The following is a 112,757-nucleotide window of genomic DNA, read 5'->3' as shown; positions in this document are numbered from 1 at the left end:
ACCGGTGCTGCGAGCGGCATCGACGAGCCAGGGAACGTACACCGGTCAGCCCTCCAGCCCGTCGTAGGCCCCGGACTCGGCTTCGGTATCGGGAGCGTGCGGATCGGCGATGCGAGCGTCGAGAGCGGAGCGGGCTTCGTCGAGGTCTTTCGGACTTTGCCGGTCGGCGTCCCAGCCTTCGGCGTCCCACTCGTCGGGTGTCTTGATCGGGGCGGAGTCTTCGGGCTGGTGCACGATGAAGTCGGTCACGATCGGCCTCCCTGAACCCGAGGGTACCGGAGGCCGATCGCGGGTGACTCACTTCAGCTCGGCGGAGGTCTTCCCGAGGATCCGGCGAGCGACGATCAACTGCTGAATCTGCTGCGTACCCTCGAAAATGTCGAGGATTTTGGCGTCCCGAGCCCACTTTTCGAGCAAAGACTCTTCCCCGTAAGCCCCGGTGAGTTCGACGCACTTCAGCGCGATCTCCACCACCGATCGCCCCGCCTTGGCCTTTGCCATCGATGCCTGCAGCGAGTTCGGCTTGCGGTTGTCCGCCATCCACGCGGATTCCAGCGTCAGCAAGTACGCCGACTCGTAGTCCGCCTCCAGGCGCAAGAACTCCGCCGCGGCCGCGTGCTGGGAGTTCGCCGGCCGGTCGTAGTCGATCGTGACTCCGGCGGAAGTGAGGATCTCGCGGGTCTCGTCCAACGCGGCCCGGGCGACGCCGATCGCCATTGCCGCCACCAGGGGACGCGTGTTGTCGAACGTCTGCATGACGCCGGCGAAACCCTTGGCCGTGTCGATTTCCGGCGTGCCCAACAGGTTCTCGCGAGGGACTCGGCAGTTTTCGAAGCGCAGCACCGCCGTGTCCGAAGCGCGGATGCCGAGCTTGTGCTCGACGCGCACCACCTCGAAGCCCGGTGTGCCCTTCTCCACCACGAACGACTTGATCGCCGCGCGGCCCTTGGACTTGTCCAGTGTCGCCCACACGACCACCGCGTCCGCGCGCTCGCCCGACGTCACGAAGATCTTCTCGCCGTTCAACACGTAGTGGTCGCCATCGAGACGAGCCGTTGTGCTGACCGCCGCGGAATCCGAGCCGAAGGACGGCTCGGTGATCGCCATCGCCGCCCACATGCCGGAGAAGCGCTCGAGCTGCTCGTCCGTCGCCACCGAGCCGATCGCCGCGTTGCCGAGGCCCTGGCGGGGCATCGACAGCAGCAGGCCGACGTCGCCCCAGCACATCTCGATCGTGCCGAGGACCACGTTCAGGTTGGCCCCGTTGCGATTTCCCTTGGCGGCGTCATCGGAACCGGAGCGACGCACCCCCGCCGCACCCGCGCCGCCCTCACCGGAGGAGTTGAGCCCGTCCAGCAGCGCCGCGAACATGTCCAGCTCGCTGGGGTAGGTGTGCTCCGCGCGGTCGTACTTGCGCGAGATCGGCCGGAACACCTCGGCCGCGGCCTGGTACGCCTGGTTGATCAGGGCGCCGGCCTTCTTGGGAGCTTCCAGGTTGATCATGAGTCAAAGCCCTTTCTAAAGAAGGACGGCGCCTTCCATGACGCCGATGGCGCGCAGGTCGCGGTACCAGCGCTCGACCGGGTGCTCCTTGACGAAGCCGTGCCCGCCGAGCAGCTGCACGCCCGCGCTGCCGATCTGCATGCCCTTGTCCGTGGCCAGTTTCCGGGCCAGCGCGACCTCCCGCGCGTAGGACTTGCCCTGTTCGGCCCGCGCCGCCGCGCGCAGCGTCACCAGGCGCAGGCCCTCCAGCTCGATCGCGATGTCCGCGACGGAGAACGCCACCGCCTGCCGGTGGCTGATCGGCTCGCCGAACGCCACCCGCTCGTTGACGTAGGGGACGACGTAGTCGAGGACGGCCTTCGCGGTGCCGGCGGCCAGCGCCGCCCAGCCCAGCCGCGAAAGCCGGACGAGGTCGGTGAAGACGTCGAGCTTGCCGCCGCCGAGCAGCGCGCCCGCGGGCAGGTTCACCTGCTCGAGGTGCAGCTTGCCGGTCGCGGCGCCGCGCAGGCCCATCGCCGGCTCGGCCTCGATGGTCACGCCCGCGGTCGACGACTCGACGAGGAACAGCGCCGGGCCGCGGCCTTCGAGGTCGGCCGACACGATGAACAGCTCCGCCTGCGCCGCGCGCGGGACCAGGGACTTCACACCGTCGAGCTGGTAGCCCTTCGGCGTGCGACGCGCCTTCGTCGCGGGCTTGAACGGGTCGTAGAGCGCTTTCTGCTCCTGCAGCGCCAGCGCGGCGGCGGGCACGTTCTCGCCGACGAACGCGGGCAGGTAGTCGGCCTGCTGCTGCTCGTCGCCCCAGCTGACCAGCGCGGTGCTGACCGCGGACGGCGCGAGCACGGCCACGGCCAGGCCGAGGTCTCCGTGCGCGAGCGCTTCCGCGACGAGCGCGTTGGTGACGACCGAGCGTTCGGTGCCGACGCCGCCGAGCTCCTCGGGGATGCCGACCAGGCTGATGCCCAGCTCGGCGGCCCTGGTCAGCAGTCCTTCGGGCGCCTCGAGCTTGGCGTCGGCGTCCGCGGCGGCCGGGCGCAGCTGCTCGGCGGCGAACTCGGTGACCGTCTCGACGATGAGCTGCTGGTCCTCGCTCGGGGTGAGGTCGAACAGCCCGGTGTCGGCGGACGGCGCGAGCCGGGCGGGCTTGCCCAGCTTCCGCACCGACTTGAACGACCGGGTCGCCGCGCCGGCGACGCGGAAGCCGTTGCGCGTGCCCGCGGTGACCAGGCCTTCGATGGGCTTGCGCAGCCCCGCCCGATCGACGACCTTGCTCCCGGCCAGCCGGGTCAGCGCGGAAAGGCCCCAGCCCATCGCGTCCCGTTTCCTTGGCGCAGCCATGTGGCCCTCCATCCGTTACCTACTCGCGAGTAGGTTAACGGGTGGACCGGGATCGCGCCAGTGTGGGCTCACTTACGGGTGCGCGTTGTGCACCTTCTTGCGCCACTCGGCGAACCGGAGTCGTTCGAAAGTGATGAGCCCGAGCACGACCGCGGCGACGACCAGCAGTAGCGCGGCGGCGGGCACGTGCTCGAGCAACGGCGTCGCCGCGACCAGCAGCGCGCCGACGACCAGCCGCTGGACGTTCCAGCTGCCGAGGTTGCGCTTGCGCAGGGCGCTCAGCGCGATGAGGTACACCGCGAGCCCGCCGGTCAGCGCCCAGATCGGGACGCCGTGGAGCGCTTCACCAGGTGTGTGGTGTTCAGTGTCGGCAATGTATGCAAACGCCTTCTTCAGGCCGAGCGCGACGAGCACGATGGCGGCGATCAGCGGCAGGTGCAGGAAGGTGTAGGAGTCGGTGGCGAGCTTCGCGCGTTCGGTGCCGGTGGCCTGGGTCAGCCGGTGCTCGGAGACGCGCGCGACGACGTCGAAGTAGGTCCACCACATCCCGGCCGCCAGCGCGAGCCCGCAGACGGCGGCCCCGGTGACCAGCCACGACATCGGCAGCGGCCCGATCCCGATGCCGATCGCGACGATCGACTCGCCGAGCGCGATGATCACGATGAGCCCGAACCGCTCGGCGAAGTGCGCGGGCGAGTTCAGCCGCCAGCCGTCGGGCCCGGCGAGGTAGACGTTGAGGTAGTCGGCCAGCAGCGCGACGACCCACAGCCCCAGCTGCCACGGCCCGCTCAGCGCGGTGCTGACGGCGAGCAGCACGACGGACGGCAGCAGCCCGACGAACATCCGCAGCAGGACGTGCCGCAACCCCGGATCGTGTTTCGCCGCGCCCAAGTAGGCGACGAGATGCAACAGCCGCACGAGCGCGTAGCAGGCAACGAAGAGAACGGGCGCGAACAGCCCACCGGGCCGGTCGACGAACGCCTCGGGAATGGTCAGCGACACGAGGAACATCACGGTCATCGCCCCGAACATGGCGAGCCGGGCGATGCCGTGGTCGACGTGGATGGTGGTCCCGAGCCAGGCGTAGGAGCACCAGCACCACCACAGGACGGCGAGCATGACGAGCCCCTGCCCGACGCCCATCGGGCTCAGGTGGTCGGCCATCAGCTGGGTGGTCTGGGTGATGGCGTAGACGAAGACCAGGTCGAAGAAGAGCTCGATGGTCGAGACGCGGTGGTCCTCATCCGCGCTCACCAGGTGCAGTCGTCTCGTGGGCACGCCGAATTATGGACGAAACAAGGACAAGGAGGACCGGTTTCCCGGTAACGCCCTGCGCGAACATGGCCGGGGGTGCATGGGTCTGGGACAATGAGCGACGGGACGGGGAGGTGTGGCGTGGATTCGCTTTCGGCTGCGCACCACAGGACGATCATGGCCGTCGACATCGCCGGTTACAACAACCCGAACCGGACTCTGGCCCACCTGCGCGAGGTTCACGAGGGACTTTGGTCGGTTCTCAAAGGCAGCTTCGCCGAGACGGGTGTCCCGTGGGACGTCTGCTTCGTGGAGAACACCGGCGACGGCGCGATGATCCTGCTGCCGCCGGAAATCGCGAAGGCGGACCTCGTCGCGCAGCTGCCCGAGCGCCTGCACGCCGAACTGCGCCGCTACAACGCGGTGCATTCCGAAGCGGCGCAGATCCAGCTGCGGGTGGCCTTGAACGCCGGCGAAGTGCAATGGGGTGGCCAGGGGGCGGTCGGCAAGGCCATCAGCGCCACGTTCCGGATTCTCGACGCCCCGGCGGCGAAAGCCGCGCAGAAGGCCACCGGCGCGGACCTGGCGCTGCTGGCGTCCGCCATGTTCTACGACGACGTCGTGGCCCAAGACCCGGCCGCCGCACCCGGCGAGTACGCGCGGATCCCGGTGTCGGTCAAGGAAACCAGCACGATCGCGTGGCTGCGCCTCATGGGTGGTTCGGAAGCCCGTCGCGTGGCGCCCCCCGAAGCGGCGCCCGGCTTCACCGCGCTGGTCGAAGCGCTGATGGACGTGCCGTGGGTGCGCAACAGCGACAGCCGACGGCTGCTGCTGGAAATGTTCCCCCGCAGGGAAATCGCGTCGCAGGTCTCCTACCACCCGCAGGACCGGCTGCACGTGATCGCGTTGGCGAAGACGTGCCTGCGCTTCGAAGGCGGCCTTCAGTGCCTGCTCGACGTGGTGCTGACGATCGATCCGCATTCTCCGGAGGTAGCGCGGCTGACCGAGCTGATCGCGCGGTGGCCGGAGGACCGCTGACCCGGGTTCAGGCGAGGCCGAGCACCGTGTGCAGCAACGTCGTCAGCTCCGCTTCGAAGTGCGGCCGCGCGGCCAGACGGCGGGTTCGGGCCAAGTCGTTAGCGATCGTCAACGCCGCGTGCACCGTGATCTTGACTTCCCGTGGCGGCAACTCCGGACGCACTGCTGACAGCAGCGTCACCCACTGGGCCACGTAGTCCCGCTGCACCCGCAGCAGGTCCGCCTTGTCGCGGTCCGGCATCGTCACGCGGTCCGCCGAGAACGACACCAGCAGCTCCGGTGTGTGCAGGATCGTGTGCACGTACGACGCTGCCAAGCGACGCAGTGCGGACACTTCGTCCGGCGCCTGCAGCGCGCGCTCCGCGGCCAGCGCCAGCCTGTCCGCCGCGCGGTGTCCGATTGCGACCATCAGGGCCGCCTTGCTCGGGAAGTGGCGGTACACGCTCGGGCCCGCTATGCCCGCCGCCGCTCCGATGTCCTCCATGCTCACGTCGTGGAAGCCTCGCTGGGCGAACAACGCCGTCGCCTCCGCCAGGACCTGCTCGCGGCGAGACGGCGTACCCAAGCTCAGCGTCGGAGAAGGCGGCTCGGACGACGGTGCCGGGAGTGTGGTGTTCAGCACATCCAGCGCCAGCTCGACCAGCAGTGCGGCGAACCGGCGGCGCGCCACCGACGTGTGGTGGACGGACACGCTCCCGAACACCGACAGGGCGGCCCAGCACAGCAGCTCCGCGTCCTCGGCCGGCAGGTCCGGACGCTGGACCAGCAACGCTTTCGACCAGGTCGCCAGCGCCAGTGTCGAACGGCGGGCGATCTCGCGCTGGTCCTCCTTCGGGAGGTGGCGTCCCTCCCAGCGCCACAACGCCGCGATCTCGCGGCGTTCGACCGCCTGCGTGGCGAGCCGGCCCAAAAGAAGCTCGAGCTGGTCAGACGCGGGAACCGAGTCCGACAGCGCCTCCGTCGTCGCCGCCTCGAGGTCCTCGAAGCCGCTCAGTACGACGTAAGCCAGGATCGCCTGCTTGTCCGCGAAGTGCCGGTACAACGCCGGGCCGGTGACGCCCGCCGCGTCCGCGATGTCCTTGATGCCGACCCCGGGGAAGCCGCGGGCGCGGAACAGCTCCGCCGCCACCGCGGCCAGCTGGGCCTTGCGGTCGCGCGGGCGCGCACTACGCACAGAGTCGGTCATGGTGAGTGAACGATAGCGGCTAACGGCACACCTGCAACCCATTGACACCATGGGGTTATCCGGCGATATGTTAATGGCCATTAGCCCTACTGGCCGGTATCATCGACGGTGGTACGGCTAGGTACGACGACGTTCCCACCCGCTCGCGAGGAGTTGTTCTGTGAGTAGCGAGGCCTACATCTACGAGGCGATCCGCACGCCTCGCGGCAAGAACAAGGGCGGTGCCCTGCACGGCACCAAGCCGGTCGACCTGGTGGTCGGCCTGATCGAAGAGCTCAAGGTCCGCCACCCGAACCTCGACCCGAAGGCGATCGACGACATCGTGCTCGGCGTCGTCTCGCCGGTCGGCGAGCAGGGCGCCGTCATCGCGCGCACCGCCGCGCTGAACGCCGGCCTGCCCGAGACCGTCGCGGGCGTGCAGCTCAACCGCTTCTGCGCCTCCGGCCTGGAAGCCACCAACACCGCCGCGCAGAAGGTCCGCTCCGGCTGGGACAACCTGATCATCGCCGGCGGTGTCGAGTCGATGTCGCGCGTACCGATGGGCTCCGACGGCGGCGCGCTGTTCATGGACCCGGCCACGGCGTACGACAACTACATCGTCCCGCAGGGCACCGGCGCCGACCTGATCGCGACCATCGAGGGCTTCTCCCGCGAGGACGTCGACCGCTGGGCCGTCCGCTCGCAGGACCGCGCCGAGGCGGCCTGGTCCGGCGGCTACTTCGCCAAGTCCGTCGTGCCGGTCAAGGACATCAACGGCGTCACCGTGCTGGACCACGACGAGCACCGCCGTCCCGGCTCCACCATCGAGGGCCTCGGCAAGCTCAAGCCCGCCTTCGCCGGCATCGGCGAGCTGGGCGGCTTCGACGCCGTCGCGCTGCAGAAGTACCACTCGGTCGAGAAGATCAACCACGTCCACACCGGCGGCAACTCCTCCGGCATCGTCGACGGCGCCGCGCTGGTGCTCGTCGGCTCCGAGCAGGTCGGCAAGACCTTCGGGCTGACCCCGCGCGCCCGGATCGTGGCGACCGCGTCGATCGGCTCCGAGCCGACGATCATGCTCACCGGCCCCACCCCGGCCACCGAGAAGGTCCTGAAGACCGCGGGCCTCAAGCCCGAGGACATCGACCTGTGGGAGCTCAACGAGGCGTTCGCGTCCGTCGTGCTCAAGTGGATCAAGGACCTGCACCTCGACGAGGACAAGGTAAACGTCAACGGCGGCGCGATCGCCATGGGCCACCCGCTCGGCGCCACCGGCGCGATGCTGGTCGGCACCGTGGTCGACGAACTGGAACGCCGCCAGGCGCGCCGCGCCCTGGTGACCCTGTGCATCGGCGGCGGCATGGGCGTCGCGACCATCATCGAGCGGGTGTGAGGACCGAAATGGCTGAGAGCAAGACCATCCGCTGGGAGCAGGACTCCGACGGCATCGTCACGCTGACCCTGGACGACCCGAACCAGTCGGCGAACACGATGAACGCTGCCTTCCGCGAGTCGCTGGGTGTCACGGTCGACCGCCTGGAGGCCGAGAAGGACTCCATCACCGGCGTCGTGATCACGTCCGCCAAGAAGACGTTCTTCGCCGGCGGCGACCTGAACGACCTCATCCAGGCGAAGCCCGAGAACGCGGTCGAGCTGACCGAGGGCAGCACCCTGATGAAGGGGCAGATGCGCCGCATCGAGCAGCTCGGCAAGCCGGTCGTCGCGGCGATCAACGGCGCCGCGCTCGGCGGTGGCCTGGAGATCGCGCTGGCGACGCACCACCGCATCGCCGCCGACGTCAAGGGCAGCCAGATCGGCCTGCCCGAGGTGACGCTGGGCCTGCTGCCCGGCGGCGGTGGCGTCGTGCGCACTGTCCGATTGCTCGGCATCCAGAGCGCGCTGCTGAACGTCCTGCTGCAGGGCCAGCGGCACCGTCCGGCCAAGGCGCTCGAGCTCGGCCTCGTGCACGAGCTCGTCGGCACGGTCGAGGAGCTCGTCCCCGCCGCGAAGGCGTGGATCAAGGCGAACCCCGAGGGCGGCGTCCAGCCGTGGGACGTCAAGGGCTACAAGATCCCCGGCGGCACCCCGTCGAACCCGAGCTTCGCGGCCAACCTCCCGGCGTTCCCGGCGAACCTGCGCAAGCAGATCAAGGGCGCGAACATGCCGGCGCCGCGGGCGATCCTGGCCGCCGCGATCGAGGGCGCGCAGGTCGACTTCGACACCGCGCAGCTGATCGAAACGCGCTACTTCATCCACCTCGCCACCGGCCAGGTCTCGAAGAACATGACGAAGGCGTTCTTCTTCGACCTGCAGACCATCAACTCGGGCGGCTCGCGCCCGGACGGTTTCGAGAAGTACACGGCCAAGAAGGTCGGCGTGCTCGGTGCCGGGATGATGGGCGCGGCGATCGCGTACGTGTCGGCGAAGGCCGGCATCGACGTCGTCCTCAAGGACGTCTCGCAGGAGGCGGCCGAGAAGGGCAAGGGCTACGCGGAGAAGCTGGAGCAGAAGGCCCTCTCGCGCGGCAAGACCACGCAGGAGAAGTCGGACGCGCTGCTGGCGAAGATCAAGCCGACCGCCGACCCGGCCGACTTCGCGGGTGTCGACTTCGTCATCGAGGCCGTGTTCGAGAGCGTCGAGCTGAAGCACAAGGTGTTCGGCGAGATCGAGAGCATCGTCAACGCCGACGCGGTCCTGGGCTCCAACACCTCGACGCTGCCGATCACCACCCTCGCCGAGGGCGTGCAGCGGACCGAGGACTTCATCGGGATCCACTTCTTCTCGCCGGTGGACAAGATGCCGCTGGTCGAGATCATCTGCGGCGAGAAGACGTCGCCGGCGACGCTGGCCAAGGTCTTCGACTACACGCTGCAGATCAAGAAGACCCCGATCGTCGTCAACGACAGCCGCGGCTTCTTCACCTCGCGCGTGATCGGCACGTTCATCAACGAGGCCGTCGCCGCGCTGGGCGAGGGCGTCGAGCCGGCGTCGATCGAGCAGGCGGGTTCGCAGGCCGGCTACCCGGCGCCGCCGCTGCAGCTGATGGACGAGCTGACGCTGACGCTGCCGCGCAAGATCCGCAAGGAGACCCGCGAGGCGATCGAGGCCGCGGGCGGGACGTGGAAGTCGCACGCCTCGGAGGCCGTGATCGACCGGATGGTCGAGGAGTTCGACCGCAAGGGCCGCTCCACGGGCGCGGGCTTCTACGAGTACGACGCCGAAGGCAAGCGCGCAGGCCTGTGGCCGGGCCTGCGTGACGCCTTCAAGTCCGGTTCGACGGAGGTGCCGTTCGAGGACCTCAAGGAGCGCATGCTCTTTGCCGAGGCGCTCGAGACGGTGAAGTGCTTCGACGAAGGCGTGCTGACGTCGGTGGCCGACGCCAACATCGGCTCGATCTTCGGCATCGGCTTCCCGGCGTGGACCGGCGGTGTCATCCAGTACATCAACCAGTACGAGGGTGGCCTGCAGGGCTTCGTCGACCGGGCGCGTGAGCTCGCGGCCCGGTACGGCGACCACTTCGAGCCGCCTGCTTCGCTGGTCGAGAAGGCCGCCAAGGGCGAGATCTACGAATAGGCAGTAGCTCCGTGAAGGCCACCTCGAGTTCGTCGAGGTGGCCTTCACGGTTTTCAGAGCGCGACCGCCACCTCGGCGTGGCTGACGTGGTCGTCCCAGCGGCTCAGCGCCCGCCTCGCGTCCTCCTCCAGGACGGCGTCTTCGTAGCTGTCGCCGGCGAAGCCGCGTACGGCGTCGAGGTCGGTGAAGAACGTGATCGAGGTGAACTCGACCTCGTCGCCGTCCGGGCGGCGCAGCAATCGGGCGCCCTGGAAGCCGGGCACGTCACGCAGGTGCGCCGCGACGTCGGTTTCGTAGTGCCGCTGGTAGTCGCCGGCCGTCGCGGCGGGCGCCCAGCCGCGCCAAGTGCGTGCGATCATCCTCGGTTCCCCAATCCGTCGAGGGGCTCGAACGTACCCGCGGTCTCCGAGCGGAAGCTGTGCCCGAGCTCGGGGCCCAGGCCGAAGTAGTGCCGGAAGTTGTAGATCAACGGGCTCCACACCGCCGGGTCGACGTGCTCGGTGTCCGGGACCACCAGCTCCGGAGCCGCGTGCACGGTCAGGACCTGCGCTTCGACGATGTGGAACTCCCCAGCGGTGTCCGATTGCACGGCCGCGGCCCGCGCCTCCAGCTGAAGCGGGCATTCCGCGACGCGCGGCGGGCGCACGAGCCGCGACGGTTCCGGTGTCAGTCCCGCCGCCTCGAACTTCGCCGGCTCGTAGCGGAACCCCGGCTTGTTCGCCGGCACCGGATCCCGGCCGGTCAGCGGGGCCAGGCGCTCCACCGCGTCCCACTGGTCCGGGCCGGGCAGGTTGATCACGACGCCCGGGCGGGCGCGGAGGTTGTGCGCGGTCCGGCCGTCGGCGGCGATGCCGAGCACGACCGTCCACCCGAGCGCCCACGCCGACGACATCGGGGCCAGGTTCGGGCTGCCGTCGTCGTTCTCGGTGCTCAGCAGCACCACCGGCGTGCCGAAGTACAGGATGCGGGGCTTGATCTCCATGACCGCGAACGTAGGTTCCGGAGCGTTCGCCGGCGCCCGAAGTGTCCGGCAGATTGTCCGTTCGCGTTCGCCCAAAAGCCACTGAACGCGGGTTAACCTCCGCCCATGCGCCGTCCTGTCACGGTGGCTCTGGCCGCCACCCTGCTCGCCTCGACGTTGACAACGATGTCAGCAGCCGCCGACCTGAGTCCTGCCGACTTCGTCGATCCGCTGATCGGTTCCGCCGGCGACGGCAACACCTACCCCGGCGCGACCGCGCCCTTCGGCATGCTCGCCTGGAGCCCCACCAGCACCCGCGGCGACCAGACGTCGACCGGCGCCGCCAACGGCTACCAGTACGACACCACGCGCCTGCGCGGCTTCGCGTTAACGCACGTTAACGGCGCCGGCTGCAACCCCGGCGCCGCCGGCGACGTGCCGATCCTGCCCTTCGCCGGCGACGTCACCTCGTCACCGACCGCCGACACCACCGACGCCGTCTACGCGAGCAACTTCAGCCACGCCGACGAAGCCGCGACGCCCGGCCGCTACCGGCTCGGCCTGCAGAACGGCGTCACGACCGACGTCGCCGCGACCGAACGGACCGCGATCGGCACGCTGTCGTACCCGCAGGGCAAGCCGGCCAGCCTGCTCTTCCGGACGTCGAACTCCCTCAACGGCAGCGAGGACGCCGAGACGCACATCGACGCGGCGAACCGGCGCGTGACCGGGTCCGTGCTCACCGGCGCCTTCTGCGGCCGCCGCGCGAACGGCGGCGTCAACAACCGCAAGTCCTACTACCGCCTGTACTTCACCGCGCAGTTCGACCAGCCGGTCATCGGCACCGGGACGTGGAAGGACGCGACGCTCCAGCCCGGCGGCACCGACCAGACCGGCGGCGAGGGCTACGCGACCGGCAAGGACCGCGCCGGACGCGGTTCCGGCGGCTACGTCACCTTCGCGCCCGGCAGCAAGGTCACCATGCGGATCGCGATCTCCTACGTCTCGCTCGAAGGCGCGGAGCGCAACCTCCAGGCCGAACAGCCGAAGAAGTCCACTGTGGACAGCATTGTCGCCAAGACGAAGAAGGCCTGGAACACCGAACTCGACCGGGTGAACGTCGGCGGCGGTACCGCCGGCCAGCGGATCACCTTCACCACCGCGCTCTACCACAGCCTGCAGCAGCCCAACCTCGTCAGCGACGTCGACGGCCAGTACCTCGGCATGGACCAGCGACCGCACCGCGTCGAACGCGGGCAGGACGCGCAGTACTCCAACTTCTCCGGCTGGGACCAGTACCGCGCGCAGGTGCAGCTTCTGGCACTGGTGGAGCCGCGCGTCGCGGGCAACTTCGCGCAGTCGCTGTACAACTACGCGAAGCAGAACGACGGCGTGTGGGACCGCTGGGTGCACGTCAACGGCGCGACGCACGTGATGACCGGCGACCCGTCGGCGGCGACGATCGCGACCTTCTACGCGATGGGCGTCCGCAACTTCGACTACCGCGGCGCGTTCGACTCGCTCTACAAGCAGGCGACGGTCCCGCGGCCCGAGGGCCTGCAGGACGGCGGCTGCCCCGGACAGTGCGTCGGCCAGCGGCCCAACCTCGCGCAGTACGTCATCTCGCACTACGCGCCGAACGACGTCTGCCACTGCTGGGGTGGTGCCGCGGAGACGCTGGAAGACTCCGTTGCCGACTCGGCAATCGGACATTTCGCCGAGTTGCTGGGCCGCACGCGCGAAGCCGCGGAGATGCGCGCGCGGGGTGCGTACTGGAGCAACGTCTACAACCCGGACACCGGCTACATGCAGGCACGCAACGTCGACGGCAGCTGGGTGACGCCGTTCGACCCGGCGAGCGACCGCGGCTTCGCGCAGGGCAGCGCGGCGGCCTACACCTGGATGGTCCCGCAGGACGTCTCCGGCCTCGCCGACGCGATGGGCGGCAAGGCCACCGCGGTCACCCGGCTCGACGGATTCTTCCACGACGCGAGCGGCAACTGGCAGCTCAAGGGCGGCGGCCCGCTCAAGTACGACCCGACGAACGAGCCCGACATCCACGCGCCCTGGCTGTACAACGAGCTCGGTCGGCCGTGGAAGACGCAGGAGACCGTGCGGCAGCTCGTCTACTCCGTATACGGAACCGGCCCGTCCGGGCTGCCCGGCAACGACGACCTCGGCACGATGTCCGCCTGGTACGTCTTCGCCGCGCTGGGCATCTACCCCCGCACGCCGGGCTCGGGCGAGTTGCTGCTGTCGAGCCCGCTGTTCCCGCGCGCCGTGATCCGGCCGGCGGGTGGCGCGCCGATCCGGATCACGACGTCGGGCAGCGGGAAGTACGTCCAGGACGTCCGCCGGGACGGCAGGCCGCAGCGCGACTGGAAGGTCGACGCGTCCTTCCTGCGCGGTGGGAGCCTGGACTTCCGCTTGTCCGAGACGCCGACGACCTGGGGGAGTTAGGGTTCCAGCGCGAGGTGCGGCAGCCGGCGGTCCAGCCACCGGGGCAGCCACCACGCCCGGGCGCCGAGCAGGCGCATCACCGCCGGGACGACCAGGCAGCGGATCACCAGCGCGTCCAGCAGGACCGCGACGGCCAGGCCGAGACCGAACTGCGCCAGCATCCGCGACGGGTCCAGCAGGAACGCGCCGAACACCAGCACCATGATCGCGCCCGCCGCGGTGATCACCGCGCCGGTCGACGCGAGGCCTTCGCGCACCGCGAGCCGCGCGTCGCCGGTGCGGCGCCACTCCTCGTGCATGCGCGACACGAGGAACACCTCGTAGTCCATCGACAGCCCGAACACGATCGCGAAGATCATCACCGGCACGAACGCTTCGATCGGGCCCGGCTGCGCGCCGAACCAGCCGTCGCCGAACACCAGCGTCATGACGCCGAGCGAGGCACCGATGCTCAGCAGGTTCAGCAACGCCGCCTTGAGCGGGATGAGGATCGACCGGAACACGACCATCAGCAGCAGCGCGGACAGTCCGACGACGACCAGGACGAACAGCGGCAGCCGGTCGGCGACGGCGTCCGCGAAGTCCGTCGCGGCCGCCACCGAGCCGCCGACCAGGTAGTGGCCCGGCAGTGTCGGGAGGACGACGGTCCGCAGACGCGTCACCAGTTCGGCGGTCGCCGCGTCCTGCGGTGACGTCGTCGGGAAGACGAGGACCGTCTGGTTAACCGGCGTTAACACGCGTGCGATCCCGGGCGTCGAAGCCAGCTTCTGCTGCAGCGCGACGGTGTCGCCGTCTTCGCTGACGATCGCGAGCGGTCCGCTGAAGCCCGGTCCGAAGCCTTCGGCCAGCAGGTCGTAGGCCTGCCGCGTAGTGGATCCGGCGGGGTCGGTGCCGGCGTCGGCGAACCCGAGCCGCATGCCCGCGGCCGGGATCGACAGCCCGACGAGGACGATCAGGCCGATCGCGAGCGGGGCCACCGGGCGCTTCTGGACGCCGTCGGCGAGCCGCCGCCACGTCCTGCCGTGCTCCTGCCGGGCGGCGTGCTTGCGGATGCCGCGTTCGAGCCGCTTGCCGAACAGCGAGAGCAGCGCGGGCAGGAGCGTCACCGACGCGAGCATGGTCATCAGGACGGTGAGCGCGACGGCCAGCGCCACCCCGCGCAGCCCGCCGAGGCCGAGCGCGAGCAGGCCGAGCAGCGCGATGATCACCGTCGTCCCGGCGAACAGCACCGAGCGCCCGGCGGTGTCGAGCGCTCGCCGCGCGGCGGTGTCCCGGTCGTGGCCGGCGAGGAGCTCGCCGCGGTAACGGGAGAAGATCAGCAACGCGTAGTCGACGCCGACGCCGAACCCGACCAGCATCATCAACGGCGAGGTGTAGCTCGCGATGTCGACGAAGTGCGAGACGACCGTGATCACGCCCAGCGTGCTGCCGACGGCGAACACCGCGGTGAGCACCGGCAGCCCGGCGGCGAGCAGCGAGCGGAACAGGAACACGAGGATGACCAGCGCGGCCAGCAGCCCGACGCCTTCCGCGGGACCGCCGCCGCCCGAGATGCGCTCGATCGGGTCGCCGGCCAGCGCCACTTCGACCGGTCCGGCCTGCTTCGCGGTGTCGGCGAACTTGACGATGTCGTCGTACGGGAGGTCGGTCGAGGCGACGTCGAAGGTGACCGTCGCGTAGCCGATCCGGCCGTCGGGCGACAGCGTCTCGAACGGTCCGGTCACCGACCGCACGTGCGGCTGCAATCGGACATTTCCCAGACTGTTTTCGATCGCGGCGCGCTGCGTGCCGAGCCCGTTGTCCGCCTTGTACACGATCTGCGCGGACGCGCCGGACTGCGCGGTGCCCTTCAGCATGTCGACGACCTGCTGCGATTCGGTGCCGGGCAGCGAGTTGTCGTCGTGGAACGCGCTGCCGGTGAGGCGGGAGGTGAACGTGACGCCGATGAGGACCAGCGCCCAGAGTGCGACGGCGAGCCACCGGTGGCGCTGCGCCCAGCCGGCCAGTTTCGCCAGGTTTCCCCCGCCTGCGCGAGTGATGGTGTCCATGGTGGACAAGGATTCGCCGCGCGGGCACTACTCCGCGTCGCGCAGCGGAGGACACTTGGCGTGCTCCCGGCGGTGTCCCTTAAGGCGTTTCCCGTACCCCCGCGGGAGTATGGCTAGGGGGTGAGCCACCTCGGCGTCACCGCGCCGGACTCGTAGGCGAGGACGACGAGCTGCGCGCGGTCGCGCATGCCGGTCTTGGTCATGATGCGGCTGACGTGCGTCTTCGCCGTCGCGGGGCTGAGCGTCAGTTCGCGCGCGATCTCGTCGTTCGACAGGCCGGCCGCGACCAGGGAGAGCACTTCGCGTTCGCGGTCGGTGAGCCGGTCGAGCGCGGGGGCCGGGGCCGGACGGGTGACGCGCGCGGCGAACTCCGAGATCAGCCGCCGGGTGATCGACGGTGCCAGCAGCGCGTCGCCGCGCGCGACCACGCGCACCGCGTGGATCAGCTCTTCGGGCTCGGTGTCCTTGACCAGGAACCCGCTCGCGCCCGCGCGCAGGGCGCCGTAGACGTCCTCGTCGAGGTCGAACGTCGTGAGGATGACGACCTTGCTGGGTACGGCGGGGTCTTCGAGCAGGTGCCGGGTCGCGGCGAGGCCGTCGAGCACCGGCATGCGGATGTCCATCAGCACGACGTCCGGGCGGTGGTCGTGCGCGGCCTGCAGGGCTTCGCGGCCGTCGGCGGCTTCGGCGATGACGTCGATGTCGGCCTCACCGTCCAAAATGGACCGGAAACCGGCGCGGACCAGCCGCTGGTCGTCGACGAGCAGGACCCGGATCATCGGCCCATCATCGCACCGGCAACCGGGCGCGCACCCGGTAACCGCCGCCTTCGCGCGGCGCCGCGGTCAGCTCCCCGCCGAGCGCCCGCGCACGTTCGGCCATGCCGCGGATCCCGGTGCCCGGCGGGGCGTCGCCGCCGCGGCCGTCGTCGTCGACCTGCACGGACAGCGCGTCGGCGCCGTACCCGAGCCGGACGACGACGGTCTTCGCGCCGGCGTGCTTCGCGACGTTCGTCAGCGCTTCCTGCACGACGCGGAACGCGGCGTGCTCGACGTCCGGCGGCAGATCGCGGGCGACGCCGTCGATCTCGGTCCGGACGGTCAGCCCGGACGCGCCGACCGACTCGGCCAGCTCCGCGACGCGGGACAGGCTCGGCTGGTCGGCCTGGCGGAGCATGCCGAGCGTCGCGCGCAACTCCTGGAGTGCGGTCTTGCTGGCGTCCTTGATGGTGCCGAGGGCCTCGTCGGCCTGCGCGGGATCACGCCGGTGCAGCGCGGCGCCGGCCTGGACATTGATCAGTGCTAGATGGTGGCCGAGCGCGTCGTGCAGTTCGCGGGCGATGCGCAGCCGCTCTTCCGTGGCGCGCGCCCGGGCCTCGGCCTCCTTCGTGCGCTCGGCCTCGGCGCGGTAGTGCGCGACGGCACCGCCGGCGACGAGCGCGACGAACCAGCCGGTCATCAGGAAGAACGCGAAGTTGTCGACGTGCCGCCCGGTCCGCGAGCCGACCTCGCCGACGGCGACCCCGGCCATCGCGGCGACGACGAGCAGCGCGGCCCCGCGGATCCGCCCCGCCGCGGCGGCGTTGTAGAGGGCGTAGGCGAAGGCGAGCAGGACGAGGCCGTCCGGATCGGTGAGCGGGTAGTAGAGGGCGCAGCAAACGAGCGTTAACCCGGCGACGGTTAACGGGTACTTACGTCGCAGGAAGACGGCGGCGCACCCCAAGACGGTGAGCACCCAGCCGATGGCGGCGTGGTGCGCGGGCTTCGCCCCGTCGTTCAGGACGGTGAACAGCGAGCCGACGAGCACCGCGACGGTGACCGCAAGTTCGGGAGCCCAACGCCGCAACCAGGCCATGCGGCGAGTCTAGGCGCCGTAACAAACGCTTTCGGGCCAGCGACTACGGCGGCATTGGTTCGTGCTGCTAAGGAGTCGTCGTGGGAAAGAAACTGGGGTTGGTCCTGGCCGCGGGCCTGCTGGTCGCGGGCTGCGGTGCCGGTCCGGTGCCGTCGAAGGATTCGGGCGGCGTCGGTGTTCTGGATGCGCCGTCGACTTCGTATACAACGCCTGCGTCGTCCGTTCCGATCACGACCGATACGCCCACCGCGACGTCCGAAGCGCCGGTGGCCACCACGCAGGCGCCGGCTGTCGCGCCGAAGACGACCGTGGCCAAGCCCAAAGTGGCGCCGAAAACCACCACGCAGGCCGCGCCGAAGCCGGCCGAGTGCGGTGCCGACTACTACCGGAACTCCGACGGCAACTGCGTCCACCGCCCCAGCGACAATCCGGCCGGCGCCACGGCCCTCTGCAAGGACGGCACCTACAGCTACAGCCAGCACCGCTCCGGCACCTGCTCCGGCCACGGCGGGGTCCGCACCTGGCTGTGACGAATCACCAATCGGGCCGAAACCGGCCACCCGGTAGGTAGAGTGCATCAAGTTGCATGATGCGTACTAACTACACACCGGGGGTGTGCTGGTGTCCCGTCCCGGACGGTCCGCTCGCGCGATCGTCGTGGTGCTCGCTTCGTGCGGGCTGGTCGCGTCGTTCATGCAGACGCTGGTCGTCCCGCTCATCCCGGTCTTCCCGCGGCTGCTGAACGCCTCGGCGGCCGACGCGTCGTGGGTCGTCACCGTGACGCTGCTGGCCGCCGCCGTCATCACGCCGGTCAGCGGACGGCTCGGCGACCTCTACGGCAAGCGCCGGATGATCCTCGTCAGCCTCGCGCTGCTCATCGCCGGCTCGGTCGTGTCCGCGACGACGAGCGCGCTCGCGTTCCACATCATCGGGCGCGGGCTGCAGGGCTGCGCGATGGGCGTCATCCCGCTCGGCATCAGCATCATGCGCGACGAGCTCCCGCCCGAACGCGTCGGTGGCGCGATCTCCCTGATGAGCGCGACGCTCGGGGTGGGCGGCGCGATCGGGCTGCCGGTCGCCGCGGTCGTCGCCGAGAACGCCGACTGGCACGTGCTGTTCTGGATGGCCGCCGGGCTCGGGCTCTTCTTCGCGCTGCTGATCGTCAAGTTCGTGCCGGAGTCGCCGCTGCGCACGCCCGCGCCGTTCGACTACTTCGGCGCGTTCGGGCTGGCCGCCGGCCTGGTCTGCCTGCTGCTGCCGGTGGTCAAGGGCGCCACGTGGGGCTGGACCAGCACGCCGACGCTCGGGTTCGCCGCGGCGGCCGTCGTCGTCCTGCTCGGCTGGGGCACCTACCAGCTGCGCCGGCGCGACCCGCTCGTCGACCTGCGCGTGTCCGCGCGGCGGCCGGTGCTGTTCACGAACCTGGCGTCGATCATGGTCGGGTTCTCGATGTACGCCATGGCGCTGTCCTTCCCGCAGCTGCTGCAGGCGTCCGCCTCGACCGGCTACGGGCTCGGCCAGACGATGGTCGAATCCGGCCTCACCCTCGCCCCGAACGGCCTGGTGATGATGCTGCTCTCGCCGGTGTCGGCCCGGCTCATCACCCGCTTCGGCCCGCGCCCGACGCTGATGACCGGCGCGCTGGTGATCGCGGCGGGCTACGTGTTCGCGATCGTGCTGATGGACAACGCGGCCGAACTGATCACGGCGTCGGTGATCATCGGCGCCGGTGTCGGCATTGCCTATGCCGCCATGCCCGCGCTGATCATGGGCTCGGTGCCGGTCACCGAAACGGCGTCCGCGAACGGCCTGAACTCCCTGATGCGCTCGGTCGGCACGGCGGTGTCGAGCGCGGTGATGGCGGCGATGCTGGCCCAGTTGACGATCACGGCCGGCGGCCTGACGGTGCCGTCGCTGTTCGGCTTCCGGGCGACGTTCGCCGTGGCGGCGTGCGCGGCGCTGGCGGGTGTGCTGCTGGCGGGGTTGGTGCCGAAGACGAAGGTGGCGCCGGAACTCGTCGGCGTCGTCCAGTAGTGCGGTCTAGTTCTTGCGCGCCACCAGCGCGAGCCCGCCGCACTCGGCCGGGTTCTCCGGCACGTCCGCCGGGTCGTCCGGCCGCCACTGCGGGATGAAGACGATGCCCGGGTCGAGGATCTCGAAGCCGTCCACGAGCGCGCGCAGCTCGTCGGCCGTGCGGGGCGTCACCGGGTTGGCGCTCTTCTGGTACATCGCGACCGCGCGGGCGGTGCCGTCGCTCTGCTGCTCGGGCGTGGCCGACGACATGGCCAGGTAGCTCCCGGGCGCGAGCGCGTCGCGGTAGGCGGCGATCAGCCGGCCCGGGTCGCGCTCGTCCGGGATGAAGTGCACGAACAGCGCCATCACGACCATCACTGGCTGGTCCAGGTCCAGCATCATTTCGGTGGTCTCGTGCTCGAGGACGTCGTCCGGGAACTCGGCGTCGGCGTGCACCATGACCGCGTTCTCGTTGTCCTCCAGCACGATCTCGCTGTGCGCGACGGCGATCGGTTCGTTGTCGACGTAGACGACGCGGGCGGTCGGGTCGACGGCGTGGGCGATCTCGTGGACGTGCCCGACGGTCGGCATGCCCGAGCCGATGTCGAGGAACTGCCGGATCCCGTTGTCCAGCCCGAACCGGATGGCCCGGCGCAGCCACTGCCGGTTCAGCCGCGCGCGCTCCCGCGCGTTCGGCTGGGCGGCGAGCACCTGGTCGGCGAACATCCGGTCGACGGCGTAGTTGAGCTGGCCGCCGAGGATGTAGTCGTACACGCGCGCGGGGTTCGGCTTGTCGAGGTCGATGCCACGCCGCGCGTACTCGTCTTCACTCATTCGCCGCTCCACGATCCGGTGTGACGGCGAGGATAGCCGACGTGAGCCGCGCTCAGTTCTTGCGCGCCACCAGGGCGAGCTGGCTCGCCAGCTCGGGGTGCTCGCCGACCTCGCCGGGGTCGTCCGGACGCCATTCCGGCGTGAACACGATCCCCGGCGGCACCAGCTCGAACCCGTCCAGCAGCGCGCGCAGCTCGTCCTTCGAGCGGGCCACCACGTTCGTGCCGCTCTTCTGGTACATCTCCGCGGCGCGCCGGACCTCCTCGCCCTGGCCCTCGAACGTGCCGGACGACAGCGCCAGGTAGCTGCCCGGCGCGAGCGCGTCGCGGTAGGCGGCGATCAGCCCCGCCGGGTCGCGCTCGTCCGGGATGAAGTGCACGAACGCGGCCATGATCAGCATGACCGGCTGGTCGAAGTCCAGCAGCCTCTCGGTGGTTTCGTGCTCGAGGACGTCCGCGGGGTACTCGGCGTCCGCCTGCACCATCTCCGCGTTGTCGTTGTCCTTCAGCACGATCTCGCTGTGCGCGACGGCGACCGGTTCGTTGTCGACGTAGACCACGCGTGCGGCGGGGTCGATGGCCTGGACGACCTCGTGCACGTGCCCGACCGTCGGCATGCCCGAGCCGATGTCCAGGAACTGGCGGATGCCCTGCTCGGCGCCGAACCGCACCGCCCGGCGCAGCCAGCGCCGGTTCAGCAGCGCCAGCTCCTTGGCCTCCGGGCGCACCTGGAGGATCTGCTCGGCGAACATCCGGTCGATGGCGTAGTTGAGCTTGCCGCCGATCAGGTAGTCGTACACGCGTGCCGCGTTCGGCTTGTCGAAGTCGATCCCGCGCTTCGCGTGGTCGTCGGTCATCGCCGTCCCCTCGCCGTCGGTGCGACAGCGAGGATACCGTCGGTCACTCCTTGCGAGCGACCAGCGCCAGCCCGCCCGACTGCTCCGGCGGATCTTCGAGCGGCCCGTCCGGGCGCCACTCGGGCGTGAACACCACGCCCGGCGGCAGGATCTCGAAGCCCTTCACCAGCGCGCGCAGCTCGTCGGGCGAACGCAGCGTCAGCGGCGTGCCGCTCTTCTCGTACAGCGCCACCGAGCGCTGGGTCTCCTCGCCTTGTCCTTCCCACGTGCCCGAAGACAACGCGAGGTAGCTGCCTGGCGCGAGCACGTCGCGGTAGGCCGCGATCAGCCCGGCCGGGTCCCGGGAGTCCGGGATGAAGTGCACGAACGCCGCCATGATCACCATGACCGGCTCGCTGAAGTCCAGCATCGCCTCGGTGGTCGGGTGCTCCAGCACCTCGTCCGGGTACTCGGCGTCGGCCTGGACCATCGCCGCGTTGTCGTTGCCCTCCAGCACGATCTCGCTGTGCGCGACCGCGATCGGCTCGTTGTCGACGTACACAACGTGTGCGGTGGGGTCGATCGCCTGGACGACCTCGTGCACGTGCCCGACCGTCGGCATGCCCGAGCCGATGTCCAGGAACTGCCGGACGCCCTGCTCCGCCGCGAAGCGCGCCGCGCGGCGCAGCCACGCCCGGTTGGTCAGCGCCATGTGCCGGGCGTTCGGCAGCACCTTCTCGATCTGGTCGGCGAACATCCGGTCGACGGCGTAGTTCAGCTGCCCGCCGATCATGTAGTCGTAAACGCGCGCCGCGTTCGGCCGTTCGAGGTCGATGCCCCGCTTCGCGTGTTCGTCTTCGCTCATCCGCCGCTCCCGGGCTCTGGGTGTGACGGGAGAATAGTCCGAATCAGAGCAGCGGCGGCACCGCGGCGTCGATGAGGTGCGGACCCGGTTCGGCGAACGCCCGCTGCAGCTGCTCGGCCAGCTCCTCGGCCGTGGTCGCGCGCGTCGCCGGGACGCCCATGCCCTCCGCGATCTTGACGAAGTCCATGTCCGGGCGCGAGAGGTCGAGCAGGTCGTTCGCCTTCGGGCCGCCCGAGGCCGCACCGACGCGCTGCAGCTCCATCCGCAGGATCGCGTACGCACGGTTGTTGAGCAGCACCGTCGTGACGTTCAGGTTCTCCCGCGCCTGCGTCCACAGCGCCGAGATCGTGTACAGCGCGCTGCCGTCGGACTGCAGGTTCAGCACCGGCCGGTCCGGCGCGGCGACGGCCGCCCCGGTCGCCACCGGCATGCCGTAGCCGATCGCGCCGCCGGTCAGCGTGAGGACGTCGTGCCGCGGCGCGCCGGCCGTCGCCGTCGGCAGCAGCAGACCGGACGTGTTGGCCTCGTCGGCGATGATCGCGTTGTCCGGCAGCAGCGCGCCGATGACGTCGACCCAGTTCTGCGGGGTCAGCGGACCGCTCGGCAGCGCGGGCCGGGACGCCGGGGACAGCACCGGTTCGGTGTCCGCGGCAACGAGGTCGGCGACGTCGTTCAGCGCGCGCGTGACGTCCTGGCCGACCGCCGCAAGCGTGTGCACCTGCGCGCCTTCGGGCACCAGGTCGCTGGGCTTGCCCGGGTAGGCGAAGAACGACACGGGCGCCTTCGTGCCCGCGACGACGACGTGCTTGATCCCGTCGAGCTGGTAGGCGACCTGCTCGGCGAGATAGCCGAGCCGCTCGATCGCCGGTAGACCCGCGCCGCGCTCCAGCCGCGCGGGGAACGTCTCGACGAACACCTTCGCGCCGGTCGCGGTGGCGATCCGGCTGGCCGCGCGCAACCCTTCCTCACGGCACGCGCCGCCCCCGATGAGCAGTGCCACCGGCTCGCCGGCGCCGAACACGGCGGCGACGTCCTTGACGGTGGTGGCGTCGACGGCCTGCGGCACGCGCGGCGGGATGGGCGCGCACCTCTCGCCGCCGTCACCCCACGAAGCGTCCGCGGGCAGGATCAGCGTGGCGACGCGGCCGGGCGCGTCCTGCGACGCGGCGACCGCGGCGGCGGCGTCCGCCCCGACGTCCTTCGTGTGCTCGGAGCGGCGCACCCAGCCTTCGAGCGACCCCGCGACGGCCTCGATGTCCGACTCCAGCGGCGCGTCGTACTGCTTGTGGTAGGTCGCGTGGTCGCCGACGACGTTCACGATCGGCGTGTGCGCGCGGCGCGCGTTGTGCAGGTTCGCCAGGCCGTTGCCCAGGCCGGGGCCGAGGTGCAGCAGCGTCGCGGCGGGCTTGTCCGCGATGCGCGCGTACCCGTCGGCGGCACCGGTGACGACGCCTTCGAACAGCGCGAGCACGCCCCGCATCTCCGGGACGGTGTCGAGCGCGGCGACGAAGTGCATCTCCGACGTGCCGGGGTTCGCGAAGCACACTTCGACGCCGGCGTCGACCAGCGTGCGAATCAGGGACTGGGCGCCGTTCAGCTCACTCATGCGGTTCCTTCGGGGAAGAGAACGCCGGGGTTGAGGATCCCGGCGGGGTCGAAGCTCTGCTTGATCCGGCGCATCAGCTCGATCTTCGCCGGGTCTTCGAGTTCCTGGTGGTACTTCGCCTTGGTGCGGCCGAGGCCGTGCTCGCCGGAGATCGCGCCGCCCAGTTCCATCGCGTACGCGAAGATGTCGGTCAACAGCTGTTCACGCTTGTCCGCGTCCTTGCAGAAGATCCCGAAGTGGACGTTGCCGTCACCGGCGTGCCCGCAGCCGAGCGCGCCGCCACCCGCGGCCATCGCGAGCTCGCGCGACTTGGCGATGAACTCCGGCATCGCGGTCCGCGGCACGACGACGTCGATGATGTCGTCGGCGCCGGCCGCCTTCGCGGTCCAGAAGGCCTTCTCGCGCGCTTCGATCAGCTTGCGCGCGGCGGGGCCTTCGAGGACGTAGACGTCGGTCGCGCCGAGTTCGCCGAGCAGCTCGCCGACCGTCTCGACGTCCTCGTGCAGCCGCTCGCTGTCCCGGTTCTCCAGCGCGACCACGAGGTAGGCCTCGCTGGCCTCGCGGATCTTGTCCGGGACGCCGAGCTCGAGCTTCTCGTTGTAGACGATCGCGGCCATCGTCAGGTTGTCGATGTACTCGAGGATGTGCGGCCCGAGCCCGCTGGAGAGGATCGCCGGCACGGCGGCCATCACCTGGGCGAGGTTGCCGAACGGGGCGAGCACGGTGGCGCCGTGCGTGAGCCGCGGGTGCAGCTTGACGGTGATCTCGGTGGCCAGCGCGAGAGTGCCCTCGGAGCCGATGATCAGCTGCGTGAGGTCGTAGCCGGTGGAGATCTTCGACGTCTTGCCGCCGGTGCGGAGGATCTCGCCGGTCGGCAGCACGGCCTGCAGGCCGAGCACGTTGTTGCGGGTGACGCCGTACTTGACGGCGCGCATGCCGCCGGCGTTGGTGCCGACGTTCCCGCCGACGCTCGCGCTCAGCTCGCCGGGGTAGACGGTGTAGCTGAGCCCGGCTTCGGCGGTCTTCGCGTCGAGTTCGGCGAGAGTGACGCCGGGCTGCACGACGGCGACGTGGTTCCCGGTGTCGACTTCGAGGACGGCGTTCATCCGCTCGAAGGAGATCAGCAGCCCGTCTTCACGCGGTCGCGCGGCGCCGGAGAGCCCGCTGCCGGACCCGCGCGCGGTGACGGGCACGTTGTGTTCCGAAGCCGCCTTAAGTAGCTCCGCGACTTCTTCCGCGGTTGCCGGCTTCGCGACGTACGCAGGCTTCTGCGGCTCCGCGGTCAACGCTTCGTCGTGCGCGTAGTCCTCGGAGATCGCTTCGCCGGTCAGCAGGTTCTTGTCCCCGACGATCTCGGCCAGCCGTGCCGCCACGTCGCCCATAGACAGCCTCTCCTCCGCGCCGTTGCTGTGGTTACCGCAGCGTAGTACGTACCGCCGGTACGCCGCCATGAAGGTTTTTCACGTTCGGTTCAGACGGTCTCGAAGTTGGCCATCATGCCCATGTCTTCGTGCTCCGCGTTGTGGCAGTGGAACATATAGCGCCCCCGATAGCCGTCGAACCGCGCGATCACCTCCACGGCTTCGCCCGGCCGCAGATCGACCGTGTCCTTGAGACCGCCGTCGAACGGCCCGGGCTCGCGGCCGCCGCGGGAGAGCACCCGGAAGGGCACGAGGTGGAGGTGGATCGGGTGGTGCACGTCCGCGACGAATCGCCAGATTTCGACGTCTCCGAGCCGCGGCCGCGCGTCGATCCGGGACGGCGAGTACGGCTCCCCGCCGATCAGCCAGCCATGCCGTCCACCCGACGGCGCACCCCGGAACGAGAACTCCCTGATCACTCTCGCCTGTGTCCGATTGAGGGGTTCGACCGTGCTCAACCGGTCCGGGACGTGACTGTCCTCGGTGCCGCGGCGGACCACGCGGAACCGCAGTACGTATGCGGTGCTGCCGGTGCCCGCGCGGTTAACGAGCGTTATCTCGGTGCCCACCGGGTAACGGCCGAAGTCGACGACGACGTCGTACCGCTCGGCCGGCGCGATCGGCAGGTGGTCGTGCCCGCGGGGCGCGTCGAGCAGGCCCTGGTCCGAACCGACCTGCGTGAAGGCCGGGCCGTCCGGCGGCGGCGGGTCGAGTGCGAGGTCGTAGCGACGGGCGTTGGACGCGTTGAGCAGGCGCAGCCGGTACCGGGTCGCGGACACCTCCGCCACCGGCCACGGCGCGCCGTTCACCAGGATGACGTCGCCGAACACACCCGCGGCGTAGGGCTCCTCGACGCCCGGCACGGTGCTCAGCGTCGAGTCGAGGGAGGGGTAGCGCATCGAGCCGTCGGCGGCGAACGCGCGATCGGCGATCATCAGCGGCAGCTCCCGTTCGCCGCGCGGCAGCGGCAACGCGTCCTCTTCGGCGTCCCGGACGAAGTGGAACCCGGCGAGCCCGCGGTGCACGGCCGGGCCGGTGAAGTCCATCCGGTGGTCGTGGTACCAGAGCGCCGATGCCCGCTGTCGCAACGGATAGACGTAGTCGCGCACCCCTCGGGTGACCTTCGCGTCCGGGTCGAGCATGCCCTGGTGCGTCGCGCGCCACCCGCTCGCGGGCAGTACGAGGTCGGTGGCGTAACCGTCGGACTCCGGGGGTGTGCGGCCGCCGTGCAGGTGGACGACGGTCGGCACCGGGAGTTCGTTGCGGTGCCGGACGATCGCCGTCCGGCCGCTCCGGGATTCGATCGTCGGCCCGGGGAACGTGCCCTGGTAACCCCAGATCGGCGTGCGCAGCCCGGGCAGGATCTCGGCGGTGGCCGCGCGCTGGACGATCTCGTACCGGTCGGCGTCCGCTTCGCGGGAGAGCGGCGGCAGCACGGCCGGGATCGGCAGCGGGACCTGGAACGGCGGGGGCAGCGGTACCTCGCTGGTGAGCAGTTCCCCGGTGGCCGCGGCCCGCCCGAGCAGCCGCGGCCCGACGGCTCCGGCGGCCACGACGAGACCCGCGCCGCCGGCCAACCCGAGGAACCGGCGCCGGGACAGCCCGCTCATCGCCAGATCGCGATCAGCACGACCACGGCCAGCGTGACCAGCGCGACGCCGAGCGGGATGTGCAGGTCGAGGGCGCCGGCCAGCCCGGCGAAGTACTGCGCGGTCTCGCCGGCGAGCAGCAGCAGGCTCGCCCAGAACGGCCACCGCGGGCCGCCGCGCCACCAGAGCAGCGCCGTCGCCACCAGCTGCGCCAGTCCGATCGAGAAGACCAGGTCCGCGCCGAACCGGTGCAGCGCCAGCATGGCGTAGTCGCCGGTCAGGTAGCTGCCCGCGAAGACCGGCTGGCCGAAGATCGCGATGGCGTGCACGGTGGCGAACCCGCGCGTCACGCTCCTTGCTTTGCTCACCCGGTCGACGCTAGGAGCGACGATCTATGCTGTCCAAGACCGAAATCGACATGAAGTCATGACTCTGAGGCTATGAGATGGACCTGCTGCAGCTGCGGTACTTCCAGGCGGTGGCCCGCCGCGAGCACCTGAGCCAGGCCGCCGCCGAACTCCGCGTCGCGCAGCCGTCGTTGAGCCGCGCGATCGCCCGGCTCGAAGCCGACCTCGGCGTGCCGCTGTTCGACCGTGTCGGCCGTGGGCTGCGGCTCAACCGGTTCGGTGCCGGTTATCTCCGCCGCGTCGACCGGGCGTTGGCCGAGCTGGACGACGCCCGCCGCGAGCTGGCCGACTCCGCGGGGCTCGACCACGGCAGCGTCTCCGTCGCCGCGGAAACCCTGCTCACGCTCACCGGGGTGGTCACCGAGTTCCGCGCGGCGCACGCCGGCGTCGACATCCGGCTGTACCAGTCGTCGGCCACGGAGATGGCGAACCAGCTGCGCGCCGGGGAGATCGACCTCTGCTTCGCCTCGCAGCCGCTTCCCGGCGCGGACCTGCGGACGCGGGAACTGCTGCGCGAGGAGGTGCTGCTCGCCGTGCCGGTGGGGCACCGGCTCGCCGGCCGGGAACGCGTGCGGATCGCCGACCTCGCGGGCGAGCCGTTCGTCACCACCCGCCCCGGCTACTGGCCGCGCGAGCTGGCCGATCGGCTGTTCGCGGCGGCCGGCTTGCACGCCGAGTACACCTGCGAGAGCGACGAGCCCGGCGCCACCGGTGACCTCATCGGCGCGGGCCTCGGGGTCGGGCTGGTGCCCGCGTACTCCCGCGGCGCCACCCACATCCCGGGTGTCTGGCTGCACGTCGACGCGCCGGACTGCCACCGGACGCTGAACCTCGTCTGGCGCGCCGACGCGTACTTTTCCGTCGCGGCGCAGCGGCTGTCCGACTTCGCGGCTGAGTACTTCGCACGCCGGTAGGGGCGGGCGCCGGAGCGCCCGCCCCGGCGGATCAGCCGATCGGCCACGGCGGACGGCAGTCCTGCCGCGGCAGCTCGATCGACGAGTTGGTGTACACGCCGTCGGCCAGGGTGTCGGCCATGATCGGGCGCTCGACGTAGCACCAGTGCTGGGCGAAGTAGCCGCCCGGCGCTTCGAGGGTGTCGAAGTTGCAGACGCCGTCGGTCTGGATGCAGTAGCGGATGTACGGGATGCCGCCGAAGTCCGTCCGTCCCGGGCCGAACGAGACATACCCGCCGAACGGCGACGGCGCGCCCGCACCCGCCGGGATCACCGCGCTGATGCCGCGTCCCGGCGGCCCGACCGGCTGCATCGGGTCCGCGTAGAGCTTCGCGTTGAAGTGGCTTCGGTCCACGTTGACGACACCGTCCGCGATGTCGTTCAGCAGGAAGTTCGCGACGATCGCGCCCTGCGAGTAGCCGACGACGGTGAACTCGCCGCCCGGATCTTCGTTGAACGCGTCCTGCGCGACGCGCTTCGCCTCTTCGCGGCCGATCGCGACGCTCTGGTCCATCGGCGTCTGGCCGCAGGGGCCCGGCAGCCCGGAGGCGCCGGCCGGGTAGTTCACCACCTTCCGGATCCCACCGCGCAGCCACGCTTCCTGGTACTGGTCGGCGTTCCCGTTGCAGGTGCCGCCGATGAGGATGTAGTAGTGCGCGCCTTCGGCGTGCGCGGCCGGCGTGGCGACGAACCCGGTGACGAGCGCCGCCACCGCGGCCCCGATCAGCGACAGGCGTTTCAGATTTTTCACTTCGCAGTCCCCTCCGTCAGTTGATCACTGCGCCGGCGACGTTAGGGAGGGGCGATGAAATCCGGATGAAATGCGTGACCACCCGGTTACTGGGCAGGATTTAGCTCAGACTAAATCTCTGGTGGGTGACTCCGTGGCGGGCGAAGCTTCGCGACATGACATCGACGTACACCTTCGAAGACGGCGTTTCCGTGCGGCGGCTGGGTTTCGGCGCGATGCGGCTCACCGAGTGGGACCACGTCCGGGACGGCGCCGCCGCGGTGGCCCGCCGTGCGGCCGAGTTCGGCGTGACGTTCTTCGACACCGCCGACGCCTACGATCTGGGGCTGAACGAGGAACTGCTGGCCGACGCGCTGCACCCGTACGAGGGACTGTTCATCGCGACGAAGTGCGGCCACGCGCGCCCGAGCCGGGGCGAGTGGGTGCCGCTCGGCCGGCCCGAATACTTGCGGCAGCAGGCGGAACTCTCGCTGCGGCGCCTGCGCGTCGAACGGCTCGACCTGCTGCAGCTGCACCGGCTCGATCCGCAGGTCCCCATCGCCGACCAGGTCGGCGCGCTCGCCCGGCTGCGGGACGAAGGCAAGATCGCGCGGATCGGGTTGTCGGAGGTCAGCGTCGCGCAGCTGGCCGAAGCACGGGCGATCGCGCCCATCGCGAGCGTGCAGAACCGCTACAACTTGACGGACCGCGCGTCGGAGGACGTTCTCGGCTACTGCGCGCGCGAAGGGATCGCGTTCGTCCCGTGGCTGCCGATCGCGCGCGGTGACCACGCGACGGCGGGCGGGGTGCTCGGAAAGGTCGCGGCCGGCCTCGGCGCGACCCCCGCTCAGGTGTCCCTCGCCTGGTTGCTGCGGCGCTCGCCGGTCGCGATCCCCATTCCCGGCACATCGTCGCTAGCGCACCTCGAAGAAAACTGCGGNGTGCTCGGAAAGGTCGCGGCCGGCCTCGGCGCGACCCCCGCTCAGGTGTCCCTCGCCTGGTTGCTGCGGCGCTCGCCGGTCGCGATCCCCATTCCCGGCACATCGTCGCTAGCGCACCTCGAAGAAAACTGCGGCGCGGCCGACATCGCGCTTTCCGACGACGATTTCACGCGATTGTCCGAGCTGGCGTGAAAGCGGCCCGGCCGCGGTTTCCCGCGGCCGGGCGTCGAGCTCCGGTCAGGCTCAGACGAGCCAGCCGAGAACATGTGCCAGGTGGGCCAGCGCGCCGGTGATGATGTCGTGGCAGTAGTGGGCGTGCTGGGCGAACGTCTGCATGGAATGGCTCCTTGATGACTCGAAATGGTTTCCCTGGAGATGCTCTCGCGAAAGCGGAGTCAGGTTTTCACCGTGCTGGCGAGCTGTCAAAGAGCCGTTTTCGAGAGACCGCGGCGCGGCGGAATCTTCCCATGCTAAACACGTAATCCCTTCGTGTTTGACGCCGGGGTGCCCGGTTCGGCGGTCAGCCACTCTGGGTAGTAAGCGGGCCGATCATCACTGTCGGTAATGCTGACCTTGATCCGGCATCCCGGGTACGCGCGTAGCTCGATCCGGTGATCACCGGCCACGAAAGGTGATTTCCTAACGATCACCCTTTCGAGTGGCCGCAGGCAGCGAAAAGGGACGCCGGGTGCGGTCACCGCACCCGGCGTCCCCTTGGGAGGAAAGGGAATCAGGCTCGCGCGAACGTGAGCGTCTCGCCCTCGACACCCCGCAGCCAGAGGTCCTGCGCGGCCGCCGCCATCTCGGAGAGGCCCTCCTCGATCGTGGCGAACACGTTGCCGGGCACCCAGCCCGCGTCCCCGTTGATCAGCAGGTTGTTGCGCCCGTAGAAGATCGCGAGGTCGGTCGCGCCCTGGTCGCTGTGCGCCTCGCTCTCGTCGTCGTAGCCGTACGCGGGGTTGCCGATCTCCCAGGCCTCGAACCCGAAGTACACGACGTCGCCGGGGATCGGCGTGATCGTCGGGTTCTCGCGGCCGGGCTTCGGCTCCGCGAAGGGCGGCACGAGCGTGTAGACCTCGTTGCGCGCGTACTTCGCGTGGTAGGCCGAGCCGCTCTGCGGCAACGCGTCCCACACCGCCTTGCACGTCCGCGGGGCTTCGTCGTCGAGCAGCCGCGCGCGGCAGGAGACCCCGCGCTTGTCGAGGGTGATCGTGATGTACCTGGCCATGCTCAGCTCCCCGTGACCGACGCGACGACTTCGCCCCAGATGCGCAGCGCGTCGTCGACCTGTTCGGCGTTGACGACCAGCGGCGGCACCATCCGGACGACGTTCATGTACGGCCCGCAGGTGAGCAGCAGCAGGCCGTTCTTCGCGGCCGTCTGCTGCGCGGCCGCGGCCGTCGCGGCGTCCGGCTCGCCGTCGGAGGTGGTGAACTCCGAGCCGACCAGCAGCCCGAGCCCGCGCACCTCGCCGATCGCCGGCGTCTTGTCCGCGATCACCCGCGCGCCCTCGAGCAGCTGGCGGCCGCGCTCGGCGGCGTTTTCGACCAAGTTCTCCTGCTGGATGACTTCGAGCGTCGCGATCGCCGCCGCGCATGAGACGGCGTTACCGCCGTATGTGCCGCCCTGCGAGCCCGGGAGCGCCTTCGCCATCAGCTCCTGCGAAGCGGCGATGCCGGACAGCGGGAAGCCGCTCGCCAGGCCCTTCGCGATGAGCACGATGTCGGGGGAGACGTCGAAGTGGTCGTGGCCCCAGAACTTGCCGGTGCGGCCGAAGCCCGTCTGGATCTCGTCGACGACGAGCAGGATGCCGTGCCGGTCGGCGCGTTCGCGCAGGCCCGCCATGAACTCGGTGTTCGCCGGGACGTACCCGCCCTCGCCGAGCACCGGCTCGACGAAGATCGCGGCGGTCTCGTTCGGGGCGCTGACCGTCTGGAACAGGAAGTCCAGCTCGCGCAGCGCGAACTTCGTCGCGGTCTGCTCGTCCCACCCGTAGTGGTAGGCGTAGGGGAACGGCGCGACGTGCACGCCCGCCATCAGCGGCCCGATGCCGGCGCTGAACCGCGTCCCCGACGTCGTCATCGACGCCGCCGCGACGGTCCGGCCGTGGAAGCCGCCCTGCATGACGATGACGTTCGGGCGCTTCGTCGCCTGCCGCGAAAGCCGCAACGCCGCTTCGACGGCTTCGCTGCCCGAGTTCGCGTAGAAGAGCGAGTCGAGCCCGCTCGGCAGGACGTCGCCGAGCCGCTTCGTCAGCTCCAGCAGCGGCTGGTGCATCACCGTCGTGTACTGCCCGTGGACGAGCTTGCCGATCTGCTCCTGCGCCGCGCGCACGACGTGCGGATGGCAGTGCCCGGTGCTCGTGACGCCGATGCCGGCGGTGAAGTCGAGGTGGCGTTTGCCGTCGACGTCGTAGAGGTAAACCCCTTCACCGTGGTCGACCACGACGGGCGTTGCCTGCTTGAGCAGCGGAGATAGCTGGGCCATGGCAGCGTGCTCCTAGGTCGGTTGAGCGGGTTGTCGATTGTTGACAATATCCATAGCATGGCCCTCGGGACAACACGTGAGGAGCAGTCGGGATGAGCGCGAGCACCGAGTCCGGCGTCGTCGACGCGGTCGGCAAGGAACTGTTCATCGGCGGCAAGTGGGTCGCTGCGGAGTCCGGGAAGACGTTCCCGGTGGTCGACCCGGCGACGGGCAAGGAGCTGTGCCAGGTCGCCGACGCGTCGCCGGCGGACGGCGTCGCCGCGCTGGACGCCGCCGTCGCCGCGCAGGCGGACTTCGCGAAGATGGCACCGCGCGAACGCGGCGAGATCCTGCGCCGGGCGTACGAGCTGCTGATGAAGCGCCAGGAAGAGCTGGCCCTGCTCATGACGCTCGAGATGGGCAAGCCGCTCGCGGAGTCGAAGGGCGAGATCGCCTACGCCGCCGAGTTCTTCCGCTGGTTCGCCGAGGAGGCCGTCCGCATCGACGGCGGCTACGCGACCGCCCCGAACGGCGCGGGCCGGTTCCTCATCACCAAGCAGCCGGTCGGCCCGACGCTGCTGATCACGCCGTGGAACTTCCCGATGGCGATGGGCACCCGCAAGATCGGCCCGGCGATCGCCGCGGGCTGCACGTCGGTGATCAAGCCCGCCGCGCAGACGCCGTTGTCGATGCTCGCGCTGGCCGGCATCCTCGCCGAAGCCGGGCTGCCCGAAGGCGTGCTGAACGTGATCACGACCAGCGACTCCGGTGGCGTGATGGAGCCGCTGATCCGCGACGGCCGCGCCCGCAAGCTCTCCTTCACCGGCTCCACCGGCGTCGGCCGGAAGCTCCTCGAACAGTGCGCGGACAAGATCCTCCGGACGTCGATGGAGCTGGGCGGCAACGCGCCGTTCCTGGTCTTCGACGACGCCGACATGGACGCGGCGATCGACGGCGCGATGCAGGCGAAGATGCGCAACATCGGTGAGGCGTGCACCGCGGCGAACCGGTTCTACGTGCAGCGCGGCGTCGTCGAGGAGTTCTCGCGGCGGCTGACCGAGCGCATGGAGGCGCTGCCGATGGGCCGCGGCACGGAGAAGGACGTGGTGGTCGGCCCGCTGATCGACGACAAGGCCGTCGACAAGGTGACGGAGCTGGTCAAGGACGCCACCGACCGCGGCGCGAAGGTGCTCACCGGCGGCTCCGGCGTTGACGGTCCGGGCCACTTCTACCAGGCCACCGTCCTCACCGACGTCCCGCAGGAAGCGCGGCTGACGCACGAAGAGATCTTCGGGCCGGTCGCGCCGATCACGCCGTTCGACACCGAGGAAGAAGCGGTCGCGAAGGCCAACGACACCGAGTTCGGCCTCGTTTCCTACGTCTTCACCAGCGATCTCAAGCGCGCGCTGCGGGTCTCCGAAGCTTTGGAGGCCGGGATGATCGGGCTCAACCAGGGCATCGTGTCGAACCCGGCGGCGCCGTTCGGCGGGATCAAGGCGTCCGGCCTCGGCCGTGAGGGCGGCTCGGTCGGCATCGACGAGTTCCTCGAGACCAAGTACATCGCGGTGGCCCTGTGACGGCCTACCGCATCGCGAGCATCCCCGGCGACGGCATCGGCGTGGACGTCACGGTCGAGGCCCGCAAGGTCCTCGACCGGGCGTCCGCACTGTTCGATTTCTCGCTGGAGTGGACGGAGTTCGACTGGAGCTGCGAGCGCTACGCCCAGCTCGGGTCGATGATGCCGGACGACGGTGTCGCGCAGCTCTCGGCGTTCGACGGGATCCTGCTCGGCGCGGTCGGCTTCCCCGGCGTCCCGGACCACGTTTCCCTGTGGGGCCTGCTGATCCCGCTGCGGCGCGCGTTCCAGCAGTACGTCAACCTGCGCCCGGTGCGGCTGCTGCCGGGCACGACGTCCGTGCTGGCCGGGCGGAAGGCCGAGGAGCTGGAGCTGGTCATCGTCCGCGAGAACTCCGAAGGGGAGTACTCCGCGATCGGCGGCCGGCACAACGCCGGGCGGCCGGACGAATTCGTGCTGCAGGAATCGGTTTTCACGCGTGTCGGCGTCGAACGGATCATCCGGTACGCCTTCGAACTGGCGCGGACGCGGACTTCGCGCGTCTGCTCGGCGACGAAGTCCAACGGGCTCATCCACTCGATGCCGTTCTGGGACGAGATCTTCGCCGAGGTCGCGGCCGAGTATCCGGACGTCCACAGTGAACAGATGCACGTGGATGCGTTGGCGGCGCGGATGGTCCAGGCGCCGGACCGGCTCGACGTCATCGTGGGGTCGAACCTCTTCGGCGACATCCTGAGCGATCTCGCGGCCGCGATCACCGGCGGGCTCGGCATGGCGCCGTCCGGCAACATCAACCCATCGGGTGAACATCCGTCGATGTTCGAGGCGGTCCACGGGAGCGCTCCGGACATCGCGGGACAGGGGATCGCGAACCCCGTGGCCCAGATCCTGGCGGCTGCCATGCTGGTCGAGCACCTCGGCGAAACCGTTGCCGCGCAAGCGATCCGGACCGCCGTGGACCGAGTGCTCGACGAGGGCCGGGTGCGCACCCCCGACCTCGGCGGCACGGATACCACAGAACGCCTCGGCACGGCAGTGGCCGAAGCGCTGGGCTGAGTTTTTGTCGGTGCCCTCCGGCACGGTGGTCGCACACCCACCGAGGGGGAGGAGCCACCGATGTGCTTTGCCTGCCAGAACCCGGACAGATCCGGTTACCTGCAACAGCTTCGCGACGGCGTCGCGAAGCGCGGCTGGATGGTGCAAGGAGTCGAGAGCGACGGGTCGTACCCGCCATGGGCCTACACGATCGGCCTGAGCGGGTACGACCTGCCCGAACTGGTCGTGACGGGCCTGCCCGTCGAGTCGGCCGCCAGGCTGCTCAACGACTCCGCCGCGCGTGTCCTGGACAGCTCACCACCCGCCGCGGGCGAACGCGTCCCGCTGCCGGACGGCACGCTGCTCGAGGTGGTCGCGCTGGCGGAGCCGTCGGGGCACCTGGTGTTCGCGGCCGACCTGTACGGTCCGGAAATCCGCGCGCTGCAACTGGTCTACCCGGACGCGTGCGGCCGCTGGCCGTGGTCGCCGGACTTCCGCGACGGCCGCGGCGGCCAGCCGGTCCTGGGGGTGCGCCATGGCGCTTAGCTGCGGGTGCTCTCCGCCGTCCAACTGCTTCCCGCCGCCGCCCGGGCGGGCCGTCCACGTGCGCCTGCCGCCCGACTACTGGGAACGGGAACGAGAGCCTGACCCCGAGCCTGAGCTGCCGCCCGATCCGGAGCCCCAGCCCGAACCCGAACCTACCGTCGAAGTGCCCGTGCCACCCCGGCGGCGGTTGCACGCGCCCGTTTACCGGGCACGTGCGTGGGCCCTCAAGTCACGGCTGCCGGAGCTTCGCTCACGCGTTGCCCGGTACCGGCGGGGCGTGCCCGTCCCGGAGGCTGGTCCCGGGAGCGAGCCGCTGGACGGCGTCCTCCATGTGCGCCTCGAGAAGGCTCAGCGCCGTTTCCTCGTCCCCGTCGCGAAGCGCCTGGATGAGCTTCGTGTGTTCCTCCACGCGTTCCTCGACCCGCTGGTAGGTGCTCTGCAGCGCGGTGAGGCACATCCGCGTCTCGATGAGGAGGGTCCGGGCCATCCGGACGAGCCGCTTGCTGCCGGAAGCGTTGATGAGGGCCTCGTGGAACCTGAGGTCCGCGGTGGAAAGCGCGTTCGGGTCGTCTTCGCTTGCTGCGGTGGCCATTGCCGCGACGGTGTGCTCGAGGACGTCGGCGATCCGGTCGCGGTCCCCACCGCGCAGGGCGCGGAGCATGGCGGCGCGTTCGATGGCCGAACGAGCGGCGTAGATGTCGTAGACATCGCCGGGCTCGAGGTCGATGACGAACAGCCCGCGGTGCCGCTCACTGCGGAGGAGGCCTTCGGAAACCAGATGCTGCATCGCCTCCCGGAGCGGCCCCCGCGACACCTGGAACCGGGACGCCAGCTCGGTCTCGCCGAGCTGGGTCCCGGGCGGGAGGGCACCGGTCATGATCGCGTCGCGCAGTTGACGTGCGATCACTGCGGCCGTCGACTCGCGGCTGACCGGCTCGATCTCGGGCAGCATGCCGGGCGGGAGGGCCATGTCAGGCGCTCCCGCCCGGCAGGTGCCGGAAGAGCGCGCCGAGCGAGCGGACGAGCCGGTGCTGCCCGGTCAGGCGCAAGCCCTCCCACACCGTGACCTGGTTGGCGGTCAGCACGGGCTTCTTCAGCGCGGCTTCGATGGCGTTGATTTCGCCGAGGGTGCGCATGGCGGTGTCCGGCACGAGGACGGCGTCGGCGTCCGGGTGGTCGTGGCGCACGGCGAGTTCGACGACGGCCTCCGGTGGCATGGCGCCGACTTCGGCGGCGGTGATGATGTCGGCGCTGGCCATCGCGACGACCTCGACCCCGCCGGCCTTGAGGAAGTCCACGAACAGCCGGGCGATGTCGTCCGGGTAGCTGGCGGCGACGGCGACCCGCTTGACGTCCAGGGCGCGCGCGGCGTGCACGAACGCGAAGGAGGTGCTGGAGGCCGGGACCCCGGCGACGGCGGCGAGGCGGTCGGCCTGGTCCCGCGCGCCGTCCCAGCCGTAGACGAAGCTGCCGCTGGTGCAGGCCCAGACGACCGCGTCCGGCTCGTGCTTCTTGAGCAGGGCGGCACCGTCGGCGAGTCTGCTCTCGCTGCCGAGGTCGAGCAGCTCGGCGACCGCGTGCTTGTCGGTGCCGTAGATGTGCTCGACCGCGAGCCGGATGTCGCCCTCGTCGGCGGCCGCGCCGCCGAGCAGCTGCTCGGCCAGCGGGTAGTCGTCTTCGGCCGCGTGGTCGGGGTAGATGAAACCGATGGTGGTCACGGATCCTCCGGGAGGGACGCAAATTGTCGACAATCCTAGAGGGCTGGTCAAGGAAAACCTTCACGACACGTCACGAAGCCACTTCCCAGGTCCGACGATGGGGAGGTTCATCCGGCGCAGGCACGCCCACATGGTCAGCTGGTTGGCCGTCAGCACCGGCTTGCCGAGCGCGGCTTCCAGCGGCTCGATCAGGTCGTACGTGGGGAGGTTGGTGCAGCTGACGAAGATCGCTTCGGCTTCGCCGTGGTCGGCGGCGAGGATGCGCTCGGCGATGGTGCGGTAGCTGACCTTCCAGATGCCGCCGCCCAGGCCGAGGTGGTCGCTGGCGACGGTCTCGACGTTCAGCTCGGCGAGGAAGTCGTGCAGGGCGCGGGTCAGGTCGGCGTCGTACGGCGTCAGCACCGAGACGCGGTGGAGGTCGAGCTGGTGCAGCACCTCGGCCAGCGCGCCCGAGGTGGTGACGGCGTCCGGCGCGCCGGCGTCGCAGATCGCCTTGGTCAGCGAACGCTCGTAGTCGACGCCGTTGACGAAGCTGCCCGACGTGCAGAGGTAGGCGACGACCTCGGGCTCGACGTGCAGCACGTCGCGGGTCGCGCTGGCCAGGTGGTGGCTGTCGCTGACGAGGCGGGCCATCTCCATGCTGACCGGCACCGGCTCGTAGGGCGTGCGGGCGAGGTGGAGGGACACCTCCATCGGCACCCAGCGCCAGAGCTCGCGCTCCAGCGCGAGGTCGAAGGGCGCGATCACCCCGATGCCGCGTTGCGCCAGCGGGCCGTCGAACGCCAGGAAGTCGAAATCCAAGGCTCAGCCTCCGGAATACGTCTGCACTTGATGACACGTCCGGTGCTCCGGGGGTCGTTCCTCGGATTGTTGACAATCATACGAGCCGCTTTTACCGTGTCAACGTGATCGCCTCGGAAAACCAGGAAGCTCCGGTCCTGGCAGTGCTCTGTGGCGAGCACCGCCCACCGGACATGCGTGCTGTCGAATCCGGGGCGGTCGTGCGTTACACGGACGCGGCCGGCCTGGCCGAAGCGCTGTCCGGAGCCGACGCGCTCTTCGTCTACGACTTCCTCTCCACGGCCGTGCCCGGCGCCTGGCACGCGGCCGGCCGTCTGCGCTGGCTGCACATCGCGAGCGCGGGCGTCGACCCGGTGCTGTTCCCTGGCCTGGTGGAGAGCGACGTCGTCCTGACCAACTCGCGGGGCGTCTTCGACGACGCCATCGCGGAGTACGTGCTGGGCGTCGTCCTGGCCTTCGCGAAGGACTTCGCGCGGTCGCACGACCTGCAGCGCGAGGGTCGCTGGCTGCACCGCGAGAGCGAGCGGATCGCCGGGCGCGAGGTGGTGGTCGTCGGCACCGGGCCGATCGGCCGGGCCATCGCGCGGCTGCTGCGCGCGGCCGGGATGCGGGTGCGCGGCGCCGGGCGTCGCGAGCGTACGGGCGATCCCGACTTCGGCGTCGTGCACGAGTCCTCGCGGCTCGCGGAGTTCCTGCCGCACGCCGACTACGTCGTCGCCGTCGCGCCGCTGACCGAGCACACCAAGGGCATGTTCGACGCGCGCGCGTTCGCCGCGATGAAACCGTCGGCGCGGTTCGTGAACGTCGGCCGCGGCGAGCTGGTCGTCACGTCCGACCTGGTCGCGGCGCTCGAAAGCAAGACCATCGCCGGCGCCGCGCTCGACGTGTTCGACACCGAGCCGCTGCCGCCGGACAGTCCGCTGTGGAGCATGCCGGACGTGCTGGTCTCGCCGCACATGTCCGGCGACTTCGTCGGCTGGCGGAACACGCTCGTCGAGGTGTTCACCGAAAACTTCCGCCGCTGGCGGGCTGGGGAGCCGCTGCGCAATGTCGTCGACAAGACGCTCGGCTACGTGCCGTCGGGGAACCAGGGAGCCGGATGAACGACAGGATGCTGACCGCCAGCGAGCTCGTCGCCGCCTACGCGACCGGTGAGCTGTCACCGATCGAGGCGACGCAGAACGCGCTGCAGGCCATCGAAGCCCGCGACGGCGACTGCAACGCGTACTGCCTCGTCGACGCCGACCGCGCGCTGGAGCAGGCCAAGGCGTCGGAGGTCCGCTGGCGCGACGGCAACCCGATCGGCTGGCTCGACGGCGTGCCGTCCTCGATCAAGGACATGTTCCTGACCCAGGGGTGGCCGACCGTCCGGGGCTCGAAGAGCATCAGCCCGGACCAGCCGTGGGACGTCGACAGTCCGGTCGCCGCGCGGATGCGCGAGGCCGGGCTGGTCCTGCTCGGCAAGACGACCACGCCCGAGATCGCGTGGAAGGGCGTCACCGACAGCCCGCTGTGCGGCATCACGCGCAACCCCGCCGACCCGTCGAAGACGGCGGGTGGGTCGAGCGGCGGCAGCGCCGCGGCCGTCGCGGCGGGGATGGGCGAGCTGTCCGTCGGCACCGACGGCGGCGGCTCGGTGCGGATCCCGGCGTCGTTCTGCGGGATCGTCGGGATGAAGCCGACGCACGGCCGCATCCCGCTCTTCCCGGCGAGCCCGTTCGGCCCGCTCTCGCACGCCGGCCCGATGGCGCGATCGGTGGACGACACCGCGCTGCTGCTGGACGTCCTGTCGCTGCCCGACCATCGCGACCCGGCCGCGCTGGCGCCGCCGGTGGCGTCGTTCCGCGAGGCCGTCCGGCGGGACGTGCGCGGCCTGATCGCGGCGTTCTCGCCGACGCTCGGGTACGTCGACGTCGACCCGGAGGTGGCCGAGATCGTCGCCGCGGCAGTGCGCGCGCTGGGTGACGCGGGCCTGCACATCGAGGAGACAGACCCCGGGTTCGCCGACCCGAAGCCGGCGTTCGACATCCTGTGGTCGTCGGGCGCGGCGAAGCTGCTCGACACGTTCCCGCCGGGGTCCGCGGAGCGGACGGACCCCGGCCTGCGCAAGGTCTGGGAGCTCGGCGAGAAGTGGAGCGCGAGCGACTACCTCGACGCGACCGCCGAGCGCGCCGCGCTGGGCATCCTGATGGGCGAGTTCCACACGCGGTACGACGTGCTGATCACGCCGACCGTCCCGATCCCGGCGTTCGAAGCGGGACACGACGTGCCGCCGGGCAGCGGGCTGAGCGAGTGGCCGGAGTGGACGCCGTTCACGTACCCGTTCAACATGACCCAGCAGCCGGCGATCAGCGTCCCGGCCGGCCGCACTTCGGCGGGCTTGCCGGTCGGTCTGCAGATCGTCGGGCCGCGGCATTCGGACGACCTCGTGCTGGCGGTGGCGAAGCTCCTGGAGGAAGTCCGGCCCTGGGCGCCGGCCTGACCACACGTGAGGGTGAAAACCCGTGCCGGGGCGGCGAAGGCTGTGCCACTGTCGGCCGGGTGAACGCTGAAGGCTGGCGGTACGAGCGCGTCATCCCGACCGTCGACCCGGCGGGCGAGCCGATCCGGGTGGTGGTGGGCCTGATCGACCAGGGCGACCGGCTGACGGCGGCCCTCCGGGTGGACGACGGCAAAGCGGCGCTGGTCCCCCTGGAGACCGGCGGCGAACTGCTGAAGGTGCTGCGGGAAACGCTGGAGAGCTGGTGGCGCCTGGAGGGGCACCGCGACCTCACGCCGGAACCCGCGCGAGCCGCTGAACCGTGATTCCCGGATGGGTCGCGCCGGTGGTCGCGTCCCTTCAGCCGATGCCGCACTCGGTGAGTTTTCGGCGCCCGGCTTCCGTCGCGCGCAACGCGCGTCCGCCGGGGCGGCGACGCAGCCACCCGTCCTCGAGCAACGCCGTCAGCAACGTGGTTCCCAAGCCACCCGCGAAGTGAACGGTTCCGTGCGACCAGTCGAGGCACGCGCGAACCGGTGGTCCGGAGCCGCGTAGTCCCGTGATCCCGAGCGCCGCCAGCAGCGGGTGGTCGAAGGTGCGCACCACGCCGGTCTCGCCGGGGGCCAGCTCGTCGACCACGCCGTCCTTCCGCAGCAGCGCCGCCAGGTCGATCCCCAGCTGTCCGGCCAGGTGCCCGTAGCACGCCCGGGCCGGCAGCAACGGCCCCGACGGCGGGTCGGGCTGGAGCCGGGACGGCAGGCGAGGCGGAGTGAGCGCCGCCAGTGCTTCCACGAGCTGGGCGACCTCCGGTCCCGCGAGGCGGTGCAACCGTTGGCGGCCCGCGTCGGTCGCGATCACCAAGCCCGCGTCGCACAGCCGGCGCAAGTGGGTGCTCGCCGTGGAGGGTGCGACGCCGGCGGCCGTGGCCAGTGCCCGCGCGGAATGCGCGTTGCCGTCCATCAGCTGCAGGAGCATCGCCGCCCGGGCCGGTTCGCCGATCGCCTGCGCGACCACGGCGATGTCGGGCTCGGCGAGCATGCCGGGAGCCTAACCGTTCGCTCCGGATCGAAGCGTTTCTGTGGCACCCTGCGCCCATGACCAGCGATCGCTACTTCGAGGACTACGTGCCCGGCGTCACCCACGACTGCGGCAGCGTCGAGGTGACCGAGGCCGACATCCTCGACTTCGCCCGCCGCTACGATCCGCAGAGCTTCCACGTCGACGCCGTCGCCGCGGCGGGCGGGCCCTTCGGCGGGCTGATCGCCAGCGGCTGGCACACCGCGAGCCTGATGATGCGGCTCTACGCCGACCACTACCTGTCCGAGGTGTCCAGCCTGGGCAGTCCGGGTGTCGACGAGCTTCGCTGGCCGCGGCCGGTGCGGCCGGGCTCGGTGCTCCGGCTGCGGGCCACCGTCGCCGAGGCCCGCCTTTCGCGGTCGAAGCCGGATCGAGGGCTGGTGCGCACGCGCGTCGAACTCGTCGACGGCGGGAACGACGTCGTCTTCAGCGCGAGCCTGCTGAATCTCATCCTGGTGCGCCCGGGCTGACCGGCGCGCGGCGGACCAGCCCGCGGATCTGCGGGTTGACCAGGACGACCGCGGTCGCGCCGACGACCAGCGCCGCGGCGCCGAGCAGCGTCGCCGACCGGCCGGCGTGCTCGGCCAGCGGGCCCGCGGCGATCTGGCCGAGCGGCATCGCGATGAACGAGCCCAGCATGTCGTAGGAGTAGACGCGGGCGAGCTTCTCCGGCGGCACGTTCTCCTGCAGCGAGACGTCCCACGCCACCGCGAACTGTTCGATCGCGACGCCCGAGAGGAACATCGCGAACAGCAGCGGCAGCAGGTACGGCGTCTGGCCGAGCGCGAGCATCGGCAGGGCGTCGACCATGACGAGCGCGACGCCGATCAACAGCATCCGCCGGGGTTGCCAACGCGCGGCGAGGACGCCGCCGAGGAGCGACCCGGCGGTCTGGACCGCCAGCGCGAGGCCCCAGCCGGTGCGGCCGAACGTGTCGTCGGCGACCAGCGGCCCGATCACCAGCAGAGCGCCCGCGTTCACGGCGTTGACGATCATGAACTGCAGGACCACCAGCCACACCCACGACCGCGCGCGGAACTCCCGCCAGCCCTCGGCGAGCTCGGCGAGCGGGCGGCTGCCGGGGATCCGTTCGCCGCGCGGCAGGTGGATGCGGCGGTAGGAGACGGCGGCCGCGAGGAACAGGACGGCGTTCCCGGCGAGCGCCCACCCGGAGCCGGTGAAGGCGACGAGGACGCCGGCGAGGCCCGCGCCGGCGATCCGGCCGGCGTTGGAGAGCAGCCGGACCAGCGCGTTCGCCTGGGCGAGCAGCGGTGCGGGCACGGTCAACGGCGTGAGCGACGCGGCGGCGGGCAGCGAGATGGCCGAGACGGCGCCGTTGACCAGGCTGAGCCCGACCAGCAGCGGGACCGAGGCGAATCCACAGAGGACGCTGGCGGCAATGGCGGCCTGGGTGAGCGCGGCGGCGGTCTCGGTGCCCTGCAGGATTACCGACCGCGGCAACCGGTCGGCGAGCATCCCGCCGAAGAGCACGAGCAGCACGTTGGCGATCGACCGTGCCCCGACGACGATCCCGAGGTCCACGGCCGAACCGGTCAGATCGACGACGGCGAAGGCCAGCGCGAAGGGAGCAACGGCGTTGGCGAAGTCGGCGAAGGTCCGCCCGGTGACGAGCGCGCGGAACCGGGGTTCGCGAAGCGGGGCGAGAAGCAGGGAGGTCATGGCAGCGGCTCCGGAGAGGTGGGGGCGATCGAGAGGGGAGCGGCTTCGGCGAAGAAGGTGCGTCCAGAACGCGAGTTCCGGCACCAAGGCGCGCTCACGGGGACTCGGGCTGACCGGGCTCTGCCAGTTCGAACAGCGCCACACTCGCGCTGACTCGGACCGTCCCCGGGGTTCGCGGTGGCTGGGCCGCGGCGTGCAACTCCCCGCTCAGCTCCGACGCCTGCTTCAGCACCCGCGCCCACACTGCCGGGTCCACCCACAGCTCCGCGTCCGTCAACGATGCCCGCCGGCCGTGGGCTCGCTGCGATGCCCGCCGGAGCAGCTCGCCCGCTATAGCCTTGGCCAGCAGCCGTTCCGCGGCCGGTGAACGGGTGGTCAAGCGGCGGCCCGAGTCCGGGTCGTGGCGGTAGCGCTTCGCGCGGCCGCCGCGGATCGTCACCTCCTCCGCCACCTCCAGCAGGCCCGCTTCGTGCAGCCGGCGCACGTGGTAGCTGATGTTCGCCTGCGTGTCGCCCAGCTCGCGCGCCGCTTCGGCCGCGCTCAGGGCCGTTCCCGTCAGCAGCGACAGGATCCGCATGCGGAGCGGGTGCGCCAGCACTCGCAGGTTGTCGTGGGGCATGACGTCAGTCTGGCACGACCGTTAAAGAGTTATTTGGGGGTTGTGTCGGCCGGGCTCCCGAGGGCGTCGCTTAGAGCACGTACGTGGTGCCGTCCGGCGGTAGCAGCGCGCCGGCGGCCAGCACCGCGGCGTGCTCCGGCGACGCCGGGTCCAGCACCGGGTTCGTGTTGTTGAGGTGCGTGAACGCCCAGCGCCGCCCGGCGATCCGCGGCAGGCTCGCCGTGATCGGCAGGTGGCCCATCGCGAGCTGGTCCGGTCCGCCGACTCCCGCCATCTCGTCCGGCGCGTAGAAGGTTCCGTCGAGCAGGACCAGCGACGCACCGTCCACAAAGGAATCCAACCCGGGAGGCCAGCTCTTCAGGCACGGCGCGTAGACCAGGACGCCGCCGGTCGCCAGGTCCGTGATCCGGTAGGCGACCACCCACGGCCCGTCCCCTGCAGCCGCGTACTTGGGCTTCTTCTCGCTCACCGGCAGCACGTCGACGCGCAGCCCGGGCAAGTCCGTGAGTGACGTCCAGCCGCCGTAGCCGTCGGCTATCGAACGGAACGGAGACAGCGCGCGCAGCACGGCGTCCGGTGCCCGCACCGGGAGCCCGCCGGCCTCGCGCAGCATCAGCAACCCCAGCGTGTGGTCGAGTTCGGCGTCGGTGAGCAGCACCCCGCGCAGCGGGATCTGCCGCGGCCCCGGCCCGGCCCAAAGCGCCGGGGTCCCGAGGATCTGGGCGCGGATGTCCGGCGAGCAGTTGAGCAGGTACCAGCCGGCGCCGTCCGCGCTGATCGCGACGCAGTCCTGCGAGCGCGGCGGCAACCCGGCCGTGCACAGCCGGCACGCGCAGTTCCACTGTGGACACCCACCGCCCGCCGCGGTGCCGAGCAGGATCACCTTCACCGGCGCATGACCAGGTCGGCAGCCGGTGGCCGGGACAGTGCCAGGTCGACCAGCGAACGCTGTGAAGACCGCGAACACACCGGGTCGGTCGCGGCCGCGTCGCCGGTGAGCAGGAACGCCTGGCAGCGGCAGCCGCCGAAGTCGAGCCCGCGGCGGTCGCACGTGCGGCACGGTTCGGACATCCAGTCTTCGCCGCGGTAGGCGTTGAACGACTCGGACCGGTACCAGATGTCGGCCAACGGCGTGTCCCGCACGGAGGAAAGCCGCAGCGTCGAGATCGCCGAGGCCGCCGGGCACGGCAGCACCGTCCCGTCCGGCGCGATGGTCAGCTGCCGCGCGCCCCACCCGTACATGCACGGCTTCGGGTACGGCTCGTAGTAGTCGGCGACGACGTAGACGATCTCCATCGTGCCCCGCAACCGCGAAACCGCCGCCCGCACAACCGGTTCCGCCGCGGCGAGCTGCTCGGGAGTCGGCATCAGCGCCGACCGGTTGCGCAACGCCCAGCCGTAGTACTGCGTGTTCGCCAGCTCGAGGCGGTCCGCGCCCATCCGCTCGGCCAGTTCGATGATCCCGGCCAGCTGGTCGTGGTTGCGGCGGTGCAGTACCACGTTCAGCGACAGCGGCAGCCCGGACGACTTCACCAAGGCAGCCGCGGCGAGCTTGTGGTCGAACGCCTTCGCGCCGGCCAGCAGATCGGACCGCTCCCGCGTCGCGCCCTGCGCCGACAGCTGGACGTGCGCCAGCCCCCGCGAGACGAGGTCGTCGAGCCGGGCCGCCGTGAGCCCGAGCCCGGAGGTGACAAGGTTGACATAGCACCCGAGCGAACTCGCGTGCGCCACCAGTTCCGGCAGGTCCGGGCGGGCCAGCGGCTCGCCGCCGGACATGTGCACCTGCAGCACGCCCAGCTCGCGCGCTTGCGAGAGCACCGAAATCCAGTCCGCGGTGGACAGTTCGGCTTCCCGGGAAACCAGCTCCACCGGGTTCGAACAGTACGGACAGTGCAGCGGGCAGCGGTGGGTCAGCTCGACCAGCAGTCCGAGCGGCGGTTTCACGTCCACGCGACGACCCGCCGTTCGCCCAGCCGGGCCAGCACGTCGAGGACGTCCTGTTCCCGGACCCCGGTGAAGCGGCTGCCCAACGCCGAGGCGATGTCGGTGACGCTCCGGACGCCGTCGCACAGTTCGAGCACCGCCGCCGCGGTGGTGTTCGGGACCAGCACGCCCTCCGGGAACAGCAGCACGTGCGTCTCCCGGACGTGGTCGAAGGACAATCGGACACCGCGCCGGAGCCGCGGGACCGATCCCACGGTGATCACCGCGCCGCCCGTTCGATCGCGTCGAGCATCGACCACAGGACGTCGCACTTGAACGACAGCGCGGCGATCGCGCGATCCTGCTGCTCGCGCGTGACGCAGTGGCGGACCACGATGTCGAGCGTGTCCTTGCCCTCGCCGGAGACCTTGTCGATGCGGTTGGTGAAGTACGCGAGGTCCTCGGGCGCGATCCACGAGTAGTGCGCGAGCATGTCCGCGACGCGCTGCTGCATCAGGTGCCCGGCGAACATCTCGGTGAGCCCGGACGCGACGGCCTCCCACCACGGCTTCGTCCGCGCGAACGTCACGTAGGCGTCGACGGCGAACCGGACCCCGGGAGCGACGTGCCGCTCGTCGAGCACCTCGTCGCGGTCCAGGCCGACCGCCTCGCACAGCCGCAGCCACCGCTCGATCCCGCCGGCGCCGGCGTGCGGGCCGTCGTGGTAGACGATCCGGTCGAGCCACTGGCGCCGGATGTCCGGCAGCGGGCAGTTGCTCATGATCGCCGCGTCCTTCTGCGGCAGCTGGCACTGGTAGTACCAGCGGTTGGCCGCCCAGATCCGCAGCCCGTGCGCGTCGAGCTCGCCCGCGTGCAGCCGGTGGTGGAACGGGTGCGTGCCCCAGTAGCGGGCGGAAAGAGCGCGCAGGGCCGCGATGAATGCGCTTTCCGCGAGCGGCTCGACGGGCACCGGTCAGTCCGCCATGCGGGCCGCGTAGGCGGTGACCTCCATGGGGGTTTCGTACTCGACGAAGTCGGGAGTCGTCCACACCTCAACGGATTCGGTCATTTCCTGCTCCTCTCCGGGACTGATCGCCGCCACCCTAGGAGCGGGCGGACGCGACTGACCAGCCAGTTCGGAAAGATTCCTTCCGATGGGGGAGCGGACGTGTCGGTGAGCGGGTTATTTTACCGCAGCTTCGAGTTCCACCAAGGCTGTGTCGAGGTGTGTCAGGATCCGCTGCAGGTGCGGCACGCTGCGGCGGCACCCGGTGACGCCGAAGTCGAGGTGGTCGCCGTTGCTGGTCAGCGTGATGTTGACGGCCTGGCCGTCGAGCAGCACCGACGCCGGGTAGATGCCGTCGAGCTGCGCGCCGTTCCAGTACATCTGCTTGCGCGGCCCCGGCACGTTCGAGATCACCAGGTTGAACGGCGGCCGCGTGTTGTTGACGACGCCCGGGATCGGCGAGACGCCGAGCTGCGCGACGTTAACGGCCGATAACAACAGCGTCTGCAACGGCGTCAGCTCCGAGAACAGCCGCTTGCCGTTGCGCATCGACTGGTGGATCGTCACGAGCCGCTTGCCCGCGTCCGGCAGGTCGGTGGCCAGGTTGCACAGCAGCGCGCCGATGTTGTTGCCCGCCGCTTCACCCGGGTCGTTCTGCCGCCGCAGCGACACCGGCACCATCGCGATCAGCGGCGCGTCCGGCAGCGCGCGCTGCTCGATGAGGTAGTCCCGCAGCGCGCCCGAGCACATCGCGAGCACGACGTCGTTGCGCGACACCCCGGCCGCCGTCGCCACCTGCCGGACGCGGTCGAGCGACCACGACTGCGCCGCGAACCGCCGCGCACCGCCGATCGGCACGTTCAGCATCGTGCGCGGTGCCTGTCCGGGCAGCGTTAACGTGTGTTCACCGAACGCTTCGCGCGCGACCTTCATCGCGGCCGGCGCCAGGCTCGCGAGCTGGTTGGCGGTCTTGCTCGCCGTCTGCAGGAACGACCGGGGCCGCTTGACGCGGCCTTCGCCCGGCTTCCGCCGGCTGCCCCACCACGGCGGGCAATCCAGGGCCGCGGGGTCGTCCGACAGCGTGCCCTGCAGCTGGCGCAGTGCCGAGACGCCGTCCATCAGCGCGTGGTGGACCTTGGTGTAGACGGCGAACCGGCCGTCGGCGAGGCCCTCGATGAGGTGCGTCTCCCACAGCGGGCGGTGCCGGTCGAGCAGGGTGCTGTGCCAGCGGGACGTGAGTTCCAGCAGCTCGCGGATGCGCCCCGGCTGCGGCAGCGCGGAGTGCCGGAAGTGGTAGTCGAGCTCGAGGTCGGTCTCCGCGCGCCAGGCCACGTGCCCCATCGTGTTCACGGGGCGAGCCGGGCGGCGCCGGAACACCGAGCGCATGTTGTCCGATTCGAGCAGGTTCTTGCGGATGTCCCGCAGGTACTCCGGCCCGGCGCCGTCGGGTTTCTTGAACAGCTGCAGGCCGCCCACGTGCATCGGATGCTCGCGCGTTTCGACGAGGAGGAACATCGAGTCGGTCACGGGCATCATCGCCATGGGACATCACCTTCCGCACTCGGCACGCCGACTCTACGCGCTCGGCGGCCGCCGGTGGATCACGTTCTACATTGGCGAGTATGACCGTCGCCGGCGCCCGGGAAACGTCGTTGCCACCGATGGCCGAGTGCGTCGTGATCGGGGGTGGGGTGATCGGCGTGAGCTGCGCGTTCCGCTTGGCGGAAGCCGGCGTCGACGTCCTGCTCCTGGAACGCGGCGGGCTGGGCGGAGGCTCGACGGCGAAGGCCGCGGGCGGCATCCGGTCGTCGTTCACCAGCCGCGTGAACGTCGAGCTGGGACTGCGCGGGCTCGCCGGGTACAGCGCTTTCTCCGAGCGGTTCGGCACGGAGATCGACTTCCGCCGCGACGGCTACCTGTACCTGCTCACCGACCCGGCGGACGTGAGCGCAATCGGACAGTGCGCGGAGCTGCAGCGCGAGTACGGCGTCCGCAGCCACCTGCTGGAGCCCGCGGAAGCGCGCGAGGTGCTGCCGATGCTCGAAACGGACGGGATCGTCGCCGCGCTCTGGTCTCCGGACGACGCGAAGGCGACACCGGACGCCGTCGTGCAGGGCTACGCGAGAGCCGCGCGGGCGTGCGGGGCGACGCTGCGCACCGGCGTCGAAGTCACCGGGATCGAGCGCGACGGCGACACGTTAGCGGGCGTTAACACGACGGCGGGGTTCGTCCGGACCGGCGCGGTCGTGTGCGCGGCGGGCGCGTGGTCCGGCCGGATCGGGGAGCTGGCCGGACTGGACCTCCCGGTGCGGCCGTTCCGGCGGCAGGTCGTCTTCACCGGGCCGGTGCCCGGGCTGCCGGAGCGGGTCCCGCTGACCATCGAGCTGCCGTCGGCGTTCTACTTCCACCGCGAAGGCGCGGGGCTGGCGATGTCGTTCTGCGAGGACGACGGCTTCCCGGGGTTCGACACCCACTACGAAGCGGGCGAGTGGCTGCCGCGGCTGGCCGAGCTCGCCGGCCGCCGGATCCCGGCCGTGCTCGACGCCGGCGTCCGGACGGCCTGGGCCGGCTTGTACGAAATGACGCCGGACCGCAACCAGATCATCGGGGAAAGCGTCCTGTTGTCACGGTTCTTCTACGCGACCGGATTCTCGGGCCACGGCTTCCAGATGGCGCCGGCGACCGGTGAGCTGATCCGGGACCTCTACCTGGGCAGACCGACGGCGTTGGACATCGCCGAGCTGGACGTCCGGCGCTTCGGCCGCGCCGATACCGCACCGGTCGAGCGCCACATCGTCTAGGGGCTGATTGCCAGATCGTTCAACGATCTGGCAGTATCCGCGCCGTGGCTGTGAGTGGTGCTCGGGAGCTGGTGGACGCGCTCGAAGGGCTGGGGACGGAGATCGTTTTCGGCCTCCCGGGAGTGCACAACCTGCCGTTGTGGGAGGCGCTCGCCGAGACCCGCATCAAACTCGTCGGCGTCCGCCACGAACAGACCGCGGGTTACGCCGCCGACGGCTACGCGCGCGCGACCGGCAAGCTCGGCGTCGCCCTCGTCACCACCGGGCCGGGCGCCGCGAACACCCTCGGCGCGGTCGGCGAGGCCATGGCCTCCGCGGCCCCGGTGCTGGTCATCGCGACCGACATCCCGTCCACGCTGCGGCGGCCCGGCGTCGTCCGCGGCGTGCTGCACGAGACGTCCGACCAGCAGGCGATGTTCGCGCCGGTGACCAAGGGCGGCTTCACCGTGCGGGCCGCCGACCAGATCGGCACCACCGTGCACCGCGCCGCCCGGCTCGCGCTGCAGCCGCAGAGCGGTCCCGTCTACCTCGGCGTGCCCACCGACTACCTGCGCGAGACGGTGCCGCACCGGCGCCCGCCCGCGCCGCACCGCAAACCCGACGGCGACGTCCCCGACCTCGCGCGCGCCGAAGCGTTGTTGTCCGACGCGGAGCACCCGCTGATCTGGGCGGGCGGCGGCGCGCTGCGGTCCGGGGCGGGCGACGCCATCGGCGCGCTCGCCGAGAAGATCGCCGCGCCGGTCATCACGACCTTCGGCGCCCGCGGCCTGCTCCCGCTCGACCACCCGTGCCTCGCCCCGAACCCGGTGCACACGCCGGAGGTCGGCGAGCTGTGGGACGAGGCCGACGTCGTGCTCGCCATCGGCACCGACTTCGACGGCCTGATGACGCAGAACTGGCGGATGCCGAAGCCGCGCAAGCTGATCGCGGTCAACGTCGACGCCGACGACGCCGCGAAGAACTACCAGCCCGACTTGACGCTCGTCGGCGACGCGCGCGGGATCGTCGAGCGGCTGCTGCCGAAGGAACGGCCGGGTTTGGACGACATCACCCTGCGGCTGGCCGGTATCGGCCGCCGGGTGCGCCAGCGGATCCGCGAGGAGGAACCGCAGGCCTACGACTTCCTGTCCACTTTGGACGAGGTGCTGCCGACGGACGCGGTGCTGGTGTCCGACATGTGCGTCGCCGGGTACTGGGTCGGCGGGTTCCACCGGGTGCGGGCGCCGCGCAAGCTCGCCTACCCGATGGGCTGGGGCACCCTCGGCTACGGCTTCCCGGCGTCGCTCGGCGCTGCCGCGGCGGGTCTCGGGCGAGCCATCTGCATCACCGGTGACGGCGGATTCCTTTACGGCTGCGGCGATCTGGCGACGCTCGCGCAGGAACAGCTGCCGGTCACGGTCGTCCTCGTCGACGACGGCGGGTACGGGATGCTGCGCTACGACCAGGACCGCTCGGGTCTCGCGCGGCGCGGAGTCGACTGGGACAGCCCGGACTTCGTCGGTCTCGCGCGGTCCTTCGGCGTGCACGCGGACCGGGTGTCCGGGTTCGGCCGGGCGTTCCGGCGGCTGCTCGGCGAGTTCGTCGAGTCGGAGGAGCCGAACGTCCTGGTCGTCAAGGCCAGGCTGAAGCCGCCGCTCAACACGTCGCCGCGGTGGTACCGGACATGAGGATCGGCGTCGACATCGGCGGCACGTTCACCGACGTCTGCGCGGTGGACGAACGCGGGATCGTCGCCGTCGGCAAGGTCCTGACCACGCACGACGAGCCGGCCCGGGCGGTCGAAGAGGGCCTGGCCGCGCTGCTCACCGATTTCGGCGCCGTCGAGCAGGTCGTGCACGGGACGACGCTGGTAACGAACGCGCTGATCGAGCGCAAGGGCTCGCGGACCGCGCTGCTCGCGACGGCGGGCTTCCGGGACGTCCTCGAGATGCGGCGCGAACACCGGTACGAGCTGTACGACCTGCACCTCGAACTGCCCGCGCCGCTCGTGCCCCGGCACCTGCGGTTCGACGTCCCGGAGCGGATCCTCGCCGACGGGTCCGTCCACACCGGACTCGACGAGGACTTCGTCGCGAAGCTCGGCCGGGAACTGGCCGCACGCGGGATCGAGGCGGTCGCCGTCTGCTTCCTGCACGCGTTCACGAATCCGGCGCACGAACGGCGGGTGGCGGAGATCCTCGCCGAGGTGGCGCCGTCGCTCAGGGTGGCGTTGTCCTCCGACGTCGTCCCCGAAATCCGCGAGTTCGAACGCGCGTCGACGACCGTCGCCAATGTATACGTCCAGGACCTCACCGAGCGCTACCTGCGCGACCTCGAAGACCGCTTGCGCCGGCTGGGGATCGGCCGCGCGCCGCACATCATGCTGTCCAACGGCGGACTGGCCACGGTGGACACCGCGGCGCGGCACCCGATCCGCATCCTCGAGTCCGGCCCGGCGGGCGGGGCGCTGGCGGCCGCGTCGATCGGGCCGGCCGACCTGCTCGCGTTCGACATGGGCGGCACGACGGCGAAGCTGTGCCTGATCGCCGACGGTGCGCCGCTCGTGACGCACCAGTTCGAAGTGGACCGCAAGTACCGGCTGCTGCCCGGCTCCGGGCTGCCGGTGCAGGTGCCGGTCACCGACATGATCGAGATCGGCGTCGGCGGCGGGTCGATCGCCCGGATCGACGCGCTGGGCCTGCTGACCGTCGGTCCCGACTCGGCCGGGTCCGAGCCCGGCCCGGTCTGCTACGGCCGCGGTGGCACGGAACCCGCGGTGACCGACGCCGACCTCGTGCTCGGCTACCTCGACCCGGGCTACTTCCTGGGCGGCGCGATGCGCCTGGATGCCACCGCTGCGCGAGCGGTGCTCCGCGAAAAGATCGCCGATCCGCTCGGGGTGAGCGTCGAGGAGGCCGCCTGGGGCATCCACACCAGCGTCAACGAGGACATGGCCAACGCCGCCCGGGTGCACGCCGTCGAGCGCGGCCACGACCCGGCGAAGCTGCCGATGTACACCTTCGGCGGCGCCGGCCCGGTGCACGGCGTCGGGGTCGCGCGCGCTCTCGGTGCACCGTCGGTCGTCGCGCCACCCGCCGCGGGCGTGCTCAGCGCGGCCGGGTTCCTCACCGCGCCGCTGGCGTTCGACTTCGTGCGGTCGGCCCGCGCGGCCGTGCACGACCTGGAGTGGGAACAGGTCGACGCGCTGTTCGCCGAGATGGAAGCCGAGGGCGCGGCCCTGCTCGCGAAGTCCGGAGTGGACGAGGTGACGCACCGGCGCGTCGCCGAGCTGCGCTACGCCGGGCAGGGCTACGAGATCCGCGTTCCGGTCCACGACGGTCCGTGGCCCGGAACGCTGATCGAAGACTTCACCCGCACCTACCGCGCGCTCTACCGGCGATCGGGGCCGGAAGTCGGCGTCGAGGTGTTGAACTGGCGGGTGGTTTCGAGCGGCCCCGCACCGGACATCACGCTGCGGCTGACGGCAGAAGCGCAAGGCGGCGACGCACGCAAGGGCACCCGCAAGGCGTACTTCCCGGCGGCCGGTGGATTTGTCGACACGGCGATCTTCGACCGCTACCTCCTGACGCCGGGCGAGCGCGTCGACGGACCGGCCATCGTCGAGGAGCGCGAGTCCACTGTGGTCGTCCCGCCGGGCGCGCACTGCGTCGTCCGGGAAGACGCCGCGCTGGAGGTGACGGTGTGAGCCCCGCCGACGCAATCCTTCCCGCGGAGGCGGCATCCGGCACGGACCCCATCCTGGTCGGGTTGTTCGGCAACCGCCTGCACTCGATCCTCGCCGAGCAGCAGAACGCGCTGGTCAACACGGCCTTCTCCGCCGTCGTCCGGGAATCGCTCGACCTGGCCTGCGCGGTGTTCGACTCGCGCGGCGAGATGATCGGCCAGTCCGTCGGCGGCACGCCCGGCCACATCAACGCGATGGCCACCGGCATGCACCACTTCGTCGCCGCGTACCCGCCGGAGACCCTCGAACCCGGCGACGTCCTGCTCACCAACGACCCGTGGCAGACGGCCGGGCAGATCAACGACATCACCGTCGCGACGCCGGTGTTCCGGCGCGGCCGGCTGGTCGCGTGGTTCGCGTCCTGCTGCCACGCTCCCGACATCGGCGGCCGGCTCGTGTCCGCCGAAGCCCACGAGGTCTTCGAAGAGGGCCTGCGGCTGCCGATCCTGAAGTTCCTGCGCGCGGGCGAGGTCAACGCCGACCTGGAACGGCTGATCCGGGCCAACGTGCGGACACCGGAGGAGACCATCGGCGACCTCTACGCGCAGGTCACCGGCAACGAAGTCGGCGCGGCGAGCTTGCTGCGGCTGCTGGACGAGTTCGGCCTCGACACCCTCGACGACGTCGCCGCCGAACTCATGGACCGGTCCGAGAACGCGCTCCGCGACGCCCTGCGGAAGCTGCCGGACGGCGTCTACACCAACGAAATCGCCACCGACGGCTTCGACGACGAAGAGATCGTCCTGCGCGTGACGGCCACTGTGGACGGTGACGCGATCCACCTCGACTTCGCGGGTTCGTCACCGCAGAGCCGGCGCGGGATCAACGTCGTGCTGAACTACACGCGGGCCTACGCGTCGTTCGCCGTCAAGGCCGCGATCTCGCCGGAGGTGCCGCACAACGCCGGGTCGTTCCGGCCGGTGCGCGTCACCGCGCCCGAAGGCTCGGTGCTGAACTGCCTGCCGCCCGCGCCGGTCGCGTCCCGGCACCTCATCGGGCACTTCCTGCCGTCGCTGCTGATCGGCGCGCTGCCCGGCGCCGCGATCGCGCCGAGCGCGGACGCGCTGTGGATGACCATCTGGCGTGGCCCGGGGTTCATGCTCAACGTCTTCCAGACCGGCGGGATGGGGGCGCGCGCCGGCAAGGACGGGCTGAACACCACCGGGTTCCCGAGTGGACTGCGCTCGACGCCGACCGAGGTCATCGAGACGATGGCGCCGCTGGTCCAGCACACGCGCGAACTGCGCGTCGACTCCGGCGGCGCCGGGCGGTGGCGCGGCGGCCTCGGTCAGGTGACGACGATGGCGCTGCGCGACGGCGCATCGTGGAGCGTCAACGGGAACGTCGACCGCGTGCGCGCGGCGGCATCCGGGGTGGCCGGTGGAGCGCCCGGCGCGGCCGGCCGCTTCGGCCGGCACGACGGGCCCGACCTGCCCGCGAAGAGCCGCGTCACCCTGACGCCGGAGTCGCTCGTGGACGTCACGCTGCCGGGCGGCGGCGGGTACGGGCCGCCGCTCGAGCGGCCGGTGGCGGCGGTGCTCGCCGACGTCGTCGACGGTTACGTCTCCGTCGACGCCGCACGCGATCAATACGGTGTATCGATCCGATACGGCGGACACCCGGAAGCGCTCGTCCGGCTCCCGGAGGACTACGCCGTGGACGAAGAGCAGACAGCACGACTGAGAGCGGGGAAGTGACATGGGTCGGTTGGCCGGCAAGGTGGCGGTCGTCTTCGGCGGCGCGCGGGGCATCGGCCTCGCCACGGTGAAGGAGTTCCTCGCCGAAGGGGCGACGGTGTTCGCTTCCGACATCCGCGAGCCCGCGGAGCCCGTCGAGGGCTACCGGCACTCCATAGTGGACGCCACGGACGAGGACGCCGTGGCGGCGTTCGTCGACGGCGTGCTCGCCGAGGCCGGCCACATCGACGTGCTGTTCAACAACGTCGGGATCCACCTCGGCAAGCCGCTCGCCGACACGACACTGGCCGAGTTCGACAACATCTTCGCGCTCAACGTCCGCGCCGCCTTCCTCGGCACGCGAGCCGTGCTGCCGCACATGATCGAGCGCAAGGCCGGCAGCATCATCACGACCTCGTCCAACGGCGGTGTGATGGGCCGCCCCGGCGACCCGGTCTACAACGCCACGAAGCACGCGCTGGTCGGGCTGACGAAGTCGATCGCCGTCGCGCACGCGCACCAGGGCGTCCGCGCCAACACCGTGAACCCGGGCGCGATCGACACCGACATGCTGCGCAGCACGCTGAACTCCCCGGAGGAGTTCGAAACCAAGCAGCACCAGCTGGTCGCGAGCACCCCCGCGGCCCGCGTCGGCGAAGCCTGGGAGGTCGCGAAAGCGGTCGTGTTCCTGGCCAGCGACGAGTCACGGTTCATCAACGGCGTCGTGCTGCCGATCGACGGCGCGAAGGCCGCGGGCGCGATGCCGGGCAACCGCTACAGCCTCGACTTCGACCTCGGCGTCAGGTAGTGCCGTGTCGATCGACGCCTCGGGGCTGGAGAGCGAGCGGCACCTGCTCGAGCGCAGCGGCACGGCCGAGCGGGTCGCCGCGATCCTGCGCCAGTACATCACCGACGGCGTCTTCGCCCCCGGTGAACGGCTTTCGGAGCCGGTGATCAGCTCGGCCCTCGGCGTCTCGCGCAACACGCTGCGCGAGTCGTTCCAGCTGCTGGCCCACGAGCGGCTGGCGGTGCACGAGCTGAACCGCGGCGTGTTCGTCCGCGAACTGACCACAGAGGACATCGAGGACCTGTACGTCGTCCGCCGGGCCACCGAATGCGGGGCGCTCCGGCGGGCGGCCGAGCTGTCCACTGTGGACCTGACGCCGGTCGAACAGGCCCTGCGGGACGGCCGGACGGCGGCCGGGGCCGCGGACTGGCCCGCGGTCGGCACCGCCAGCATCCACTTCCACCAGGCGCTCGCCGACCTCGCGGGCAGCGAGCGCATCTCCGCGACCATGCGCCAGGTGCTTGCCGAAACGCGGTTGTTCTTCGTCCTCAACGAAAACACGCGCGCGTTCTACGAGCCGTTCCTCGACTACCACGAGCAGATCCTGCGCGACCTGCGGCGCGGCCGGTTCGCGGCGGCGGAAGCCGCGCTGGACCGCTACCTCCGGGACGCCGAAGCCCGGTTGCTGGCGCTCAGCACGCCTGCGACGTAAGGGACGTGGACAACGTAAGGCCTGCGGTAGGTGGTCGCGTGGTACGTCCCGCCGGGACCGGCCGACCAGCTGCGCCAGGCGATGGTGCGTACGACGACGGACACGGCGGGACCGGAGGAGCCGGCCGCGGCGGGCGGCGCCGAAGCGAGGAACACCGCGGCGACGGCGGCCAGGGTCCACGCGCGTCCTCGGAACACGGCACCAGTCAACCCCGCGGCGGCCACCGGCCGGAAAGGATTCGAGCGGGTTCAAATCCACCGCCGCGGCTGTTACCGTCGGTCGGTGTTCACGCTGCGCGTCGACGCGGAGACGGTGGCCAGGACCCGGTTCTCGCCGTCGCTCGCGGCGGAGTCCCTGGCCTGGCTGAAGCTCGCCGCCGATTCGGCGCGCCACCCCGTGTTCGGCGATCCCGGCCCGCTCGCCCGCGCCGCGCTCGCCCACCCCGACGTCGCCCTGCTGCTGGACCTGCTGCCGCGTCCCGGCGAGGTCTACACGCCCGACCTGCTGACCCCGCAGCCCGGCACGGCCGCCCGGCACCGCGACCTGTTCGACGAGCAGCTCGCACGGATCGAGGCGACGTCGCAGGACGACCTCGAGGAGCAGGTCCTCTCCCACACGAGCGCGCACTGGGGCCGGCCGCTGCCGGTCGCCGCGCGCCGGGTCGCGGAGTCGGGGACGATGCCGCGGCGCCTGGCCAACGGGCTCGCCCGGTTCTGGCGCGACGCGCTGGCCGAGGGCTGGGCCGGCCTGCAGTCCGTCCTCGACCGGGACATCACCCACCGCGCGAAGACCATCGCCGGCCACGGCGTCGGCGCGGCACTCGGCACGTTGCACCCGAGCATCGGCTGGGCGGGCGACGCGATCACCCTCGCCAAGCCGTTCGACGGCGAGGTCGACGTCGCCGGCCGGGAACTGGTCCTCGCGCCCGGGGTGCTCAGCTGGCCGGTGATCAGCGTGCAGGTCGACGTGCCGGGGCAGGTCGTGCTCGGCTACCCCGCGCACGGGATCGGGACGGGCGGGGCGCCGCCGCCGGACCGGCTCGCACCGGTGGTCGGTGCCGCCCGCGCGGCGCTCCTGGCGGATCTCGAAACGGCGCGGTCGACGGCCGAGCTCGCCACGCGGACGGGATACGCGCCGGGCACCGTCTCCTACCACCTCGGCGCGTTGCACCGCGCGGGTCTCGTCAGCCGGAGCCGGGACGGCCGGTTCGTGCTCTACCAGCGGACTCCGCAGGCCGTCGTCCTCCTCGATGGCGGTCAGTGACAGGGAAGGGACATGATGCCTGCCGACCACTCCGGATTCCGCCCGCTGGACGGGATCAAGGTCGTCGACCTGTCCCGCATCCTCGCCGGGCCGTACTGCACGCAGTACCTGGGCGAGATGGGCGCGGACGTGGTGAAGGTCGAGCCGCCCGGGCACGGCGACGACACCCGCGGCTGGGGACCGCCGTTCGTCGGCGAGAGCGACGAAGCCGTGTACTACCTCGCGGCGAACCGGAACAAGCGCGGGATCGTGCTCGACCTCAAGAGCGACCGCGGCCGTGAGGCGCTCCGGCGGCTGGTGGCCGGCGCGGACGTGCTCGTCGAGAACTTCCGCCCGGGCACGCTGGAGAAGTGGGGCCTCGGGTACGCAGTCCTGGCGGAGCTGAACCCGCGGCTGATCCACGTGTCGATCACCGGGTTCGGCCAGACCGGCCCGTACCGCGACCGCGCGGGCTACGACCTGGTGGCGCAGGCCCTCGGCGGCGTGATGTCGCTGACCGGCGAGCCCGACGGCGCGCCGGCCAAGGTCGGGCTGCCGGTGGCGGACCTGAACGCGGGGACGTGGGCGATCATCGCGGTGCTGATGGCGCTGCAGGCCCGCCACACGACCGGCCGCGGCCAGTACCTCGACGTGTCCCTTTTGGACAGTCAGCTGGCCTGGCACGTGTACGCCGCGGGCGCGTCCTTCTACGACGCACCGCGACCGCGCCGGATGGGCTCGGCGCACCCGAGCATCGTGCCGTACCAGGCGTACCACGTCTCGGACGGCTGGCTGATCATCGCGGTGGGCAGCGAAAAGCTGTGGCACGCGTTCTGCGGGGTGCTGGACCTGGACATCGCGGCGGACCCGCGGTTCTCGTCGAACGCGCTTCGGGCCGCGCACCGCGACGAGCTGAACGCACTGCTGGAACCGGTCCTGCTGACGCGCACGGCGGCGGACTGGCTGAAGTCGTTCGACGCGGCGGGCATCCCGGCGGCCCCGATCAACGAGATCGACGACGTGTTCGCGGACCCGTGGACGGCGGCGCGCGACCAGGTGGTCCGGCTGCCGCACCCGACGGTGGGGACGTACTGGGGGACGGGCTTCCCGGTGAAGGCGTCCGACACCCCGGCGCGGCCGACGTCCGCGCCGCCGACGTTGGGTCAGCACACTGCGGAGGTGCTCGCGGAGCTGGGCTACTCGGCGGAGGAGATCGCGGAGTTCCTGGACTGATTGGCAGGTCCGACGGCTCGAACTGTGCACGATGGAGTGTTCGCGCTCCCCGCTTCGCCCTGGTAGGGATGGGGGAAGGACTGAGGAGGACCGATGTCAGCACAGCACGCCCTTTGGCACCCGTTCGCCGACATGGGCGCGGTCGCGAACGACCGGATGGTCATCACCCGCGGCGAAGGGTCCTACGTCTGGGACGACGCCGGCCGTCGGTACTTCGATGCCACCGCGTCGCTCTGGTACGCGAACTTCGGCCACGGCCGGCCCGAGATCACCGATGCCGTCGCCAAGCAGTTGCGGACGCTCGACTCGTACAACCTGTTCGGCTACAACGCCAACGAGCCGGCGATCGAGCTGGCCGACCGCGTCGCCGGGCTGGCGCCGACGCCGGGTTCGAAGGTCTTCTTCGGCTCGGGCGGCGGGGACGTCATCGACACCGCCGTGAAGCTCGCGCGGGCGTACTTCGCGCAGACCGGGCGGCCGGAAAAGGTGCACGTCATCGGCCGGGCGCAGGGGTACCACGGCACGCACGGCTTCGGCACGGCCGTCGGCGGCATCCCGGCCAACGCGGCGGGCGTCGGGCCGCAGCCGCCGGAGTTCTCGCACGTCCCGTTCGACGACGCCGCGGCCCTGGAAGCCGAGATCGAGCGAGTGGGCGCATCGCGCGTGGCGGCGTTCTTCTGCGAGCCGGTGATCGGCGCGGGCGGCGTGCTGCTGCCGCCGGACGGGTACCTCGAGGAGGTGGCGGCGATCTGCCGCCGGCACGACGTGCTGTTCGTCGCGGACTGCGTGATCGCGGCGTGGGGCCGGCTCGGGACGTGGTTCGGCATCGACCGCTGGGCGGTCGAGCCGGACATGATCACGACGGCGAAGGGCATCACCGGCGGCACGATCCCGCTCGGCGCGCTGGTGGTGGCGCCGCGGGTGGCGGAGCCGTTCTTCACGGGAGCGCCGGGCGCCCCGATCTTCCGCCACGGCGCGACGTACGCGGGCCACCCGGTGGCGTGCGCGGCGGGCCTGGCGACGTTGGACATCTACGAGCGCGACGGCCTGATCCCCCGCGGCCGCGAGCTGGAGAAGCCCCTGGCCGACGCGGTCTCGGCGGCGAACGGGCACCCGCTGGTGGCGGAGGTCCGGGCCGGGCTGGGCTTCCTGGCGGCGGTCGAGCTGACGGCGGAGGTCATGGACGCGGACCCGGGAGCCCCGGTGAAGCTGCAGCGCGCGTGCCGCGACGAGGGTGTGATCGTGCGCAACCTCGGACGCGGGGTGGCGGTGTCGCCGCCGCTGGTGGCGGGGGAGCCGGAGCTGGATCTGCTCGCTTCCGCGCTGCCCAAGGCCCTGGACCGCCTGGCGGCACAGAGCTGAGGCCGGCTGACGTCATGAACGACTCTTTCCTGTCCTCCGACGGCAGGAAAGAGTCGTTCATGACGTTCGCGCCCAGCGTGACGGCGACCGGACTCGGCTGACACGCCCCGGCCCCCGGCCGAGGCGCAGGCCCGATCACTCACGAGATGCAGAACTCGTTCCCTTCCGGATCGGCCAACGTCACCCAGCTGTGCGGCCCCTGCCGCCCCCGGTGCAGGAACTTCGCCCCGCGCGCCGTCAGCTTCTCCAGCGTCGCCTCGACGTTGTCCGCCCCCACCCACACGTCGATGTGGAGCCGGTTCTTCACCGTCTTCGGTTCCGGAACCTCCTGGAACAAGATCCGCCGGGGTGGACCCTCGGGCGGTGAGTCCGGGTGGCGGATCGCCGCCCCCGTTCGCCACACCAAAGATCCGTTGTACGTCCGGGTTTCCTCCTCCTTCGCGTACCCCTTCGCGATCATCTCGCGGATGAAGTCCTCGTCCGTCGGTTCGACGGGCCAGCCGAGCGTCTCGGCCCACCAGTCGGCGAGCACGTGCGGGTCGGCCGTATCCACCACTACCTGGAAGTCATGCGCCATACGGGCACGTTAACGACCGAGTCCGACATTTTCCGGAGCATCGGGTCCTCGGGCACGACCGTGAAGCGCCACTTGTCGACGCCGCCGCCCATGATCTCGGCGTAGCGGCGGGCGCCGTCGGCGTTGGCGAACCGCACCTGCTGGCCGTTCGTCAGGTGGGTGATCTTGACCGCCATGACAACCTCCCGAAGTCTGTGGGCCGGCCCAGGAGCTTCCCCCTCCGAGGCCGGCGAGCACAGTAGAACACATGTTCGACTGGTCGCGCCACCGCATCCCCCGCGCAGGTGAGAACCACTCAGAGTGGCCGGATCATCGCCACGCGAGGCCAGGCGTCGAGGCCGCGGGCCGCCTCCGCGCGGCGGATCGCCCGCAGCCCGTCGCCGATTTCGACGTCGGCCAGCACCCGGAACCGCAGCCGCTCGTAGTAGGGCGCGTTCCACGGCACCGCCGCGAACGTCGTGAGCGTCAGCGCCGGCAACCCGCGAGAAGCCGCCCACTCGGCGAGCGTCTCGATCAGCGCGCTGCCGAGCCCGCGCCGCGCGTGCGACGGCCGCACCGAGACCTGCTCGATGTGCGCGTGTCCGTCGACGACCTCCGCGATGAGGTACGCCACCGGCCGGTCGCGGTCGTCCACGGCCACCCAGGCGCGGCCGGCGGACTGGTACACCGCCAGCTCCGCCACCGAACCCGGGTCGTCGTCGGCGATCGCCGCCATGTCGACGGCGCGGAACAGGCTGCCCGCCTCGCGTTCGACGTCGATCAACGCGGGCAGGTCGTCGGGGCGCGCGAGCCGGATCACGAAGGCATTCGTACGCGCCCCGACGGGATTTTCACAGCGAATAAGACGAGATCGTGCGCTCGATGCGGGTCGCGTACCCCCGCAGGGTGGTGATGGCGTTGTGCCGGGCTTCTTCGGTGATGCGCGCGGCCGGGCCGGCCATCGTCAGCACGGTCGGCCGCCGTCCGTACGCCGTCACCGGCACCGAGCACGCCCAGACGCCCTCGTCGATTTCCCCGGAGCTGACCGAATACCGGTTCTCCAGCGCGTGCTTCAGCTCGTCGCGCACGAAGGTGCCGCGCTGCTCGACGACCGGCGCCAGCCGCCGGTCGCGTTCGATCTCCGGCAGCAGGGCGAGCAGCATCTTGCCGGACGCGCCGACGCCGAGCGGCAGCGAATGCCCCGGCTCGAAGGTGAACCGCATGGCGCGGTCGCACTCGACGCGGTCCGCGCACACGGCGGCGTCGCCGAACTGCTGGAAGAGCATCACCGTCTCGCCGAGCTCCCGCGCGGCTTCCTCCATCGACGGCTTCGCCAGCCGCACGAGGTCGTTCGCCAGCTGCGCCGCCCGCGCGAGCGGCATCACCTGACTGGTGAGGTGGTAGTGCCCGGCGCGGCCCTCCTCGAGCAGCTGCAGCTCCTTGAGCAGCGCGACGTAGCGGTAGGTCGTCGCGACCGGGGTGCCGATCGTCGCGGCGAGCTCGGCGACGCTGGCCTCGCAGCGCTGTTCGGAAAACGCGAGGAGCAGCTGAAGGACCTTGCGGGAACTGCTGGCGCCGGGAGTCCGGCGCGGGGCGGTGGTGGTGGCGGAACCGTCGACGGCACTGACGGCAGGCGTCATCATGACCTCTCGGTGAGACAAAAACGTCCTTCGCTATCACACGCGGTGAATAAATTAGCACGTTGTGTTAAACGAAGGCCAGCATTCCGCCGGCCACTGCGCCATTCGGAAAAGCCGCCGGTCAGAGCGTGAGGAACTCGCCCGGTTTCGTCACCACCGGTGACTCGACGTAGAGCCCGCGGTACTCGTCCTGGATCCCGGAGTTGTGCACCTGCAGCGCCAGCGGACCGATGCGCCCCGCGGTCTTGTCGGTGAACCGCAGGACCTCGACGCCCTTGCAGGTCGCGGCCGTTCCGGTGAGCGGGCAGCACGCCATCCGGGCCACCCCGGTGGCCTGGTCCCCGATCAGCTCGCACTGCGCCCACTTCTTGATGTCGATCGTGGTGTGGGGCAGCTGCTGGAACAGTTTGCCGCCGCCGTCGTTGTGGCCCGGCCGGTAGTCCCAGTGCCCGCCGTTCGGCGGCTGGAACTGGATGGCGCTCAGCGCGTCGCGGATCGGGTCGGTGGTGCCCCAGATCAGCACGGTCGGTTTGTGGTTCCCCTTGACCTGACGGACATTGAATATCCACCGAAACGTGCCGACCTGCTGTTTGTTGTAGTACAACCAGCCGCGGGCCGTGCCATTGCCGTGGATGACGCCGTTCTTCGCCGACCAAAGGCCGGTTTTCGACGACGTCCAAGCGCTCAGGCCGGTGCCGTCGAACATCGGAACGAGGTTCGGATCGCCGTAGGGGTTGTCGGCCGCCGCGGCCGGCACCGGGACCGAAGCCGCGACGATCCCCGCGGCCACCACACCAAGGAGCTTCCGGAACATTCCTGCCGTCCTCTCGAGCGCTGATAGCGGGTTCGGACGGCGGATTTCACGTTAGGAGCCGCGCGGGTGGAGCGTCAACCGCGGTCCCGCTGATCGGTCAGGAACGGCGTCAGCAAGCCCGGAACGGCCCGGTCGGCGAGCGCGAGCCCGTCGGATTCGCCGACGTCGAGCACGCGGTAGTGGCCCTTGCCGGCGGCGACCGGCGCGATGATCGTGACCAGCCCGGCGCGGCGCTGGAAGTACGAGCGTTCGACGACGACGCCGGTCATCCCGTCGCAGCGGACCGCCGCGGTGCCGCGGTCCAGCGACCCCGAGCGCGTCACGAGGTAGCGGCCGGTGAACGCGTGCCCGAGCCCGCGGTAGCGGTCCCAGCCGACGAGCGCGGCGAACGGCAGCAGCACCAGCGCCGCCTGCCACGGCCAGTCCGGCAGGGCACCGAGCCATGCCAGGCCGTAGAGCACCGCCGCGAGCAGCAGCACGCCGACGACGGCCCGGGAGAGCCGCCGGTACAGCGCCCGGCGCGGGTGGCGCACCAGCGGCGTCGCGGCGGGGTCTTCGCCGAGCACTTCCGCGACGACTTCGTGCGCTTTCGCGAGCGGCGCGGGCGGGAGCAGCAGGCCGCCGCTCTTGTCCGCGCCCTTGCCCTCGCGCAGGCCGCCGGCGATGGCGACGCAGCGCGCGCCGCCGGCCAGCCGCAGCGGCAGCGGCTCGCGGATCTCCGCGCCGCGCAGGCGGTCCTCCTCGATCGACACCGAGCGCGTCGTGATCAGCCCGCGCCGGATGTGCAGCGTGCCGGCGGGCTCGCGGGTGAGCCGGAAGTTCCAGAACGAGAGGATGTACCCGCCGATCGACAGCAGCGAGACGAGCACCAGCAACCCGGCCGCGGCGAGCACCAGGCTCACCCACGTCGGAGTGTCGGCGAAGTGCCCGACGACCGTCTGGACCAGCGAGAACTGGATCGGGTCGAAGTGCAGCTCGTGCGCGAAGTGGTAGACGGTGCCGACGGCGGCGCCGACCACCGCCAGCCCGGACAGCGTGAACGGCGCGTACCGCAGCCACTTCTTGTCGACGGCCGCCACCAGCTGCTCCGGCGGCGCGGGGGCTTCCTCGGTGGCGGCGGCCACGGCCTTACGGTGTAAGAGCAGGGTCCGCAGGCGCTGCGCTTCGGCGATCGTGACGGCGTCGAGGACGAGCTCGTCCTTGCCCGGCCCCTTGCCGTGAGAGTGGCGCCCGGTGCCGATCCGCGCGGCGGCCAGCGAGAACAGCCGGTGCTTCGGCTCGGACGTGACGTCGACCGTGCGGATCCGGTCGCGCGGGATGGCGCGCTGCTTGCGCAGCAGCAGCCCGGTGTGCCATTCGACCTGCGACTCGGTGATCCGGTAGCGCGAGGTCAGCACGTGCGAGACGCCGGTGCACACGGCGATCACGGTGAAGACGAGGCCGATCCACTGCCACGGTTCGCCGTGGCCGAACAGCAGCGCGCCCAGCAGCACCGGCAGCGACCGCACCAGGTCCAGCACCGGCCGGATGAGCAGCATGCGCCGGTCGAGGCGGTGCCACGGTGCTTCCGGCGTCCCCTCGGCGGGTGGCATGACGACGGCTTCGGTGCTGCTGCTCACGTCGCGTCCCCCCGGACGGCCTGGGTCGTCTTGGTCAGCTCGTCGGCCAGCTCGAGCGCACGGTCGTGCGCCAGGCCCGAGATGCGCAGCGGGCCCGCCGCGGACGCCGTCGTCACGGTGATCTTCGCCAGCCGGAAGAGCTGCTCGCCGGGGTCGCGCTCGATGTCGACGGTCTGGATCCGGGAGATCGGCGCGATCCGCCACTCCTGCTTCAGCCAGCCGGACTGCGTGTAGACGGCCTCGCCGGTCACCTCCCAGCGGTGCACGCGGTACCGCCACTGCGGCATCACGATCAGGTGCAGCGGACCCACCACGCAGGCGGCCACGAGCGCCACCGTGAGGAACGCCGGCGGATCGTCGCTGGTCACCACGATGGCGGCCAGGATCCCGATGACGACGATCCAGGAGATCGACGCCATCGCCGTCCAGTAGCCGATGGCCCGGCGGCTGACCCGGTGCGCCGGCGGCCGCAGCCGCACCGCCGCTGTGTTCGTGGTGTGTTCGCTCACGCCCTCAAGCGTGCCCGATCGGCGACTTGCGCGCCCACGACACTTGTCATGATGCCGATCCGGTCCGGGTTCGATCGCGTCCCGTTACGATCGGCAACACCGTCGGAGGAATGGAAACGCCGTCGGGGTGTGTTGTGCTTGAAGGATTGATGTGTAGGCGAGCAGGAGGCTCCGGTGGGACTCGATCCCGACGACCTGTACGAGGTGGACTCGGACGTCCCCGATCTGACCGGTGCGGTGCTGCTGCACCACTTCGAAGGGTTCATGGACGCCGGCTCGGCGGGCCGTCTCCTGGCCGAGCACCTGCTCGGCGGTGAGCACCGGGTGGTCGCGCGCTTCGACGTCGACCGGCTCATCGACTACCGCTCCCGCCGGCCGACGATGACCTACGCCGTGGACCACTGGGAGGACTACGACGCGCCGGAACTGGTCGTCCACCTGCTGCACGACGCGGACGGGACGCCCTTCCTGATGCTGTCGGGCCCGGAGCCCGACCACGACTGGGAGCGGTTCTGCCTCGCGGTGCGCAACCTGGTCGAACGCTGGGGCGTCCGGCTCACCGCGGGGTTCCACGGCATCCCGATGGGCGCGCCGCACACCCGCCCGCTCGGCGTCACCGCGCACGCCACCCGCAAGGACCTGGTCGGTGACCACCAGCCGCTGCCGAACCGCCTGCAGGTGCCGGGCAGCCTGGCCGCGCTGCTGGAGTTCCGGCTCGGCGAGTGGGGCCACGACGCCATCGGGTTCGCCGCGCACGTGCCGCACTACCTCGCGCAGTCGACGTACCCGTCCGCGTCGCTGATCGTGCTCGACGCGCTGAGCCGCTCGACCGGGCTGAGCCTGGCCGAGGGCGAGCTGCGCGCGGCGGCCGAGCTCGCCGACGCCGAGATCAACCGCCAGGTCGCGGAGTCCGACGAGATCGCCGACGTCGTCCGCGCGCTGGAGCGGCAGTACGACACGTTCATCGAGGCTTCGGAGCGCGGATCGCTGCTGGCGGAGTCGGTCGAGCACATGCCGACCGCGGAGGAGCTGGGGTCGCAGTTCGAGCGGTTCCTCGCCGAGCAGAACGGCGGCGACGGCCCGGAGCGCTGATGCGCTACGACGAGATCGGCGTCGGCTACGCGGTGGGGCGGCGGACCGACCCGCGCTGGCTCGCGCCGGTGCTCGACGCCCTGGGCGACGCGGCTTCGGTGCTCGACGTCGGGTCCGGGACGGGATCGTACGAACCGCCCGGCCGGCGGGTCGTCGCGGTCGAGCCGTCGGCGGAGATGATCCGGCAGCGGCCGCCCGGCGCCGCGCCGGTCGTGCGCGCGCTCGCGGAGGCGCTGCCGTTCCCCTCGTCGGTGTTCGAGGCCGGGCTGGCGGTGCTGACCGTGCACCACTGGGGTGACTGGCGCCGTGGTCTCGACGAGCTGCGCCGCGTCTCACGCCGTCAGGTCGTCCTGGCCTACGACACCGCGCTGCACAACGACTTCTGGCTCGTGCGGGAGTACGTGCCGGAGGTCGCCGCGCTGGAGCTTTCGCGTCCGTCGGCGCCGGAGATCGCGGAGTACCTCGGCGCGTCGTCGGTGCGCGAGCTGCCGGTGCCGTGGGACTTCACCGACGGCGTGTTCCCGGCGCACTGGCGGCGGCCGGAGGCGTACCTCGACCCGGCGGTGCGGCGCGCGTGTTCGGCGCTCGCCCAAACCTCACCGGAGGCCGTCGAGCGGGGGATTGCCCGGCTGCGAACGGATCTGGCGTCCGGGCGCTGGCACGACGAACACGCGGACTTGCTGGACCTGACCGAGTGGGATGCGGGGTTCCGGCTGATCGTCCGCTGAGCTGAGGTACCGTCCCGAGATGAACCAAACGAAAAACCGTTCCCCCGTAACGAAAATCGTGAGGCGCACGCTGGGTAGGCTGCTGAACCAGGCTGCCGCGAAAGTGCACGACCCGTACACCGATCAGTTGAACCGGATGGCCGCCGAGCTCCGCGAGGAGATCATCCGCCAGGGTGACCGAGTCCTCGATCGGGTGGTGGAGTTCGAGATCCGCAGCCGCCGGGACATAGTCTACGCCGGCGACCAGGACGCCGCTCTCGAGAGCAACGTCTTCGCCCGCGAGAACCTCGTCGGCGCCCGCCACTTCGGCAGGCCCAAGGAGACGCTCGAGTACGCGCTTTCCCTGGCGCCACAAGGCGGAATGGCGCTGGAGTTCGGCGTCGCGTCCGGCAACACGCTGCGGACGATCGCCGGCGCGCGCGGTGGCCGGGAGGTCTACGGCTTCGACTCCTTCGACGGGCTGCCCGAAGCGTGGCTCAACGGCATGCCCGCCGGCGCCTTCGCCCGCGACGACCTGCCGGACGTCCCCGGCGCCGAGCTCGTCGTCGGCCTGTTCGCCGACAGCCTCCCCGGTTTCCTCGAAAGCCACCGAGGTCACGTCGACTTCCTGCACGTCGACGGCGACCTCTACAGCTCCGCCAAGACCGTGCTCGACCTCTGCGGGCCGCGGCTGCGCGCCGGCAGCATCGTGCACTTCGACGAGTTCTTCAACTTCCCCGGCTGGAAGCGGCACGAGTACCGCGCCTGGGCGGAGTACGTCGAACGCACCGGCGTCGAGTTCGAGTACGTCGCCTACACCTACAGCGACAACCAGGTGACGGTGAAGATCACGAAGCCGTAGGCGGCCCGTCGAGGATTTCGCGCAGCTCCAGCGTCCCGACCTCGGCCCACGGGTGCCGTGACGCCACTTCGACGGCCGTCGACCGGTCCGCGCACTCGAGGATGTTGTAGCCGCCGACCTGCTCCTTCGTCTCGGCGAACGGGCCGTCGGTCAGCAGCACCTCGCCGTCGCGCACGCGGATCGTCTTCGCTTCGGCGGGCGGGCGCAGTCCGGTGCCGGCCTGCCGGACACCCCGGCGTTCGGCCTCGGCGGCCCACGCGTGGCAGCGCCGCGCCATCTCCGGACCGGCGGCCGCGGCCGCGGACTCGTCGCCGCACAGCAGGAGCAGGTATCGCACGGCGCCAGCATGCCACGCGGGCTCAGCCGTGGCAGCCCTCCTCGTTGAGCGGCCCGATCGACGGCAGGATCAGCCCGCACAGGTAGCCGTCGATGAACCGGCCGCTGCCGGAGATGTTGGTGCCGAGCCGGACCAGCGGCGCGAACCCGCGGATGCCGGCGGCGAGCGCGTCCTGGTTGCGCTGCAGCATCGACGTCAGCTGGTCGAGCTGGGTGAGCAGCGGGTCCAGCCGGGTGTCGTTGTCCTCGATCAGCCCGGACAGCTCGGTGGCGAGCCGCCGCGAGCCGTCGAGCAGGGAGCTGATCGCCTGTTCACGGTCGCTCACCTCGGAGAGCAGCTGGTTGCCGTCGTTCAAGAGCCGTTGCACGGCGGCGTCGCGGTCAACGAGCGTTTGCGAGACAACCCGCGTGTTGCCCAGCAGGTTGGCGAGCTGGGAGTCGCGCGTGGCGAGCGTGTCCGACAACCGGGACAGCCCGGTGAGCGCGGCGCGGACACTCTGCGGCGTGTCCGCCAATGTCGTCGAGAGCGTGTCGAAGCTCTTCGCCAGCTGGGTGGTGTCGATGTGGTCCACAGTGGACGAGAGCTCGCCGAACGCCGCGAGGATGTCGTAGGGCACGGTCGTGCGCGAGCGCGGGATGGGCCGGCCGGGATCGAGGGTTCCCTCGCCCTGCGGGTCCAGCGCGAGGTATTTCTGGCCGAGGACGGTCTTCAGCCGGATCGCCGCGCCCGTCGCGTCGCCGAGCCACGCGCCCTTGACCCGGAACGAGATCAGCACGCGGTCGCCGCGCAGCTTGACGTCGGAGACGCGGCCGACCTCGACGCCGGCGATGCGGACGTCGTTGCCCTGGAACAGCCCGGCCGCTTCGCTGAACTCGGCGGAGTAGGTCGTGCCGTCCCCGATCACCGGCAGGGAACGCGCGTTGAGCGCGGTCAGTACGCCCAGGGCCAGCACGGTCAAGCCGGCGAGCGCCGTCCTGACCGGGACGTCGGCGGCCCGGCGTATTGACATGGCGTAAAGAGTGACGCACGCCACGCCGGGCCGCCAGCGGAGTCCCCCGATGAGACGAAGATCGCCGGCTCACGCGGACGTCAGCGCGGGGTACTCACGATATTCCAGCGCGTTGGCCGCGCGATCGGTCATCCAGGTGAACACCCTGCCGAACAACCGCGTGCTCAGCATCCGGTAGGCGCGGTTGCGGCTCCGGATCTTCGCGGCGGTGCGCGGCGCGAGGAAGTTGCCGGAGCCCTTGCCGTTCTTCTGCCCGACCGTCGCCGGCTTGCGCAGGCGCTCCTCGTACTTCGCGAACGCCGTGAGGTGATCGCCGCCGGCCGCCGCGAGCTCGCCGGCCAGCACCTGCGCGCCCATCATCGCGAGCCCGGTGCCGGACCCGCCGGGGCCGGCGCACCAAGCGGCGTCGCCGAGCAGCACGACCCGGCCCTTCGACCAGCGGTCGAGGTGGATCTGGCTGATCGAGTCGACGTACAGGTCGTCCGCTGCGGGCAGGGCTTGGAGCAGCTTCGGCGTCTCCCAGCCCGTGTCCGCGAAGAGCTGCGAGACGAGCGCACGCTGCTCATCGGGGGTGCGGCGGCGGAACTCGACACCGTCGGCGGCGAAGACCAGGCCGACGTGCAGCTTGTCCGGCAGCCGGTGGCTGCCCACCGTCAGGCCGCGGCCGGGTTCGTTGTACATCACGCTGGTGTGGTCGAGGCCGAGGTGGTTGGGCGCGGTGAACCCGGCGATGCCGAACCCGAGGTCGCGCCGGAAGTCCGCTTCGGGCCCGAACGCGGCGGCCCGCACGCCGGAATGCACGCCGTCGGCGCCGACGACGAGGTCGAACCGGCGCGGCGCGCCCCGGCGGAAGGTGACGTCGACGCCGCCGGCGGTCTCGGTGAGGCTCGTGACGCGGTCGCCGAAGACGTATTCGGTGTATCCCTTCGTGTGTTCGTAGAGGACGCGCGCGAGGTCGCCGCGCAGGATCTCGACCTCGCCGCTCCACGCGGCGCCGGGCACGGTGAACAGGGGACGGGCGTCGAGGCCGAGCAGCGTCTGGTCGCCCATCGCGGTCTCGAACCGCCGGACGTCGTCGAGGACGCCCATGGCCCGCAGCAGCTTCACCTGCTCACCGCGGAAGTCCACGGCCTGGCCGCCGGGCCGCAGCGCGGGCGCGGTCTCGACAACGGTCACGCGGTAGCCGTACCGGTGCAGCCAGTAGGCCGCGGACGGGCCGGCGATGCTGGCCCCGGACACGAGCACGTTCTTCATCGGGTTTCCTCTCGGTCGTGGTGACCCGAGACTGCGCGGGCGCGCTGACGGTCCGCGCACGATCCGCTGACCGTTCGGCCGGTGGTGTCCGGTTCGAGTGGCTAGCATGACGCGCGTGGACCGCTCCGCCGAAGACCGGATCCCGCAGGACGGTGAAGACGCCGCCGTCGAGACGCGCATCCTGAACGCCGCCGCGCACCTCATCGCCGACGAGGGGTTCGGCAGGCTGAAGCTCGGAGCCGTCTGCGCCCGGTCCGGCTACGCGCGGTCCGTCATCTTCCAGCACTTCGGCGACAAGGACGGGCTCGGGCGGCGGCTGGTCGAGTACGCCGTCGAGGAGTTCACCAACGCCTACAGCGAGGCCGTCGCGGCGCGGACCGGCTCCGCCACCGCGACGCCGATGGACATGCTGCGCGCGCTGCTGGACATCATCTTCGAGCTGATCCGCACGATGCCGACGCTCAACCAGGCCTTCCTGGTGCTCTGGGGCGACGCGGCGGCGGAGTACTCGGCGCTGCGCGGCGCGCTGACCGAGGCCGACCGCCGGTTCCGGTTCGCCATCGCCCAGACGCTGGCCAGCGGCGTCGCGGACGGTTCGATCACCGGCGTCCGCGACGCCGACGCGTACGCCTCCGCCCTGCTGGCCCAGCTGCGCGGGATCTCGATGCAGGCGCTGATCGACCCGGATGGCGTCGACCTGCGCGGTGTCCGCACCGAGCTGGAGCGCGGCATCGACCGCCTTTCGGCGGGCTTCCGCGGCAGTCTTTAAAGCGCGAAGACGATCCCCCGCAGCACGACGACGCCGATGAAGACGAGCGTGAAGGCGAGATCGAGGGAAATCCCGCCGATCCGGACCGGCCGCACGACCCGCCGGACGGGCCCGATGACCGGCTCGGTGGCCGAGTAGGCGAGACTCCGCGCGCGCCGTGCCCACGGCGGGCTGTCGGCGACCATCCCGACCCAGTCGAGCACCATCCGCGCGATCAGCACGAGCATGTAGACGGTCAGCGCGAAGCCGAGCAGCGTCCCGAGTGCACCCATGGTTCCTCCTCCGTCCCCCTGAGAACGCGCCGGCGGGGCGGGGAGTGCCAGTTCTGTCCGATTCACAGCGTTTCAACAGGATCGAGCGCGGCCCAGAGCTCTTCCTCGCGGCCGACGTCGTAGGACTCCGGCGCCGACGGCGTGACCACGCGCCGGTCGATGTACGCGCCGGATTCGCCGGGCCTCGGCCCGAAAGCGGCGTCGGCCAGCAACCCGCCCGCCGTGGCGGCGGTCATGGCGAGCGGCGTCGCGGCGAGCGCGCGCAGCAGCGTGCGCGAGAGGAACCGGACCGCCGGGCTCGCTTCGCGGACGAGCTTGGTCCCGGGGACGAAGCCGGGGTTGAAGGTGTAGACGTCGACGCCGCCGGGCAGCCGCCGGGCGAGGGCGTGCACGAGGTAGACGACGGCGAGCTTGCTGGTCGAGTAGGCCCGCCGGCCGTCGGTGACGGTCCGGCGGTCCGGTCGCGGGCGGGCGAGCTCGGCGACGGGTTCCCAGCGCGGGGCGGGCACCATGCCCAGGTTGTGCCGGAAGTCGCCGAAGTGGGTGTCGCTGCCGACGAGCACGATCCGGGCGGGCGCGGTGAACCGGTCCCAGAGCAGGCGGATGAAGAGGTGGTTGGCCAGGACGTTCACCGCGAAGGTCGGCTCGAGGCCGTCTTCGGTCACGTGGGCGCGGCTGGTCAGCTGCAGGCCGGCGTTGCCGATGAAGCCGTGCAACGGCCGGTCGGCCAGCTCTCCGGCGGCCGCCCGGATGGCCGCGCTCGACGTGAGATCGCAGGTCAGGGCCGTCACGTTCGGGTTGCCGGTGCTGCGGGCCAGGTCGTCGGCGAGGTCGCCGCCGCGCGCGGTCACCACGAGGTGGACGTCCGGCTGCTCGCGAAGGATCTTCTCGGCGGCGAAGCGGCCCAGCCCGCGGCTCGCCCCGGTCATCAGCACGGTCTTCACGACGTCTCCCCGAACTCGATCCCAATTGGTACTCAGTACCGTACGGGATCTGGTCCAGCGCCGCTAGGATGCGCCGATGACCGACCCGCTGCCGTTGCGCGAGCGCAAGAGGCGCCGTGCCCAGGAGGCGATCGTCGACGCGGCGTACGCGCTGTTCGCCGAGCGCGGCTTCGCGGACGTGACGGTGACGGAGATCGCCGAGCGCGCGGAGGTGGGCCGCACGACGTTCTTCCGCTACTTCGGCGACAAGCGCGAAGTGCTGTTCGTCGAGGAACAGAGCTTTTTGGACGCCCTGCGCGCCGACACGACGCCGGCCGCGAAAGCACCGACGGTCCGCGAGGCGCTGGAACTGGGCCGGCTGGCGGTCGGCGCGATGTGTGCGGCGGTGACGGCGGACCGGGAACGCTACCGGCTGCACGAAAAGCTGGTGGCGGAGAACGAAGAGCTGCACGACCGCGGCGAGCGGAAGCTGCTGAACCTGACCGAAGCGATGGCGGATCGCTTGCGGGGACAGGGAATGCCACCGGCGGAAGCGTCGTTGGCGGCGCACGTGGGGCTGGCGTGCTTCCGGGCGGGCCGCGCCATCGCGGGCGACGACCCCGAGGCGTTGGCCCCGGCCGTCGACCGCGCTTTCGAAGGACTGCTGCGCGACTGGTGAGTCACCCGAGCTGACGGCGGACGGCTTCGGCCTGGCCGGGTTCGCGGCAACGGGCTTCAGGACCGCTCGTTCGGGCGGAGGCGGTGCGGGGCGATGAGTCCCGGTCTGCTGAGCACCGCGAGCTGATCCTCCAGGGATGCCAGCCGTTCGTCGATGCTCGCGTCGATGGCCTTGATCTGGGAGCGGTCGCACCCGTACTCGAACGCGATCGCGCCGAGGTAGCAGCCTGCTATCACGATGGCCGCGCCGAGCCACAACGCGGCACTGACGACGTCCGGGCCGTCCGCGACCCAGTCGAGCACCAGTGCGAGCGTGGCCAGAACGGCCGCCGACGCCGCCAGCCCGATGTGGGGCAGGGTGACCCAGGGGCTCCGCTTGCGCCACCACTCGACCAACCGGGCCGTTTCGGGTGCTCTGAGCGCGGCGACCGCACCGCGGATGCCGGCGAGCGCCACCTGAGCGTCCCGCTGCCGGGCCAGCGGCAGCGGCGCGGTCCACGACCGGAGCCTCGTCTCCAGCTCTACGCACGCACGCCGGACCCAGAACGGCGTGGCCACGGCGGGCCCCTCAGGCCAGTCCGGCGTTCGCGCCTGGTTGCGCAGCCAGGCGACGGCCATGACCAGCACCGCGCCGAGAGCGATGGTCAACGCGAGCGTCAGCGTGCCGACGTCGAGCCCGGACGCGGAGACGAGCATCAGTGCCACCATGACCAAGCCCAAGAAGAAGACGCCCACGCCGAACACGACGAACGCGCGGTTCGGCGTCCGTGCGAGCCGCTCGTCCAGCCAGTCCATCGGGCGGCGGAGTGCGAACTTGCAGCCACTGACGAACAGGCCGATCAGCAAGTAGAACGTCGGCACGCCGGCGAACAGAGCCGCGTTCCACACCGCGGAGATCCGGGGGAACGGCACGAATCCCACCGCGGTGTTCGCGCCGCCCAGCAGCACGGACAGCAGGAACACACCCGCCGCGGCGCCGACCCTGGACCGGTCGGGCAGGGGTTCGGCCCGCACGACCGGTTCCGGTGATCGCGGCGACACGACGAGCTCGATCTCGGCGACGACGGCCTGGACTCCGGCCGCGAGTGAACCGAACCGCAGTTCCACGCCTTGCGCGTGCGCCAGCTCGCTGATCGTCGCCGGAAGCTCGTGACGCTTCGGCATCGTGGCGCCGGCCAGCACCACCGGCACCAGCCGGATGCCGTTCCCCAGCGCGGTGGCGATCTCGTCGTGCACCCAGTCCCGGTGCCGGCCCGACCGGTCGGCCAGGTCCAAGAGCCAGGTCGGGTGGATGACCACCACCAGCACACCCGTCTCCGCCAGGCGGGCGCGGAGCGCCGCGGGGTAGGGCTCACCGACGCGCAGCGTCGTGTCGAAGTACACCGCCTCGCGTCCGAAGTAGACGGCCAGCTGGTCGGCGAGCGCCTCGACCAGCAGAGCGTGGGGCAGCAGCTCGTCCGCCGCGTTCCGCTGCCGGTAGTTGACGAAGACCTTCCCGTTCACCCGTGACCTCGCTCCGCCGGCGCACCGTGGGCGGGAATCATGAGAGTGAGCTTCTGTTGCCACGCCGCGATTTCCGAGCTCCACCGTCGCGAGTCCCGCCTGTCGAGCCGGCGGTTCGCGTAGAGCGCCGCCGCGGTGAACACGATCGCGATCGCGAGTGTCAGTCCCGCCGCGCGGAGTGACCGCCCGAGCGCGGGTTCACCGAACACACTGATGCCGATCGCTGTGAGCTCCAGCGCGACGACACTGCCGAACCAGCTGAGGTAGGCGACCGCCTCGCTCCGGTGGCCGCCCTTGAGCCACACCGGGATCGATGCTCCGGCTCGGCGGTCCAGTTCCTCACGGGCACCGTCGAGCCCCGAGAGGATCGATTCCGCGTCCCGCCGATCGGCCTTCGTGAACGGCTTCCGCGACTTCCCGTCGGCGATCAGCCGTTGTTCCAGCCGGTGGGCGGCCCGGCGGAAGACGACGGGCTCGGTCGTCACGGGCGGCGGCCACGCTTCCTCTCGCTCCGCCATGCGCAGGTACCAGAGCCACAGAACCCAGATCGCGAGCGAGAAGAACGCGACGTAGGAGAAGATCTTCTCCAGCCTGAGGTGCTGATCTTCGGTGATCGCATGAATGCTCGTGAAGACGCTCGACAGGATGATGAGAAAGGGTACGATCCAGTAGCGTCTGAACATCCTCTGTATGCCGTTCGCTCCCGCGCCCTTCTCCCACCGGTTGGTCAATGGTTGCAAGGCGAAAACGAGAGTGGTCGCGACCGTCGAAACCAGGGCCAGTAGTGCGGTCGAGATGGCGGCGGGACGTGCGAAGAATTCCCATGCGGTTCCACCTGAGTGGAAGAGAACCGGTGTCAGTGCGAACAACGAGATCGTGCTGACCAGCAGTCGCAACCAGAGCCGCTTCCTGCGCGGTGCGGAACTTTCGACAGGAGCGGCGGCGGGTGCGACGTGGTTCTCGAGCTGACGGATCAACCTGTCGAGGTCGGCGGCATAAGTGGCGGACCGGATGTGTGCCACTTGGCGATTGGCGAGCTCGCCGATCTCGGCCGGCAGCTCCTCCCACGCCGGCATCGCGGCGTTCCCGATCGGTACGGGGATCACGTGGATTCCCCGGTCCAGTGCGGTCTTGACCTCGTGGAGCACCCAGTCCTTGTGTCGGGACTCGGTGAAAGTGTCTTCCCACCCTTCATGGATCATCACGAGGAGCACGGAGCAGGCTTGCAACTGCGACTCCAGGGCATTCGGGTATTGATCACCGGAAGGTATTCCGTTGTCGATGAACACCTCGTCGGCTCCGAAATAGTGCTGCAAACCGTCGGTGATGGCGGCGACGGTCGTCCCGTGTGGATTCTTGCGGTAGCTCACGAATATGCTGGACATGGTTCTCTCGGCTTGCGTTCCCTGTCTTCGGTCGGTATTTTCGACGCGTGGAAAACAATACGGAAGCGCCCCTCGGTCTCGAAGAAACGCTCAGAGCCATCCGGGACGAGCTCGCGGGTCTGCACGCGCAGAGCAAATTCTTGAACGAGGTCGTCGACCGGCTGCACACCGAAAACGAGCAGCTCCGGCGGGCCGGTTCCAAGGCCACCGTGCAACCTGCCCTGCGCGAACTGATCAAGCTGGCCGACGACTGGCGGAGCAGAGCGCTCGCGATCCGCGACGACATCGACCCGGGCCGGCTGTGTGCCGACGTCGTCGAGGACGTGACGCTGGTTCTGGAACGGCAGGGGATCGAGGCGTTCTCGGCCGACGCGGGCGCCGAGTTCGACCGGCACGAGCACCGCGCCGTCGGCACCCAGGCGACCGAAGACGAGGCCCTCGCCGGCCGGGTCGCCGAGGTGCGCAGGCCCGGGTATCGCAACGACGAGCGCGTCGTGCGGTTCGCCGAGGTCGTGGTGTACAAGGTGACGGCCGGCCGCTAGACGGTGACCGGTCGGCTGGCCAGGACGCCGATCAGCACGACCACTCCGAGCGCGGTCAACGTCACGGCGATGACGAGTATCGCCACGGCTACCCGCCTGCCGTTCACCACCGCTTTCGGCACGTCGTTCATGAGACCGCCTTCCTGTTGATCAGCCACAGCACCGGTGCCGCGGGGTCGTCGTTGAGGACGCCACCGGCCGGTGAATCGTGCGAGGTCACCTCGCGGGCGTCCTCGTAGCTCACCACGAAGTAGGCGACCGTCGCGAACTGGTTGTCGATCGAGGCCAGCAGATCGCGCTGCCCCGCCGCGTCCAGCCACGCCCGTACCGCGGCGTCCCGCTCGGCGCGGCTCGTCGTCGTCATGCCGGCGTAGGGGTGGTCCGTGCCGGACGACCGGGTCATCAGCGCGTCGGCCTTGGTCAGGACGACGGCGACGGGCATCTTCAGGGGACCACCCGCTTTGACCTCGAGGTGCTCGCGCTGGGCTTCCACGAAACGCTCCAGCGAGGTCTTCGGCGGTGTGTTCGACGCGTGCACCCGGCCGAGAACCGACCGGTCCGCCTCGGAGCGCACCTGGCGCAACGAGAACGGGTCGACGACGAAGACCACACCCTTGGTGTGCTTGAGGAACTGCGCCTCGGCGAGCTGATCGGGACTCTCCGGGATCTCGCCCGCCGGGTCGTAGAGGTACAGCAGGCGGCGTGCCCGGCCCCCGCCGACGTAGAGGTTGTATGCCCTCGGCCGCGTGAGCACGGTCTTGAGCGCGCGATTCGGGTCGTCGTAGACACCTCGCTGCAGGTTGCGCTCGAAGTCCTGCTTCGCCCGTTCGTCGGCGAATTCGAACCCGTCGTTCAGCACCAGCAACCGGCTGACCGCCGAGAACATGTAGACGGACTTGCCTGCCGTCGGTCCGGCGATCACGGGGATGTGCACGGTCGGCGCGATCAGCCCGCCGATCGGCAGCTGAGACGCGCACCCGGCGCACTGTGCCGGGAGATCCGCCTTGCCGTTCGCGAGCAGGGTCGGCAGGACCTTCTCGCACCGGCAGGTGCGGTGCAGCACTCCAGCCGTGCCCGGCAGGAGCTTCTTGTGCTCGGCTCGGCAGTTCGGGCAGCGGTAGATCGGGCGCGTGGCCCGCTCGTGGCAGGTGGGGCACTCGATCGTGATGCCGCGCATCCAGAGCACGCCGATCTCGAACACCCACGACACCCCCGCGGTCACCATCGCCACGAGCACGAGGAGCGCCAGCAGGACCGCGAACACCGCGGACACGACGACGAGGAAGGCACCGGCGGCCGTGGCACCCAGCACCAGCCCGGCGATGACCGCCACGGCGAACGAGTACGTCACGGCGTGGTTCAGGGAGGAGTCCCGTGCCCGGTCCCACGTCTTGCCCGCGAGCGACCGGGAGAACCGGGGATCCGGCCGCGTCTTCGGATCGTCGGCGACGACCCGCGCCCAAGTCCGGCTGATCGCCTGGGTGAGCACTTTCCGGTAGTCGAGCAGTACCGGCCCGGCGTAGTAGCTGCGATAGGCGGGATCGGCACCGGGCTTCCTCGATGCCGGATCGACGCGCAGGTGCGCCGTCGGGCCGTACGGGGTGAAGCCGTCGAACGCCGCCGTGACGAATTCGATGAGCCCGATGGTGAAGGCGACGAGCCCGCTCACGACCAAGAACAGCGAACCGAGATAGAAGAAGGCCGTGAACAGCACGGGGATCAGGCTGCACAGCAGGATCCCGCCGATCACGATTCCGACGAGGTAGCCCATCAGCGCTGCCTCCGCAGGCCGAGCAGGCTCAGCAGTCCCCGGTTCTCCTCGTGCGCCGACCGCCAGTCACGCCACCACCTCGACCAGCCCGCCTTGGGGGCGGCGCCGTCGAGCCGCGACCGCGCCGCGGCCGGCTTGAGCTGGTCGCCGATCTTGTCGAGGTGTTTCGGCTTGCGCCCGGCGATCGCGGAAACCAGCGTCTCGTTGACGAGCCGACGGCGGACCCGCTGGTCGGAGACGTTCCACCACACCACGATCACGGATGCGACGTAGTTCGGGGCCGCCTTGGCCAGACGCGTGCGCGCCTTCTCGCCGTACGTGGCCAGGAACTGGGCGCTGGGCTCTCGCAGTACTGCTTCGAGCAGGTCGTGGTGGGTGCGCATGTCGGCCCGCAGCACGTACTCGGCCAGGGCACCGAGCAACCGCTCCGCGAGCGCTCGGGGCAGGGAAGGCAGCAGTCGCAGGCCTTTGTCCACGCGGGAGCCGGCGTCGCCCTTCGGGGTGGCTTGCCGGAGATGGCCGAGCAACTCGATCGCCTCGAGCAGGACGGCGTCTTCCGTGCGGATCGATCCGACCAGTTCGGGGCCGAGCAGGTAGCCGACCAGCTGAGCGTGTTCCGGCTCCAGCTCACCACCGGTCGCCCGGTCCAGTGTGTCGGTCACGATCCGGCTCAACAGACCGGTGCCGGCCAGCGTCTCGGCGTGCAGTGACCTCAGTGCGCGTTCCGCCTCGGAGGTCGTCAACCCGGCCGGCCACAGCACTGGGCCGAACTGCCGCCAGGCGAGCTCGTGGTCGTCCAGTACTTTGTCCAGCACCGAAACCTTGTCTTCCTGACCGGCCCGGGCGAGGACCAGGTCCGCGAGGAGCGCGACGCGGCCGCGGCCGCCCATCTTGCGGATGACCTTCCCCGCCCGCGTGGTCAGCGTGGTGCACAGCGGGATGACCTGCTGGGGGTCCGCGAGCCGCGCCGAGAGGACGCGCAGCGTCGCCGCGCGCAGCTCCCCGTGCCCGGCCAAGCGATCGAGGAGGCCGTCCGAGTCCGGGGCGGTCATCGCCGGGAGCACGGCCTCGGCCGCGACCTGGTCGAGCTGTGCCGGGGCGAGCCGGGGGAGCCAGAGCTGCTCCGGCGTCGTGAGCGCGGCGAGGTAGTAGGTGCCGAGAAGGTCGGCGGGGATCGGTTCCCGACGGCGGTCCGCGGCGTCGAGCCACTCCGCCCAGCGGCGCAGATCGACCGGGCCACCCGCGGCCCGCACCCGCTCGGCGAGCAGGTGCCAGCCATCGGGGGAGAGGGTTCCCGGCATCCGTTCGACCGCGAGCGCGACGGCGTCGAGCAGCAGGTGTTCCGGCACGGCCGGTCCGGCCGGCAGGTCCGCGACGCACCCGATGAGCACGGCGAAGGCTTCCAGGTCACCCGCGGAGAGCGGCGACGCCAACCGGTCCGCGGGCAACATCGCCGCCTGGACGTCACCCCGGGTCCACAGCGTCACCATCATCGCCGCGTACCGCGTGGGCTCCTCGGCCGCACCGGTCCGGGTCAGGTCCACGACGGTGAAGTCGCCGTAGTTCGGGAGCAGTACGTCCGGGGTGGTGCAACTGACGAGCGTGCCCGCGTCCTCCGGCCGCGACGTGTAGGTCACGAACGAGATGGTGAGCCCAAGCGCGCGGGGGAAGGACCGGCAGAGCGCGGCCAGCCACAGCGCGGCCGTCCGGTCGTCCGGGACGACGAGCACGACCCGGCCCCGCCCGTCGGCGAGTACTCGCTGCACCACGCTGATCACCCGGGCCAGGCCCTCGGCCCTGGCCGGTGCCGACAGGAACCGGCGAACTTCGGCGGGACTCGTCTCGCCGCCGGGAGCGAGTGCGTCGACCGCGGGGAGGTCGGTGCCGTTCTGTCGTGAATGAACCCAGACCGAGCTGCGCCACATGTCGATCGGCAGCGCGCGTCCGAGCTCCCGGCCGGCGTCGTCGAGCAGCAGCGCGTGGGCGAAGTAGTTGCCGGTCCGGCCGGTGAAGTCGGCGCCCGTGTACCGGGTCTGGAACAGTGCGGCGGACCGGCCGGTGCGGATGTACCCGAAGGCGACGGGGAAGGCGCCGAGGTCGGATTCGTCGGCTCCGGCGAGCTGCGGCCCCACTTCGTAGGCGCTGGCCCGCACCGCGAGGTCCACCAGCTGCTTGGGCGCGCCGGGGGTCAGGGCGCTGATCTGGAAGCCCTGGATACCTTCGAGCCCGTTCTCGCACGACGTGTAGTGGAGCTGGTGCATGCTCATCGCTTGCCTTTCGTCGTCCTGATCGCACCGAACCGCGCGAGGAGCCACAACATGGGATCTTCGAGGCGGTACGGGTGCACGCCTTCCGGCGCCAGGTGGTTGCCGTCGAGCGGTGGCGATCCCAGCGCGGAGAGCCCGAAGTACTGGTAGGTCTCGAACGTGTTGGCCACACTGCGGTCGAAGGCCGGGTCGTACCACTCGTCGAGCCACGCCCTGACCTCTTCGTGCACGTCGAGCCCGTCCGCCTCGTCGTAGCTGCCGACGTGCCGGGAGGGCTGCCGCAGCGGCGACTCGGGAGCCAGGGAGGCCGGCAGCAGGTCCAGCTTGGTGAGCGCGACGGCCAGCGGCGTGCGCAGGCGCCGGGTGACCGAGCCGGCGCTGCGTTCCCGGAGCAGCTCGCCAAGCCGGTTCAGCACGTGCAACTGATCCGTGTAGCCGGTCTTCGCGCCGTTCGCGCCGACCAGGTCGCGGACTTTGGGCATCTGCACGGGATCGAGCAGCAGGATGATCCCCTCGGCGGCGTCGAGGTAGCTGATCAGCTGGTCCATCGCCGTGGCGCGGGCGACGTCCTCACCCGCGGTGTCGTAGAACACCGTGACCACCGGCGCGATCCGGGTCGACCCGAGCAGCCCTTCGCGCCGGAAGCGGAGGCTGAACATCAACGGTTCCGGACTGGCGATCCGGGCCGACGCGGTCTGCCGGAGCGGACGGTGCTCCTCGAAGAGCGGCTTGTCGAAGTCGCGCTGGTAGCGGACCCGGGACTCCTCGCCGAGCAGGTCGAGCGACATCCCGGTGAACCGCTCGTTCACCAGCCCGCGCTGGAACTCGTGGATCAGCACGCCGACCCACGTGCTCTTGCCGGAGTCGGACGAGCCGATCACCGCGATGTTGCGGCCGCCCCCGTCGAGGTACTCGCGCAGCAGCTCCCGTCCACAGCTCGGGCAGACGCGCCGGCTCTGCGGGAGCTTCCCGTGTGGACAGTGGCCTTTCTTGAGCTGACGTTCCCCGAACGTCTCCCCCTTGTGGTCGCACTGCTCCCCACATCGCATGTGCAGTTCGTTGCGCCGGAAGCTCGTCCAGCAGTACGGGCACTTCGTCTTTGTCACACCGGTTCCCAGCACGCGAAGGAGTTGTCAGGTCAGGACGAGCCGGCCGGGACTGGCGGCCACCAGCTGCACGCTTCCGTCGCGGGAGAACGCGCGCAGGTGCACGGGTCGTCGCAGGTCCGGTGGCACCGTGAACTCGACGCGCACCGGGGCCACGCCGGCTTCGGTTGCCAGCAGCTCAAGACCGTCGCCCGCCTCGCGCGGGCGGAGCCCCTGCTTCGCGACCACGACGATCGGCGGCACCGCCGTGCCCGGTTCGCCGTCCACGACGAGGATTCGGCGCGTTCGCCGGAACGACCACACCCGCTCGATCGAGTAGCGGATCGACACGGGCGTTGACGCTTGTTCGAAGACGAGCGGTCCGAAGCTGCGTGCCTCGCCGTCCACCAGCGAAGTGCACACACCGAACCAGTGGTCCCCGGCCGGCGCGGTGATCGAGACCCCTCGGCTGTCGTAGGTCACCCGGGTCACATCGAGCTTGGCTGCGTCGGGATCGGTCGGGCCGGTGGGCTTCTTGCCGGTGCGCCACACCACCCGCGCCGAGGTCGCTCCGGCGGGCCACTCCCACGTCAGGCGGACGGTCGGACCGAATCGGGTGGCTCGCATCGACCGGACGGTGCCGTGCCGGACGTCCACCACGCACGAGGTTCCGATCGCGGCGAGGTCGCCCAGCACGGTCACCGGCACCAACTTCCGGCGCCGGGCCGACGCGTCGAACTCGGCCCGGAGCCAGTCCCGCCCGGTGCCGGACGCGCCGCGTACCGGCACGCCGTAGGCGCGCGCCTTCGACACCGGCACGACCTCCTGCGCCGGTGGGCTCACGTTCCGGCCCAGCTCGAGGATTTCGACGTCGCCCAGAGCCGGCGTCGTCCAGCGCACGACCAGCTCGTCACCGTCCGCTTCGGCGGCCAGGTCGGTGACGGCGTCCGGGATCTCCTGGCATCGAGCGGAAGCGTGCACGCCTTCGCTCTCGACGATCGTGCCGTCCGCCAGCCGGTAGGTCGCCTTCACCACGTAGTCGTAGGCGCGTCCGGCGCGTACCGCGGCGTCCGCGAACGTGGAAGACCGCACGTCGCGCACCACGCTGCCGTCACGCCGCACCGCAGCTCCGACGGCACCGGCGGGGAGGCGCCAGCGGCCGGTGATCCGGTCGGGTTCGCCGCGCAGCACCAGGTCGAGCACGTCGCGCAGCACCGTCACCGCCGCCGTGCGTGCCTGTCCTGTCGACGGTGTGCCGTCGCGGGTCGTGCGGACTTCGTAGCGCAAGGGCGTACCGCCCGGCGGGTCGTCGTCGACGACCTCGAGGTCGCGCGTCTCGTCGCAGATGACCGTGCTGCCCCGGGTGACGCGGTAACCGATGCGGCCGGCGCGCGCGTCGCTCGGCCGCCACGTCACGACGACCCTGCCGTCGCGGACGACCGCGGTGGCCGACGGGGGCGCCGCCGGTGCGCACCGCTCGATCGCGACGTCGACGTCGTGGTCGGAGAGCTGTTCACGGATGCGGTGGTAGCCGGCCACGGCCGCCTCGACGTCGTGGCGTTCGAGCTCTTCGCACCGCGCGATTTCGGCGTCGAGCCCGGCCAGCTGGGCGGCGAGGCCCACGCGGCGTTCCCGCCAGTCGTCCGGCAGCCCGGGCTGGCCGTCCAGCACGGCGAGCGCGTGCCGCAGCCGCAGGTCGCGGACCGCGGCGCGGTAGTCGTCGTGCCAGGCCGGTTCGGTGCTCGCCGTGCTCGTGAAACGGCACCACGCGGCGTACGCGGTCGAATCCTGGTCCGCCGGCAACCGCACCGCGGCCAGCCGGTCCGCGACCGCCCCGGTCGCCGCGGCGACCTCCGAGTAGCCGTAGGGGACCTGTGCCGCGAGACCGGACAGCACTTCGTGGCGCAGCACGGCGATCAGCTCGTCGTTGTCGAGCCACTGCTGGATCCGTTTCACCAGGGTCTGTTCGGCGGCGCTCGCGGCATCCCGGGACACCCGCAGCGCACTCCGCCGCTTTTCGAGGTCCTCCTTGGTCGTCCGCGTACCGCTGAGCGTGCCGGCCAGGTAGTCCCACAGCGAGACGTGGTCGAGCTGGACGAGCAGGTGGAGGGTTTCGGGCCACTGGCGCGGCTCGGGGGTGGGCGGCAGCGCGACTGGTTCGAGCTGCCGCGCACCGATCTCGGCGAGTGCCGCCAGCACCGAGGTCCGCGTCAGCGCGCCGGCCGACTCCCGGACGAGCGACTCGACGCGCTGTTCGGGCAGGCCGGGCGCACCGTGCAGACGTTGCCGCAGGCTCGCGCCCAGCTTGCGCGTCCGTGCGGACACCTCGGCCCGGTGCGCTGCCAGCTTCGCCGGTTCCGTGAGCGTCGTCGTCGCAGACTCGTGCAGCGCCTTCAGCTGGGTGCACGCCCGTTTGAAGCCGCCGTACTGCCGGTTGCCCAGCTGCCCTTTGACCCCGGCGAGCGCCGCGCGCACCACGGCGGCGTCGGTGACGTCCGGCGGCAACAGGTACACGCGGAACAGGTCCTCGTCAGGCCGCCAGCCGTTCTGCACGGGCTTGAGCACTTCGTCGACGAACCGGCTGCTGTCGAACTGCCACCCGCTCACCGTTGGAGAGCGGGAAGCGGCGCCCGCTTCACCTCCTCCGGCACCAGGCCGCTGATCTTGGCCTCGAGCCGAAGCTCCTTGCCGTTGCTCGCGACCGCGGACACCCGCAGGATCCCGTCCGCCTGGAGGGTGAAGGAGACCGTGAGCGGCTGCCCGGCCGGTTGGTTCGGCGGCAGCCCCACCAGGTCACCCTGCACGAGTTCGAGGTTGTCCGGCAGTTCCACGCTCAGCATGTCGGTCTTCGACTCGTAGACCACGATCTCCACCGTTTCCTGGCCGTCGGAGACGGTGCGGAAGGTGCCCCGCGGCGATGCGGGAATCTCGTCGTTCGGCTTGATCAGCCACGAGACGATCCGTTCGCCGTCCTGCTTGCGGGGGTCGCGGACGATGGCGATCCCGTAGCCCTTGGACGTGACGTCGACGATCTTGGGGATGGGCTTGCTCCCCGGCAGGCTGCCGAACGAGGACGACGAGCCGTCCGCCTCGGCCACGCTGTTCGCGGCGAACAGGGCAGCGCCCTTGGCGACGATCTGGTCCGGGTCGGCCAGCTGCGGTGCCGGCAGGTCGGGGAAGCTCTCGGCGAGCCGCTGCTTGACCGCGGGGGAGTGTGACATGCCGCCGACGAGCAGCAGCTCGTGGATCCGGCTCACGCCCTTGTCCCGGGCGTGCCCCAGTACGTCGCGGGTGAAGTCGAGCGTCCTGCCGAGCAGGTCCGCGGTGGACTCTTCGAGCTCCTTGCGGGAGATTTCGATCTTGGCGCGCTCGCCGTGCGCGACGATCGTGCTGCTGAACGTGTCGCGGCGGGAGAGAGCCTTCTTGGCTTCCTCGGCGAGCAGCTCGACGGCGCCCGCGGCGTCGAGGTCGGCCCTCGGGTCGGCGTCCGGGTGCTGCTCCTGGAACTTCTCGCTGATCAGTTCCGTGAGGCGCTCGTCCCAGTCCGCGCCGCCGAGCTTGTGGTCGCCGCCCGTCGCGACCACGCGGATCTCGTTCTGCGAGACGTTGATGATGGTGACGTCGAACGTGCCGCCGCCCAGGTCGTACACCAGTACTGTGCGGTCCTCACCGGGATTGACCAGTCCGTAGGCGATGGCGGCCGCGGTCGGTTCGTTGATGATGTTCACGACGTTCAGGCGGGCCATCTCACCGGCATCGCGCGTCGCTTGGCGCTCAGCCGCGCCGAAGTAGGCGGGCACGGTGATCACGACGTCCGCGAGCGGACCCTCGGCCGGCACTTCGACGCCGAGGACGCTGAGCGCGTCCTCGACGACCTGCTTGAGGATCATCGCCGAGATCGCCTGCGGGTAGCGTTCCTCGCCGTCGACCTCGCGGGTGTAGCCCTCCTCGCCCATGTGCCGCTTGATGAGGTCGACCACGCGATCCGGCTGGTTCTTCAGCTCGTTCTTCGCGAACTTGCCGACGGTGACGCTGCCCGTCTCCTCGAAGAACACGACGGACGGTGTGGTCAGCTCGCTCTCCTGGTTGGGCAGCACGGTGGCCCGCCCGTTCTCGTCGAGGTGCGCGACGCAGGAGTAGGTGGTGCCGAGGTCGATGCCGAGCACGGGGCGGGTCATGGTTGATCCTTCGGGAGTCTGGTGTTCTGGTCGTCGGGCCGGATGCCGCGCACCCGTTCAGCGAGGTCCGAGTGGTCGATGCGGCCGTGGTTGGTGACGCCGCCGCTCGTACCGGTCGGCACGGGTCTGGTTCTCGTGCCGCCACGTCTTCGGTGAAGTCCGTACGCGACGGCGGCGAGAACCAGGAGCGCGCCGAGGAGGCCGAGGAGCACCTCGGTCCAGGGGAAAACCGGTGGTTCCGGTTGGGGCAGGGCGCCGATGACCACACCGCACGAGCTCGCCACGATCCCGTAGAGCTGCCGCAGCAACCCGGTGGTATCGGTGACGAAGTAGTCCTGGCCGGCGTTCGGCCCGGTCACGCCCGCGAGGTTCCGCGCGCCGTCCTGGTCCAGGTCGATGCCGACACCGGCTACCCGGGTGTGGCCGGTTTTCAGCTGGTCGGCCGCGGCTATGGCGGCCGAGACCGCCTGGTCGCCTTGCTGGACCGGGTTGCCGTAGGCGTTCGGGAGCCCGTCGGTGACGAGCACGGCGACATCGAGGCCAAGCCCTTTCGCGGCGAGCAGCGCGGCTTCCCAGTTCGTCGCGCCGTCGTTGCTCCCGTCGCGGACCGAAAGGTCCTCGATCTGGTCTTTCAGCTGGTGACGGGAATCGTCGTCGGAGACGTCGACGCCGGACCTGATCACCTGGGCATCGGTGCCGAAGCCGATGATCGAGACCTCGGAGCGCTTGTCGCGCAGCGCGTCGACGACGTTGCTCGCCGCTTCGCGAACCTGGCCGAACCGGGGTTGCATGGAGCTCGACTGATCGATCAGCAAGCCGAGCCGTAGTGGGCAGTGGGCCGGCCAGGGCGGGTTCGCCTCGACCTCCTGGGCCATGGCGAAGGGATATTGGCCGAACACCGACCAGAAAACAACAGTGCAGATGACGGCGCCGCGTCGTGGTCGAGAGGACGTTGCCCCAACCGAGCTTGCCGTGAGTTTGGGCAGGTGAATCGCCAACGCTCCCTCGCCTGTGGCCGAATCAGCAGCACGGGAGCCTAGCGGCCACCTGCCGGTCGCAGGCAAGACTTCGGAATCTGTCAACAAACTGTCCAGAATCGCCGCGGCGTATTCGGAGCCGACCACTCATTACGACGCCGGTGTCGGATAATGTGGAACGGGGTTTGAGCTGCGGTTTCGTCGACGACTCGAACGTCGGCCTCGGGCCGTAGGTGAAGCTATCCGTTCCACGGCAACGCCCCTGGCCGACCAAGCGGTCGGTCACAATGCCCATTGTTCTTCACTGATCCCGTGCCGGTTCACGTCATAGTAGAACTCGGAACCCGAGGCGAGTGCTCGTCCGAAGGCGTCGCTGAATTCGCAGGTAGGGCGGTTTCCGGAATGTGACCGCTTCCGCGTCCGACCAATGCGAAGCGCATGTGCTGTCGTTCCTCGTCGGCCACGGAGGTGAGCATCTGTGGCCGAATCCGGGTCTTCAGAGGTAAAAGTGCCCGAGATGAGGCCCGCGCCTTCCGCGGGCGCATCTCCGATATCTCGCCGGCCGGCCCTGCGGCCTCCGGTGGGTCCGCGATGGTCGCGCTGTGGGTAGGCCAGTCGATCGGTTTGGCGCGCTGACGACGCTCCGCTCGACCCACATCAACTGGCCATGCTCGCTGCGACCGGCACCACGCTTTGTCCCCCGTGCGAGCTACGCGCAAGTGTCCACTCAGCGGTGACGATCAAGAGCCCGCAGATCCCCTAACCTGCGGGACGCCCGCAGCGTTCGGGCCGCGAATCCGGCTCGGGTCACGTCGAAAACCATTACTGGAGAACAGATGTTCCGCAATGTCAAGGCAACCGCTGTCGCCGCGCTGGTGTGCGTCATGGCCGGGCCGGTGCTGGCCGGGTGCGACGAGGCTCCGGAGCCGGACGCCCCGGCGGCGGCCGGTGCCGGAAACGCCGGCCAGAGCCCGATTTCCGGCACCACGAAGATCACCGTCGAGGGCCGGTCGGTGAACGTGTCCTGCTCCGGAACCCAGGTCGACGGCCGGCCGGTCGTGGTCCTGCTCGCCGGGCTCGGCGACGGCCTGGACAAACTGGCCGGCTTCCAGAAGACGCTGAGCGAGAAGGACCGGGTCTGCTCCTACGACCGGCTCGGCGAAGGCGCCAGCGACCAGCCGCCGGGCCCGCAGACGCTCGAGAGCGCCGGCAGGGTCCTGACCGGGGTGCTGGACCGCGTTTCCGGTGGCCGCCCGGTCGTGCTGGCGGCGCACTCGATGGGCGGGTTGATCGCCGCCCGCTACGCCCCCGCCCACCGCGACCGCGTCGCGGGCCTCGTCCTGATGGACGCCACCCCGTCGACCATCGTCGCCGACACCGGTGCCGGAATCCCGGAGTCCGCCACCGGTCCGGCGGCCGAAGCCCGCGCGATGGCCGTCGCGGGCTACACCGGCCAGAACCCGGAGCAGCTGTCCATTCAGGACGGAGAGGTGGGTTACGCCGGCGACATCCCGGTCGTCGTGATCCGGCACGGGCAGCCCTACCTCGCCGAGCAGATCCCCCAGTACGGCGAGGCCCTGGAAAAGGCGTGGACCGCGGGGCAGGAGAAGTGGCTCGACCTGTCCAGCCGCAGTGAGCCGGTCGTCGCCACCGGCAGTGATCACTACATCTACCTCAAGCAGCCCGCGATCGCCGTCGAGGCCGTTCAGCGCGTCACCGCCGAAGCCGGGAAATAGCCCGATCGCCGTCGTGGCACCAGGCGCCCTGCGGGAGTGAAACAGCTCGCCGGCCGCGGTCAGCCGGGTGGGTTCGGGCGGGTCAGGCCGAGGTCGTAGGCGAGGATCACGGCCTGGACGCGGTCGCGGGCGCCGACTTTCGCGAGCACGCGGCCGACGTGGGTCTTGACCGTCGATTCGGACAGGACGAGACGCTCGGCGATCTCCTTGTTGGTCCAGCCTTGCCCGATCGCCCGCAGGATGTCGCGTTCCCGCGCCGTCAAGGACAGCCAGCGGGGGTCCGCGGGCGGCTCCGAAGTGGCCGCGCCGTCGGGTAGCCGGTTGGCGTAGGTGTCGAGGAGCCGCCGGGTCAGGGCCGGGGCGATGACGGCGTCGCCGCCGGCGACGGCCCTGATGCCGGCGAGCAGTTCCTCGGGGCGGGCGTCCTTGAGGAGGAACCCGCTGGCTCCCGCGCGAAGCGCGGCGTAGGCGTATTCGTCGAGGTCGAAGGTGGTCAGGACGAGGATGCGGGAGCGGCCGCCGGTGGCGAGGATCCGGCGGGTGGCTTCGATGCCGTCCATGCCGGGCATGCGGATGTCCATGAGGACGACGTCGGGCCGCAGTTCCGCGGTCCGGCGCACGGCTTCGGCGCCGTGGGCGGCTTCGCCGACGACCTCGGTGTCCGGCGTCGCGTCCAGCAGCATGCGAAAACCGAAGCGCTGCAACGGCTGGTCGTCGGCGATGAGGATGGTGGTCACGGCGCTCTCTCCGGCGGCGCGATGTCGAGGACGGCGTGCACGACCCACCCGCCACCGGGTGCGGGACCCGCGTCGACGGTGCCGCCGTACAACGCGGCGCGTTCCCGCATCCCGGCCAGACCGTGCCCCTGCTCCGCCGGGTACCGAGGCCGCGTGGCGGCGTCGGCGCGTCCGTCGTCCCGGACCCGGATGCGCAGTTCCGGGCCTTCGGCGGCGACCGAGACGTCGATCCGGGTGCGCGGGCCGGCGTGGTTGAGGGCGTTCGTGAACGCTTCCTGGACGATGCGGTAGGCCATGAGCTGCACTCCCTGGTCGAGGTGGTCCAGTTCGCCCGCGGTGCGGTAGACGACCTCCGGGCCGGCCGCGCGGATCCGCGCGCACAACGCGTCCAGGTCGGCGATGCCCGGCTGGGGCGCGAGCTCGAGTCCGTCCGCTTCTTCGCGCAGCACGCCCAGCATGCGCCGCAGCTCGCCGAGCGCTTGGCGCCCGGCGTCGCCCACCAGCCGCAGCGCTTGCTTGCTCCGCTCCGGGGCGACGTCGGCCGCGTAGGCGCCGCCGTCGGCGAGCGTGATCATGACCGACAGGTTGTGGCCGATGATGTCGTGCATCTCGCGGGCCACGCGGACGCGTTCGGTGGCGGCCGCCAGGCGGCTGCGCTGGTCGCGTTCGATCTCCAGCCGCACCGCGCGATCGCGCAGGCTGGCGAGCTGGGCGCGGCGGATCCGGACGGCCAGTCCCAGCGCGACGGCCGCGGTGACCGCGGTGAGCAGGAAGAACAGCGCTTCCCAGAAGGACACGAAACCGGACACCCGCGCGGCCATGGGAAGCAGCGAGGCGACCGCGGCCGCGCAGGCCCACGGCAGGTGCCGCAGCCGCCCGTGCAGGGTCACGCTGTAGAGCGCCACGAGCAGGGCGATGTCGGCGCGCAGGAAGACGCCGAGCGACGACTGGACGAGGAAGGCGGCCGCCGTCAGGGCCAGCGCGGCGGACGGCGCGCGCCGCCGCCACAGCAAGGGCAGCAGGAGCCCGGCCTGCAGCGCCAGGGTGCCCGCCGCCGGCAGGGAGCCGGCCATCAGCCGCAGCTCTTCCGGGTCGTGGTCTCCGTCGTGCGGGAACAGGTCCGGCAGGCAGAACAGCACGAACAGCGCGGCGACGACGGCGAGGTCCAGCACCCACGGGCGCCGCCGGTCCGCCTGCCGGGTCCACTGGCCGAGCCGGGCCAGCCGGGTGACCAGCGGGTGCGCCGGCAGCGCGGCGGTCCACGACAGGAGCGTCGCGGCCTGATCGTCCCTGCGCACGTGCCTCACCCGTTCCATCGTGGCGGAAAACGCCGGCGCGGTACCGGAGCACCGCGCCGGCGACCCGGCTCAGGCGTCCGACCGCGCCAGCCGGTACGCGGCTCCGCCCAGGAGCAGGACGGTCCAGCCGAGGAAGACCAGCAACCCGGCGGCCGGCGACAGGCTGGTGGCGTCGTGGGTCAGGGCGAACATCGACTGGCCCGCGTTGCTCGGCAGGTACGGGCTGATGTCGTCCTGCCAGGACGCCGGCAACAGCGAGACCAGCCCCGGAATCAGCATGAGCGCCGCGACGAGGACCGAGATACCGCCGGCGACCGACCGCAGCAGCGCTCCCAGCGCGACCCCGAGCACGCCGATCAGGCTCAGGTAGAGACCGGCGCCCAGCAGGCTGCGCACGACACCCGCCTGCGACAGCGTCATCGCCGCGGGCGTCGCGGCCACGATGCCGCTGCCGATGACGAAGGCGATGAACACGCCGGCCACGCCGACGAGCAGCGCGACGACGCCGTACACCGCCGACTTGGACCACAGCACGGGCAGCCGGCGCGGAACCCCGGTCAGCGTGGAGCGGATCATGCCGGTCGAGTACTCGCCGGCGGTGACGAGCACTCCCAGCACGCCCAGCGCCAGTTGCGCGAAGTTCGTGCCGAAGAGGGACAGGCTGAGTGCGGTGGCGTTGGCGAAGTCGTCGTCGAGCGGCTGGCCGGAGCTGACGCCGGACTGGTACCGCGCGGCGGAGATCAGCCCGAAGGCCACCAGGAACACCAGGCCGAGGCCGAGGGTGATCCAGGTGGAGCGCAGCGACCAGAGCTTCGTCCACTCCGAACGCAGGACGCGGAGCCCGGTCACGCGGTAGGCCGGGCGGGCCGCCCGGGTGGGGACGGCGGGCGTCGTCAGGGTGCTCATGCCGCCCTCCCCGGGGTGTCGAGCCCGGCGGTGACGCCGTGGTACTCGACGGCGTCGCGGGTCAGGTCCATGAACGCGTCCTCCAGGGAGACCGTCCGCGCGGAAAGCTCGAACAGGGCGATGCCGTGTTCGGCGGCCTTCAGCCCGATGGCGCGGGCCGAGAGGCCGCCGACTCGCAGTTCTTCGGAGCCGGTGCGACCGACGATCTCGACGCCGGGTCCGGCCAGGACGTCGCGCAGCCGGCCGGGCTCGGCCGTGGCCACGTGCACGGTGTCGCCGCCGGCGCTCCGGACGAGGTCGTGCACGGTCGTGTCGGCGAGCAGCCGCCCCCGGCCGACGACGATCAGGTGCTCCGCGACGAGCGCCATCTCGCTCATGAGGTGCGAGGACACGAAGACCGTCCGGCCGTCGGCGGCGAGCTCGGTGAGCAAGGTGCGGATCCAGAGGACGCCCTCGGGATCCAGGCCGTTGACCGGCTCGTCGAGCATGATCGTCGCGGGGTCGCCCAGCAGGGCGGCGGCGATCCCCAGCCGCTGACCCATGCCGAGCGAGAAGTTCCCGGCGCGTTTCTTCGCCACGGACTGCAGTCCGGCCAGTTCGATCACCTCGTCGACGCGCCGGCGGGAAATGCCGTGGGTCTGGGCTTGCGCGAGCAGGTGGTCGTGGGCCGACCGGCCCGGGTGCACCGACTTCGCCTCGAGCAGGACCCCGACCTCCTGCAGCGGCGCGCGGTGCTCGGCGTAGCGGCGGCCGTTGACCGCGACCGAGCCGGCGGTCGGCGCGTCCAGCCCGACGATCATCCGCATCGTGGTGGACTTGCCCGCCCCGTTGGGGCCGAGGAATCCGGTGACCGCGCCCGGGCGGACGGTGAAGTCCAAGCCGTCCACCGCGGTTTTCACCCCGTATCGCTTCGTCAGCTGACGTGCTTCGATCATTGCTTGTCCCCTGGGATTCCGGACCGGACAGCCCGGTCCGTTCACCCACCACGCTAGGGGTGGGGCCGAGGCGAAACGTGGTACCGGGGGAGGGAATCCGGTCCCGCCCGTAGTACCGGGGTACGACGGCGTGGCGAGGCCTACCCCCGCCGCCCGGCCGGGTAGGTGGTGTAGGTGAAGCCGGGGAGCTCGACGAGCTCGGGCCGGTTTCCGTTGGCGATCGACTGGTCGAGCACGAACTGCAGGCCGGCGGTCGCGATCTGGGCGGCCGGGTCCTCCATGACGTAGCGGAGCCGGGTGACGATGGCCCGTTTGTCGTCGACCGACCGGACGACCGGCATGGCGTAGACCACTTCGGTGTCGTCCTCGACCACCGGCGCCTTTTCGATCCGCTTCTCGAAGCCCGGGTAGTCCGGCCACATGAGACGGCTCATCTCCACCGAAGACAGGGAGGTGTACCAGAACCTGCGGTACAGCCCCTCGATCCGGGCGGAGGCCTCGCCGTCGGCGAGCTTCTCGAGCTCGATGGCCGGCGCGGACGGGGCGATGATCAGCCGGGCCGGGTCGAGCTTCCGGCCGGACGCTTCGTAGAGCAGCGAACAGACGTTGTTGCTCTCCCAGGTCAGCCCGGCGCTCGGGCGTCCGGCGGCACCGACGACGAGCACCATCAGCTGAGCCCAGTCGATGGTCTGCGCCCGCAGCCACTTCAGGGTCCGGTGCACCGAGTCCAGTGCCGAGAGGGCGAAGGTCGCGGCCATCATGTCGTTGAACGACACGGGAACCGCGTCCGGCCCGTCGCCTTCGAGCAGGTTCGCCCGCAGGTACTCGAAGTCCAGGAGCTTCGGGTTCCTGATCGCCCGGTCCAGGTAGTCGGCGGTGGTCGCGCAGGTGTAGTCGACGAGATCGGTGATCTTTTCCTCGTGCCCCCGCCACGCGGCGGCCGCGACCTCGTCACGCCAGTACGAGACGCTGTTGAAGTCCTGGACGACGCGGCACTGCGCGATGAGCTCCCGGGCGTCGTTCTTGCAGCTCGGGTGGTCGAGTTCGCGCAGCCGGGCCAGGTACGGGATCGCGAGGCCGAGGTGCGAGACCGCGGTGATCTCGAAGAACCCCCGCGTGCCCTTCCGGAAGTCGACCGATGTGGACGGACGGCCGCCGCCCGGGAACAGCACCAGGTCGGTGCCCGTCGCCACCAGCATCGGTGTGCCGGAGTGGGCCTCGCCCAGTTCCTGCTGCAGTTTCCGGCCGATGCTGTCCGGAGCCGAGGTGAAGAGCTCGAAGAGCCGCATGAAGTGCGGGTTGGGTTGGTAGCGCATCGAATTCTCCTTGCCGGTGCGGGTCAGGCGTTGTCGAGCGAGAGTTCGTAGACGACGCTGTCCTGACGGAACCGCACGTCCGGGGTGAGGCTGTTGGCGACGACCAGGAAGCTCCGGCCGTCGGCCTCGAAGTAGCTCGCGTCGGTTCCGCCGAACGTGGGGAACTCCTCGAGGACCTCGAACTTTCCGTTGTCCCACCGGTAAATCTGCGACATCAGGTCGGTCTTGGGCGCGGGGGGCATTCCCTGGACGAAACAGACCCGGACGAGGTACAGGTCGCCGCCCCGGCGGAAGAGCTCGAACTCGCGGCCGCCGGCGCCGCCGAGGGACTGGTGGGGCTCGAAGAGCTCGCCGTTCCACCGGTGGAGGGTCGACTCGCCGGTGATGCACGCGAAGGCCAGCCACTCCTGGCCGTCGTGGGAGAAGTGCCGGAAACTCCGGCCGAACCGGCCGCCGAACGTCTGGTAGGGGACGAAGGAACTCCCGTCCCAGCGGTAGACGACGCTGGGGGAAAGCTGGTCGGCGTAGGCGAGGAAGTGGTGCCCGCCGACGCGGAAGGAGTCCCAGTTGTACCCGAAGCGTCCGCCGAGGACCTGGAATTCCCGCCACCGCCCGTCGACGCGCTCGAAGACGACCGAGCGCCCGTGGCCCCGGGGGACGAGGGGGATGCCGGGGATCAGCACCCCTTGGGCCAGGGCCAGGAACTCGCGGTCGCCGATCGAGAAGTGGTGGAACTGTTTGGCGCCGAAGGTGGGCAGGGTCTCGTCGAGGATCCACTTCCCGCCTTCCTCGCGGTAGATGAGCGAGTCGACGTTGACTTCGTAGGGACCGCTTCCGGTTCGCATGGTGGCGAACGCCAGGTAGTCGCGCCCACCGCTGCGGAAGCTCACCGCGTCCTCACCGCTCGGGCAGGGCAGGCGGTCCGCTTCGGTGAACCGCCCCTCCTCCCACCGGTAGAGCAGGGCGTCGGTGTCGCCGTTGCCGCCCTGCATGTCGGCGGGCCGCTCGAGGATGTCCTCGGCCAGCTGGGGGACGACGAGATTCGGCTTGCCGTCGACCCGGAAAACGTGGGCGGCACGGGCGCCGGACGTGGCGAGACGCTGGTGGACCGACAGGATCTTCGGGCTCGGATGGCCTGCTTCGGTGTTCGGCACGGCAGCTCCTTATCTAAGTTAAGTTGGCGTTGGCCAGCGTGACTTAACTTTGATAACTTGTCAACCATGCCGAAGGGGATCACGCGCGAAAAGGTCGTCGAAGCCGCGCTGGAACTGCTCGACGACAAGGGCATCGAGGGTGTCACCGTCCGCGCGCTCGCGGAGCGGCTCGACGTCCGCGCGCCGGCCCTGTACTGGCATCTGCGCAACAAGCAGGAGCTGCTCGACGAGATGAGCACCACGGTCCTGCGCCGCATCGCGGACGTGCTGCCGGCTCCGGGTACGAGCTGGCGGGAAGATCTGGCCGCCTACGCTCGCGTGCTCCGCGCGGAGTACCTGCGCCACCGGGACGGTGCCCGCACCTTCAGCGGTGCGCGGGTGTCCGATCCCGCGGTGGTGGTGCGCATCAAGGAACCCCTGTACCAAGGCTGGACGAAGGCCGGGCTCACCCTCCAGGAGGCGGACGACGCGATCGACGTGGTCGTCGCGTTCGTGGTCGGCTTCGTCATCGAGGAGCAGGAACGGTGCCAGTCGGCCGACGCCGATCCGACGCGGTACTCCCTCGCCGAACGCGACGCCGGCCTGGGCGAACAGGCACCGCTGACCAAGGACGCCGGGCACCTGCGCGATGACGGCGATCAGCGGTTCGAGCGCCACCTCGGCATCGTTCTCGACGGTCTCGCCACCCGGCTCGGCCGCGACGCCCAGGCCGAGCGGCCGCGAGTAGGACGTGGCGAACGGTGAAAGTCACTTCGGAGAGCAACGTCAACCCAGGCGCTGCCTGCATCACCTCATCCCCGCGCGGAACGCTTCGGTGAGGCGGTCGAGCTCCGCTTCGAGCTGCTGGTGGCTCGAAGCGGCGTCCTCGGCGAGCTTCGCGCGGGAGTCGCGGGTGAGCTCGGCCGTGCGCGCGCGGACTTCCGCCGACGCCCGCAGCTCCTCGTGGTGGACGCGCTCTTCGTGCCGCTCGACCCGGGAGTCGATCCTGCGGCGGATCATGCGGTCGTAGGCGTTCACGCCGCCGAACCACTTCGTCAGCACCGGCAGGCAGTCGATCAGCACGAGCAGCAGCCGCAGCACCCACTGCGCGACGGTGACGTCGGCGTTGCCCGCCGAGAGCCGCGCGAGTGCGTCGATCTGCTCCAGGATGCCGATGCTGCCCCGGTTTTCGCGCCACGCCACGGCTTTCTCGTCGATCGCCGCCTGGACCTGACGGCCGTAGCCGCTTTCCGCGGCGGCCAGCCGGTCCCGCGACTCGGCAAGGCTCTTGTCGAGCGCGGCGACGTCGGCCTGCCGCTGTTCCAGCCGCGTGTCCCGCCGGTACTGGTCGGCCGTCTCGCGATCGCGAGAGCACTCCGGGCCCTCGCCGCGGACGCCGGTCGTCCCCGGCCCGGCGACCCCGGCGCATTCGGCTTTGGCGACGCTGTCGAGGCGTTCCCACGTCGCCATGTCCCGGTCCAGCTCGGCCGACTGCGCGTCCCGTTTGCCGCCCAGGTCGGCGATCTGAGCCCGCACGGTGGCGGGCGATCCGGCGAGGTTGAGGCGGTGGCCGGCGCAGTCCGGTGCTTCGACGGCGTCGCCGCTGGGCGGGTTGCAGGTGCGCCACCGGCTGACCAGCGTGGCCAGCTCCCGCTCGCGGTCGTCGGCCACCTGGTGCTCGATCTCGGCGCGGAACACCGCCGTCACCAGGGGTTCGGCGATCACGAAGCCGAGGAGGACCGCGATCACCAGCCGGGGAAGGAACTGCCGTGCCTTCGCGGTCAGGGTGCCGTGGGTGCTCGCGATGAGCCAGCTGTCGACGGTGAGGATGAACGTCCCCCAGAGCACCAGCACCAGCGGCGCGACCACCCACACCAGGCCCCCGAGGGGCAGTCCGCCGGTGACGGGCAGGGTGGCGAGCGCGCTGATCGTCGCGGTCAGGCAGACGATGGCGCCGAGCCGGGTGTAGCGCGGCCGCTCCTCCGGTACCTCCGCGAGCAGCCCTTCGTCGACGCCGATGACGCGCCGGAAACCGCGGCCGGGATCAATCATGTTCGTTCTCCGTAGGGTGTTTCGGCGCGAAGAGGTCGAGGCTGGTCAGCTTGGCTTCGACACCGGGGATGGCCAGGGGGCGAAGCAGAAGGAACGCCCGCACGCGCGCGACGACGTCCCGGCGGACACCGTCCAGTTCGGACGGTCTGCGGTCGCGCCCCAGCTCGCCGAGCCGGTGATCGTCGGACAGGTGCGCTCGGATGCGCCGCCCGGCATCGGTGACGCGGCTAGCGGCGACGAGCGCGGGATCGGTGACCGTGCAGGAGAACCCGGCCACCAGCCGGAACGGCACCGGCCCCGCCGAAGCGATCGCGACGACCACCGGCACGAGCCGCCCGGCGGCCCGGTCCACGACGGTGATTTCCCCGGCCCGCCGCACCAGCCGGCGCCGTCCGCGGCCCCCGGGGTCGGTGCGGCAGCCGGTTCCGGTGTGGAAGACCAGGACCTCGTCGGGGCCCGGTTCGGGAAGCCGGCGTGCGCGGCGGAGCGAGAGGCCGGAGCGCGGCTTGAGGCGCGTGCGGTCGGTGACGGGGTAGCCCGGCTCCGGGCGCCCGGGCCCGTCGCCGGGATGGCCCCCCGCCCCGCCGGCGCCGGAATCGCCCGGCGACTCCGCGAACTCCGCCCCACTCCCGTCCGCTGCCGGCGGTCTGGGGCGAGCCCGTACCGGTCCCGGGCCGGCGGCCGCTCGCTCGAACTCGGCCGAGTCCGCCGGCTTGAGGTGCCGGCCGGCCGCGATGGCCGCGTGCAGGCCTTCGCCGCGCAGGCGGGCGTCGGCCAGCAAGGGGGCGGCCAGCTTTCCCGCCGCCGCCGCGAGGTCCGGGCGAGTGCCGAGGAGGGTGCTGATCGCCAGCTCGTCGTCCTTCGCGCTGCGTGCCGTCAGCACCGCGACGGTGGACCGCGTGCGTGCGTCGTCGTCGCCGAGTTCGGTCAGGAGGTCCACGACGAGCTCGCCGCCGTCGCCCTCGGCCGTGAGTGTCGCGAACAGGGCACCGAGGGCGTCCGGGGCCGATTCGTCGCTTCCCGTCAGCAGTTCCCGCAGCTCCTGCACCGCTTCGGCCGGGAACTGGGCGCCCAGCTCGCCGCTGAGTGCCAGTGCCGCGGTCTGCCGCTGCGCCGTGGAGCCGCTCGCCCAGCCGCGGACGGCCTGGAGGGCGGCCGACCGGGAGCGGCCGTCGAGCGCCATCGCCCAGACCGCGAACGCGGCCGTCGTCTGGCCGGCCCACCCGAGCCGGCCGGCCGACCACGGCTCGAGGTACGTGCGCCCCACCGCGTCCGCATCCACTTTGGACAGTCCGGCCAGGCCGAACGCGATCGAGACGTCGGCGCCGCTCGTCTCGAGGATCTCGGTGAGCCACGCCGAAACGGCAGGCCAGAACGCACCGGGCTGCCGGGCCCTCAGCTCCGCGAGGACGAGGCCGGCATACCGCGGATCGGCGAAAACCCCTTCGGCGGTCACCAGCCGCGCCACCGGGCCGGCGGCCTCGCGCCCGTCGTCGGGCACGTGCCGCCCCAGTGCCTCGCGCCGGGCCGCCAGCTCGGCCGCGCTCAGCTCGGCGCCGAACGCCGCCGCGGTGACCTCGAGGACGTCCTGACGCCCGGGGCCCGCGTCGAACCAGCCGCGCACGACGTCGGCGGCGGACCGTTCGAGACCGCGCACCGCTTCGCCGACGGACACCCCGGCGGCCACGCGGGCGGCGGCCCCGGCGGCTTCGGTCATCGTGGCGTCCGGGGGCAGCGCCGCGTGCAGCTCGCCGGCGCCGGTGCCGTCGAGGTGGGCGCGCACCACGGCTTCGAGCGGCGGCCGCGCCCACGCGATCGCCGTCAGCTTCTCGACGTCCGCGCCGATCGGCTCCCGCCGGGTCACGACGAGGAACGCGCCCGCGCCCCGCACGGCGTCCCGCACCCGGTGCCAGTCGAAGTCGGGATATCGGCCGTCTTCGGCCTGGTCGGCCACGAGGTAGCCGCGGCCCTTGCGGTAGGCGTGCCGGGCGAGGTCGTCCGGGGTACTGGCCGGGGACAGCCGCAGCAGCGGCTTCGGCGTCTTTTCGTGCAGCAGCGCGATCGCCCCGGTCTGCTTGCCGAGGCCGCGTGCCCCGACGAGCGCGACGAGGTGGTCGGTGGTCAGCGCCTCCGCCGCTTCGCCGTGGCACGCCGGCGGTACGTAGGTGCCGACCGCGCGCTTCACGTCGCGCTCGTCGAGGAGCCCGGTGCGCCGGCGGGGACCGCGCCGCCGCCCGGACCGCTGGGCCGGGCCCGATCCGATGACGCTGTGGTAGATGTTCGCCCGCTCGAAGTGGTTCACCACCTCGGCGGCCGGGACGCGCCGGTCAGCCGCGCCCAAGGTGCTTCACCACCCCGAACACCGAATCCCGCGCGTTCAGCGTCCCGACGTGGTAGACGACTTCCGCGCCCGGCCCGCCCGGTGGCTCCGGTGCCGCGGCGGCGCGCCCGGCCGGGACGTGGATCCAGCCGGTGCCGGTGAAGTTCTTGACCCGCACCGGGACCTCGCGGAATCCGCCGGCGTCGAGTCCGCGCTCGCCACGCTCGACGACGTCGCGGAAGACGGCGTCCGTCACGATCAGCCCGAGGTCGGCGCCGGGGTGGTCGTCCATCGCCGCGCGCAGGGCGGGTGCGTCCCGCAGCCGGGCCGCCTCCAGCACGGCGTTCCCGCTCACGTGCGGCGGGTGCAGCACGATCTCGCCGTGGCCGATCGCGACCCGCAGGCGCAGCCGGTACCGCGGGGCCGCGGCGTCGTTCACGAGGGCCAGCGCCAGCGCCAGTTCCCGCTGGGCGAAGTCGGCGACGATCCTCGCCTTGGGGACGTCGGGCGCGAAGACCAGCGTCGCGCTGTCCCCGTCCGGCCGGTCGAGCACGAGGCCGGTCGCGAACGAACCGGCCTCGACCGCCTCGGAGAGCACGGCCCGGAGCGCTTTGTCGAGGATTTCCTGCCTGCGCCGGTCACCGCCGCCGGAGTTCACGGTGTCGGCGGTGACGATGGTGTGGGGAAGCGCCAGGTTCATGACGAAACCCTTGCCGCGAAGCGGAAAAGCGGCAACGAGCCGGCGACGAGCGGTCGGGTCCGCCGCGAGAACGATCATTCGGAAGAGTGATCACCTGACCGTGCGCCGTGACGTGATCTCCGGGCCACGGATTCACCGAAAGTCGCCCGCGGCCGCGAACGAGTACCGGGGCTCACCCGCCCGAGGCAATGTCCTTTCGCGACAGCGCGGGCCGCGGCAATCGGTGAGCGGCCGAGCGGAAAGGGGCGCGACGGTTCCGGCCGGAGCGCTCGACGACGACGCCGACCGCTCGCCGCGTCCTGTCCGCGGTTCGGTAACGAGCCGCTCGGTCAGCGGAGGGCACGTTCGAGAGTCTCGACGACCTGTGCCGGTTCGGGGGCCGTCGCCAGTTCGCGCGCCAGTTCGGCCGCGCGCCGGGTGAGCTCGCCGGTGAGCGCGGCGCGGATCGCCGCCGTCGGGTCGGTGCCGTCGACGACGGCCGCGACGCCGCGTGCCGCGCAGGCGCGGGTCATCCGGAGCTGGCTGGGAGCGCCGCGGGGTGAGCCGGTGTCGACGACTTCCAGCGCGCCGGTCCGCAAGTCCAGCCGCAGCAGCAGGGCCGTGACGTATTCGCGCCCGTCGTAGTGGCCGTGCAGGGCCTGGTCGGTGAGTTCGGCCTGCGCGGTCAACGGGACGCCGGCGCGGCGAGCGTTGCGCAGGGCGTTGACCGCGAGGTGGGTCACCATGGCCGCGTCGACGCCGTGTCCCATCCCGTTGACCAGTGTGACGGTCAGCGACCTGGCCGTCGCGGACCAGTCGAAGCTGTCGCCGTGGACGGCGTAGGCGGGCTCGAGCTGCCCGCCCAGGGCGAAGCCGGGCCGGGTGCAGGAGCGGCCCGGCAGCAGCTGCCACTGCATTTCCGCGGCCAAGGTGAGCCGGCTGGTCCGCTGGGCCTGCAGGTAGAGGTCGGTGTCGCGGCCGGCGACCAGCAGCTCGTGGGCGAGTGCTTCGGCGATCCGGGACAGCTCCAGCAGCACCGTCGAGTCCGGAACCGCCGCGAACGTGACCGCCAGGACGCCCAGGCGGTCACCGCGCACCGACACCGGCACGTGCGCGATCACCGTGCGCGCGCCCGTTTCCAAGCCCAGCCGCTGGTCGGTGAACGCGGTGCCCGCCACGGTGCCGCGCAGCGGCATCGGCTCCCGGCTGCAGGGCAGGTCCGCCACCGGCTGCAGTTCGGTCATGCCGTAGTCGGCGAGCAGCAGCTCCACGGCGAGGGCATCGCAACCCGCGGTCAGGACCGCGCGCAGCACCGCGAGCAACTCGTGCGGCGCGGCCTCCCGCAGCAGCCGGTCGACCGCCGTCGTCTTCACGGCGTTGTGTCCTCCTCCGAGCCCGGATGCCCGGGGCTCTCTCGTGGCGCTGCCGGACGTGAGGTCAGGTGCGAAAATCGGGACCGTGGACCGGTCGGGACGTTGGCAGGCTGACGGCGTCGCGACCGAACCTGCCGACCTGACCGATTCGTTCGAGTTCCTGTGGGACTACGCCCGGCAGGTCTCCCACGAGCCGTTCCCGGCCTCGCAGTTCCGGGCCCTGGTGGTGCTTGATCACCACGAAGGCATCAACCTCAGCGCGCTGGCGGACCTGCTCGGGACGACGCCGCCGCTGGCCAGCCGCCTGTGCGATCGCCTCCAGGCCGTCGGGTTCGTCGAACGCACGCTCAGCAAGCACAGCCGCCGCGAGCTGTCCTTGCGCCTGAGCGAACGCGGACGAGCTCACCTGAACCGGGTGCGTGCGCGCCGGCGGGAGCACATCGCGGGCTCTCGCCGCGCTGAGTCCCGAAAACGTGCGGCCCTGTTCGCCGGGCTGACCGCGTTTCGCGTCGCCGCCCGCCGTGAACGAGGGATACATTCCTGACCACGCGGGTACCGTACGACAACTGTTGCCTTGCGACAACTGTTGGCGGGGATCGTCGTGCCGTGTCCGGCCTTTCGCGCCGACGGTCGGTCCGATGCCGCGGCCACACGCGGTAGGCTGCGGCGACGGCTCGACCGAGGGATGCCACCGTGAACGCCGTGAACAGAACCCGCAGGACGCGTGCCGCCGACCAGGTGGCCGCGGCTGTGGCCGACACCGCCGAGCTGCTCGAGATCCTCTTCGAGCGCGCTCGTGACGCGTCCCCGAGGCCGCTGTCGGTGTCCCAGGTGCGCGCGGTCGTCGCGCTCGACCGCTACGAAGGCTTGAACCTGCGGACCCTGGCGGAACTGCTCGGCTCCACCCCGCCCCTGGCCAGCCGGTTGTGCGATCGGCTCGAGGCCGTCGGCTTCGTCGAACGCCTGCCGCATTCCCGCAACCGCCGCGAACTGGTCCTGCGCCTGTCCGACAGCGGCCGCGCCTACCTGCAGGATCTGCGCGCTCGTCGCCGGGAAAGCCTGCACGGCGTCCTGGCCGCGTTGAGCCCCGAGGAACGCGACGCTCTCGCCCGGGGACTGCGCGCGTTCCAGGCCTCGGCCAATCGTGATCTCGCCGAGGGATGACAACCGCGCGGCGGAGCAGTAAGGTAACTGTTGTCATACGACAACTGACGTAGTGGTCTCCGCCCCGTCGGGGTCGTTTTCCGGTCACGGTTCAGCCGCCAGCCCTGGCCTCGCAGCACGCACGCCATCGTCGTTTCCGTTCGACCGAACCCGTTTCCCCGGAGCGCAGCTCATGGAATCTGCATCCCCGCCGATGCTGGCCATCACCGTCCGGTCCATCGGCGACGTCGCGGTGGTCGACGTGGAGGGCGACGTCGACCACGTCGTGCGCGCGATGCTGCGTGAGGCCATGGCCGCGGCTCTCGCCCGGGCGCCCCGGGTACTGGTGGCCGACCTGACCCGGGTGCGGTTCTTCGGCTCGGTCGGCCTGTCCGCACTGGCCTGGCTGCACCAGGCCGCGACGTTCGCGGGGATCGAGGTGAGGCTGGTGGCGACCCAGCGCAGTGTGCTGATGCCGCTGGCGATCACCCGGGTCGACGACCTGTTCGCCGTCCATTCCACAGTGGAGGACGCCGTAGGCCCGCCACCGGTGTCCGGAAACCGTCACCGGGAATTCGGCGATTAGCGCTCGCGACGGTCGGGGCGGCTCGGGGCAGGCGAGGACGTCCGGCGGATGGCGAGCACGACCGTGTCGTCGGCGTGCACGACGACGTCGTGCATCCGGGCCACCAGGGCGGCGGGCAGGGCGGCGATCGGGTGCCGGGCGTGCGCGGCGGCGTGGACCAGCAGCCGGGCCAGTCCTTCCTCGAGGTTGCGGCGGCTCTCGATGAGACCGTCGGTGTAGAGCACCAGGGTGTCGCCCGGGACGAGTTCGTGGTGGACGAGCACCGGGATGCCGGGGGCGGGGAACCCGATGCCGCGGCCGACGACCGGGGCCCGCAGCACCCGCGTGTCGCCGGTCGCGGTGACCAGCACCGGCGGCGGGTGGCTCCCGTTGGCCAGCGTCAGCTTCCCGCTCGCCGGGTCGATCCGGGCCGGCAGCACGGTGGCCATCAGGTCCGGTTCGATCGCGGCGAGGGTCTCGGCGGCGCGGGCGACGAGGTCGCCGAACGGGTGGCCTTCCAGCGCGAGGGTCCGGATGGCGTGGGTGACGGTGAGGGCGTGGCGGGTCGAGGTGACGCCGTGGCCGACCGCGTCGACCAGGCTCACGTGCACCTGGCCGTCGGGCAGGACGAACCAGTCGTAGAGATCGCCGCCGGTCGGGGAGCCGGGTCGGTCGGCGAATACTGCACCCCCGGTTCCAGGCCCGGCGTGGCCGGCGGGGGCGGGCGGAGCGCGTCTTCCAGCTCGCGGAAGATCACCGCGTGCGCGCGTCGTCGCGCGGCTTCCCACTGTTCGTCCACCTGCCGCCTGCGTGCGGCTCGGCCTTGTCGAGACGGAACGTGCCCCAGCCGTACACGTACTCGCCGTCATGATCAGGTAAGGACACGACGTTCCGCTTGTTCAGCGACACCGCCTCTTCCGGTCGTAGGCCGGCGTAGTACATCGCGCCGAAGAACGCCTCAAGCCGTGGTCCGCTGCGCGGCAGCGCACCGACGCCGGACAGCAGCGCCCGCGCCTGCGTCGGGTTCGGCATCGCCCGCTTGTCGACCTTCCTCTTGCATTTCGGCATCGCCGTCCACTTGACCGACGTCAGCGGGTTCGCGTCGATCAGCTTCTTCTCGACCGCGTAGTCCAGTGCGTTGAACAAGACTCCTCGGGTCTTCCGTGCCACGCTCGGGGCGAACTTCTTCCCGTCCAACCGCCTGGTGACCGCACGCTGGAGCGCTCGCAGAACGTCCGGGTCGACGGCGGCCCGCACGGGCATTGTGTTGCGCTCCAACCACTTCAGTACCTTCCGGACGTCGTCTGGCACTTCCCGGTTGGTGCGGTACTCGGTGTTGTAACCCCACTGCCGCAGAGCCGAACGGATCACCTTCGCGTCCGGCCCGTTCTTGTCCCGCTTCACGAACACCGGCATCACGCGGATCAACGCCTCGGCCATCGTCTGGCGCGCCGTCGCCGCGGCGTCGGGCCACTTCATGTCCATGTAGGCCACCGTGAGCGCGTACCAGCTCATGTCCCCCGACGGCAGGGTCAGCGACGGCGGGAGCCCGGAGACGACGTCGAATGCCTCCCCCGCGCGCTGAGCGGTCAACAGCGACGAACGGAAGCCGTCCGCTTGCGTGTAGAGCTTGAACGACTCCTTGAAGTCCTTCTTGTCCACCCGCCAGATCACGCGGTAGCTCGTGGGCTTGCCGACCGCGTTGACGCGGGTCTCGATCGCCCACACCCGGACGTTGTACGAAGAGCTGATCACGCTGCCTCCTCTCGGGTTTCGAGCCAGGCGTCAAGGTCGCCGCGGCGGACCCGAACGCCACCGTTCGGCAGCTTGATCCACCGCGGGCCGCGGTTTTTCGCGCGCCATTCGTAGAAAGTGGACTCCGCCACGGACAGCTCCTCGCAGACTTCGGTGATTTTGAGAAGCTGTCGTGAGCCGGTGAGGGTGCGCTGCTGCGCCATGACTACACCTCCAAGACGCCCGGCGTGCGGGCATGGTGAAGCACTGCCGGGCACAGGCCGGGCGGCGCATTTTGGTTACGTTGCGTGTCTGCCGGGTTGGGCAGGCTGGCAGAGAGGGCGGCGGCTGAGGTACGGGAGGCCGGAACCAAACACCGCAACACCGCAAACACCGCAAAGTTGCCCGTGACCTGCGGATCTTCTTGCGGTGTTTGAGGGTGAGGGCCTGATGGCCAAATACCGCAAACACCGCAAGTTGCGGTATTTGCGGTATTTGGAGTCTCCCGGTTCGAGGCCAAACACCGCAGACACCGCACAGCTGTTTTCCCTGCTCAGAGCCACTTTCGAAAGCCGTTTGCGGTGTTTGCGGTGTTTGATTCGGGGGTCAGCTCGAATCGGTGCCGCGCTCGACCGTGTAGAGCTTCATCTTGGTGTGCGGGTCGACTTCGCTGCGTAACACCAGGTCGCCGCGCCGGTCTTTTTGCCCTGCCAGCCTCTTTCCCAGCGACTTCGGGGTCAGGGGTTTGCCCGCGGCGGTGGTCGGGAACGTCCCCTTCCACCGATCCGGTGCGCCGTACTCCGGCTCGGCATCCGAGCGCAGCTGCTGCGCGGTCACAGGCTCACCGCCGTAAAGCTCCCGCCAGGTGGCCAGGAACGCGTACCACTCCGCGTGGTCCTCATCCAGACCCCGGCCGGCGTCGGCGTTGCCGAGGAAGTCGCCGACGCCGTGGTGAGCCAGGAACCCACCGAGGTACTGGGCCCACCGGGTGAACTGCCGCATCTGCGGGACGTCGCTGGCGGTCGGCGCGCCGTTGGCCGTCCAGTCCAGCACCAGCGTCAGCACGTGACGCAGCACGGTGGCCCGGTTGACCGGGTCGAGGATCCAGGAGTCGAGATTCGGAATCGTGAACCCGATGCGGGCTTCCGGCCGCGGGCAGTTCGGATCGAGCCGCACCCATACCGTGCGCGAGGCCATATCCCCGCCGGTACGCAGGTTGTTGCCGGTGGCCAGCCACAACCGGTCGTTGGTGAAATTGCTCGACACGTTGGTGCCCAGCCGCCGATCCGACCACGTCCGTTCGGTGACCAGCCGCGCCAGCACCGCGGAGTTGACCATCTCCCCTTCGGTGAGGTTGTCGAACACCGCCACCCCGACCGAATCCGACAACACCGTGGTGATCGACTTGCGCAGTTCCTCATCCGAGTCAGTCCAGGTGAGCACCCGCTGCCCGACCAAGAGCCCGACGCGCCCGGCGAGGATCGTCTTGCCGGAGCCGGGCATGGACGCCTCGATCATCCCGAACGGGGACAGCGCGTTGGTGAACGGCCGGATCAACGGCGTCACCAACAGGGCAAGGTAGTTCGCCCGGTCGGCGGCCGAGCGCCACGGGAAATCGTGCAGGAACCGTTCCAGCAGGAATTCCCGCGCGGCCTCGACCTGCGCCGCGCTTGGCCGGTCCGGGATCGGGTCGAGGTGGCCGTTGGCGGTCAGGTAGAACCCGGTGGCCGGGTCGTAGGCGGGCGTTTGCAGCAGCGTCCCGTCCGGGCGCAGCACCGGGGTGGAGATGATCCGGCGCAGCACCGGCAGGCCGGGCCAGGAACGCCCCCGCCAGCACCGCGCTCAACACGCTGGCCGGCGGGGAGACTTCCACGTCGTAGGTGTCTCCTTTCTCGTTGACCTTGCTCTGGATCACGTCGGTGTGGGTGGCCAGGAGATTGGCCAGCAGCGCGGGTTTCAGCACCGACGCGGCCACCGGCAGCGCGACGTCGTCGTCTCCGGCGGTGGGGTCGGCCGCGCCGGAAACCTGTTCGACGACCACGGGCGCGCCTTCGGAGACGTAGGTGTCGGGGATGATGCGGCTGTCCACCGCGGCGGTCAGGACTCGGATGGTTTCCGGCGCGGCCCCGGTCCGCAGCCGTGGCCGGCCACCAGGCCCGACCGACCACAGGCGTTGCGAATTCGTGCTGGCCATGGCGTTCCCTCCGTCGTGCGGGTAGTGCATGCCGCGCTTACGCGGCGGGTTCCAGCGGTTCGCCGGTGATGGCCTCGATCACGGTCGAGCCGAGGACTTCGGCCATGCCGGGCGGGACGGCGTTGCCCCAGCCGCGGACGCATTTGCGCTTGGACTTCGCGACCTTCGGCGGCACCTTGTAGTCGCGCGGAAATCCCATGCCAGCGGCGATCTCGTGCGGTTCGAGCATCCGGAACGTGCACGACTCGACCGGCGGCGTACCGCCCACCAGCGCGTAGCGGTCGCGGGTGGTCAGCGTGCCGATCGGGGCGTCGGTGCGCTGGGTACCGCCGTTGTCCGCGCAGGTGCCTAACGGCATCGCCTACCAGAACGCGGCGATTCTGCCGCTGTCCGGCGCGGCGACCGACTACGGACCGGGCGGACGTAGCTCACTAGCTCCAGGCCGGGGGATAACCTCCGGTTGTTCATGGTGCGAAGACCCCCGATTCAGCCGTCGTCCACGTCACACTGACACCCTGCCCGCCCGAAGGGTGACCCCCAAATCCTCGCGCGACGGCGTGCTCAAAATGTTACTCAGAGTAGTTGTGTGAGCGGCTGCTTCCGGTCGATGTTGCGCGCGCGAGGGTCTCAAGGAGGGGCTCAACCGCTACCGTTCGCGTAGTTCGCTGACGCACTAGCATGGCTCTGACCTGCGGATATTCATGTCGTGGCCCGCCGCGTACGGACAACCCAAGACCTGAGAAGCGGAGGGTAGGTGCCATCTCCAGTTGCCTATAGTCGGCGCGGCGTGTTGCAAGTCGTGGTGCCGGTGCGACTGTGGGGGCATGGAGATTGAGTTGGCGGATGCGGTGGCCTCGGTGCGAGACGAGCTGATGACGGCTGCAGCGCGGGGGGCCGGCAGCGATGTCGAGTTCGTGGTGGGGCCGATCGAGTTGGAGTTCGCGGTGGAGATGCGCCGGGACGTTAAGGCGAAGGCCGGTTTCAAGGCGTGGCTGGTCTCCGCCGACATCGAGGCCGGTGTGGCGCGGGGCCGGACGCACAAGGTGAAACTGACACTCACTCCGAAGAAGCCGGGCGGCGGAGATCTGCTGGTTGCGGGGGATCAGGCCCGGCCGGTGGGGCCGGGTGAAGTGTCTGGGCACGTCGAACGCTGACGGGAGACTGTGGGGGTGTGGGAGCGGGTCACTGCGGTCACCGGTCCCGGCGGGCCGGGGTCGGGCTACGAGGTCGCACCGAGGTTGGTGCTGACCTCCGCACATGTGGTGGTCGAGGTCGGGGCTTCGGTGTCGGTGTTTCATCCGGGCCGGACCGGGGTGTTCACCGGGACGGTCATCTGGTGCGGCTCTCCGGGCGGGGCGGATGACGCGGCATTAGTGGCGGTCGATGACGCCGCCTGGGAACCAGTTCCTGGCCACGTCAAGTGGGGCCGCTCGGTCACCCACCGCCCGCGCCTGGACTGCGAGAGCTGGGGCGTGCCGAACCTCGTGCAGCGCCCGAACCGCCCGATCGACGTAGTGCAGGCAACAGGCAGCCTCAACCCCGGCGACCGGATCGTCGGCAACCGCTACCTGGCCCGCCTGGACGGGTTCCCGCCGCAAGGCGACGCGCCGTGGGGCGGCATGTCCGGGGCCGCCCTGCTGAGCGACGACCTGGTCATCGGGGTAATCGCGACCGAACCTGCCGACCGTGGGCACGCAGTGCTGGAAGCGGTGCCGCTCTCGCTGTTGCTGCACGACCCGGCCTTCGCCGCGGCCCTCGCCACACACGGCGGATCCAGCACGGTCAGATGCGAAGCAGTGGAGCTGCGCCAGCTGGCCGACGCGCAGGCCAAGATGCCGAGCGGGCAGGTGGTGACCTCGCCAGCGGGGTTGCTGCCCGCGCGGCGCGCGGTCGTTCCCTTCCACGGCCGCACCGACCTGCTCGCTGAGCTCACTGCATGGGCGAGCAAGCCGGGTCTGGGGGTGTGGCTGCTGCATGGCCGGGGCGGCCAGGGTAAAACCCGCGTGGCGCACCACTTCGGCGAGCAGCTCGCTCCGGCAGGCTGGGCGACGCTGTGGCTGGACCCGCGGGCATCTGCGGCCGAGTTGGCCGTGCTGGCGGAGGTTCGGGTGCCGCTGCTGGTGGTGCTGGACTACGCCGAGGGCCGGACCACTCAACTCGCCGACGTCGCCAACCTGCTCGCTCAGCGAGGTGATTCGGTTCCGGTGAAGCTGCTGTTGCTCGCCCGGACCGCGGGTGGCTGGTGGACCCACACCCTCCCCAAAGCGGGTGATGCGGTGCGGGACCTGGCCGAGACTGCCCAGGTCGAGGCGCTGCCCGTGCTCGACGACACAAGCCAGGACCGGCAGGACAGCTACCGGGCGGCGGTGAATGCCTTCGCCGCCGCGCTCACCCGGGTTCCGGGCCTCGAGGACGAGCCTTGGGCCGCTGCGGCGGCCCGCTTGGCTGAATCCACCGCGCGGGAAGTTGACGAGCCGACGGTCCTGGCCGTCCAGATGACCGCCTTGGCCGATTTGCTCGACAGTACCGCTCCGACGGCACCAGCTGCTGGCCGCTCCGGGCGACAAGGTCCCGAGGACCGGTTGCTCCAACACGAAAGCAAGTGCTGGGAAGCCAGTGCTGAGGATCTGGGGCTCAGCTTGGCGGCGCAGAAGGACGCGGTCGCTGCCACCGCTTTGCTCGGCCCCACGACGGCCCAAGAGCTGGAGTCGGTCGTGGAGCGTGTTCCAGCGGTGGCCGACCTGTCTCGCGACCGCCGAGACGCCGTCCGTGCTTGGTTGCTGCATCTCTATCCAGGCACGGAACCCCACACCTTTGCCGGGCTGGCACCGGACCGGCTTGCTGAACGTTTGATCGGCCGACTGCTGGTGGACAGCACGCACACGAGCGTCATTGAGGTCATCGCTGCTGAGGTTGATGAAGCGGATGCGGAACGCCTGCTGACGGTGGCAACCCGGGCTGCGGCACACGCCGTCGTGCAGCCTCAGGCTGCCGAGGTGTTGACTTCGCTGTGCCTGCGCCATTTCGGCTTGCTGGTTCCGGCGGTCCGGGTGGCTCCGCGCATCGAACATCCAGCTCCGCTGCTGCGCGCGATCAAGGAGGCGGCCACCTCCAACGCGATCAGCACCGCCACGCTCTTGAGGCTGGCAAACGCTCTACCTCAGCACACGCACGTTCTGGCTGAAACAGCTGCCGACATCACCAGAACGATCGTCTGCCGACGGCGACAAGCCCTCGCAGACGATCCCGCCCTGAGTGTGGCGAACCTCGCCATGAGCCTCAACAACCTCGCCGTGCGGCTCGACGCCCTGGGCCTGCACGAGGACGGCTTGGCCGCGATCAACGAAGCCGTCGCCGCCTACCGCCAACTGGCCGAACAACGCCCCGACGCCTACCTACCCGACCTCGCCATGAGCCTCAACAACCTCGCCGTGCGGCTCGACGCCCTGGGCCTGCACGAGGACGGCTTGGCCGCGATCAACGAAGCCGTCGCCGCCTACCGCCAACTGGCCGAACAACGCCCCGACGCCTACCTACCCGACCTCGCCATGAGCCTCAACAACCTCGCCGTGCAGCTCGGCACCCTCGGCCGGCACGAGGACGCCTTGGCCGCGATCATGGAAGCCGTCGACATCCGACGCCGACTGGCCGAACAACGCCCCGACGCCTACCTGCCCAACCTCGCCACGAGTCTCAACAACCTCGCCGTGCAGCTCAGCGACCTCGGCCGGCACGAGGACGGCTTGGCCGCGATCAACGAAGCCGTCGCCGCCTACCGCCAACTGGCCGAACAACGCCCCGACGCCTACCTGCCCGACCTCGCCATGAGCCTCAACAACCTCGCCAATCGGCTTGGTGCCCTGGGCCTGCACGAGGACGGCTTGGCCGCGATCAACGAAGCCGTCGCCGCCTACCGCCAACTGGCCGAACAACGCCCCGACGCCTACCTGCCCGACCTCGCCGCGAGCCTCAACAATCTCGCCGTGCAGCTCGGCGCCCACGGCCGGCACGAGGACGCCTTGGCCGCGATTATGGAATCCGTCGACATCCGACGCCGACTGGCCGAACAACGCCCCGACGCCTACCTGCCCGACCTCGCCGCGAGCCTCAACAACCTCGCCGTGCAGCTCGACGCCCACGACCGGCACGAAGACGCCTTGGCCGCGATCAACGAAGCCGTCGCCGCCTACCGCCAACTGGCCGAACAACGCCCCGACGCCTACCTACCCGACCTCGCCGCGAGCCTCAACAATCTCGCCGTGCAGCTCGCCGCCCCCGGTCGGCAGGACGACGCCTTGGCCGCGATCATGGAATCCGTCGACATCCGACGCCGACTGGCCGAACAACGCCCCGACGCCTACCTCCCCAACCTCGCCGCGAGCCTCAACAAACTCGCCGAGCAGCTCGGCGCCCACGGACGGCAGGAAGACGCCTTGGCCGCGATCATGGAATCCGTCGACATCCGACGCCGACTGGCCGAACAACGCCCCGACGCCTACCTGCCCAACCTCGCCGCGAGCCTCAACAATCTCGCCGTGCAGCTCGGCGCCCACGGTCGGCAGGAAGACGCCTTGGCCGCGATCATGGAATCCGTCGACATCCGACGCCGACTGGCCGAACAACGCCCCGACGCCTACCTGCCCAACCTCGCCGCGAGCCTCAACAATCTCGCCGTGCAGCTCGGCGCCCACGGTCGGCAGGAAGACGCCTTGGCCGCGATCATGGAATCCGTCGACATCCGACGCCGACTGGCCGAACAACGCCCCGACGCCTACCTACCCGACCTCGCCGCGAGCCTCAACAACCTCGCCAATCGGCTCGACGCCCACGACCGGCACGAAGACGCCTTGGCCGCGATCAACGAAGCCATTGACATTCGGCGACGGCTCGCTCGGCAACGGCCAGCCATACACAGCAACTCTTTGGAACAGTCGCTACGCATACTTGAACGGCTGCAAGGGCGCCGCGAACAGCCAAACGAATCGTGACTTAACGTCACAAGTAACTCCATTACGTCACAGAGTGAGGGCGCGTAGCCACGCCAACTCCCAATGGGTTCCCAAACGTACCTACAAGCGGGCCTCGAACTCTGCATCTACGCAGGTCAGCGAGTGAGTGCCACCGTGACGGCGCGTCGCCCTCCGGAGGCAGGTGTCGCAGGTTCGAATCCTGCCGAGGGCACGTCTTTTTACTTCGGCAACCGGCCCCTACCAGCGAGAACGCGGTAGGGGCCGATTTGCGTCCCGCTGGGCCAACCCCGCCGGCGGTGGTTCTGTCCACACAGGACCGCGTTACCCAACACGGGCACGGTCACGGGTGAGAAACGAAAGCCCTGGACGAAGCTCGCGACCATGGGGGGCGCGGGCGGCCGAGGGAAAGGAGTAGATCGTGTATCGACATACTCCAGAACCGAGCACGGAAAGGAGCGACACCACCTGCACCGAGGCGGCCGAACCGGCCGTCACGGCTGGTGCGGGCGCGCCGATCGATCCGTCGGTGCGGTCGAGCTTGGAAGAACTCGTGCCCGCGTCACTCGACGAGGCGACCGTGCTGCGCCGGAAGCTCGCGGGTTGGGTGGCGGAACTGCCGGTGATCCCGGCACCCGCTACGACATCGTGCTGGCCGCGTACGAGGCGCTGGCCAACGTCGCGGCGCACGCGTACCCCGATCGGGATGGCTGGGCACGGCTGTATGCCCAGTGGGCAGGTGACACCGTGGCCGACACCGGCCGGGGCATCCCCGCGCGGCCGAACCGCGCGCCTGCGCCGCGGACGTCGGGCGGCCGCGGACTGATCCTGATCGACGGGGTCACCGACCGGATGACGATCGACACCGGCGAGCACGGCACGCAGGTGACGATGATCTGGCGGCCGGCCGCCTTGCGGCGGAACACCGCGTCCTGACCGCCGGGATGGCGGCCCCTAAGGCGACGTGCCGGCGACCGTCACCGACGCGTTGTTTCCGGGCCCCGGCAGCGGGGTCGGCCCGAACCAGTCCAGGCACACCACCATCGCGTCGTCGTCGGCGGGCCCGCCG

Annotated in this window: 108 protein-coding genes (1 of these 108 running past the window's edge); 39 read left to right on the top strand and 69 right to left on the bottom strand. The window is 70.7% G+C overall.

Annotation, left to right across the window (positions count from 1 at the left end; all coding sequences use genetic code 11):
* The 5 genes from ABFJ78_RS36555 to ABFJ78_RS36535 form a co-directional block, all read right to left on the bottom strand.
* On the bottom strand, positions 1–42 hold the start of the coding sequence (locus ABFJ78_RS36555) for a peptidoglycan recognition protein family protein (protein ID WP_436391929.1). The gene continues 828 nt to the left of window position 1, outside the view; the window shows 42 of its 870 coding nt (coding positions 1–42); its start codon is at positions 40–42; the stop codon falls past the left edge of the window.
* 3 nt (positions 43–45) lie between these two features.
* Positions 46–249 (bottom strand): hypothetical protein, encoded by a 204-nt coding sequence (locus ABFJ78_RS36550; RefSeq protein ID WP_436391927.1) that lies wholly within the window; start codon positions 247–249, stop codon positions 46–48.
* Positions 250–297: 48 nt separating this feature from the next.
* The gene (locus tag ABFJ78_RS36545) at positions 298–1,503 is read right to left on the bottom strand and encodes an acyl-CoA dehydrogenase family protein (RefSeq protein WP_436391925.1); all 1,206 of its coding nucleotides are present in this window, start codon (positions 1,501–1,503) and stop codon (positions 298–300) included.
* Between the two features lie 15 nt (positions 1,504–1,518).
* Positions 1,519–2,814, bottom strand: coding sequence for an acyl-CoA dehydrogenase family protein (locus ABFJ78_RS36540; protein WP_436392024.1), 1,296 nt, complete (start codon positions 2,812–2,814; stop codon positions 1,519–1,521).
* A 99-nt stretch (positions 2,815–2,913) separates the two neighbouring features.
* Positions 2,914–4,119, bottom strand: a complete 1,206-nt coding sequence (locus ABFJ78_RS36535) for a low temperature requirement protein A (RefSeq protein ID WP_436391923.1) — start codon at positions 4,117–4,119, stop codon at positions 2,914–2,916.
* A gap of 153 nt (positions 4,120–4,272) precedes the next feature.
* Between ABFJ78_RS36535 and ABFJ78_RS36530 the strand changes: the two genes are divergently transcribed.
* The gene (locus ABFJ78_RS36530) at positions 4,273–5,133 is read left to right on the top strand and encodes an effector-associated domain 2-containing protein (RefSeq protein WP_436391921.1); all 861 of its coding nucleotides are present in this window, start codon (positions 4,273–4,275) and stop codon (positions 5,131–5,133) included.
* Between the two features lie 7 nt (positions 5,134–5,140).
* On the opposite strand, the gene ABFJ78_RS36525 is transcribed toward ABFJ78_RS36530, so the two are convergent.
* A complete protein-coding gene (locus ABFJ78_RS36525) occupies positions 5,141–6,319 on the bottom strand; it encodes a TetR/AcrR family transcriptional regulator (RefSeq protein WP_436391919.1) in 1,179 nt (392 codons plus the stop codon).
* Positions 6,320–6,479: 160 nt separating this feature from the next.
* On the opposite strand from ABFJ78_RS36525, the gene ABFJ78_RS36520 reads away from it, so the two are divergent.
* Both ABFJ78_RS36520 and ABFJ78_RS36515 read left to right on the top strand, forming a co-directional pair.
* Positions 6,480–7,691 carry an acetyl-CoA C-acetyltransferase gene (locus ABFJ78_RS36520; RefSeq protein WP_436391918.1) on the top strand — a complete coding sequence of 404 codons (1,212 nt, stop codon included), beginning with the start codon at positions 6,480–6,482 and terminating at the stop codon, positions 7,689–7,691.
* 8 nt (positions 7,692–7,699) lie between these two features.
* Positions 7,700–9,871 (top strand): 3-hydroxyacyl-CoA dehydrogenase NAD-binding domain-containing protein, encoded by a 2,172-nt coding sequence (locus ABFJ78_RS36515; RefSeq protein ID WP_436391916.1) that lies wholly within the window; start codon positions 7,700–7,702, stop codon positions 9,869–9,871.
* A gap of 53 nt (positions 9,872–9,924) precedes the next feature.
* Here the strand turns inward: ABFJ78_RS36515 and ABFJ78_RS36510 are convergent, their stop codons facing one another.
* Positions 9,925–10,230: an antibiotic biosynthesis monooxygenase family protein gene (locus ABFJ78_RS36510; protein WP_436391914.1), complete on the bottom strand. Its 306-nt coding sequence runs from the start codon at positions 10,228–10,230 to the stop codon at positions 9,925–9,927.
* Positions 10,227–10,853, bottom strand: coding sequence for a flavin reductase family protein (locus ABFJ78_RS36505; RefSeq protein WP_436391912.1), 627 nt, complete (start codon positions 10,851–10,853; stop codon positions 10,227–10,229). The genes ABFJ78_RS36510 and ABFJ78_RS36505 overlap by 4 nt, the downstream gene beginning before the upstream one ends.
* Positions 10,854–10,958: 105 nt before the next feature.
* Between ABFJ78_RS36505 and ABFJ78_RS36500 the strand changes: the two genes are divergently transcribed.
* Positions 10,959–13,292 (top strand): GH92 family glycosyl hydrolase, encoded by a 2,334-nt coding sequence (locus ABFJ78_RS36500; RefSeq protein ID WP_436391910.1) that lies wholly within the window; start codon positions 10,959–10,961, stop codon positions 13,290–13,292.
* Here ABFJ78_RS36500 and ABFJ78_RS36495 read toward each other — a convergent pair.
* The 3 genes from ABFJ78_RS36495 to ABFJ78_RS36485 form a co-directional block, all read right to left on the bottom strand.
* Entirely contained in the window at positions 13,289–15,340 is a 2,052-nt protein-coding gene (locus ABFJ78_RS36495; protein ID WP_436391908.1) for an MMPL family transporter, read from the bottom strand. The genes ABFJ78_RS36500 and ABFJ78_RS36495 overlap by 4 nt on opposite strands.
* Positions 15,341–15,453: 113 nt before the next feature.
* Positions 15,454–16,119, bottom strand: coding sequence for a response regulator (locus ABFJ78_RS36490; RefSeq protein ID WP_436391906.1), 666 nt, complete (start codon positions 16,117–16,119; stop codon positions 15,454–15,456).
* Positions 16,120–16,126: 7 nt separating this feature from the next.
* Complete coding sequence (locus ABFJ78_RS36485; RefSeq protein ID WP_436391904.1) at positions 16,127–17,194, bottom strand: sensor histidine kinase; 1,068 nt, start codon at positions 17,192–17,194, stop codon at positions 16,127–16,129.
* An 80-nt stretch (positions 17,195–17,274) separates the two neighbouring features.
* Between ABFJ78_RS36485 and ABFJ78_RS36480 the strand changes: the two genes are divergently transcribed.
* Together ABFJ78_RS36480 and ABFJ78_RS36475 are read left to right on the top strand one after the other, a co-directional pair.
* Positions 17,275–17,724 (top strand): DUF3761 domain-containing protein, encoded by a 450-nt coding sequence (locus ABFJ78_RS36480; protein WP_436391902.1) that lies wholly within the window; start codon positions 17,275–17,277, stop codon positions 17,722–17,724.
* Between the two features lie 85 nt (positions 17,725–17,809).
* Entirely contained in the window at positions 17,810–19,228 is a 1,419-nt protein-coding gene (locus ABFJ78_RS36475; protein ID WP_436391900.1) for an MFS transporter, read from the top strand.
* Positions 19,229–19,234: 6 nt separating this feature from the next.
* Here the strand turns inward: ABFJ78_RS36475 and ABFJ78_RS36470 are convergent, their stop codons facing one another.
* From ABFJ78_RS36470 to ABFJ78_RS36440, 7 genes are all read right to left on the bottom strand, one after another.
* Entirely contained in the window at positions 19,235–20,041 is an 807-nt protein-coding gene (locus ABFJ78_RS36470) for an SAM-dependent methyltransferase (protein ID WP_436391898.1), read from the bottom strand.
* 52 nt (positions 20,042–20,093) lie between these two features.
* Positions 20,094–20,897, bottom strand: a complete 804-nt coding sequence (locus ABFJ78_RS36465) for an SAM-dependent methyltransferase (RefSeq protein WP_436391896.1) — start codon at positions 20,895–20,897, stop codon at positions 20,094–20,096.
* 43 nt (positions 20,898–20,940) lie between these two features.
* Complete coding sequence (locus tag ABFJ78_RS36460; protein ID WP_436391894.1) at positions 20,941–21,741, bottom strand: SAM-dependent methyltransferase; 801 nt, start codon at positions 21,739–21,741, stop codon at positions 20,941–20,943.
* 43 nt (positions 21,742–21,784) lie between these two features.
* Positions 21,785–23,347, bottom strand: a complete 1,563-nt coding sequence (locus ABFJ78_RS36455; RefSeq protein ID WP_436391892.1) for an acetolactate synthase large subunit — start codon at positions 23,345–23,347, stop codon at positions 21,785–21,787.
* Entirely contained in the window at positions 23,344–24,729 is a 1,386-nt protein-coding gene (locus tag ABFJ78_RS36450) for an FAD-binding oxidoreductase (RefSeq protein WP_436391891.1), read from the bottom strand. The genes ABFJ78_RS36455 and ABFJ78_RS36450 overlap by 4 nt, the downstream gene beginning before the upstream one ends.
* An 89-nt stretch (positions 24,730–24,818) precedes the next feature.
* Positions 24,819–26,378 (bottom strand): multicopper oxidase family protein, encoded by a 1,560-nt coding sequence (locus tag ABFJ78_RS36445; protein ID WP_436391889.1) that lies wholly within the window; start codon positions 26,376–26,378, stop codon positions 24,819–24,821.
* A complete protein-coding gene (locus ABFJ78_RS36440) occupies positions 26,375–26,725 on the bottom strand; it encodes a hypothetical protein (RefSeq protein WP_436391887.1) in 351 nt (116 codons plus the stop codon). The genes ABFJ78_RS36445 and ABFJ78_RS36440 overlap by 4 nt, the downstream gene beginning before the upstream one ends.
* Positions 26,726–26,802: 77 nt before the next feature.
* Between ABFJ78_RS36440 and ABFJ78_RS36435 the strand changes: the two genes are divergently transcribed.
* Positions 26,803–27,678, top strand: a complete 876-nt coding sequence (locus ABFJ78_RS36435; RefSeq protein ID WP_436391885.1) for a LysR family transcriptional regulator — start codon at positions 26,803–26,805, stop codon at positions 27,676–27,678.
* 31 nt (positions 27,679–27,709) lie between these two features.
* Here ABFJ78_RS36435 and ABFJ78_RS36430 read toward each other — a convergent pair whose 3' ends face one another.
* On the bottom strand, positions 27,710–28,468 hold the full coding sequence (locus tag ABFJ78_RS36430; protein WP_436391883.1) for a PE-PPE domain-containing protein: 759 nt from the start codon (positions 28,466–28,468) through the stop codon (positions 27,710–27,712).
* Between the two features lie 155 nt (positions 28,469–28,623).
* Between ABFJ78_RS36430 and ABFJ78_RS36425 the strand changes: the two genes are divergently transcribed.
* Entirely contained in the window at positions 28,624–29,580 is a 957-nt protein-coding gene (locus ABFJ78_RS36425; protein ID WP_436391881.1) for an aldo/keto reductase, read from the top strand.
* 538 nt (positions 29,581–30,118) lie between these two features.
* Here the strand turns inward: ABFJ78_RS36425 and ABFJ78_RS36420 are convergent.
* Together ABFJ78_RS36420 and ABFJ78_RS36415 are read right to left on the bottom strand one after the other, a co-directional pair.
* Positions 30,119–30,616 (bottom strand): DUF3830 family protein, encoded by a 498-nt coding sequence (locus ABFJ78_RS36420; RefSeq protein WP_436391879.1) that lies wholly within the window; start codon positions 30,614–30,616, stop codon positions 30,119–30,121.
* Positions 30,617–30,618: 2 nt separating this feature from the next.
* Positions 30,619–31,875, bottom strand: a complete 1,257-nt coding sequence (locus ABFJ78_RS36415; RefSeq protein WP_436391877.1) for an aspartate aminotransferase family protein — start codon at positions 31,873–31,875, stop codon at positions 30,619–30,621.
* 92 nt (positions 31,876–31,967) lie between these two features.
* On the opposite strand from ABFJ78_RS36415, the gene ABFJ78_RS36410 reads away from it, so the two are divergent.
* Genes ABFJ78_RS36410 through ABFJ78_RS36400 form a run of 3 tightly spaced genes read left to right on the top strand, consistent with a single transcriptional unit; the run spans position 31,968 to position 35,011 of the window.
* Positions 31,968–33,431, top strand: a complete 1,464-nt coding sequence (locus tag ABFJ78_RS36410; RefSeq protein ID WP_436391875.1) for an NAD-dependent succinate-semialdehyde dehydrogenase — start codon at positions 31,968–31,970, stop codon at positions 33,429–33,431.
* Complete coding sequence (locus ABFJ78_RS36405) at positions 33,428–34,486, top strand: tartrate dehydrogenase (protein ID WP_436391873.1); 1,059 nt, start codon at positions 33,428–33,430, stop codon at positions 34,484–34,486. The genes ABFJ78_RS36410 and ABFJ78_RS36405 overlap by 4 nt, the downstream gene beginning before the upstream one ends.
* Before the next feature lie 60 nt (positions 34,487–34,546).
* Complete coding sequence (locus tag ABFJ78_RS36400) at positions 34,547–35,011, top strand: DUF4262 domain-containing protein (RefSeq protein WP_436391872.1); 465 nt, start codon at positions 34,547–34,549, stop codon at positions 35,009–35,011.
* A 250-nt stretch (positions 35,012–35,261) separates the two neighbouring features.
* Here ABFJ78_RS36400 and ABFJ78_RS36395 read toward each other — a convergent pair whose 3' ends face one another.
* Genes ABFJ78_RS36395 through ABFJ78_RS36385 form a run of 3 tightly spaced genes read right to left on the bottom strand, consistent with a single transcriptional unit; the run spans position 35,262 to position 37,530 of the window.
* On the bottom strand, positions 35,262–35,981 hold the full coding sequence (locus tag ABFJ78_RS36395; protein WP_436391870.1) for a GntR family transcriptional regulator: 720 nt from the start codon (positions 35,979–35,981) through the stop codon (positions 35,262–35,264).
* A 1-nt stretch (position 35,982) separates the two neighbouring features.
* On the bottom strand, positions 35,983–36,729 hold the full coding sequence (locus tag ABFJ78_RS36390; RefSeq protein ID WP_436391868.1) for a maleate cis-trans isomerase family protein: 747 nt from the start codon (positions 36,727–36,729) through the stop codon (positions 35,983–35,985).
* Positions 36,730–36,789: 60 nt separating this feature from the next.
* Positions 36,790–37,530, bottom strand: coding sequence for a maleate cis-trans isomerase family protein (locus ABFJ78_RS36385; RefSeq protein WP_086670377.1), 741 nt, complete (start codon positions 37,528–37,530; stop codon positions 36,790–36,792).
* Between the two features lie 104 nt (positions 37,531–37,634).
* Here ABFJ78_RS36385 and ABFJ78_RS36380 point away from each other — a divergent pair, with 104 nt between their 5' ends.
* From ABFJ78_RS36380 to ABFJ78_RS36370, 3 genes are read left to right on the top strand one after another with little or no spacing between them, the layout of a single operon-like run.
* Positions 37,635–38,633, top strand: a complete 999-nt coding sequence (locus tag ABFJ78_RS36380; protein WP_436391866.1) for a D-2-hydroxyacid dehydrogenase — start codon at positions 37,635–37,637, stop codon at positions 38,631–38,633.
* Positions 38,630–40,012 (top strand): amidase, encoded by a 1,383-nt coding sequence (locus ABFJ78_RS36375; protein ID WP_436391864.1) that lies wholly within the window; start codon positions 38,630–38,632, stop codon positions 40,010–40,012. Before ABFJ78_RS36380 ends, ABFJ78_RS36375 begins: the two co-directional genes overlap by 4 nt.
* Positions 40,013–40,071: 59 nt before the next feature.
* Complete coding sequence (locus ABFJ78_RS36370; protein WP_436391862.1) at positions 40,072–40,335, top strand: hypothetical protein; 264 nt, start codon at positions 40,072–40,074, stop codon at positions 40,333–40,335.
* A 34-nt stretch (positions 40,336–40,369) separates the two neighbouring features.
* Here the strand turns inward: ABFJ78_RS36370 and ABFJ78_RS36365 are convergent, their stop codons facing one another.
* Positions 40,370–41,047: an ArsR/SmtB family transcription factor gene (locus ABFJ78_RS36365; protein WP_436391861.1), complete on the bottom strand. Its 678-nt coding sequence runs from the start codon at positions 41,045–41,047 to the stop codon at positions 40,370–40,372.
* Between the two features lie 56 nt (positions 41,048–41,103).
* Between ABFJ78_RS36365 and ABFJ78_RS36360 the strand changes: the two genes are divergently transcribed.
* Positions 41,104–41,556, top strand: coding sequence for a MaoC family dehydratase (locus ABFJ78_RS36360; protein WP_436391860.1), 453 nt, complete (start codon positions 41,104–41,106; stop codon positions 41,554–41,556).
* Here the strand turns inward: ABFJ78_RS36360 and ABFJ78_RS36355 are convergent.
* The 8 genes from ABFJ78_RS36355 to ABFJ78_RS36320 all read right to left on the bottom strand — a co-directional run bounded on the left by ABFJ78_RS36355 (position 41,534) and on the right by ABFJ78_RS36320 (position 47,856).
* Complete coding sequence (locus ABFJ78_RS36355; RefSeq protein ID WP_436391858.1) at positions 41,534–42,766, bottom strand: MFS transporter; 1,233 nt, start codon at positions 42,764–42,766, stop codon at positions 41,534–41,536. The genes ABFJ78_RS36360 and ABFJ78_RS36355 overlap by 23 nt on opposite strands.
* 94 nt (positions 42,767–42,860) lie before the next feature.
* Positions 42,861–43,385 carry an ArsR/SmtB family transcription factor gene (locus tag ABFJ78_RS36350; protein ID WP_436391856.1) on the bottom strand — a complete coding sequence of 175 codons (525 nt, stop codon included), beginning with the start codon at positions 43,383–43,385 and terminating at the stop codon, positions 42,861–42,863.
* A 70-nt stretch (positions 43,386–43,455) separates the two neighbouring features.
* A complete protein-coding gene (pqqB, locus tag ABFJ78_RS36345; protein ID WP_436391854.1) occupies positions 43,456–44,274 on the bottom strand; it encodes a pyrroloquinoline quinone biosynthesis protein PqqB in 819 nt (272 codons plus the stop codon).
* Entirely contained in the window at positions 44,271–45,335 is a 1,065-nt protein-coding gene (gene pqqE / locus ABFJ78_RS36340) for a pyrroloquinoline quinone biosynthesis protein PqqE (protein ID WP_436391852.1), read from the bottom strand. The genes pqqB and pqqE overlap by 4 nt, the downstream gene beginning before the upstream one ends.
* Positions 45,326–45,592: a pyrroloquinoline quinone biosynthesis peptide chaperone PqqD gene (gene pqqD / locus ABFJ78_RS36335; protein ID WP_436391850.1), complete on the bottom strand. Its 267-nt coding sequence runs from the start codon at positions 45,590–45,592 to the stop codon at positions 45,326–45,328. Before pqqD ends, pqqE begins: the two co-directional genes overlap by 10 nt.
* A complete protein-coding gene (gene pqqC, locus ABFJ78_RS36330) occupies positions 45,589–46,278 on the bottom strand; it encodes a pyrroloquinoline-quinone synthase PqqC (RefSeq protein WP_436391848.1) in 690 nt (229 codons plus the stop codon). The genes pqqD and pqqC overlap by 4 nt, the downstream gene beginning before the upstream one ends.
* Before the next feature lie 3 nt (positions 46,279–46,281).
* On the bottom strand, positions 46,282–46,377 hold the full coding sequence (pqqA, locus tag ABFJ78_RS36325) for a pyrroloquinoline quinone precursor peptide PqqA (protein ID WP_086670354.1): 96 nt from the start codon (positions 46,375–46,377) through the stop codon (positions 46,282–46,284).
* Between the two features lie 114 nt (positions 46,378–46,491).
* Positions 46,492–47,856 carry a WS/DGAT/MGAT family O-acyltransferase gene (locus ABFJ78_RS36320; RefSeq protein WP_436391846.1) on the bottom strand — a complete coding sequence of 455 codons (1,365 nt, stop codon included), beginning with the start codon at positions 47,854–47,856 and terminating at the stop codon, positions 46,492–46,494.
* Positions 47,857–47,936: 80 nt separating this feature from the next.
* Between ABFJ78_RS36320 and ABFJ78_RS36315 the strand changes: the two genes are divergently transcribed.
* The 9 genes from ABFJ78_RS36315 (at position 47,937) to ABFJ78_RS36275 (ending at position 59,851) form a co-directional block, all read left to right on the top strand.
* Positions 47,937–49,115, top strand: coding sequence for an NAD(P)/FAD-dependent oxidoreductase (locus ABFJ78_RS36315; protein ID WP_436391844.1), 1,179 nt, complete (start codon positions 47,937–47,939; stop codon positions 49,113–49,115).
* Between the two features lie 44 nt (positions 49,116–49,159).
* A complete protein-coding gene (locus tag ABFJ78_RS36310; RefSeq protein ID WP_436391842.1) occupies positions 49,160–50,782 on the top strand; it encodes a thiamine pyrophosphate-binding protein in 1,623 nt (540 codons plus the stop codon).
* Positions 50,779–52,800, top strand: a complete 2,022-nt coding sequence (locus tag ABFJ78_RS36305; protein WP_436391840.1) for a hydantoinase/oxoprolinase family protein — start codon at positions 50,779–50,781, stop codon at positions 52,798–52,800. The genes ABFJ78_RS36310 and ABFJ78_RS36305 overlap by 4 nt, the downstream gene beginning before the upstream one ends.
* Positions 52,797–54,536 carry a hydantoinase B/oxoprolinase family protein gene (locus ABFJ78_RS36300; RefSeq protein ID WP_436391838.1) on the top strand — a complete coding sequence of 580 codons (1,740 nt, stop codon included), beginning with the start codon at positions 52,797–52,799 and terminating at the stop codon, positions 54,534–54,536. Before ABFJ78_RS36305 ends, ABFJ78_RS36300 begins: the two co-directional genes overlap by 4 nt.
* A gap of 1 nt (position 54,537) precedes the next feature.
* Entirely contained in the window at positions 54,538–55,323 is a 786-nt protein-coding gene (locus tag ABFJ78_RS36295; RefSeq protein WP_436391836.1) for an SDR family NAD(P)-dependent oxidoreductase, read from the top strand.
* A 4-nt stretch (positions 55,324–55,327) separates the two neighbouring features.
* Complete coding sequence (locus tag ABFJ78_RS36290; protein WP_436391834.1) at positions 55,328–56,014, top strand: GntR family transcriptional regulator; 687 nt, start codon at positions 55,328–55,330, stop codon at positions 56,012–56,014.
* Positions 56,015–56,296: 282 nt separating this feature from the next.
* Positions 56,297–57,277: an ArsR/SmtB family transcription factor gene (locus ABFJ78_RS36285; protein ID WP_436391832.1), complete on the top strand. Its 981-nt coding sequence runs from the start codon at positions 56,297–56,299 to the stop codon at positions 57,275–57,277.
* Positions 57,278–57,289: 12 nt separating this feature from the next.
* A complete protein-coding gene (locus ABFJ78_RS36280; protein WP_436391831.1) occupies positions 57,290–58,489 on the top strand; it encodes a CaiB/BaiF CoA transferase family protein in 1,200 nt (399 codons plus the stop codon).
* A 93-nt stretch (positions 58,490–58,582) separates the two neighbouring features.
* Positions 58,583–59,851 carry an aminotransferase family protein gene (locus ABFJ78_RS36275; protein ID WP_436391829.1) on the top strand — a complete coding sequence of 423 codons (1,269 nt, stop codon included), beginning with the start codon at positions 58,583–58,585 and terminating at the stop codon, positions 59,849–59,851.
* Between the two features lie 139 nt (positions 59,852–59,990).
* On the opposite strand, the gene ABFJ78_RS36270 is transcribed toward ABFJ78_RS36275, so the two are convergent.
* The 7 genes from ABFJ78_RS36270 to ABFJ78_RS36240 form a co-directional block, all read right to left on the bottom strand.
* Complete coding sequence (locus ABFJ78_RS36270) at positions 59,991–60,428, bottom strand: VOC family protein (RefSeq protein ID WP_436391827.1); 438 nt, start codon at positions 60,426–60,428, stop codon at positions 59,991–59,993.
* Positions 60,407–60,604, bottom strand: a complete 198-nt coding sequence (locus ABFJ78_RS36265; RefSeq protein WP_004561810.1) for a hypothetical protein — start codon at positions 60,602–60,604, stop codon at positions 60,407–60,409. Before ABFJ78_RS36265 ends, ABFJ78_RS36270 begins: the two co-directional genes overlap by 22 nt.
* Positions 60,605–60,723: 119 nt before the next feature.
* Positions 60,724–61,227, bottom strand: a complete 504-nt coding sequence (locus tag ABFJ78_RS36260; RefSeq protein WP_436391824.1) for a GNAT family N-acetyltransferase — start codon at positions 61,225–61,227, stop codon at positions 60,724–60,726.
* Between the two features lie 31 nt (positions 61,228–61,258).
* Positions 61,259–62,047 (bottom strand): IclR family transcriptional regulator, encoded by a 789-nt coding sequence (locus ABFJ78_RS36255; protein ID WP_436392022.1) that lies wholly within the window; start codon positions 62,045–62,047, stop codon positions 61,259–61,261.
* A gap of 121 nt (positions 62,048–62,168) precedes the next feature.
* Positions 62,169–62,861, bottom strand: a complete 693-nt coding sequence (locus ABFJ78_RS36250; protein WP_436391822.1) for a family 16 glycoside hydrolase — start codon at positions 62,859–62,861, stop codon at positions 62,169–62,171.
* A 74-nt stretch (positions 62,862–62,935) separates the two neighbouring features.
* The gene (locus ABFJ78_RS36245; protein ID WP_436392020.1) at positions 62,936–64,453 is read right to left on the bottom strand and encodes a PH domain-containing protein; all 1,518 of its coding nucleotides are present in this window, start codon (positions 64,451–64,453) and stop codon (positions 62,936–62,938) included.
* 23 nt (positions 64,454–64,476) lie between these two features.
* Positions 64,477–64,989 carry a PH domain-containing protein gene (locus ABFJ78_RS36240; protein WP_436391820.1) on the bottom strand — a complete coding sequence of 171 codons (513 nt, stop codon included), beginning with the start codon at positions 64,987–64,989 and terminating at the stop codon, positions 64,477–64,479.
* 174 nt (positions 64,990–65,163) lie between these two features.
* Between ABFJ78_RS36240 and ABFJ78_RS36235 the strand changes: the two genes are divergently transcribed.
* From ABFJ78_RS36235 to ABFJ78_RS36225, 3 genes are read left to right on the top strand one after another with little or no spacing between them, the layout of a single operon-like run.
* Entirely contained in the window at positions 65,164–66,081 is a 918-nt protein-coding gene (locus tag ABFJ78_RS36235; protein ID WP_436391818.1) for a proteasome assembly chaperone family protein, read from the top strand.
* Entirely contained in the window at positions 66,078–66,809 is a 732-nt protein-coding gene (locus ABFJ78_RS36230; RefSeq protein WP_436392018.1) for a class I SAM-dependent methyltransferase, read from the top strand. Before ABFJ78_RS36235 ends, ABFJ78_RS36230 begins: the two co-directional genes overlap by 4 nt.
* Before the next feature lie 19 nt (positions 66,810–66,828).
* A complete protein-coding gene (locus ABFJ78_RS36225) occupies positions 66,829–67,650 on the top strand; it encodes a class I SAM-dependent methyltransferase (protein ID WP_436391816.1) in 822 nt (273 codons plus the stop codon).
* On the opposite strand, the gene ABFJ78_RS36220 is transcribed toward ABFJ78_RS36225, so the two are convergent.
* The 3 genes from ABFJ78_RS36220 to ABFJ78_RS36210 all read right to left on the bottom strand — a co-directional run bounded on the left by ABFJ78_RS36220 (position 67,637) and on the right by ABFJ78_RS36210 (position 70,250).
* The gene (locus ABFJ78_RS36220) at positions 67,637–67,987 is read right to left on the bottom strand and encodes a YciI family protein (RefSeq protein ID WP_436391814.1); all 351 of its coding nucleotides are present in this window, start codon (positions 67,985–67,987) and stop codon (positions 67,637–67,639) included. The genes ABFJ78_RS36225 and ABFJ78_RS36220 overlap by 14 nt on opposite strands.
* A 22-nt stretch (positions 67,988–68,009) precedes the next feature.
* Positions 68,010–68,996 carry an MCE family protein gene (locus tag ABFJ78_RS36215; RefSeq protein ID WP_436391812.1) on the bottom strand — a complete coding sequence of 329 codons (987 nt, stop codon included), beginning with the start codon at positions 68,994–68,996 and terminating at the stop codon, positions 68,010–68,012.
* Positions 68,997–69,065: 69 nt separating this feature from the next.
* On the bottom strand, positions 69,066–70,250 hold the full coding sequence (locus ABFJ78_RS36210) for an FAD-dependent monooxygenase (protein WP_436391810.1): 1,185 nt from the start codon (positions 70,248–70,250) through the stop codon (positions 69,066–69,068).
* Between the two features lie 106 nt (positions 70,251–70,356).
* Here ABFJ78_RS36210 and ABFJ78_RS36205 point away from each other — a divergent pair, with 106 nt between their 5' ends.
* The gene (locus ABFJ78_RS36205; protein WP_436391808.1) at positions 70,357–71,019 is read left to right on the top strand and encodes a TetR/AcrR family transcriptional regulator; all 663 of its coding nucleotides are present in this window, start codon (positions 70,357–70,359) and stop codon (positions 71,017–71,019) included.
* Here the strand turns inward: ABFJ78_RS36205 and ABFJ78_RS36200 are convergent.
* Together ABFJ78_RS36200 and ABFJ78_RS36195 are read right to left on the bottom strand one after the other, a co-directional pair.
* Positions 71,016–71,291 carry a YggT family protein gene (locus tag ABFJ78_RS36200; RefSeq protein WP_364452886.1) on the bottom strand — a complete coding sequence of 92 codons (276 nt, stop codon included), beginning with the start codon at positions 71,289–71,291 and terminating at the stop codon, positions 71,016–71,018. The two genes, ABFJ78_RS36205 and ABFJ78_RS36200, sit on opposite strands and share 4 nt — an antisense overlap.
* A gap of 62 nt (positions 71,292–71,353) precedes the next feature.
* Positions 71,354–72,235, bottom strand: coding sequence for an SDR family NAD(P)-dependent oxidoreductase (locus ABFJ78_RS36195; protein ID WP_436391806.1), 882 nt, complete (start codon positions 72,233–72,235; stop codon positions 71,354–71,356).
* A gap of 76 nt (positions 72,236–72,311) precedes the next feature.
* Here ABFJ78_RS36195 and ABFJ78_RS36190 point away from each other — a divergent pair, with 76 nt between their 5' ends.
* Positions 72,312–72,893, top strand: a complete 582-nt coding sequence (locus ABFJ78_RS36190; protein WP_436391804.1) for a TetR/AcrR family transcriptional regulator — start codon at positions 72,312–72,314, stop codon at positions 72,891–72,893.
* Between the two features lie 56 nt (positions 72,894–72,949).
* Here ABFJ78_RS36190 and ABFJ78_RS36185 read toward each other — a convergent pair whose 3' ends face one another.
* Together ABFJ78_RS36185 and ABFJ78_RS36180 are read right to left on the bottom strand one after the other, a co-directional pair.
* Positions 72,950–74,395 carry a hypothetical protein gene (locus ABFJ78_RS36185; RefSeq protein WP_436391802.1) on the bottom strand — a complete coding sequence of 482 codons (1,446 nt, stop codon included), beginning with the start codon at positions 74,393–74,395 and terminating at the stop codon, positions 72,950–72,952.
* Positions 74,392–75,765: a hypothetical protein gene (locus ABFJ78_RS36180; RefSeq protein ID WP_436391800.1), complete on the bottom strand. Its 1,374-nt coding sequence runs from the start codon at positions 75,763–75,765 to the stop codon at positions 74,392–74,394. Before ABFJ78_RS36180 ends, ABFJ78_RS36185 begins: the two co-directional genes overlap by 4 nt.
* A 62-nt stretch (positions 75,766–75,827) precedes the next feature.
* On the opposite strand from ABFJ78_RS36180, the gene ABFJ78_RS36175 reads away from it, so the two are divergent.
* Positions 75,828–76,322: a nucleotide exchange factor GrpE gene (locus ABFJ78_RS36175; protein ID WP_436391798.1), complete on the top strand. Its 495-nt coding sequence runs from the start codon at positions 75,828–75,830 to the stop codon at positions 76,320–76,322.
* On the opposite strand, the gene ABFJ78_RS36170 is transcribed toward ABFJ78_RS36175, so the two are convergent.
* The 7 genes from ABFJ78_RS36170 to ABFJ78_RS36140 are packed head-to-tail and all read right to left on the bottom strand — an operon-like array spanning position 76,319 to position 86,621.
* Positions 76,319–76,453, bottom strand: coding sequence for a hypothetical protein (locus ABFJ78_RS36170; RefSeq protein ID WP_436391796.1), 135 nt, complete (start codon positions 76,451–76,453; stop codon positions 76,319–76,321). The two genes, ABFJ78_RS36175 and ABFJ78_RS36170, sit on opposite strands and share 4 nt — an antisense overlap.
* The gene (locus tag ABFJ78_RS36165) at positions 76,450–78,093 is read right to left on the bottom strand and encodes a TRAFAC clade GTPase domain-containing protein (protein ID WP_436391794.1); all 1,644 of its coding nucleotides are present in this window, start codon (positions 78,091–78,093) and stop codon (positions 76,450–76,452) included. The genes ABFJ78_RS36170 and ABFJ78_RS36165 overlap by 4 nt, the downstream gene beginning before the upstream one ends.
* Positions 78,093–80,360, bottom strand: coding sequence for a hypothetical protein (locus ABFJ78_RS36160; protein ID WP_436391792.1), 2,268 nt, complete (start codon positions 80,358–80,360; stop codon positions 78,093–78,095). The genes ABFJ78_RS36165 and ABFJ78_RS36160 overlap by 1 nt, the downstream gene beginning before the upstream one ends.
* A complete protein-coding gene (locus ABFJ78_RS36155) occupies positions 80,357–81,466 on the bottom strand; it encodes a TRAFAC clade GTPase domain-containing protein (RefSeq protein ID WP_436391790.1) in 1,110 nt (369 codons plus the stop codon). The genes ABFJ78_RS36160 and ABFJ78_RS36155 overlap by 4 nt, the downstream gene beginning before the upstream one ends.
* Positions 81,467–81,493: 27 nt before the next feature.
* Positions 81,494–84,052 (bottom strand): hypothetical protein, encoded by a 2,559-nt coding sequence (locus tag ABFJ78_RS36150; protein ID WP_436391788.1) that lies wholly within the window; start codon positions 84,050–84,052, stop codon positions 81,494–81,496.
* On the bottom strand, positions 84,049–85,623 hold the full coding sequence (locus ABFJ78_RS36145; protein WP_436391786.1) for an Hsp70 family protein: 1,575 nt from the start codon (positions 85,621–85,623) through the stop codon (positions 84,049–84,051). The genes ABFJ78_RS36150 and ABFJ78_RS36145 overlap by 4 nt, the downstream gene beginning before the upstream one ends.
* Positions 85,620–86,621, bottom strand: a complete 1,002-nt coding sequence (locus ABFJ78_RS36140; protein WP_436391784.1) for a vWA domain-containing protein — start codon at positions 86,619–86,621, stop codon at positions 85,620–85,622. The genes ABFJ78_RS36145 and ABFJ78_RS36140 overlap by 4 nt, the downstream gene beginning before the upstream one ends.
* Before the next feature lie 815 nt (positions 86,622–87,436).
* On the opposite strand from ABFJ78_RS36140, the gene ABFJ78_RS36135 reads away from it, so the two are divergent.
* Positions 87,437–88,336 carry an alpha/beta fold hydrolase gene (locus tag ABFJ78_RS36135; RefSeq protein WP_436391782.1) on the top strand — a complete coding sequence of 300 codons (900 nt, stop codon included), beginning with the start codon at positions 87,437–87,439 and terminating at the stop codon, positions 88,334–88,336.
* Positions 88,337–88,395: 59 nt separating this feature from the next.
* Here the strand turns inward: ABFJ78_RS36135 and ABFJ78_RS36130 are convergent, their stop codons facing one another.
* The 6 genes from ABFJ78_RS36130 to ABFJ78_RS36105 all read right to left on the bottom strand — a co-directional run bounded on the left by ABFJ78_RS36130 (position 88,396) and on the right by ABFJ78_RS36105 (position 94,682).
* Positions 88,396–89,073: a response regulator gene (locus ABFJ78_RS36130; RefSeq protein WP_436391780.1), complete on the bottom strand. Its 678-nt coding sequence runs from the start codon at positions 89,071–89,073 to the stop codon at positions 88,396–88,398.
* Positions 89,070–90,371 carry a sensor histidine kinase gene (locus ABFJ78_RS36125; protein ID WP_436391778.1) on the bottom strand — a complete coding sequence of 434 codons (1,302 nt, stop codon included), beginning with the start codon at positions 90,369–90,371 and terminating at the stop codon, positions 89,070–89,072. Before ABFJ78_RS36125 ends, ABFJ78_RS36130 begins: the two co-directional genes overlap by 4 nt.
* A gap of 69 nt (positions 90,372–90,440) precedes the next feature.
* Positions 90,441–91,277 carry an ABC transporter permease gene (locus ABFJ78_RS36120; RefSeq protein WP_436391776.1) on the bottom strand — a complete coding sequence of 279 codons (837 nt, stop codon included), beginning with the start codon at positions 91,275–91,277 and terminating at the stop codon, positions 90,441–90,443.
* Entirely contained in the window at positions 91,274–92,212 is a 939-nt protein-coding gene (locus tag ABFJ78_RS36115; RefSeq protein ID WP_436391774.1) for an ATP-binding cassette domain-containing protein, read from the bottom strand. Before ABFJ78_RS36115 ends, ABFJ78_RS36120 begins: the two co-directional genes overlap by 4 nt.
* Positions 92,213–92,352: 140 nt before the next feature.
* Positions 92,353–93,528, bottom strand: a complete 1,176-nt coding sequence (locus ABFJ78_RS36110; RefSeq protein ID WP_436391772.1) for a DUF5624 domain-containing protein — start codon at positions 93,526–93,528, stop codon at positions 92,353–92,355.
* 23 nt (positions 93,529–93,551) lie between these two features.
* Complete coding sequence (locus ABFJ78_RS36105) at positions 93,552–94,682, bottom strand: hypothetical protein (protein ID WP_436391770.1); 1,131 nt, start codon at positions 94,680–94,682, stop codon at positions 93,552–93,554.
* A gap of 66 nt (positions 94,683–94,748) precedes the next feature.
* Here ABFJ78_RS36105 and ABFJ78_RS36100 point away from each other — a divergent pair, with 66 nt between their 5' ends.
* The gene (locus tag ABFJ78_RS36100; RefSeq protein WP_436391768.1) at positions 94,749–95,426 is read left to right on the top strand and encodes a TetR/AcrR family transcriptional regulator C-terminal domain-containing protein; all 678 of its coding nucleotides are present in this window, start codon (positions 94,749–94,751) and stop codon (positions 95,424–95,426) included.
* Positions 95,427–95,468: 42 nt separating this feature from the next.
* On the opposite strand, the gene ABFJ78_RS36095 is transcribed toward ABFJ78_RS36100, so the two are convergent.
* From ABFJ78_RS36095 to ABFJ78_RS36080, 4 genes are all read right to left on the bottom strand, one after another.
* Positions 95,469–96,713, bottom strand: a complete 1,245-nt coding sequence (locus tag ABFJ78_RS36095; RefSeq protein ID WP_436391766.1) for a DUF4407 domain-containing protein — start codon at positions 96,711–96,713, stop codon at positions 95,469–95,471.
* Entirely contained in the window at positions 96,706–99,054 is a 2,349-nt protein-coding gene (locus ABFJ78_RS36090; protein ID WP_436391764.1) for a hypothetical protein, read from the bottom strand. Before ABFJ78_RS36090 ends, ABFJ78_RS36095 begins: the two co-directional genes overlap by 8 nt.
* The gene (locus ABFJ78_RS36085; RefSeq protein ID WP_436391762.1) at positions 99,041–99,733 is read right to left on the bottom strand and encodes a hypothetical protein; all 693 of its coding nucleotides are present in this window, start codon (positions 99,731–99,733) and stop codon (positions 99,041–99,043) included. Before ABFJ78_RS36085 ends, ABFJ78_RS36090 begins: the two co-directional genes overlap by 14 nt.
* Before the next feature lie 329 nt (positions 99,734–100,062).
* Positions 100,063–101,085 (bottom strand): PP2C family protein-serine/threonine phosphatase, encoded by a 1,023-nt coding sequence (locus ABFJ78_RS36080; protein ID WP_436391760.1) that lies wholly within the window; start codon positions 101,083–101,085, stop codon positions 100,063–100,065.
* An 85-nt stretch (positions 101,086–101,170) separates the two neighbouring features.
* Here ABFJ78_RS36080 and ABFJ78_RS36075 point away from each other — a divergent pair, with 85 nt between their 5' ends.
* From ABFJ78_RS36075 to ABFJ78_RS36065, 3 genes are all read left to right on the top strand, one after another.
* Positions 101,171–101,629, top strand: coding sequence for a MarR family transcriptional regulator (locus ABFJ78_RS36075; protein WP_436391758.1), 459 nt, complete (start codon positions 101,171–101,173; stop codon positions 101,627–101,629).
* 158 nt (positions 101,630–101,787) lie between these two features.
* Positions 101,788–102,249 (top strand): MarR family transcriptional regulator, encoded by a 462-nt coding sequence (locus ABFJ78_RS36070; RefSeq protein WP_436391756.1) that lies wholly within the window; start codon positions 101,788–101,790, stop codon positions 102,247–102,249.
* A gap of 172 nt (positions 102,250–102,421) precedes the next feature.
* A complete protein-coding gene (locus ABFJ78_RS36065) occupies positions 102,422–102,814 on the top strand; it encodes an STAS domain-containing protein (protein WP_436391754.1) in 393 nt (130 codons plus the stop codon).
* Here the strand turns inward: ABFJ78_RS36065 and ABFJ78_RS36060 are convergent.
* From ABFJ78_RS36060 to ABFJ78_RS36045, 4 genes are all read right to left on the bottom strand, one after another.
* Positions 102,811–103,398 (bottom strand): PP2C family protein-serine/threonine phosphatase, encoded by a 588-nt coding sequence (locus ABFJ78_RS36060; RefSeq protein WP_436391752.1) that lies wholly within the window; start codon positions 103,396–103,398, stop codon positions 102,811–102,813. The two genes, ABFJ78_RS36065 and ABFJ78_RS36060, sit on opposite strands and share 4 nt — an antisense overlap.
* 148 nt (positions 103,399–103,546) lie before the next feature.
* Positions 103,547–104,548 carry a hypothetical protein gene (locus ABFJ78_RS36055; RefSeq protein ID WP_436391750.1) on the bottom strand — a complete coding sequence of 334 codons (1,002 nt, stop codon included), beginning with the start codon at positions 104,546–104,548 and terminating at the stop codon, positions 103,547–103,549.
* Positions 104,545–104,751 (bottom strand): helix-turn-helix transcriptional regulator, encoded by a 207-nt coding sequence (locus ABFJ78_RS36050; protein ID WP_436391748.1) that lies wholly within the window; start codon positions 104,749–104,751, stop codon positions 104,545–104,547. The genes ABFJ78_RS36055 and ABFJ78_RS36050 overlap by 4 nt, the downstream gene beginning before the upstream one ends.
* Before the next feature lie 382 nt (positions 104,752–105,133).
* A complete protein-coding gene (locus ABFJ78_RS36045) occupies positions 105,134–106,330 on the bottom strand; it encodes a hypothetical protein (protein ID WP_436391746.1) in 1,197 nt (398 codons plus the stop codon).
* A gap of 92 nt (positions 106,331–106,422) precedes the next feature.
* Here ABFJ78_RS36045 and ABFJ78_RS36040 point away from each other — a divergent pair, with 92 nt between their 5' ends.
* A complete protein-coding gene (locus tag ABFJ78_RS36040; RefSeq protein WP_436391744.1) occupies positions 106,423–106,590 on the top strand; it encodes a hypothetical protein in 168 nt (55 codons plus the stop codon).
* Between the two features lie 168 nt (positions 106,591–106,758).
* On the opposite strand, the gene ABFJ78_RS36035 is transcribed toward ABFJ78_RS36040, so the two are convergent.
* Positions 106,759–107,079 (bottom strand): DNA cytosine methyltransferase, encoded by a 321-nt coding sequence (locus ABFJ78_RS36035; RefSeq protein ID WP_436391742.1) that lies wholly within the window; start codon positions 107,077–107,079, stop codon positions 106,759–106,761.
* A gap of 466 nt (positions 107,080–107,545) precedes the next feature.
* On the opposite strand from ABFJ78_RS36035, the gene ABFJ78_RS36030 reads away from it, so the two are divergent.
* From ABFJ78_RS36030 to ABFJ78_RS36020, 3 genes are all read left to right on the top strand, one after another.
* Positions 107,546–107,875 (top strand): trypco2 family protein, encoded by a 330-nt coding sequence (locus ABFJ78_RS36030; protein WP_436391740.1) that lies wholly within the window; start codon positions 107,546–107,548, stop codon positions 107,873–107,875.
* A gap of 15 nt (positions 107,876–107,890) precedes the next feature.
* Positions 107,891–111,709 carry a tetratricopeptide repeat protein gene (locus ABFJ78_RS36025; protein ID WP_436391738.1) on the top strand — a complete coding sequence of 1,273 codons (3,819 nt, stop codon included), beginning with the start codon at positions 107,891–107,893 and terminating at the stop codon, positions 111,707–111,709.
* A gap of 582 nt (positions 111,710–112,291) precedes the next feature.
* Entirely contained in the window at positions 112,292–112,624 is a 333-nt protein-coding gene (locus ABFJ78_RS36020; RefSeq protein WP_436391736.1) for an ATP-binding protein, read from the top strand.
* Positions 112,625–112,757 lie beyond the last annotated feature (133 nt).

The organism is Amycolatopsis sp. MEPSY49, from assembly GCF_051337345.1.
Classification (GTDB): domain Bacteria; phylum Actinomycetota; class Actinomycetes; order Mycobacteriales; family Pseudonocardiaceae; genus Amycolatopsis.
This window is presented reverse-complemented; position numbering and strand designations above follow the sequence as displayed.

Coding starts and splice junctions, on each gene's coding strand:
- ABFJ78_RS36270 (WP_436391827.1), bottom strand. CDS start 60,428: ATGGCGCATGACTTCCAGGTAGTGGTGGATACGGCCGACCCGCACGTG.
- ABFJ78_RS36095 (WP_436391766.1), bottom strand. CDS start 96,713: ATGATTGATCCCGGCCGCGGTTTCCGGCGCGTCATCGGCGTCGACGAA.
- ABFJ78_RS36500 (WP_436391910.1), top strand. CDS start 10,959: ATGCGCCGTCCTGTCACGGTGGCTCTGGCCGCCACCCTGCTCGCCTCG.
- ABFJ78_RS36410 (WP_436391875.1), top strand. CDS start 31,968: ATGAGCGCGAGCACCGAGTCCGGCGTCGTCGACGCGGTCGGCAAGGAA.
- ABFJ78_RS36250 (WP_436391822.1), bottom strand. CDS start 62,861: ATGTTCCGGAAGCTCCTTGGTGTGGTGGCCGCGGGGATCGTCGCGGCT.
- ABFJ78_RS36205 (WP_436391808.1), top strand. CDS start 70,357: ATGACGCGCGTGGACCGCTCCGCCGAAGACCGGATCCCGCAGGACGGT.
- ABFJ78_RS36050 (WP_436391748.1), bottom strand. CDS start 104,751: ATGGCGCAGCAGCGCACCCTCACCGGCTCACGACAGCTTCTCAAAATC.
- ABFJ78_RS36265 (WP_004561810.1), bottom strand. CDS start 60,604: ATGGCGGTCAAGATCACCCACCTGACGAACGGCCAGCAGGTGCGGTTC.
- ABFJ78_RS36280 (WP_436391831.1), top strand. CDS start 57,290: ATGATGCCTGCCGACCACTCCGGATTCCGCCCGCTGGACGGGATCAAG.
- ABFJ78_RS36275 (WP_436391829.1), top strand. CDS start 58,583: ATGTCAGCACAGCACGCCCTTTGGCACCCGTTCGCCGACATGGGCGCG.
- ABFJ78_RS36145 (WP_436391786.1), bottom strand. CDS start 85,623: ATGACCCGCCCCGTGCTCGGCATCGACCTCGGCACCACCTACTCCTGC.
- ABFJ78_RS36360 (WP_436391860.1), top strand. CDS start 41,104: ATGACCAGCGATCGCTACTTCGAGGACTACGTGCCCGGCGTCACCCAC.
- ABFJ78_RS36035 (WP_436391742.1), bottom strand. CDS start 107,079: ATGCCGTTAGGCACCTGCGCGGACAACGGCGGTACCCAGCGCACCGAC.
- ABFJ78_RS36415 (WP_436391877.1), bottom strand. CDS start 31,875: ATGGCCCAGCTATCTCCGCTGCTCAAGCAGGCAACGCCCGTCGTGGTC.
- ABFJ78_RS36120 (WP_436391776.1), bottom strand. CDS start 91,277: ATGAGCACCCTGACGACGCCCGCCGTCCCCACCCGGGCGGCCCGCCCG.
- ABFJ78_RS36445 (WP_436391889.1), bottom strand. CDS start 26,378: ATGAGCGGGCTGTCCCGGCGCCGGTTCCTCGGGTTGGCCGGCGGCGCG.
- ABFJ78_RS36490 (WP_436391906.1), bottom strand. CDS start 16,119: ATGATCCGGGTCCTGCTCGTCGACGACCAGCGGCTGGTCCGCGCCGGT.
- ABFJ78_RS36355 (WP_436391858.1), bottom strand. CDS start 42,766: ATGACCTCCCTGCTTCTCGCCCCGCTTCGCGAACCCCGGTTCCGCGCG.
- ABFJ78_RS36190 (WP_436391804.1), top strand. CDS start 72,312: ATGACCGACCCGCTGCCGTTGCGCGAGCGCAAGAGGCGCCGTGCCCAG.
- ABFJ78_RS36245 (WP_436392020.1), bottom strand. CDS start 64,453: ATGCCACCCGCCGAGGGGACGCCGGAAGCACCGTGGCACCGCCTCGAC.
- ABFJ78_RS36320 (WP_436391846.1), bottom strand. CDS start 47,856: ATGGCGATGATGCCCGTGACCGACTCGATGTTCCTCCTCGTCGAAACG.
- ABFJ78_RS36200 (WP_364452886.1), bottom strand. CDS start 71,291: ATGGGTGCACTCGGGACGCTGCTCGGCTTCGCGCTGACCGTCTACATG.
- ABFJ78_RS36215 (WP_436391812.1), bottom strand. CDS start 68,996: ATGTCAATACGCCGGGCCGCCGACGTCCCGGTCAGGACGGCGCTCGCC.
- ABFJ78_RS36065 (WP_436391754.1), top strand. CDS start 102,422: ATGGAATCTGCATCCCCGCCGATGCTGGCCATCACCGTCCGGTCCATC.
- ABFJ78_RS36510 (WP_436391914.1), bottom strand. CDS start 10,230: ATGATCGCACGCACTTGGCGCGGCTGGGCGCCCGCCGCGACGGCCGGC.
- ABFJ78_RS36085 (WP_436391762.1), bottom strand. CDS start 99,733: ATGAACCTGGCGCTTCCCCACACCATCGTCACCGCCGACACCGTGAAC.
- ABFJ78_RS36455 (WP_436391892.1), bottom strand. CDS start 23,347: ATGAGTGAGCTGAACGGCGCCCAGTCCCTGATTCGCACGCTGGTCGAC.
- ABFJ78_RS36160 (WP_436391792.1), bottom strand. CDS start 80,360: ATGAGCATGCACCAGCTCCACTACACGTCGTGCGAGAACGGGCTCGAA.
- ABFJ78_RS36030 (WP_436391740.1), top strand. CDS start 107,546: ATGGAGATTGAGTTGGCGGATGCGGTGGCCTCGGTGCGAGACGAGCTG.
- ABFJ78_RS36375 (WP_436391864.1), top strand. CDS start 38,630: ATGAACGACAGGATGCTGACCGCCAGCGAGCTCGTCGCCGCCTACGCG.
- ABFJ78_RS36460 (WP_436391894.1), bottom strand. CDS start 21,741: ATGAGCGAAGACGAACACGCGAAGCGGGGCATCGACCTCGAACGGCCG.
- ABFJ78_RS36465 (WP_436391896.1), bottom strand. CDS start 20,897: ATGACCGACGACCACGCGAAGCGCGGGATCGACTTCGACAAGCCGAAC.
- ABFJ78_RS36135 (WP_436391782.1), top strand. CDS start 87,437: ATGTTCCGCAATGTCAAGGCAACCGCTGTCGCCGCGCTGGTGTGCGTC.
- ABFJ78_RS36485 (WP_436391904.1), bottom strand. CDS start 17,194: ATGGCCTGGTTGCGGCGTTGGGCTCCCGAACTTGCGGTCACCGTCGCG.
- ABFJ78_RS36495 (WP_436391908.1), bottom strand. CDS start 15,340: ATGGACACCATCACTCGCGCAGGCGGGGGAAACCTGGCGAAACTGGCC.
- ABFJ78_RS36350 (WP_436391856.1), bottom strand. CDS start 43,385: ATGCCCCACGACAACCTGCGAGTGCTGGCGCACCCGCTCCGCATGCGG.
- ABFJ78_RS36170 (WP_436391796.1), bottom strand. CDS start 76,453: ATGAACGACGTGCCGAAAGCGGTGGTGAACGGCAGGCGGGTAGCCGTG.
- ABFJ78_RS36110 (WP_436391772.1), bottom strand. CDS start 93,528: ATGCGCTACCAACCCAACCCGCACTTCATGCGGCTCTTCGAGCTCTTC.
- ABFJ78_RS36165 (WP_436391794.1), bottom strand. CDS start 78,093: ATGGGCTACCTCGTCGGAATCGTGATCGGCGGGATCCTGCTGTGCAGC.
- ABFJ78_RS36305 (WP_436391840.1), top strand. CDS start 50,779: ATGAGGATCGGCGTCGACATCGGCGGCACGTTCACCGACGTCTGCGCG.
- ABFJ78_RS36395 (WP_436391870.1), bottom strand. CDS start 35,981: ATGGCCCTCCCGCCCGGCATGCTGCCCGAGATCGAGCCGGTCAGCCGC.
- pqqA (WP_086670354.1), bottom strand. CDS start 46,377: ATGACCGAATCCGTTGAGGTGTGGACGACTCCCGACTTCGTCGAGTAC.
- ABFJ78_RS36420 (WP_436391879.1), bottom strand. CDS start 30,616: ATGGCCAGGTACATCACGATCACCCTCGACAAGCGCGGGGTCTCCTGC.
- ABFJ78_RS36115 (WP_436391774.1), bottom strand. CDS start 92,212: ATGATCGAAGCACGTCAGCTGACGAAGCGATACGGGGTGAAAACCGCG.
- ABFJ78_RS36210 (WP_436391810.1), bottom strand. CDS start 70,250: ATGAAGAACGTGCTCGTGTCCGGGGCCAGCATCGCCGGCCCGTCCGCG.
- ABFJ78_RS36295 (WP_436391836.1), top strand. CDS start 54,538: ATGGGTCGGTTGGCCGGCAAGGTGGCGGTCGTCTTCGGCGGCGCGCGG.
- ABFJ78_RS36255 (WP_436392022.1), bottom strand. CDS start 62,047: ATGACGCCTGCCGTCAGTGCCGTCGACGGTTCCGCCACCACCACCGCC.
- ABFJ78_RS36450 (WP_436391891.1), bottom strand. CDS start 24,729: ATGGGCGACGTGGCGGCACGGCTGGCCGAGATCGTCGGGGACAAGAAC.
- ABFJ78_RS36515 (WP_436391916.1), top strand. CDS start 7,700: ATGGCTGAGAGCAAGACCATCCGCTGGGAGCAGGACTCCGACGGCATC.
- ABFJ78_RS36540 (WP_436392024.1), bottom strand. CDS start 2,814: ATGGGCTGGGGCCTTTCCGCGCTGACCCGGCTGGCCGGGAGCAAGGTC.
- ABFJ78_RS36435 (WP_436391885.1), top strand. CDS start 26,803: ATGGACCTGCTGCAGCTGCGGTACTTCCAGGCGGTGGCCCGCCGCGAG.
- ABFJ78_RS36100 (WP_436391768.1), top strand. CDS start 94,749: ATGCCGAAGGGGATCACGCGCGAAAAGGTCGTCGAAGCCGCGCTGGAA.
- ABFJ78_RS36530 (WP_436391921.1), top strand. CDS start 4,273: ATGGCCGTCGACATCGCCGGTTACAACAACCCGAACCGGACTCTGGCC.
- ABFJ78_RS36365 (WP_436391861.1), bottom strand. CDS start 41,047: ATGCTCGCCGAGCCCGACATCGCCGTGGTCGCGCAGGCGATCGGCGAA.
- ABFJ78_RS36525 (WP_436391919.1), bottom strand. CDS start 6,319: ATGACCGACTCTGTGCGTAGTGCGCGCCCGCGCGACCGCAAGGCCCAG.
- ABFJ78_RS36315 (WP_436391844.1), top strand. CDS start 47,937: ATGACCGTCGCCGGCGCCCGGGAAACGTCGTTGCCACCGATGGCCGAG.
- ABFJ78_RS36470 (WP_436391898.1), bottom strand. CDS start 20,041: ATGAGTGAAGACGAGTACGCGCGGCGTGGCATCGACCTCGACAAGCCG.
- ABFJ78_RS36400 (WP_436391872.1), top strand. CDS start 34,547: ATGTGCTTTGCCTGCCAGAACCCGGACAGATCCGGTTACCTGCAACAG.
- ABFJ78_RS36505 (WP_436391912.1), bottom strand. CDS start 10,853: ATGGAGATCAAGCCCCGCATCCTGTACTTCGGCACGCCGGTGGTGCTG.
- ABFJ78_RS36225 (WP_436391816.1), top strand. CDS start 66,829: ATGAACCAAACGAAAAACCGTTCCCCCGTAACGAAAATCGTGAGGCGC.
- ABFJ78_RS36545 (WP_436391925.1), bottom strand. CDS start 1,503: ATGATCAACCTGGAAGCTCCCAAGAAGGCCGGCGCCCTGATCAACCAG.